This window comes from Pseudomonas medicaginis (assembly GCF_965119365.1).
In the GTDB taxonomy this organism is placed as follows: Bacteria; Pseudomonadota; Gammaproteobacteria; order Pseudomonadales; family Pseudomonadaceae; genus Aquipseudomonas.
The window spans coordinates 4,919,533-5,031,415 of record NZ_OZ221631.1 but is presented as its reverse complement, the minus strand read 5'-3'; the positions used below and the strand labels follow the sequence as shown (position 1 = coordinate 5,031,415).

The window sequence follows — 111,883 nt, the reverse complement described above, 5'->3', positions numbered from 1 at the left end:
GAATGCCGGCCAGGGTGATGAACTGGTGCTTGTAGCCCATGGCGGACAGTTCGCGCTGGAACTTGGCGATGGTCGCGTCGTCCAGGTTTTTCTTCCAGTTGAAGGAAGGCGAGCAGTTGTACGACAGCAGTTGGTCCGGGTATTCCTTCTTGATCGCTTCGGCGAAGCGGCGGGCCTCGTCCAGGTCCGGCTTGGCGGTTTCGCACCAGATCAGGTCGGCGTACGGCGCATAGGCCAGGCCGCGGGCGATGGCCTGGTCGAGACCGGCGCGCACCTTGTAGAAACCTTCCTGGGTACGGGTGCCAGTCACGAACGGCTGGTCGTACGGGTCGCAGTCGGAGGTCAGCAGGTCCGCGGCGTTGGCGTCGGTACGGGCCAGGATGATGGTCGGTACGCCGGCAACGTCGGCCGCGAGGCGCGCAGCGGTCAGCTTCTGCACGGCTTCCTGGGTCGGAACCAGGACCTTGCCGCCCATGTGGCCGCATTTCTTCACCGAAGCCAACTGATCTTCGAAGTGAACGCCGGCGGCGCCTGCTTCGATCATGCTCTTCATCAGCTCGTAGGCGTTCAGGACGCCGCCGAAACCGGCTTCGGCGTCAGCCACGATCGGCGCGAAGTAGTCGATGTAGCCTTCATCGCCCGGGTTCTTGCCGGCTTTCCACTGGATCTGGTCGGCGCGACGGAACGAGTTGTTGATGCGCTTGACCACGGTTGGAACCGAGTCCACCGGGTACAGCGACTGGTCAGGGTACATGGACTCGGCGGAGTTGTTGTCCGCGGCCACTTGCCAGCCCGACAGGTAGATCGCCTGGATACCGGCCTTGACTTGCTGCACAGCCTGGCCGCCGGTCAGGGCGCCCATGCAGTTGACGAAATCTTTCTCGGGACGGAAGGCTGGCTTGGCGCCCTGGGTGACCAGGTTCCAGAGCTTCTCGGCGCCCATTTTCGCAAAGGTGTGCTCAGGTTGAACCGAGCCACGCAGACGGACGACGTCAGCAGCGGAATAATTGCGCTTCACGCCTTTCCAGCGCGGGTTTTCAGCCCAGTCTTTTTCAAGGGCTGCAATTTGCTGTTCGCGTGTCAGTGCCATGGAGATAAACCTCGTCGCATAGGTCTTGGTGGAAAATTCCTGCTCCTGCCGACCAGGGGGCTGGGGTACAAGTCGGTTCAGGCGGGGTGGCGACGGGATGAACGATGGGCTCGAGGGGAAAGTGAGCAGGTAGGGGCGAACTGCGGGCGCATTCGGGCGTCGTGGGCCTTTAATACGAACTCAGAGTGATGCCGGGTTACCTAGTTACGCTTCCGTCCCTCGGGACAACTTCGTTCCAGTCGCAACCTCGTCAAACACACCTTGTGGGCGGTACAGACACGAATCGGCTCGCAGGGTAGTTGCAAGCGTCGACCCGAAGGCCCTTGCCAGGGCCCCTGATTAGCGGGAGCGAGGCCATCATGCCTTCGGTTTTTTGGCTCGTCAAACGTTTTGTAGTGCTTTTTTTCAAGCACTACATCTTTGGTCTAATACGACTCATCAGTCAGTTTTTGGTGCTTCAGTTCAGGGTGTCGACCTTGACCCGCAAAATCATGTCGTCGCGGCCCTGGGTCGAGTAGCTGCGGGTCAGGCCCTGTTTATCGGCCTGGGTCTGGCGATTCACGCCGGCCAGGGTGATCCATTCGCCCAGGCGTCCGCTGACGGTTGTGTCGGTACTCTGAACGTTCACTACATCGGGACGCTCCTGGCTCATGCGGTCACGGTTGGTACTGATGCTCAGATGAACGGTTTCGCCGGTGACGCTGGCGGTGACGTAGAAGCCTTGGGTGACGTTGCGGTATTCGGTCTGGCTTTGCACGCGGCCGTAGTTATCACTCTGGCTGCTGGTGAACGGCACGCTCTGGCCCACCTGGATCAGCGCTGGCTGGCCTTCGCTGGCCTGCACCTGCTGCACGCCACCGTCACGGCTGGCGGTGCTGCGGTTGATGATGCGGGTCTGGCTCGGCGCGGCACCGTTGATCGAGTAGCCCTGGTCGCCCTGCAGGTTGTTTTCGTTGGTGTCGACCGTGATCAGCAGGCGCTTGGGGGCGGTGTCCAGTTGCGCCAGGAACTGGCGCAGTTCCTCGATCTTGCCGGGTTCGGCATTGACGATCAGTTGATTGCCATAAGCGCTGACCTGGCCGTCCTTGCCCATGAAATTCTGCGCCACCGGCAACAGGTCGGCGCTGGTGCGGTAGTTCAGCGGCACGATTTGCGTGTCGGCCATGGCTGACAGGCTGCTACCAAGCAGCAGCAGCGTCAGCAGGGTGCGTAGCAGCATGTCCATTTCTCCGTGAGACAAAGGCTTGATATTGCCAGTTTGTCGGCCTCGGGTGGTGCAAGTTGAATGTTAGACGGCAAAACGCCCCGGCATCGGGGATGGCGGGGCGTTTTGGTTGTGAGCTCAATGATTACTTTGTGGCGAGGGGATTTATCCCCGTTGGGCTGCGAAGCAGCCCCAATGGAGCTGAATTACATTGAGCGGGCACACTGCGGCGATTGATTTGGGGGGCTGCTTCGCAGCCCGACGGGGATAAATCCCCTCGCCACAGAGAGCCCGCCCGTCACAGGGGTATCAAGCCGAGTGCCGGACCATGTCTACATGGGGAATTCCTGCTTCCAGGAATTCCTCGCTGACCACGGCGAAGCCCAGTCGCTCATAGAACGGTGTGGCATGCACCTGGGCGCTGAGCATCTGTTGCTTGAGGCCGCGTTTTTCAGCTTCCGCGATCACCGCGTGCATCAAAGCGTCGCCCACCTTCAGCCCGCGCCAGTCCTTGAGTACCGAGACGCGGCCGACGTGGCCGTCGGTCAGCAGGCGAGCGGTGCCGATGGGGAAGTCACCTTCGAATGCGAGGAAATGCACCGCGCCCTGATCGTCGGCGTCCCATTCCAGCTCGGGCGGGACGGACTGCTCGGCAATGAACACGGTCTCACGAATGCGCCGGATCTCGGCGTTATCCTTTTGCCAGTCTGCGACACGAACGTGAATTTTATTCATCGGCGAACCCCAGGCTGCCTTGCTTGACCAACTCGCAGACCAGGCCGCGACCGTCTTCGTCGGCCAGCCATGGGCCGAGATTTTCGATGTGCAGGGCGTCGGCGGCGCAGATCATTTTCAGCAGCTCGCGCAGCTTGCCCGGCAGGTAACGGCTCTGGCCGCTGGCGAACAGCAGCAGGTCATCGTCGACTTCCGACCAGGCCAGGCGCGCGCTCGGGTTGCGGATGATCACGGCGCCTTGCTCCAGGCTGGCCAGCAGGTCGTCTTCTTCCAGTTCCGGGCCCACCACCAGTTCCGGGTAGCGCGGCTCGGTCATGAACTGACCGAACCAGGTCAGCAGCAGACGCTCGTCGCTCATGTGCTCGGCCAGCAGGCTCTTGAGGCGGTCGAGGGCGTCGTTCTGGATCTGGTGCGGGTCGGCCACCGGGCGCGCATCGGCGTCGGTGTAGCGTTCTTCGTCCGGCAGGAACTGGCTGAGGAAGTCGGTGAAGTGGGTCAGCACTTCGGCGGCGCTCGGCGCACGGAAACCTACCGAGTAGGTCATGCAGTCGTCCACGGCCACCCCGCAATGGGCCAGGCGCGGCGGTAGGTAGAGCATGTCCCCCGGTTCCAGGATCCATTCGTCGGTGGCTTCGAAGTCGGCGAGGATGCGCAGGTCGGCGTGTTGCAGCAGCGGGCTTTCGGAGTCGCACATCTGGCCGATTTTCCAGTTGCGCTGGCCATGGCCCTGCAGCAGGAACACGTCATAGTTATCGAAATGCGGACCCACGCTGCCACCCGGGGTGGCGAAGCTGATCATCACGTCGTCGATGCGCCAGCTTGGCAGGAAGCGGAAGTGCTCCAGCAGTTCGCTGACTTCCGGTACGAACTGATCGACCGCCTGTACCAGCAGGGTCCACTCACGCTCCGGCAGCTTGCTGAATTCGTCTTCGGCGAACGGGCCGCGACGCAGTTCCCAGGGGCGCTCGCCGTGCTCGATTACCAGGCGCGATTCGACTTCTTCCTCCAAGGCCAGGCCAGCCAGTTCGTCGGCATCGATCGGGTTTTGGAAGTCAGGAATCGCCTGACGGATCAGCAGGGGTTTCTTCTGCCAGTAGTCGCGCAGGAACTCCCGTGCCGTGATGCCGCCCAGGAGTTGCAGAGGAATATCAGGATTCATGTGTAACCTATTGAAAAAATATACTTTTCAGACGCGAATAAAAACGCCCGGCGCGGCCGGGCGTCTCAAAGGTAAAGCCGTGGATCAGATGCGCTTGGCTTGTGCCGCCGCGTTGCCGATGTAGCTGGCCGGCGTGAGCTTCTTCAGTTCGGCCTTGGCGTCGGCAGGCATGTCCAGGCCATCGATGAAAGTCTGCAGCGCTTCAGGGCTGATGCCCTTGCCACGGGTCAGTTCTTTCAGCTTTTCATACGGGTTTTCAATGTTGTAGCGACGCATTACGGTCTGGATCGGCTCGGCCAGGACTTCCCAGCAGGCGTCCAGGTCGGCAGCGATCTTCTGCTCGTTCAGTTCCAGCTTGCTGATGCCCTTGAGGCTGGCTTCGTAGGCGATGACGCTGTGGGCAAAGCCCACGCCCAGGTTGCGCAGTACGGTGGAGTCGGTCAGGTCGCGCTGCCAGCGGGAGATCGGCAGTTTGCTCGCCAGGTGCTGGAACAGTGCGTTGGCGATGCCCAGGTTGCCTTCGGAGTTTTCGAAGTCGATCGGGTTGACCTTGTGCGGCATGGTCGAGGAGCCGATTTCGCCGGCGATGGTGCGCTGCTTGAAGTAGCCCAGGGAGATATAGCCCCAGATGTCACGGTCGAAGTCGATCAGGATGGTGTTGAAGCGCGCGATCGCATCGAACAGTTCGGCGATGTAGTCGTGCGGTTCGATTTGAGTGGTGTACGGGTTGAAGCTCAGGCCCAGTTCGTCTTCGATGAAGGCGCGGGCGTTGGCTTCCCAGTCGATGTCCGGGTAGGCCGACAGGTGGGCGTTGTAGTTGCCCACGGCGCCGTTGATCTTGCCCAGCAGTGGCACGGCGGCCACCTGGGCGATCTGGCGCTCCAGGCGGTAGACCACGTTCGCCAGTTCCTTGCCCAGGGTGGTCGGCGAAGCCGGTTGACCGTGGGTGCGCGACAGCATCGGTACGTCGGCGAAGCGGATCGCCAGTTCGCGGATGGCCTGGGCGGTCTGGCGCATCAGGGGCAGCATCACCTCATCACGGCCTTCGCGCAGCATCAGGGCGTGGGACAGGTTGTTGATGTCCTCGCTGGTGCAGGCGAAGTGGATGAACTCGCTGACGTTGGCCAGTTCCGGCAGCTTGGCCGCCTGCTCCTTGAGCAGGTATTCGATGGCCTTGACGTCGTGGTTGGTGGTGCGCTCGATCTCTTTGACGCGCTCGGCGTGCTCCAGCGCAAAATTATCCGTCAAGGCGTTGAGGACGGCGTTGGCTTCGGCGGAAAACGCCGGCACTTCGCCGATGGCCGGGTGTGCGGCCAGGCGCTGGAGCCAGCGCACTTCAACCAGGACGCGGGCACGGATCAGGCCGTACTCGCTGAAAATCGGGCGCAGGGCCTGGGTTTTGCCGGCGTAGCGGCCGTCAACAGGGGAAACCGCAGTGAGCGAAGAGAGCTGCATGGGGTGTTCTCGGGCAGTCGGGCAACGAAATGGGGCGCGTATCATACATGAAAACAAGCGCCGGTCCGTTGCCAACTGACCGGCGTGTTACGCATAGCGAAATAAAACTGTTTATTACCTGTGGCGAGAGGATTTATCCCCGCTGGGCTGCGCAGCAGCCCTAAAAGCAGCGAACTCAATCTTCTTGGCGCACCGAGTTGCCTGGTTTGGGGCCGCTTCGCAGCCCAACGGGGATGAATCCCCTCGCCACAAAAAAACCGGTTGAAGCGACTTATTCGTTACGCATCAATGGATAAAGCTCTTTCAGCAATTTGCGCCGGCTGATCACCAGTTGCCAGCGATGGCCGCCCAGTTGCCGCCACAGCCGCGCCGAGCGGATCCCGGCCAGCAACAGGGCGCGGATCTTCGAGGCATTGCTCGGTTGTTGCAGGTTGCGCATGTCGCCGTGTACCTGGATGCGTTGGCGCAGGGTGCTCAGGGTGTCCTGGTACAGCGAGCCGCAGGCCGCGACGACGTTTTCGTGGGCCGGGCCGAAGTGCTCGACCTGGGACTGGATCTGCGGCAAGCGTTTGCCGATGGTCTCCAGCAGGTCGTCACGCTTGGCCAACTGGCGCTCAAGACCCAGCATCGACAGGGCATAGCGCAGCGGTTCGCGTTGCAGGGCGCTGGGGTCGCGCTCCAGGGCGCCGATCAGCGCACGATAGCCTTCGCGCAGGTTCAGGTCGTCGCCGCCGTAGACTTCCAGGGTGTCCTTGGGATCGCGGACCAGCAGGCTGCCGAGCATGCAGGCCACGCCCGCTTCGGTGGCCTGGCCGGTCTTGGCGATCCTGTCCACCAGTACGGCGGCGAGAAACACGCCGCCCAATGCCGTCAGTTGTTCCTGGATGGGGTTCATGCCTGGCTGCTCCAGGGTTCTGCGACTTCGATCACGCCACCGCCCAGGCAGATGTCGCCGTCGTAGAACACCACGGATTGGCCGGGCGTGACCGCCCGCTGCGGGTCATCGAAGGTGGCTCGATAGCCCGTGGCGGTTTTTTCCAGGGTGCAGGGCTGGTCGCTCTGGCGATAGCGAACCTTGGCCGTCAGGCGGCGAGGTTCGCTGAGGTCGATCGGGTTGACCCAATAGATGTCGGAGGCGAGCAGGGCGCGGGAAAACAGCCAGGGATGATCGTTGCCCTGGCCGACGATCAGCTCGTTGTGCTCCAGGTCCTTGACCAGCACGTACCACGGCTCTTCGCCGGCGTCTTTCAGTCCGCCGATGCCCAGGCCCTGGCGCTGGCCGATGGTGTGGTACATCAGGCCATGGTGACGGCCGATGACGTCGCCTTCAGTCGTCTTGATCTCGCCCGGCTGGGCGGGCAGGTATTGCTTGAGGAAATCGCTGAAACGGCGCTCGCCGATGAAGCAGATCCCGGTGGAATCCTTCTTCTTGGCGGTGGCGAGCTGGTGTTTTTCTGCAATGGCGCGCACTTCGGGCTTTTCCAGTTCACCTACCGGGAACAGGGTCTTGGCGATCTGCTCGCCGCCGACGGCATGCAGGAAGTAGCTCTGGTCCTTGTTCGGGTCCAGGCCCTTGAGCAGTTCGGTGCGGCCGTCGATGTCCCGGCGGCGCACGTAGTGACCGGTGGCGATCAGGTCGGCGCCGAGCATCATGGCGTAGTCGAGGAAGGCCTTGAACTTGATTTCGCGGTTGCAGAGGATGTCCGGGTTCGGCGTACGGCCGGCCTTGTATTCGGCCAGGAAGTGCTCGAACACGTTGTCCCAGTACTCGGCGGCGAAGTTGGCGGTGTGCAGCTTGATGCCGATCTTGTCACACACGGCCTGGGCATCCGCCAGGTCGTCCATGGCGGTGCAGTACTCGGTTCCGTCGTCTTCTTCCCAGTTCTTCATGAACAGGCCTTCCACCTCATAACCCTGCTCGATCAGCAGAAGGGCGGAAACGGAAGAGTCCACGCCGCCGGACATGCCGACAATGACGCGCTTCTTGGGTGTGTCAGAAGGGGCTGGATCACGCATAGGAGTTCAATGAGTGTCTTGAAAAAGGACGCGATTCTATCAGGCCCGGGCGCGCAAGGCTAAAGAGAAGGACGGATCAACGCCAGACTGTGGCAATGACCGGCCAGATAATCGTCGATGCAGCGGATGATCAGCTCGCTGCGCCAGTGCTCGCGCTGTTCGAGCAGTTCGTCGCGGGTCAGCCATTTGGCGCCGAGGATGCCATCGTCCAGTTGATACTCGGGATGGTGTTTCAAGGCCTTGGCGGCGAAACAGACCCGTTGGTAGGTCACGCCGTTGCTGGGGGCGGTGTACAGATATATGCCCACCACGGCCGTGGGTTCGACGTCCCAGCCGGTTTCTTCCAGGGTTTCGCGCACGGCGGCTTCGGTCAGGGTTTCATCCGGGTCCAGGTGCCCGGCGGGCTGGTTGAGCACGGCGCGCCCGCCCTTGGATTCCTCCACCATCAGGAAACGGCCGTTGTCCTCGACGATGGTGGCGACGGTTATGTGGGGGTTCCAATCCATGTGGCGTCCTCGATCTCAATTTCTGAATAGGATCAATGTGGGAGCGAGCTTGCTCGCGATAGCGGTGTGTCAGTCAATATCCGTGTTGAATGCTACGCCGCTATCGCGAGCAAGCTCGCTCCCACAGGGGGAACAAGTTTGTCAGGGGGAATGGGGTGGCGCCAGGAACACAAACCCCGGCACAAGGCCGGGGTTCGTGGTGCTTCCTTACAACCTTACACCAGCGCAGCGATTGCCGCGTTGAAGGTGTTGCTCGGGCGCATGGCCTTGCTGGTCAGCTCCGGGTTGGCGAAGTAGTAACCGCCGATGTCCACGGGCTTGCCTTGCACGGCATTGAGCTCGGCAACGATTTTTTCTTCGTTGTCGGTCAATGTCTTGGCCAGGGAAGCGAACTGAGCCTTGAGGGCTGCGTCTTCATCCTGGGCGGCCAGTGCCTGGGCCCAGAACAGGGTCAGGTAGAAGTGGCTGCCGCGGTTGTCGATGCCGCCGACCTTGCGCGAAGGCGACTTGTTGCGGTCCAGGAACTCGCCAGTCGCCTGGTCGAGAGTCTTGGCCAGCACCAGGGCTTTCGGGTTGTTGTAGGTCACGCCCAGGTGTTCGAGGGACGCGGCCAGGGCCAGGAACTCGCCCAGGGAATCCCAGCGCAGGAAGTTTTCTTCCAGCAATTGCTGCACGTGCTTGGGGGCCGAGCCGCCAGCGCCGGTTTCGAACAGGCCGCCGCCGTTCATCAGCGGCACGATCGACAGCATCTTGGCGCTGGTGCCCAGTTCCATGATCGGGAACAGGTCGGTCAGGTAGTCGCGCAGTACGTTGCCAGTCACCGAGATGGTGTCCTTGCCTTCGCGGGTGCGGGCCAGGGTGAACTTCATGGCGTCGACCGGCGACATGATGCGGATGTCCAGGCCGGCAGTGTCATAGTCCTTCAGGTAGGTCTGGACTTTCTCGATCACGACGCCGTCATGGGCGCGCATCGGGTCCAGCCAGAAGATCGCCGGGGTGCTGCTGGCGCGGGCACGGTTGACGGCCAGTTTGACCCAGTCCTGGATCGGTGCGTCCTTGGTCTGGCACATGCGGAAGATGTCGCCAGCCTCGACGCTCTGCTCCAGCAGGGTGCGGCCGTTGCTGTCCGAAACACGGACCACGCCGTCGGCCTTGATCTGGAAGGTCTTGTCGTGGGAGCCGTACTCTTCGGCTTTCTTGGCCATCAGGCCGACGTTTGGCACGCTACCCATGGTGGTTGGGTCGAAGGCGCCGTGTTGCTTGCAGTCTTCGATCACCGCCTGGTAGATGGTGGCGTAGCAGCGATCCGGGATCACGGCCTTGGTGTCGTGCAGTTGGCCATCGGTGCCCCACATCTTGCCGGAGTCACGGATCATGGCTGGCATCGAGGCGTCGACGATCACGTCGCTTGGCACGTGCAGGTTGGTGATGCCTTTGTCGGAGTTGACCATCGCCAGGGATGGGCGCGCTGCGTAGACCGCCTGGATGTCGGCTTCGATCTGCGCCTGCTGCTCGGCCGGCAGGGCCTTGATGCGGGCGTACAGGTCGCCGATGCCGTTGTTCAGGTTGAAGCCGATCTGCTCCAGCACTTGTGCGTGCTTGGCCAGGGCATCTTTATAGAACTCGGCAACGATCTGGCCGAACATGATCGGGTCGGAGACCTTCATCATGGTGGCCTTGAGGTGAACCGACAGCAGGACGCCTTTTTGCTCGGCGTCTTCGATTTCGGCGGCGATGAAGTCGCGCAGGGCGTTTTTGCTCATCACGGCGCAGTCGAGGATCTCACCGGCTTGTACGGTGGTTTTTTCCTTCAGGACGGTGGCAGTGCCGTCCTGGGCGATCAGCTCGATTTTCACGCTGCCGGCGGCGTCGATCAGGGCGGCTTTTTCGCTGCCGTAGAAGTCGCCGGTGCTCATGTGGGCGACGTGGGACTTGGAGTCGGCTGCCCAGGCACCCATTTTGTGCGGGTGCTTGCGAGCGTAGTTCTTGACCGACAGCGGCGCGCGACGGTCGGAGTTGCCTTCGCGCAGGACCGGGTTCACGGCACTGCCCTTGACCTTGTCGTAACGGGCACGAGCGTCTTTTTCGGCATCGCTGGTCACGGTTTCCGGGTAGTCCGGCAGTGCGTAGCCCTGGGCCTGCAATTCCTTGATCGCGGCCTGCAGTTGCGGCACCGAGGCGCTGATGTTCGGCAGCTTGATGATGTTGGCTTCAGGCGTAACGGCCAGGTCGCCCAGTTCGGCGAGGTGGTCGGCTACGGCTTTGTCACCCAGTTGCTCGGGGAAGCTGGCCAGGATGCGCCCTGCGAGGGAGATATCACGGGTTTCCACGGCGATATCGGCCGAAGCGGTAAAGGCTTCGACGATCGGCAGCAGCGAATAGGTGGCGAGGGCAGGCGCTTCGTCGGTGAAGGTATAGATGATCTTCGAGCGGGTGGGCATATTCGGATTAACTCTCTTCTTTGCTAAAGCATGCGCAGAAACTCGAGGGGCGCCGGGTAAGCGCGTTCGTTCAAAGTCATCCGTGAGCCGAATGTCGAGGTTTCTTCGCGGTGATGTTGGGTGCATCAGTCGAGCGTCAAGCGGTCGGGCCGCGGTAACGGTCCGGCTTTCAAATGGCGGAAAGTCTCGTAATAGAGCCGTCAGCCGTCGTGACCCTGTGGTCAGCGGCGGCATTATACATAGGTAGCTGGCAATCTGCCGATGGTTCATAGACTTCCGTACACGTCCATTGGTCTAAACGTCGCAGTACCCAAGGAGCGGGCTATGCTCATGTTTGGCGCTTTTCCCTTGGTTTTCAGGGTTGTACGCCGCGAACTGCAACGCTTTACCCCGGATGAGCCTAACGTAGGGTTTGCGCGCCGATTCAAGTGGGGTACGCTCGAACGCAGCCAGATGTTCAATCCAAGCAATGGAGTTCAGCATGGGGTATCAAAAGATTCAGGTTCCAGCCGTCGGTGACAAAATCACCGTCAATGCAGACCATTCTCTTAATGTTCCCGACAACCCGATCATCCCCTTCATCGAAGGCGACGGCATTGGCGTCGATATCAGTCCGGTCATGATCAAGGTTGTGGACGCTGCGGTTCAGAAGGCCTATGGCGGCAAGCGCAAGATTTCCTGGATGGAAGTCTATGCCGGTGAGAAAGCGACCCAGGTCTATGACCAGGACACCTGGCTGCCCCAGGAAACCCTGGATGCGGTCAAGGACTACGTGGTTTCCATCAAGGGCCCGTTGACTACGCCGGTCGGTGGCGGTATCCGTTCGTTGAACGTAGCGCTGCGCCAGCAGCTCGATCTGTATGTCTGCCTGCGTCCGGTGCGCTGGTTCGAAGGCGTGCCAAGCCCGGTCAAGAAGCCTGGCGACGTGGACATGACGATTTTCCGCGAGAACTCCGAGGACATCTACGCAGGCATCGAGTGGAAAGCCGGTTCGGCCGAGGCCACCAAGGTCATCAAGTTCCTGAAAGAAGAAATGGGCGTGACCAAGATCCGCTTTGACGAGGATTGCGGCATCGGCGTCAAGCCGGTTTCCAAGCAGGGCACCCAGCGCCTGGCTCGCAAGGCCCTGCAATATGTTGTCGACAACGATCGCGATTCGCTGACCATCGTGCACAAAGGCAACATCATGAAGTTCACCGAAGGTGCCTTCAAGGAATGGGCCTACGAAGTGGCGGCCGAGGAATTCGGCGCGACCCTGCTCGACGGCGGGCCTTGGATGCAGTTCAAGAATCCGAAGACCGGCAAGAATGTCGTCGTCAAGGACGCCATCGCCGATGCGATGTTGCAGCAGATCCTGCTGCGCCCGGCCGAATATGACGTGATCGCCACCCTGAACCTGAACGGTGACTACCTGTCCGACGCCCTGGCGGCGGAAGTGGGGGGTATCGGGATCGCGCCGGGTGCCAACCTGTCCGACACCGTGGCGATGTTCGAAGCCACCCACGGTACCGCGCCCAAGTATGCCGGCAAGGACCAGGTCAACCCGGGGTCGCTGATCCTGTCGGCGGAAATGATGCTGCGCCACATGGGGTGGACCGAAGCGGCCGACCTGATCATCAAGGGCACCAACGGCGCGATTTCGGCCAAGACCGTGACCTATGACTTCGAACGTCTGATGGAGGGCGCCAAGCTGGTGTCGTCCTCGGGCTTCGGTGATGCCCTGATCTCGCACATGTAAGCGAGTCGGCGCTCAGCGCAAATGCCCGGTTCGATCATCGAACCGGGCATTTTCATTTGGGGGGAGGCGACTGTCGGTCAATGGGGCTCGGTGACCCTGACGTTGACGGGGGCAGGAGCAGGGGCGTCTTCGGCTAGGACAACCTTGATGTTCACCGCGTGCAAGCCCTTGGGGCCCTGGATGACGTTGAACGTGACGGGTTGGCCGGCCTTCAAGGTCTTATAGCCTTCCATATCGATCACCGAATAATGTGCGAACAGGTCTTCGTTATCCCTGCCATCCGCAATAATGAATCCGTAGCCCTTGGCATTGTTGAACCATTTCACCTTGCCATTCATCTTGGTGACCGACATAACCCATTTCCCTCTGCAACGCACTCCATCACTGGAGTATCATCCAGTCCATCCGCAGGCTAATCTTGTTGACAGGATAGATTCCGCGGACCTTTTTAACCCACGATGGGCTCTATTGGTTGTAACACCGTTTTTCCGATAGTCAAGGTGGCTCCGGTGGTCGTGGTTGAAATCGCCCACAAGCGCCCCCATCACTGTATTCGCCAACTAAACGAACCTTTCTTTCCATGCATGCAGTCAGCCAGATTCGACTAACATTCAATCAGGATCGCCCGGATCTACACGACGACGATTCCGCAGGCATTGCTGTTCAGGAAGCAAAGCCCGCGTTACAGGCGCCACCGATGTACAAGGTGGTTTTGTTCAACGATGACTACACACCGATGGATTTCGTCGTCGAAGTGCTCGAGGTGTTTTTTAACCTGAATCGGGAGCTGGCGACCAAGGTCATGCTGGCCGTCCATACAGAGGGACGGGCAGTATGTGGAGTGTTTACCCGCGACATCGCCGAGACGAAGGCCATGCAGGTCAACCAGTACGCCCGGGAAAGCCAGCATCCGCTACTCTGTGAAATCGAGAAGGACGGTTAACGCCGACCACTTGGGTATGAGGTGAAGCTATGTTAAACCGCGAGCTCGAAGTCACCCTCAATCTTGCCTTCAAGGAGGCTCGTTCGAAGCGTCATGAATTCATGACCGTCGAGCACCTGCTGCTGGCCCTATTGGATAACGAGGCTGCCGCCACCGTATTGCGTGCCTGCGGCGCGAACCTCGATAAACTCAAGCATGATCTGCAGGAGTTCATCGACTCCACCACGCCGTTGATCCCTGTTCATGACGAGGATCGCGAGACCCAGCCAACCCTGGGCTTCCAGCGTGTCTTGCAGCGTGCTGTCTTCCATGTACAGAGCTCGGGCAAGCGTGAAGTCACCGGTGCCAACGTGCTGGTTGCCATCTTCAGCGAGCAGGAAAGCCAGGCGGTGTTCCTGCTCAAGCAGCAGAGTGTTGCGCGTATCGATGTCGTCAACTACATCGCCCATGGCATCTCCAAGGTGCCGGGGCATGGCGATCATTCCGAGGGTGAGCAGGATATGCAGGACGACGAGGGCGGTGAGTCTTCTTCTTCAGGCAACCCATTGGATGCCTATGCCAGCAACCTGAACGAACTGGCGCGCCAGGGCCGTATCGATCCGCTGGTCGGGCGCGAGGCGGAAGTCGAGCGCGTTGCCCAGATCCTGGCCCGGCGCCGCAAGAACAACCCATTGCTGGTGGGCGAGGCGGGCGTGGGCAAGACCGCGATCGCCGAAGGCCTGGCCAAGCGTATCGTCGACAACCAGGTGCCGGACCTGCTGGCCAACAGCGTGGTGTATTCCCTCGACCTGGGTGCCTTGCTGGCCGGTACCAAGTACCGCGGCGATTTCGAGAAGCGCTTCAAGGCATTGCTCGGCGAACTGAAAAAACGTCCGCAGGCGATCCTGTTCATCGATGAAATCCACACCATCATCGGTGCCGGGGCGGCGTCGGGTGGGGTCATGGATGCGTCGAACCTGCTCAAGCCATTGCTGTCGTCGGGTGATATCCGTTGCATCGGCTCGACCACGTTCCAGGAATTCCGCGGGATCTTCGAGAAAGACCGTGCCCTGGCCCGGCGTTTCCAGAAGGTCGATGTGTCGGAGCCTTCGGTGGAAGACACCATTGGTATCCTGCGCGGCCTGAAGGGGCGTTTCGAGCTGCACCACAACATCGAATACAGCGATGAAGCCCTGCGCGCGGCGGCTGAGCTGGCCTCGCGCTACATCAACGACCGGCACATGCCGGACAAGGCCATCGACGTTATCGACGAAGCGGGCGCGTACCAGCGCCTGCAACCGATCGAGAAGCGCGTCAAACGCATCGAAGTGCCGCAGGTCGAGGACATCGTCGCGAAAATCGCGCGGATTCCGCCCAAGCATGTCACCAGTTCCGACAAGGAGCTGCTGCGCAACCTGGAGCGTGACCTGAAGCTGACGGTGTTCGGCCAGGATGCGGCCATCGACTCGCTGTCGACCGCCATCAAGCTGTCCCGTGCCGGTCTCAAGTCGCCGGACAAGCCCGTGGGGTCGTTCCTGTTCGCCGGTCCTACCGGTGTCGGCAAGACCGAGGCGGCACGGCAGTTGGCCAAGGCGATGGGCATCGAGCTGGTGCGTTTCGACATGTCCGAGTACATGGAGCGCCATACCGTTTCGCGTCTGATCGGTGCGCCGCCGGGCTATGTCGGTTTCGACCAGGGTGGCCTGCTGACCGAAGCCATCACCAAGCAACCGCACTGCGTATTGCTGCTCGACGAGATCGAGAAGGCGCATCCGGAAGTCTTCAACCTGCTCCTGCAGGTCATGGACCACGGTACGCTGACCGATAACAACGGGCGCAAGGCGGATTTCCGCAACGTGATCGTCATCATGACCACGAACGCCGGCGCCGAAACCGCGGCTCGCGCTTCGATCGGTTTCACCCATCAGGACCACTCGTCCGATGCGATGGAAGTGATCAAGAAGAGCTTTACGCCTGAGTTCCGCAACCGCCTGGACACCATTATCCAGTTCGGGCGCCTCAGCCATGAAGTCATCAAGAGCGTGGTGGACAAGTTCCTTACCGAACTTCAGGCGCAGCTCGAAGACAAGCGTGTGTTGCTGGAGGTTACCGATGCGGCCCGCAGTTGGCTGGCCGAAGGTGGCTACGATGTGACGATGGGGGCGCGGCCGATGGCTCGCTTGATCCAGGACAAGATCAAGCGTCCGCTGGCCGAGGAAATCCTCTTTGGCGAACTGGCCGAGCATGGCGGTGTGGTGCACATCGACATCAAGGACGGCGAACTGACCTTCGACTTCGAAACCACGGCTGAAATGGCCTGATCGTTAGTCGCAACAAAGCAAAAGGCGCCGAAAGGCGCCTTTTTGCTTTACTGCACTGCCCCACAAACAAAAACGCCCGGCATCAGCCGGGCGTCTTGTATTGACTTGTTAGCGAGCGCGGTAAGTGATGCGCCCTTTGCTCAAGTCATAGGGCGTCAGTTCGACGCGCACTTTGTCACCGGTAAGAATACGAATGTAGTTCTTGCGCATCTTGCCGGAGATATGCGCGGTTACGACGTGCCCATTTTCCAACTCCACACGAAACATGGTGTTGGGCAGGGTGTCGACGACAGTGCCTTCCATTTCGAAGCTGTCTTCTTTCGACATGCAGTAAAGCCCTCGGTATCCAGTGAATGGCCCGGTGCAACTGCGCCAGGCAAAAGCGGCGTGCATTGTGCCCGAAAAAGGGGGGGCAAGCCAAGGGGTTCTAGCTTTTAAGCCGAAGGGTGCTAACTCAGGACAACCCACCGCTGGTTAATCAGCAATTCGATAGGCCGATATTGGGTCTTGTAGTTCATTTTCTTGCAGTTCTTGATCCAGTACCCCAAGTACACCGCTTCCAGTCCCAGGCGTCGGGCTTCGTTGATCTGCCAGAGGATGGCAAAGCGCCCCAGGCTGCGCCGTTCTTCTTCCGGCTCATAAAAGGTGTACACCGCTGAAAGGCCGTTGGGCAGCAGGTCCGTGACGGCGATGGCGACCAGCCGCCCCTCCAGGCGGAATTCATAGAAGCGGGAAAACGGCAGGTCGCGCACCAGAAAGGTCGAGAACTGATCCCGGCTGGGTGGGTACATGTCGCCGTCGGCATGGCGTTGTTCGATGTAGCGTTGGTACAGATCGAAATATTCTTCGGTGAATTGCGGCTTGGCCGGGCGGACCTGCAGGTCGGCGTTGCGCTTGAAAATGCGTTTCTGCTGGCGATTGGGCAAAAATTGCGCCACGGGAATGCGCGCCGGGACACAGGCGTTGCAATGCTGGCAATGGGGCCGGTAGAGGTGATCGCCGCTACGACGAAAGCCCATTTCCGACAGGTCTGCGTAGACATGCACATCCATGGGCTGGCTAGGATCGAGGAACAGCGTCGTGGCCTGCTCCTCTGGCAGGTAACTGCAAGAGTGGGGCTGAGTGGCATAGAACTTCAAACGCGCCAACTCGGTCATGATCAACCCTCGGATGAGCTTTAAATCTAATTGTAAGCCAGGAGCGCGGATGTCGCTCAGCAAACCCAGGTCGCGTGGTTGGGCAGGTCCAGATGCGCCTTGAGATACTCGGCGAACTGCGTGCGCGGGATCGAGCGGGCGCCCAGGCTGTGCAGGTGCTCGGTGGGCATCTGACAGTCGATCAGCACGAAACCGGCGGCCTTGAGGTGTTGGACCAGGATGGCGAAACCGAATTTCGACGCATTGTCGGCCCGGCTGAACATGGACTCGCCAAAAAACAGCTGTCCCATGGCCAGGCCATACAGGCCGCCCACCAGCATCCCCTGGTCCCAGACCTCCACCGAATGGGCGAAACCGCGCCGGTGCAGGTCCAGGTAAGCGGTTTGCATGGCGTCGGTGATCCAGGTGCCCTCGGCATACTCCCGCGGCGCCGCGCAGGCCTGGATGACCGCGGCAAAGTCCCGGTCGAACGTCACTTCATAGCGCTGCTTGCGCAACAGCTTGCCCAGGCTGCGGGACACGTGCAGTTCGTCGGGAAACAACACCGTGCGTGGGTCCGGCGACCACCACAGGATGGGTTGCCCCTCGGAAAACCATGGGAAGCAGCCGTGGCGATAGGCCTGGATCAGCCGGTCGGCGGATAGATCGCCGCCGGCGGCCAATAGACCGTTGGGGTCGCGCATGGCTTTTGCCAATGGCGGAAATTCGAAGCTGTTGCGTTGTAACCAGGTCAGCATTGTCATTCGCTTGCGGAAGGGGAGGGCGGGTTCGAGCGAAGATGTACTGTGGCGAGGGGATTTATCCCCGTTGGGCTGCACAGCAGCCCCAGCAGTCGACTCAATTTGTCTGACCCACCGGGTTGTCTGGTTTTAGGGCTGCTTCGCAGCCCAGCGGGGATAAATCCCCTCGCCACCGATGTGCGCTCGCCACAAGATTAACTGTCAAACGGCAGGGATGTCATCGAGATACTTCTCCGCGTCGAGTGCGGCCATGCAGCCGGCGCCGGCGGAGGTAATCGCTTGGCGATAGACGTGGTCGGCCACGTCGCCAGCGGCGAATACGCCTTCGATATCGGTCGCGGTGGCGTTGCCTTCGCTGCCGCCGCGCACGAGCAGGTAGCCGTCGCGCATTGCCAACTGGCCTTGGAACAGATCGGTATTGGGTTTGTGGCCGATGGCAATGAATACCCCGGCCAGGGACAAGGTGCTGGTCGCGCCTGTCTCGCTGTGCCGCAGGCGTGCGCCAGTCACCCCGCTGGCGTCGCCCAGGACTTCATCCAGGTGCTGGTTCCAGTGCAGCCTGATATTGCCGCTGGCGGCTTTTTCGAAGAGTTTGTCCTGGAGGATTTTCTCGGCGCGCAACTTGTCGCGGCGGTGGACCAGATGTACTTCCCTGGCGATGTTCGACAGGTACAGGGCTTCCTCGACCGCGGTATTGCCGCCACCCACCACCGCCACCACCTGGTTGCGATAGAAAAAGCCATCGCAGGTCGCGCACGCGGAAACCCCTTTGCCAGCGAAGCTCTCTTCCGAAGGCAGTCCCAGGTACTGGGCCGAGGCGCCGGTGGCAATGATCAGTGCATCACAAGTGTAGGTGCCGCTGTCGCCGATCAATTCGAATGGACGTTGCTGCAACTTGGCGGTGTGGACATGGTCGTAGACGATCTGCGTGTCGAAGCGCTCGGCGTGCCGTTGCATGCGCTCCATCAATACCGGGCCCGTCAGGCCTTCGACATCGCCGGGCCAGTTATCGACTTCCACGGTGGTAGTGAGCTGGCCACCGGCCTGCAGGCCGGTAATGACAACGGGTTTGAGGTTGGCGCGGGCGGCATACACCGCCGCGCTGTACCCCGCAGGGCCGGAGCCGAGAATGATCAGGCGTGAATGCTTCACTTCGCTCATAAAAAACACCTCATAAGCCTTTGTCACAAAAGAGAATGCATGGTCCAATTGACGCGTGTACACCCTGTCTCCGGCCATGCGGGTACCCAGCGAGCGGACAATGCCTTGGTGTCGACAAACCCGTACAATGCTTGGGTTTTGAACGCAGCATGGGCCAAAGATCAAAAAATTCGGCCACGCTTGCAGTTTTCTGGATGCACCTCACAGTGGTAAAAGTAGTACCGGTTGTGCACATTCACTTTTTTACCTGCTCGTCATGGGCAGTTTTTTATAGTCATTCAACAGATGGACGCGCCGTTGGCGCAGGAAAAGAAGCGTTTTGAAGAAATCCACCGCAGCACCCAAACCAGTCGTTCCGCTTTGGCGCCAGCAATTGCACTACCGGCTCAAGGAAGGTGCATTGATCGCCATCGGTGCCTTGTGCCTGTTCCTGATGATGGCCTTGCTGACCTACGGCAAGGACGATCCGGGCTGGAGCCATAACAGCAAGATCGACGACGTCCAGAATTTCGGCGGTCCGGCCGGCTCCTACAGCGCCGACATCCTGTTCATGGTGTTGGGCTATTTCGCTTACATTTTCCCACTGCTGCTGGCGATCAAGGCCTACCAGATCTTCCGTCAGCGCCACGAGCCATGGCAGTGGAGCGGTTGGCTGTTCTCCTGGCGCCTGATCGGCCTGGTGTTCCTGGTTCTGTCCGGGGCCGCCCTGGCCCATATCCATTTCCATGCCCCCACCGGCTTGCCGGCCGGGGCGGGCGGTGCGCTGGGGGAAAGCCTCGGCGACCTGGCCAGGAACGCCCTGAACATCCAGGGCAGCACCCTGTTGTTCATCGCCCTGTTCCTGTTCGGCCTGACGGTGTTCACCGACCTGTCCTGGTTCAAAGTCATGGACGTCACCGGCAAGATCACCCTCGACCTGATCGAATTGATCCAGGGCGCCGTCAACCGCTGGTGGGCGGCGCGCACCGAGCGCAAGCAACTGGTGGCGCAACTGCGTGAAGTCGACGACCGCGTCCATGACGTGGTGGCCCCGACAACGCCGGACAAGCGCGAGCAGGCCAAGGTCAAGGAGCGCCTGATCGAGCGTGAGCAGGCGTTGAGCAAGCACATGTCCGAGCGCGAGAAGCAGGTGCCGCCGGTCATCACCATGGCCCCGGCCAAGCCGCCGGAGCCCAGCAAGCGCGTGCAGAAAGAGAAGCAGGCGCCGCTGTTCGTCGACAGCGCGGTGGAAGGCACCTTGCCGCCGATCTCGATCCTGGACCCGGCGGAAAAGAAACAACTCAACTATTCCCCCGAATCCCTGGCGGCCGTCGGCCATTTGCTGGAGATCAAGCTCAAGGAGTTCGGCGTCGAGGTCTCGGTGGACTCGATCCACCCGGGCCCGGTCATTACCCGCTACGAAATCCAGCCGGCCGCCGGCGTGAAGGTCAGCCGCATCGCCAACCTCGCCAAGGACCTGGCGCGCTCCCTGGCCGTGACCAGCGTGCGGGTGGTGGAAGTGATTCCCGGCAAGACCACCGTGGGTATCGAGATTCCCAACGAAGACCGGCAGATCGTGCGTTTCTCCGAAGTGCTGTCGACGCCTGAGTATGACAACCACAAGTCGCCGGTCACCCTGGCCCTGGGCCACGACATCGGCGGCAAACCGGTCATCACCGACCTGGCGAAGATGCCCCACCTGCTGGTGGCCGGTACCACCGGCTCCGGTAAGTCGGTGGGGGTGAACGCGATGATCCTGTCGATTCTGTTCAAGTCCGGCCCGGAAGACGCCAAGCTGATCATGATCGACCCGAAAATGCTCGAATTGTCGATCTACGAGGGCATTCCGCACTTGCTGTGCCCGGTGGTCACCGACATGAAGGACGCCGCCAACGCCTTGCGCTGGAGCGTGGCCGAGATGGAGCGCCGCTACAAACTGATGGCGAAGATGGGGGTGCGTAACCTCTCGGGCTTCAACGCCAAGGTCAAGGAAGCCGAAGAGGCCGGTACGCCATTGAGCGACCCGTTGTATCACCGCGAGAGCATCCACGACGAAGCGCCACTGCTGCACAAGCTGCCGACCATCGTGGTGGTGGTGGACGAATTCGCCGACATGATGATGATCGTCGGCAAGAAGGTCGAAGAACTGATCGCCCGTATCGCCCAGAAGGCCCGTGCGGCGGGTATCCACCTGATCCTTGCCACGCAGCGGCCATCGGTGGACGTGATCACCGGCCTGATCAAGGCCAACATTCCGACCCGCATGGCGTTCCAGGTGTCGAGCAAGATCGACTCGCGGACCATCATCGACCAGGGTGGCGCCGAACAACTGCTGGGCCATGGCGACATGCTCTACATGCCGCCGGGCACCAGCCTGCCGATCCGTGTTCATGGTGCGTTCGTCTCCGACGACGAAGTGCACCGCGTGGTGGAAGCCTGGAAGTTGCGTGGCGCCCCTGAATACAACGATGACATCCTCAACGGTGTCGAAGAAGCCGGCAGCGGCTTCGAAGGCAGCAGTGGCGGCGGCGGTGAGGACGACGCGGAAACCGATGCGCTCTATGACGAAGCGGTGCAGTTCGTCCTGGAAAGCCGTCGGGCCTCGATTTCCGCCGTACAGCGCAAGCTGAAGATTGGCTACAACCGCGCCGCCCGCATGATCGAAGCCATGGAAATGGCCGGGGTGGTGACGGCCATGAACACCAACGGTTCGCGCGAAGTACTGGCGCCGGGCCCGATGCGCGACTAACGACCCGGGCGGCCTGCTGAAGCGCCGCCCGCCCCCCACGACTTCATGAGGACTCCCATGCGCCTGATTCGCATGTTGCTGTTGCCCGTACTGGCTTTGTCTACCTTGTCGGCCCATGCCGGCGAGAAGGACGTGGCCCGCCTGACCCAATTGCTGGGGGGCTCCCAGACCCTGACGGCACGATTCTCGCAACTGACCCTTGATGGCAGCGGCACCCAGTTGCAGGAAACCGCTGGCGAGATGGCCCTGCAGCGTCCGGGCCTGTTCTATTGGCACACCGATGCGCCAGCCGAACAACTGATGGTGTCCGACGGCAAGAAAGTCTCCCTGTGGGACCCGGACCTGGAACAGGTCACCATCAAGACCCTCGACCAGCGCCTGACCCAGACGCCGGCGCTGTTGCTCTCCGGCGACATCTCCGAGATCAGCCAGAGCTTCGAGATCACCTCCAAGGAGGCCGGGGGCGTGATTGACTTCACCCTCAAGCCCAAGACCAAGGACAGCCTGTTCGATAGCCTGCGCCTGTCGTTCCGCAATGGCCTGGTCAACGATATGCAACTGATCGACAGCGTCGGCCAACGCACCAATATCCTGTTCACCGGGGTCAAGGCCAACGAGCCGATCGCCGCATCCAAGTTCAAGTTCGACATCCCCAAGGGTGCGGATGTGATCCAGGAATAACCCCGCTCCCACAATGGAGTGTGGTGTTCAATTGTTTAACTGATCGGCAACAGGACCCAGCGGAGGTTTTGTAGTAATCATGGACCTGTTTCGAAGCGCCCCGATTGCCCAGCCATTGGCCGCCCGCCTGCGCGCGACCAACCTGGATGAGTACGTCGGCCAGGAGCATGTGCTCGCCCGCGGCAAGCCTCTGCGCGAGGCCCTGGAGCAGGGCGCGTTGCACTCGATGATCTTCTGGGGCCCGCCGGGCGTGGGCAAGACCACCCTGGCGCGATTGCTGGCGGAGGTCTCGGACGCTCATTTCGAAACGGTGTCGGCGGTGCTGGCCGGGGTCAAGGAAATCCGCCAGGCGGTGGAAGTGGCCAAGCAGCAGGCTGGGCAGTACGGCAAGCGCACGATCCTGTTCGTCGACGAAGTGCACCGGTTCAACAAGTCCCAGCAAGATGCATTCCTGCCCTACGTCGAAGACGGCACGCTGATTTTCATCGGTGCGACCACCGAAAACCCTTCGTTCGAACTCAACAACGCCTTGCTGTCGCGGGCGCGGGTCTATGTGCTCAAGAGCCTCGACGAAACGGCGATGCGCAAGCTGGTGCATCGGGCCCTGACGGAAGAGCGCGGCCTGGGCAAACGGCATTTGAGCCTCGGCGATGAAGGTTTCCAGATCCTGTTGGCAGCCGCCGATGGCGACGGCCGGCGCTTGCTCAACCTGCTGGAAAACGCCTCGGACCTGGCCGAAGACGACAGCGAGATCGGCGTCGAACTGCTGCAAAGCCTGCTGGGCGATACCCGGCGCCGCTTCGACAAGGGCGGCGAGGCGTTCTACGACCAGATTTCGGCGTTGCACAAATCCATACGCGGCTCCAATCCTGACGCAGCCTTGTACTGGTTTGCGCGCATGATCGACGGCGGTTGCGATCCGCTGTACCTGGCGCGGCGCGTCGTGCGCATGGCCAGCGAAGACATCGGCAATGCCGACCCGCGGGCCCTGAGCCTGTGCCTGGCGGCCTGGGACGTGCAGGAGCGCCTCGGCAGCCCGGAAGGCGAACTCGCCGTGGCGCAGGCCATCACCTACCTGGCCTGTGCACCGAAGAGCAACGCCGTGTACATGGGCTTCAAGGCGGCGATGCGCAGCGCTACCGAGCACGGTTCCCTCGAAGTGCCGCTGCACCTGCGCAACGCACCGACCAAGCTCATGAAACAACTGGGCTATGGCGAAGAATACCGTTATGCCCACGATGAGCCGGACGCCTATGCCGCCGGCGAAGATTATTTTCCCGATGAACTCGAACCCCAGCGCTTCTACCAGCCGGTGCCCCGGGGCCTTGAGCTGAAGATCGGCGAGAAGCTCAATCACCTGGCGCAACTGGATCGCCTGAGCCCACGGCAGCGGAGAAAACCTTGATCCCCTTGATACTGGCTGTTTCTGCTGGCGGCGCCGCCGGCACGTTGTTGCGTTTTGCCACGGGCAACTGGATCAACGCAAATTGGCCCCGGCACTTCTATACCGCGACGCTGGCCGTTAATATCGTGGGCTGTCTGCTGATCGGCGTTCTATACGGTCTGTTCTTGATTCGCCCGGAAGTGCCCATCGAGGTACGGGCCGGGTTGATGGTTGGCTTTCTCGGCGGCCTGACGACTTTTTCATCCTTTTCACTGGATACGGTGCGCCTGCTGGAAAGCGGGCAGGTGCCGCTGGCCCTGGGCTATGCGGCCATCAGCGTATTCGGCGGGCTGCTCGCCACATGGGCCGGCCTGTCCCTGACCAAACTTTGATAACGAGAGACCGACATGCTCGATTCCAAACTGTTACGTAGCAACCTCCAGGACGTAGCGGACCGCCTGGCTTCCCGTGGCTTTGCCCTGGATGTCGCGCGCATCGAAGCGCTGGAAGAACAGCGCAAGACCGTCCAGACGACCACCGAGAAGCTCCAGGCCGAGCGCAATGCCATTTCCAAGAGCATCGGCCAGGCCAAGCAGCGCGGTGAGGATATTGCTCCGTTGATGGCCAGTGTCGAGAACATGGGCAGTGAACTCAACAACGGCAAGATCGCTCTGGACGCGATCCAGACCGAGCTGGATTCGATCCTGCTGGGCATCCCGAACCTGCCCCATGAGTCGGTGCCGGTCGGTGAGGACGAAGACGGCAACGTCGAAGTGCGCCGTTGGGGCACGCCGAAAGCCTTTGATTTCCCGGTACAGGACCACGTGGCCCTGGGCGAGAAGTTCGGCTGGCTGGACTTCGAAACCGCCGCCAAGCTGTCGGGCGCCCGTTTTGCCCTGCTGCGCGGGCCGATTGCCCGTCTGCACCGGGCCCTGGCGCAGTTCATGATCAACCTGCACGTGACCGAGCATGGCTACGAAGAAGCCTACACGCCGTACCTGGTCCAGGCCCCGGCCCTGCAAGGCACTGGCCAGTTGCCGAAATTCGAGGAAGACCTGTTCAAGATCAGCCGCGACGGCGAGGCCGACCTCTACCTGATCCCGACCGCGGAAGTGTCCCTGACCAACATCGTGGCCGGCGAGATCGTCGACGCCAAGCAACTGCCGATCAAGTTCGTTGCCCACACGCCGTGTTTCCGCAGTGAAGCCGGGGCGTCGGGTCGCGATACCCGAGGCATGATCCGCCAACACCAGTTCGACAAGGTCGAGATGGTGCAGGTCGTCGAGCCTTCGAAGTCCATGGACGCGCTGGAAAGCCTGACCGCCAACGCCGAGAAGGTCCTGCAACTGCTGGAACTGCCGTATCGCACCCTGGCGCTGTGCACCGGCGACATGGGCTTCAGCGCGGTCAAGACCTATGACCTGGAAGTCTGGATCCCGAGCCAGGACAAGTACCGCGAGATTTCGTCGTGCTCCAACTGTGGCGATTTCCAGGCCCGCCGCATGCAGGCGCGCTTCCGCAACCCGGAAACCGGCAAGCCGGAACTGGTCCACACCCTCAACGGCTCCGGCCTGGCGGTGGGTCGTACCTTGGTGGCGGTGCTGGAAAACTACCAGCAGGCCGACGGTTCGATCCGTGTGCCTGAAGTGTTGAAACCCTATATGGGCGGCATCGAGGTCATCGGCTAAATGAATTACTTGCCACTGTTCCACAACCTGCGCGGCAGCCGCGTGCTGGTGGTCGGCGGCGGGGAGATTGCCTTGCGCAAGTCTCGCCTGCTGGCCGATGCCGGCGCGTTGCTGCGGGTGGTCGCACCCGACATCGAACCGCAGTTGCGGGAACTGGTCAGTGGCAGCGGCGGCGAGTGTGTCCAGCGTGGATACCTTGAGACGGATCTGGACGGTTGTGGGCTCATCATTGCCGCCACCGACGACGAACCGCTCAATGCCCAGGTCTCGGCCGACGCCCATAAGCGTTGCGTGCCGGTCAACGTGGTGGACGCGCCAGCGCTGTGCAGCGTGATCTTCCCTGCGATTGTCGACCGTTCACCCTTGGTGATCGCGGTCTCCAGCGGGGGGGATGCGCCCGTGCTGGCGAGGTTGATCCGGGCCAAGCTGGAAACCTGGATTCCGTCGACCTATGGACAACTGGCGGGGCTGGCGGCGCGCTTCCGCCATCAGGTCAAGCAACTGTTTCCCGATGTCCAGCAGCGCCGGGCGTTCTGGGAAGAGGTGTTCCAAGGCCCCATCGCCGACCGCCAACTGGCCGGGCAGGGCGGGGAAGCCGAGCGTTTGTTGCGGGAAAAGATCGACGGCCAGGCGCCGAACGCGCCGGGCGAAGTCTATCTGGTAGGTGCCGGGCCGGGCGATCCGGACCTGTTGACCTTCCGCGCCTTGCGCCTGATGCAGCAGGCGGACGTGGTGTTGTACGACCGCCTGGTGGCCCCTGCGATTCTCGAACTGTGCCGACGCGACGCCGAGCGGGTCTACGTCGGCAAGCGCCGCTCCGAGCACGCGGTCCCTCAGGACCAGATCAACCAGCAATTGGTGGACCTGGCCCGCCAGGGCAAGCGTGTGGTGCGGTTGAAGGGCGGCGATCCGTTCATCTTCGGCCGTGGCGGCGAGGAGATCGAAGAACTGGCGGCCCATGGCATCCCGTTCCAGGTCGTTCCGGGCATCACCGCGGCCAGCGGTTGCGCAGCCTACGCCGGGATCCCGCTGACCCATCGCGACTACGCCCAGTCGGTGCGCTTCATCACCGGCCATCTCAAGGATGGCACCAGCGACTTGCCTTGGGCGGACCTGGTATCGCCGGCTCAGACCCTGGTGTTCTACATGGGATTGGTGGGGCTGCCAGTGATCTGCGACGAGCTGATCAAGCACGGTCGTGCGGCGGATACGCCGGCGGCGTTGATCCAGCAGGGCACCACGTCGAACCAGCGGGTTTTTACCGGTACTTTGGCGGATTTGCCGCGGCTGGTGGCCGAGCATGAGGTGCATGCGCCGACGCTGGTGATCGTGGGGGAAGTGGTGCAGTTGCGCGAGAAACTGGCTTGGTTCGAAGGGGCTCAAGGGCAGGTCTAGGAAGACCGAGTCGCCCCGATCGCGAGCAAGCTCGCTCCCACATTGGACTGTATTCAAACATGGCCCACTGTGGGAGCGAGCTTGCTCGCGATGAGGCCCTCAAATACAGCGAGATCCAGAATCCAGGATCAAGCACCAGCCCCACGCCAAATCCCTTTCCCACTCAACCTGTCCCGATCATGGGCGACCGTAAAGTCCTGCTTCGGCCCCTTGGGCACGATCCCGTTGGGGTTGATGGTCTTGTGGCTGCCGTAGTAATGGCCCTGGATGTGGGTGAAATCCACGGTCTCGGCAATGCCTGGCCACTGGTACAACTCCCGCAGCCAGTTCGACAGGTTCGGATAATCGGCGATGCGCCGCAGGTTGCATTTGAAATGGCCGAAGTACACCGCGTCGAAGCGGATGATCGTGGTGAACAGGCGGATATCGGCCTCGGTCAGGTATTCGCCCGCCAGGTAACGGCGGGTTGCCAGTAACGCTTCCAGCCAATCCAGTTCGGCGAATAGCCGGTCGAAGGCTTCTTCGTACGCCGCTTGGGTCGTGGCGAATCCGGCACGGTAGACGCCATTGTTCACCGCCGGGTAAATGCGCTCGTTCAACGCGTCGATGTCGCGGCGCAGGTGTTCTGGATACAGGTCCAGGTCGTTGCCGGTCAAGTCGTCGAAGGCGCTGTTGAACATGCGGATGATTTCCGCCGATTCGTTGTTGACGATGCGCTGTTGCTGCTTGTCCCACAGGACTGGCACGGTGACGCGGCCGGTGTAGTCCGGCGTGTCGGCGGTGTAGCGCTGATGAAGGAATTGCAGATGATCGAGTTTGTCACCTGTCGAGCCGTGGGCCTTGTCGAAGGTCCAGCCGTTTTCCAGCATCAGGTAGCTGACGACCGAGACATCGATCAAGTCTTCCAGGCCCTTGAGCTTGCGAAAGATCAGCGTGCGGTGAGCCCAGGGGCAGGCCAGGGATACATACAAATGATAGCGCCCGGCCTCGGCGGCAAAGCCGCTCTGACCCGAAGGGCCTGCGTTGCCGTCGGCGGTGACCCAGTGACGGCGCTGCGCCTGCTCGCGCTGGAAGGTGCCGTCCTTGCTTTCATACCACTGGTCCTGCCAGCGGCCCTCGACCAACAAACCCATCTGGATCTCCTCGCTCAATAATCATTGGAGACGAGTCTATTCCCATAGGTTCGAACTAAAAGCGCAAAGGTTGGGCCTTAATGATCGGTTAAATCGAACGGTCCCGAGCATCCCAATACTGCCGGGCCTTGTCGAACGCTTCTTCGCGGGTATGGCCCAGGCCACGCAGGGCCAATGCCATGGTGGCGATCAGCGCCAGTTGCGGGTAGCTGTCCTCGACGTCACCGCGCCAGATCGCCTTCAAGTGCTCGGGGTCGAGGCTCTCGGGTTTGACGTGGCGCTGCTCGGCCAGCCGTGGCCATTCTTCGTCCCAACTGGCGCCACCGGTGGTGCCGTACAGGTGACTGTCGGCGTCCGGGTTGATCTCGATCTCGCCGCCGTCGCCCTTGATCACGATGGCGGTGTCACCGAGCAAGCCGCTGGCATCGCGGTGCACGGCTTGGTAGCCCGGGTGGAAAATGCTTTGCAAGCCGCACCGGGCGGACAGCGGGTTGAGAATGCGTGCCAGGGAGTGGATCGGCGAGCGCAGGCCCAGGGTGTTGCGCAGGTCGATCATCCGCTGCATTTGCGGCGCCCAGTCCACCAGCGGCATGAAGGCCAGGCCGCCGTTGTCCAGCGCGCTGGCGACCTGCTGCCAGTCCCGGCACAGCGGGATCTGCAACAAACCCAGCAATTGTTCGGTGTAGAGCCGACCGGCCGTATGAGCGCCGCCGCCGTGCATGAAGATCCGCACGCCGTTCTGCCCAAGGCACTTGGCCGCCAGCAGGTACCACGGCAAATGGCGCTTCTTGCCGGCGTAGGTCGGCCAGTCGAGGTCCACCGCCAACGTCGGAACCACCAGGCGTTCACGCAGGGCTTCGGTGAAGCCGGCCATTTCCTCGGCGCTTTCTTCCTTGTGTCGCAGCAACATCAGGAAGGCGCCAAGCTGGGTGTCCTCGACCTTTTCGTCGAGCACCAGGCCCATGGCCTCGCGGGCTTCTTCGCGGGTCAGGTTGCGGGCGCCGCGCTTGCCTTTGCCAAGGATACGCACGAACTGGGCGAACGGGTGTTCGGCCGGGGTCTCAAGGGTCAAGGCTGGAAAGTCGGTCATAAGCAATTCGTCGGTTTGGGCAGGCCCGCCAGCTTGGCGGCGAGTTTGGCGGGAGTGCCTTTGAACAATCGGTTCAGGTGCAGGCTGTTGCCTTTGTCCGCCCCCAGTTTCAGCGCCGTGTACTTGATCAGCGGCCGGGTCGCGGGGGAGAGCTGGAATTCGTTATAGAAGCCGCGCAGCAGTTCGAGGATCTCCCAGTGTTCGGGACCCAGCTCGATGTCTTCGGCGGTTGCCAGGGCCGTCGCGACCTCGGCCGACCAGTCGTCCAGGTCGGCCAGGTAGCCGTCCTTGTCCAGCGCGATGGCGCGGTCGCCCACGTTCAGCGTCTTCATAGCCAGGTGTTGACCTTGTCGTGCTCGATCGACAGCTCGACGAAACCCGGGTAGTTGATGGCTTCGGCCCAGTCTGGCGTGTCCAGGGCGCGGGCCTGGAGGTCTTCGGCGAGCACGAACAGGTTCACGCCGGCGGCCTGCAGCACTTCAAACGGTGGGCTGCCCGGTTGCAACGCGTACGTCGCGTCGCCGCACAGCAGCAGCGCATCCTGATTGCCCAGGACCCGCAGGCAACTGGCGAGGCGGTTATCGCCGAAGGGCGAATGAGACAACACATGCAAAGTCGACATCAGAGGGTGATCACCTGGTCGTAACGGTCAATGAGCGCGGCGATTTGCGGCGCGGTCAGTGCTTTCACGTCGCCCAGCGCCAGGGTATCGGTGGCGATACCTCGTTCGGCGGCGCTGTCGGCACAGAGGAACAGGTCCTCGACGCCGAACATCGGCAACGCCTGCAGGTTGGCGCTCAGGTCCTTTTGCTGGACCGCCTTGGCGTTTTGGCCGGCGGTGAGCTGGAACACGCCGTCATCGAGAAACAGCAGGCCGATGGGCAGGTCGAACGCCCCGCCGGCGAGGACGATGTCCAGCGCTTCACGGGCGCCGGGGCCGGACCAGGGGGCCTGGCGGCTGATGAGCAATAAAGACTTGGCCATCACGCGCCTCCAAAACAGATCAAGCGGTCGGCGTCCTGGATTGCATCGTGCAACTGGCCCAGCCCGGACAAGGCCCAAGGCGCCTCGACACTGGCCGCCGAACGCTGGTAGCGCTGGGCCTCTTCCTCGTTCAACACCCCACGGCGCAACGCCGCCGCGATGCAGACCACGCCGTCGAGCCGGTTGTCGCTGACAAAGGTTCGCCACTGCTGGGGCAGGTCCTGTTCGTCCTGGGGCGTGACGACACTGGCGCAGGCGTTATAGACGCCGTCCTGATAGAAAAACAGCCGCACGATCTCATGCCCGCCCGCCAGCGCCGCCTGGGCAAACAGCAAGGCACGGCGCGAGGAGGGCGCATGGGCGGCGGAAAACAGCGCAATGGCGAACTTCATGACAGACCCGATCAGCAAAACTGCGGCCATGATAAAGCTTTATGGGCGGTGGGGCGATTGCCAGGGGATTCAACTCAAAGGGGCAGGCTTTGAATGCTTTGTGGTGAAGGGATTCATCTTGTGGCGAGGGGATTTATCCCCGATTGGGCTGCGAAGCAGCCCCTCGATCCGCCAACGCGGTGTATCAGACAGGCCACGGTGGCTGAAAGAGGGGCCGCTTCGCAGCCCAGCGGGGATAAATCCCCTCGCCACAGGTGGTATTCAATCCGTTCGAGTTACTGCTTGAGGCCATGCAACTCGCAATACTCCGCCCACGCCATTCCCGCCATCTCCGCCACTTCCTTGTGCACTTCCAGGCGCTGGGCCTGGTAGTCCTGGGGTGAGGCGGCGGTCAGTTGCAGGGTCAGTTCCCAGGCAAACAGGCCCAGGCGCTCGGCCTCGGCTTCGAAGGCTTCATGCAACCGCTCGGCGCGGTACTGTGCGGCGGTCTCGCCCTTGGCCTGGGCCAGCAGCGGGTTGAGGTGGTCCAACTCGACGCGCAACTCGGGGCGCTCATCGAGGAATTTTTCCAGGGCTCGTTCGTGTTGCTGTTCGGTGGCCGCCATGGTCACTCCTTGGGGGATGCAGACTGCTTCTTGCTGGCCTTGGCCGCAGCCGCCAGGCATTCGAGAGCGAATTGTTCGGTATAGGTCATCTGGATCGGCGTGGTTTCGCCCTTGACGGTACGTTCGCCGTCGAGGATGTAGCGAATCCGTTTGTCGGTGACACCGATTCGCTTGGCGATCCAGGACGGTGTCTGGCCGATCTGGCTGATCAGTTTGTCGGCGTATTCGGTGGTGGGTTTGTAGAATTCGGCGTTGGGGGTCATGGGGTGTTCCGCGTGGCTGATGGCAGTGGCGCGACAGGTTGCGCGAATCGTCGGCCGATGTCGCGGGTAAATTTCAGTAAAGCAGCACGATGGCTGGGGTCGCAGTGCTACAGTCCGTTTTTTTCTCGATGAGTGAACGCAATGCGAATGTTGACCGTGGCCCTGGCCGCCACCTTGCTGGCCGGCTGCGCGGGTTCTGCGATGAACGAGGCCCGGACCCAGGCCCCTTACAAGACCCTGACCTCGGACAAACCCGAACAAGTCGTGGCCCAGTGCGTACAGTTTTCCTGGCAGGACGAAGCGGTGTTCGGCGTCGATGCCGGCGCCTACCTGCAACCGGGCAAGAAGGGTGGCTCGACGGTCTACACCCGCTCCGCTGAATCGTTTGTCGATTTGCAAACCGGTGCGACGGGCACCGAATTGAGTTATTACGCCAGGCATGACGACTTCGTGGCCAAGCGCCGGTTGGCGGCGTTGGCGACGTGTCTTTAAGCAGATAGACCGATCGTGAGCAGGCTCGCTCCCAAAGAGGATTGGCGGTGAATCCGGCGCCCTTGTGGGAGCGAGCTTGCTCGCGATGGCGGTGGGCCAGGCGATAGAAATGTTGGCTGTTGGATGGCTATCGCGAGCAAGCTCGCTCCCACAGAGGCTGGTTTTTAGTCAGAGGGCGTCAGGCGTTTCTGGAAGAAGAAGTGCTGGTGGCCCGGTGGGTAGTCGTCGATCTGGCCGATTTCCGTGAAGCCGTGCCTGCGGTAGAACTCCGGCGCCTGGAAGTCGAAGGTGTCCAGCCAGATGCCCACGCAGTTTTTCTCCCGGGCCAGTGCTTCGGCCATCTGCATCAGGGTCGAGCCGGTGCCCTGGCCTCGGGCCTGTTCCGGCACCACCAGCAGCTCGATATACAGCCAGCGGAAAAACACTCGGCCATAGAGCCCCCCGACAATTTCGTCGTGTTCATCCCGCACCAGCCAGGCCACCAGTTCAGGCACCGTCCCGCCGGTCTTGGCCGTGTTATAGGCGCGCAGCGGGGCGAGGATGGCTTGGCGTTCTTCGTCGGTGGGAGCGTCCGTGCGTTCGATTCGTAGCGTCATCGGCAATGTCCTTATTCAGTCAGGATTAACCGCAGGAGCCTATCCCAAAGGCTACCGTGGCGTCACCCGGTCGACTTGGAAACAGGCGCATTACGCAAACCGGGCCATACTAGCTAGTTGCTTGATGCGATCCCCGACTTTTTAAAACAAGAAGAGGCCGACTCATGACGTTCGAATCCCTAGCCCGAACCCTCATTGCCACATCCCTGACCCTCAGCTGTTTGTATGCCCAGGCCGCCTCTCAGGCACCGGTGGCCGCCGAGAACGGCATGGTGGTCACCGCCCAGCACCTGGCGACCCACGTGGGTGTCGACGTGCTCAAGAGCGGCGGCAATGCCGTGGATGCGGCGGTGGCGGTGGGGTATGCCCTGGCGGTGGTGTATCCGGCGGCGGGCAACCTGGGCGGGGGTGGGTTCATGACCCTGCAAATGGCCGATGGCCGCAAGACGTTCCTGGACTTCCGCGAAAAAGCGCCCTTGGCCGCCACGGCGGACATGTACCTGGACAAGGACGGCAACGTCGTGCCCGAGCTCAGCACCCGTGGGCACCTGGCGGTAGGCGTACCCGGCACCGTGTCCGGCATGGAGTTGGCGTTGAGCAAGTACGGCAGCAAACCCCGGGCGGAACTGATCGCCCCGGCCATCAAGTTCGCCGAGGAAGGCTTCACCCTGGAGCAGGGCGATGTCGATCTGCTGGAAACTGCCACCGATGTGTTCAAGAAGGACATGCGCGACTCCGGGGCGATTTTCCTGCACGACGGCGAGCCCATGCAGGTCGGCCAGAAGCTGGTGCAAAAAGACCTCGCCAAGACCCTGCGGGAAATCTCCGCCAAGGGCGCCGACGGCTTCTACAAGGGCTGGGTCGCCGATGCGCTGGTCACCTCCAGCCAGGCCAACAAAGGCATCATCACCCAGACCGACCTGGACAAGTACAAGACCCGCGAACTGGCCCCGGTGGAGTGCGACTACCGCGGCTACCACATCATCTCGGCGCCGCCGCCCAGTTCCGGCGGGGTGGTGCTGTGCCAGATCATGAACATCCTCGACGGTTATCCGATGAAGGACCTGGGGTTCCATTCGGCCCAGGGCATGCACTACCAGATCGAAGCCATGCGCCACGCCTACGTGGACCGCAACAGTTACCTGGGTGACCCGGACTTCGTGAACAACCCCATCGACCATCTGCTGGATAAAAACTACGCCGCCAAGCTGCGGGCCGCGATCGAACCGCAAAAGGCCGGCGACTCGCAGAAGATCAAGCCCGGCGTGGCGCCCCACGAGGGCAGCAACACCACCCATTACTCCATTGTCGACAAGTGGGGCAACGCCGTCTCGGTCACCTACACCCTGAACGACTGGTTTGGTGCCGGTGTCATGGCGAGCAATACCGGGGTGATCCTCAACGATGAAATGGACGACTTCACCGCTAAGGTGGGCGTGCCCAACATGTATGGCCTGGTGCAGGGCGAGGCCAACGCCATCGCGCCGGGCAAGGCGCCGCTGTCCTCCATGAGCCCGACCATTGTCACCAAGGACGGCAAGACGGTCATGGTGGTGGGCACCCCGGGCGGCAGCCGGATCATCACCGCGACGTTGTTGACTATCCTCAATGTGATCGACTACGGCATGAACCTCCAGGAGGCTGTCGACGCACCGCGTTTCCACCAGCAGTGGATGCCGGAGGAAACCAACCTGGAGACGTTCGCGGCCAGCCCGGATACCCGCAAGCTGCTGGAGAGCTGGGGGCACAAGTTTGCCGGCCCGCAGGACCCCAACCACATTGCCGCGATCCTGGTCGGTGCGCCGTCATTGGGTGGCAAGCCGGTGGGCAAGAACCGCTTCTATGGCGCCAACGACCCCCGTCGCAACACTGGGTTGTCGCTGGGGTATTGAGTCATCGCGCGGCTCCGATATTGTTTGAAGAGGGAAGGTCATGAACACCGCATTGCTGATCATCGATGTCCAGAACGCGCTGTGCAGTGGCGAAGAGGAATGTTTCGACAGCCAGCGCATCCTCCGGACCATCAACGACTTGGCAGCCAAAACCCGGGCCCTCGGCTTGACGGTGATCCTGATCCAGCACGAAGAGCTGGAAGGTACGCTGACGTATGGTTCTGCCGCCTGGCAACTGGCCGACGACCTGTTGACCGCAGCCGATGACCTGCGGGTGCGCAAGACCACCCCCGATGCCTTCTACCAGACCGACCTGCAACCGTTGTTGCAGGCCCGAGGCATCGACCGCCTGGTGATCTGCGGGCTGCAAACCGACTATTGCATCAATGCCACCGTGCGCCAGGCCCATGCCCTGGGGTACGACGTGGTCCTGGCGGCTGACGCTCACTCCACCGTGGACAACGGCAGCATGGCGGCCGAGCAGATCATCGCCAACCATAACAATCGGCTGGGGCGGCTGAGCAGTGCGGTGTCGCGGATCGATGTAGTGCCGGCTGCTGACATCCGCCTGTAGTCGATATTCACGGCTTGGTCTGAGAGCTTGCTCCCGCTGGGCAACGACTGGGTGTCAGGCAGATCGCACACTAAGCCTTTTGGGCCTGCCGCACAGTCCAGCGGAATCAAGCTCCCTCGCCACGGCTGTGCAGTTGCGCACTATCCAACAGGATAAAACATGGGGTTGTGGCAAGCGCTTTTGTGGCGAGGGGATTCATCCCCGTTGGGCTGCGAAGCGGCCCCTGGAGTGGGCTCCCGGATGTCAGGCAGATCGCACACCGAGCCTTTGGGCCTGCTGCACAGTCCAGGGGGGATAAACCCCCTCGCCACAGAGGTCATTGTTCATGGATGACGAGATCACCACGGCAGCGCGAGCATTGGCAGCGGGGGACCCGCTGGCCGCGCTCAATCGCATTGCCCTGCGCAACGATGCCCAGGCCTTCGCGCTTCGCGGTATCGCCATGGCCCAGTTGGGCGATCTGGCTAAGGCCAAGGCCTTGATGCGCCGGGCGGCCGCGGCCTTCGGGCCGAAGGAGGCGGTGGCACGAGCGCGCTGTGTAATCGCCGAAGGCGAAATCGCCCTGGCGTCCCGTGATCTGGCTTGGCCGATGAAACGTCTCGACGCGGCGCGGACGGTGCTCGAAACCCACGGCGACCGGGCGAACGTCGCGCATGCCCACACGATCGAAATCCGCCGCTTGCTGTTGATCGGCCGACTCGATGAGGCCGAGCTCAAACTCGTCGATCTGGATCTTGCCTGCCTGCCCTTGGCATCACGGGCGGCTTGCGAGTTAGTGGCCGCGGGGATCGCCATGCGACGCCTGCAAACGCAGACCGCCTGCGCCGCCCTCGAACGGGCCGGGCACGCCGCGCGGCAAGCGGGAATCGGCGCGCTGACCGCCGAAATCGAAAGCGCCTGGCACCTCTTGCGCACGCCCGCCGCCCGCCTGATTGCCCGAGGCGAAGAGCGCTTGCTTGTGCTGGAAGAGGTGCAAGCCCTGTTGGCCGGCACGGCGCTGGTGGTGGACGCGTGCCGCTATGGGGTCAGTGGCGCCGGTATTCAGGTCAACCTGGCCCGACGCCCGGTATTGTTCGCCCTAGCGCGAGGGCTGGCGCACGCCTGGCCCGGCGATGTGTCGAGGGAAGCGCTCATGGCCCAGGCCTTTGGCTTGAAGCTGACGGATGAGTCCCATCGTGCCCGGCTGCGGGTCGAGATGGGCCGCTTGCGCGCGATGCTGCGCCCGTTGGCGGAGGTGAAGGCTACCGCGCGCGGTTTCACCCTGGTGCCGCGGCAGGCCGATGAGGTCGTGCTGCTCGCGCGCCCCGTCGAAGAACCCTACGGGGCGGTGCTGGCGTTGCTGGCCGACGGCGAAGCCTGGTCCAGCTCGGCCCTGGCGCTGGCCCTGGACATCAGCCAGCGCAGCGTGCAGCGGGCTTTGGAAACATTGGCCGCCGCCGGTCAGGCGCAGTCGTTCGGGCGCGCCAGGGCCCGGCGCTGGATGGCGCCACCGATGCCTGGATTCGCGACGGTATTGTTACTCACCGCGCTGCCGCCCGAGGATTAGGATGCCGTCACACCCCACCGATGAGGCGAGTGAGATGAAACGTTCAGAAGCACAGATCCTGCGAGAATACGGCCCATTCCCGGGTGTCGACTGCGTGCACGGTGTGAGCCATGACGGCGAGCGCGTCTGGTTCGCTTCAGGCGATAAACTGCATGCACTCGATCCCGCCAGCGGCCAGACTGTGCATTCGCTCGATGTCCCGGCGAATGCGGGCACGGCATTCGACGGTGAGCATCTGTACCAGATTGCCGACGATAGCATCCGCAAGATCGACCCGCGTACCGGCCAGGTCTTGGCGACGATCCCAGCCCCCAACAGTGGGGACGATTCAGGCCTGGCGTGGGCCGAAGGATCGCTCTGGGTCGGTCAGTACAAAGCGCGCAAGATCCTGCAGATCGATCCCGCCGATGGAAGGATCCTGCGCACCATCGAATCCAACCGCTTCGTCACCGGCGTGACCTGGGTCGATGGCGAGCTGTGGCATGGCACCTGGGAAAACGACGAGAGTGACCTGCGGCGTATCGATCCGCAGACGGCGCAAGTGCTGGAAAGCGTGACGATGCCGCCAGGGATCGGTGTGTCGGGGTTGGAGTCCGACGGGGCCGATCGGTTTTTCTGTGGCGGCGGGGGCAGTGGCAAGGTAAGGGCGGTGCGTCGGCCGGCGTGAGCATGGGCAGATTTGCCACACCCGCCGATGGCTCGGCACCGGGGATGGTTTTTCAGGGCGCGCCAAGCACCATCGTCCAGTACACCCCTGCATCGCTGTGTGAATCGCTGGCGGACGCTGCGCCCATCTGGGTGAACATCGGGTTCATCAGGTTGGCGCAGTGTCCGGGGCTGGCGAGCCAATCGTGCAGGGCCTGGCTCGGCGAGCGTTGGCCGGCGGCAATGTTCTCGCCCAATTTGCGTCCGCGAAAACCGGCGCTCTTGGCCCGATCGGAGGTGGAACGGCCGTCCGGGTCACGATGGGCAAAATAATTGTCACGAGCCATGGACCGGCTGTGGCCTTGGGCGGCCGTTCCCAGCGCGGTGTTCCAGCTCAGCGGGCGCGCCGCCGCGAAGCGCTGGCGCCCGCACATCCGTGGCTTGGCCCTGGCGGCGTTGACCTGGGCCAGCAGCGTTTTATCCGCCGAGCCCACGTCGCTGACCCGCGTGCCGCCCAGGGGTTGGGCCAGCACCACGCGCCATTCATCACCGACCCGATTGACGCCGATGTCGGCGTACTGGTTGTCCAGCAGCGCTGCGCAATGCTCGTCGGCCAGCATGTCGAAGGCCTCTTCGGCATCCCGTGCATCGGTCAGGCGGATGCTGCGTACGGCCCGGGCTTGATAGCCGGCGTCTTTCAAGGTGTCCCGCAGGCCGCCGCGAAAGCCGATCGGCAAGCCCAGGCTCGGACGCAGCACCAGTGGCTGCGTGGCGCGCACCGTGCGCCATTCGCAGCGGCGGGACTGGCTACGGAAGTCGTTGATGGCGTCCACCAGTTGTCTTTCGCCGCGGGCATGGGCCGGGCAGGTGAAGAAGGGAAGCAAGGTAAGCAGGCACAGCGAAACGAAACGGCAAGAGCGAACAGGGTGGCGCATGGGGCGAGCGGCTCAAGAGAGGGGATTGCTTTAGCGCCAGGCCTGGCGCCGATCAGCTGGAAAACCCGCCGCAGCAGGTCGGCGAGGTTTTCACGGCTGGGGTAGGACTGTGGGTTTGAAAACAAGTTTCCGGACGCGAACTTAATCCTCAGGCCTGCGCGGGCCTGCCTGGACCGACCACGAGGGTGGCCAGTTCGTCAATTCGACGCTTGAGCCACAGGCACCTTGACCCGTTCAACCTTGCGATAGGTCAGCAACACGATGCCCGTCACCACGATCGCACCGCCCATTACTTGGCCCGGGTTGAGCATCTGGTCCAGCACCAGCCAGCCGATCAGCAGTGTCGCCAGCGGTTCGATGTTCATCACCGGGGCATTGCGCGGCATGTCCAGGCGGGGCACGGAAATGAACAGCACGATGAACCCGGTGCCGTAGAGCACCACCAGGGTCGCCAGGGCGATCCAGCCGGTGCCGCTGGCCGGCAGGTCGAAACCGCCGGGCAGGGCACCGGTGAGGCCGGCGAGGTTGACGCTGCTGAACACGATGAAAATCGTCAACAGGCTGCGGACCGAGCCGCGCACCTGGGACAACTTGTGGTCGGTGATCCACAGCGCACAGGCAAACACACAAGCGGCGCAGAAAGCCAGGCCCACCCCGAGCAGCCATTGCGGACCGACGTCCTGCCCAGACGATAACCGTGCCGGTACTTCCAGCACGAACACCAGCCCCACCAGGATCATGCCCATCAACGCGGCGGTGCGCGCCGTCGGGCGGGGCCCACCCAGGGCCCAGGTCAGCAAGGCCAGCAGGATTGGAAACACGTTGCCCACCAACAGCGCCAACGCCACCGGCACCCGCGCCACGGCGGAGTACAGGCACAGGCTTTGGGCACCGATCAACAGCCCCAGGGTCAATTGCCAACGCCACGCACCGGGCGGCAGGCGAAGCCGTTGTCGTTGCCAGAGCACCATCGCCGCCAGCACTAACAAAGTCCCGCCCGAGCGCAGCAAGATTGCCAGGAGCACACCGGCACCGTCGTCGAACGCGGCCCGGGCGGCGACATGATTGCCAGCGAAGGCACAGCCCATGCACAGCAGAATCAGCACGGCGAGGTGGCGGGGTAATGGCGCGGGGGTAGCAGGTGTGGCGGTGGAACGGGTCATGGCAGGTGTCTCGAAGGCGGCCGCCCAGGCAAAAGGCTCTGGATCAGTTATTTTTAGTTATAAGTTGTCGTACAACATTGAGATTTGTACCCCATAGGGTGCCAAGAGACAAGTCCGTCCCAGTCCCGGCCGATCACAGCGGCGTGGCGAAGGTGCACTTGGAGACTTGACTGGCAAGACGTTTAGCGTTCGTACAGCGCTGCCCCGGGGTTTTGGATTGCTCGGATATGCAGTGTCGCATGCTTGTACGATGTCTTATCAGAGAGTAAAACTATCGTCCCGTCCAATAATAATTAACGGAGACGTACGATGGATGCTTCGCAATCTGAAACCGCTGCCGATCAGGGCCGTCGGGTGTTCCTGAAAAAATCCCTGGTGGTCTCGGCTGCTGCTGCCGCCCTTGGCAACCTGCCCGGGCTTGCCCAGGCCGAGCCCTTGAGCCAGCGCTACCCGGACCCGCTGATCAATATCCTTGACCCCAGTTTCATGGACTTGCGCATCTTCAACGCCAGCGTGGAGAAGCTCGCCACGGGCCTGCGTTGGGCGGAAGGGCCGGTGTGGATCGGTGACGGTCGTTACCTGCTGGTCAGCGACATTCCCAACAACCGCATCGTGCGCTGGGATGAAATCACCGGTGACCTGTCGGTCTACCGCGAGCATTCCAACTTCTCCAACGGCATGTGCCGTGATCGCCAGGGGCGGTTGCTGGTGTGCGAAGGCTCCACCACCGCCAGCGAAGGCCGGCGCATCACCCGCACCGAGCACAACGGCACCCTCACCGTGTTGGCGGACAGTTTCGAGGGCAAGCCTTTCAACTCGCCCAACGACATCGTCTGCAAGCGCGATGGCTCGGTCTGGTTCACCGACCCACCGTTCCAGACCGGCAACAATTACGAGGGGCACAAAGTCACCCCCGCCCAGCCTCACGCGGTGTATCGCATCGATGGCGAAACCGGCAAGGTCACGCGGGTCATCGACGATCTGGCGGGGCCGAACGGGCTATGTTTTTCCCCGGATGAGAAAATCCTCTACGTGGTCGAAGGCCGGGCCAAGCCCAACCGCTTGATCTGGGCCATTGCCGTCAAGGCCGACGGCACCCTGGGCGAGCGGCGCAAGCACATCGAAGGCCTGGATTACGCGGCGATCGATGGGATCAAGTGCGATGAAAGCGGCAACCTCTGGTGCGGTTGGGGCGGCAATGGCGACCCCAAGGCCGACCTGGAAAAACTCGACGGCGTGCGGGTGTTCAACCCCGAAGGCAAAGCCATCGGACACATCTCCCTGCCGGAGCGTTGCCCCAACGTCTGCTTTGGCGGTCGGGAAGGCAATCGGTTGTTCATGGCCGGCAGCCACTCGTTGTATTCGCTGTTCGTGAATACCCGAGGGGCGACGTTTGCCTGAGTGACGCCGCAGCCTCGCTGAGATAGACCGGGCGTGTGGTGAGGGCGTTGGTTCCCTCGCCACACCTGTGCCGGGTTCAGGATTGTCCGCAGCTCCACAGTTCCACGGCTGGCTGACCCGTCGTGGGTGGCCCCAGCCAATGACTCATCGGCCGGCAACCCCCGTCGAAACACAATTGATAGTCGCCGGCCTGGGGCGTGCGGCCCAGTTTCAGCGGTTGCAAGGGCGGCACCTGGCGTTGATAGTGCCAGCTGCCGTTTTCAAGCCTTGCATCGTCGGGAATCTCCATGCCCGCGCCATTGCCTTTGACCCTGGCCTCGCCCAGGATCAGGCCCTGTTCGCTGACGCGATAGTCTTCCTCCCAGCGAATCTTCTCGATGGTGTGGTTCCACGCCAACGTGAAATCGGCAACGGCAAGCTGGGCCCAGACCACGCCGGACAAGCCCAGGCACAGACCGATCACGCCAAGGCCCGCCCACTGCGTCGTGCGCGCCAGACGTGCTGGAGAATCAGCAGCCCACCCAGCACGAAGCCGATCTCATCGGTCACGGGCAGGGCAACCACCAGCAACGCGCCGGCGGCAAAGCACAGCAGGCGTTCCCAAGCCGGCATTTTCTGTTGCAGGTAACCGGTGGATGCCATTCCCCAGAGTCCGACGGCCAGCATCGTCTTGATCAGCATGTACGCCGTCATCCAGAGGTTGTCGCCCTGGAGCATCAGTGACGGGTTATAGACCGTCATGAACGGAATGACGAAACCGGCGAGGGCGATGCGCACCGCCCAGAAGCTGATCTTCAAGCCACTTTCCCGGGCAATGGGCGCGGCGGCGAAACACGCCAGTGCCACCGGTGGCGTCAGGTCGGCCAAGATACCGAAATAGAACACGAACATATGCGACACGATCAGTGGCACGCCCAGTTCCAGCAGGGCCGGTGCGGCGATCGAGCTGGTGATGATGTAGTTGGGGATGGTCGGGATACCCATGCCCAGCACCAGGCAGGTGAGCATGGTGAGGATCAGCGACAGCAACAGGTTGTCCCGGCCGATGGCGAGGATGTAGCCGGCAAAGGTGGAGGCTACGCCCGTCAGCGAGACCACTGCGATGATGCTGCCCACCAAGGCGCAGGCGATCCCCACCGGAACCGCGTGGCGTGCGCCATCCACCAATGCATGCAGGCAGATGACGAGGGTTTCCCGTGTGCCTTGCATGAACCAGCAGGCCACCACCAACACGCCGATCACCGCGAACACGACACCGATGCCCAGCCGGAAGAACCCGACGCACAGCAGACCCAGCGCGACCCAGAAGGCACAGCGCAACGCGTAGTTCGAGACCTTGAAAATGATCGCCGAGCCGAGAATCACGATGGCCGTCAGTGCCAGGCCCACCATGCCGGAAAATAGGGGGGTGCGTCCGGAAAACAGCAGATAGACCAGCACCCCGAGGGGGATCAACAGGTACCAGCTTTGCTTGACCGCGCTCCAGGCGCTGGGGCATTGGTCCTTGGGCAAGCCCTTGAGGTCGGAGCGCTTGGCCTCCAGGTGAACCATCCAGAACACCGAGCCGAAGTACAGGCAGGCGGGTATCAACGCGGCCTTGGCGATTTCAACGAACGGCACATTGATGGTTTCGGCCATGATGAAGGCCACGGCCCCCATCACTGGCGGCATGATCTGGCTGCCCATGCTGGACGTGGCTTCCACACCGCCCGCAAACGCGGCCTTGTAGCCGAAGCGCTTCATCAACGGGATGGTGAATTGCCCCGTGGTGACCACGTTGGCGATACCCGAGCCGGTGATGGTGCCCATCAACGCCGATGACACCACGGACACCTTGGCCGGGCCACCGAGCTTGTGACCGAACAGGCCCATGGCGAAATCGGTGAAGAGCTTGATCATGCCGGCCTTTTCCAGGAAGGCGCCGAACAGGATGAACAGGAAGATATACGTGGCCGACACGTAGGTTGGCGTGCCGTACAGCCCTTCGGTGCCGAACGACAGCTGGTTGATGATTTGATCGACGCCATAGCCGCGATGGGCCAAGTCGCCCGGCAAGTATTCGCCGAACAGGCCATAGGCCAGGAACAGGCCGCAAATGATCGGTAGCGCGATGCCCATCACCCGCCGTGCGGCTTCGAACACCAGCACGACCAGGACGATGCCCATGATCATGTCCGTGGTGGTCAAGTCGCCGGAGCGTTGGATCAGGTCCGACTCAAACACCCATTGATAGAGCGCCGTCGCCACGCCCGCCAGGCTCAGGACCCAGGCCAAGGGTTGCCAAGGGCGCTGCCTGCCATACGCCGGGTAGCTGAGGAACACCACCCACAACAGGAAGCCGACATGCACCGCCCTCAGCACGATGCTGGAGACCGGGGAAAACGCGGCGGTGACGATCTGAAATATTGAAAACAGCAAGGCCACGTAGAACAGGGTCTTGGGCCAGTCTCGCGGGTCCGTGGCGATGCCGTGCTGGTCTTCACTCATGAGGTGCCTGCCTTATGTTCACATCCAAGGGGTGAAACCATGAAGGTCAACGGCGTCGAGCGCCGTTGACCTTCATGGGGCTACAGCGCGCCCACTTCCTTGTAGTAGCGCTCGGCACCGGGATGGAGCGCGATTGGCAGGTTTTTCGCGGCGTTTTTCAGGTTGATGTCCTTGGCCGCCGAATGGGAGGTGCCCAGGCGAGTCAGGTTCTCGAACAGCAGCTTGGTCATCTGGTACGCCACTTCATCCGGGACATCTTCGCGGGTGACCAGGATGTTGGTGATGGCCACCGTCGGTACGGCCTCCGCCTGACCGTCGTAGGTATTGGCCGGAATCATTGCGCTCTGGTACGCCGGGTTGCCGATTTTCTCCACCACATCGGTGGGCACCGCTACGTAGCTCAGCGCCATGGTCGAGGCCAGGTCGCGAATGGCCGCCATTCCCAGGCCCGAGGATTGAAGCGTGGCGTCCAGTTGGCGGTTCTTGATCAAGTCCACCGATTCGGCGAACGGCAGGTACTGGACCTTCATGTCCTGGTAGGTCAGCCCCGCGGCCTTGAAGATCGCCCGGGCATTGAGTTCGGTGCCGGATTTCGCTGCGCCGACGGAAACGGTCTTGCCCTTGAGGTCCGCCAGGGTCTTGATGCCGGACTCCTGGCTGGCGACGATCTGAATGTAATTGGGGTACGCGCCGGCGATGGCGCGCAATTTGGTCAACGGCGCCTTGAAACCGGCGTCTTCCACGCCGTTCTTGGCATCCGCCACCGAGTCGCCCAAGGCCAGGGCCAGTTCCCCGCGCCCGGCTTGCAGCAGATTCAGGTTTTCCACCGAGGCCTTGGTGGCTTGCACCGAGGTCTTGGCGTCCGGGATGCCGCTGCTGTAGATCTGTGAAAGCCCGACCCCGATAGGGTAATAAACCCCGCTGGTGCCGCCCGTCAGGATGTTGATGTACACCGGGGCTGCCTGGGCTGCGGACGTAACCGCCAAGGCTGCCGCGGCGGCCAGGAGGGTGAAGCGCTTGTTGACTCGCATGGGAACTCTCCGTCTTGTTATGGCTTTATGCAGAGTCCTCCCACTGTAGTTGGGCGCAGCGAGTAAAGCCATGTTCAGGAGGTTGTTGTGGCGCGAGCGCGCTCCCTGGCCAGGGGGTCGACTCACGGTCTGGCGCTAGGGGCTGTGCTGTCACGCACCGTCAGCTCGAACGGCAGCACCACATGCCGCTCGGCAATCGGCCGCTTCTCGATCAAGGCGATCAGCATCTCCACCGCTTTTTCCCCAAAGATTTCGGCAGGCTGCGAAATGGTGGTCAGGGGCGGGTCGCAGTAGGCGGCGAACGGGATGTCATCAAACCCCACCAGGGAAATATCCTCGGGCACCCGCAGGCCCATTTGCTTGATGCGCCTGAGCGCGCCGATGGCCATCTCGTCGTTTTCACAGAACAGCGCACTGGGGCGGTCGGCCAGCGCCAACATTGCGCCGGCCCCGTCATCGCCGGCCTTCAAGGTGAAGTCGCCATGACAGATCAGGCTAGGATCGACGGCGATGCCGGCCTGGCGCAGGGCATCCTGGTAGCCGGCTACGCGATCCAGGGTCAGGGGGCTGCTGCGCGGCCCCTTGATGATGCCGATGCGGCGGTGGCCGAGGCCGATCAGGTGCTCGGTCATGGCTTGGGCGGCGGCGCGGTTGTCGAGGCTGATGGTCGGGTAGGGGGCATGCTTGACCACTTCGCAGGCGTTGACCAGCGGCAGGCGTTCGGCGCCTGTGGGCATCGATTCGAAAGGATCGCTGGCGCGCAACTGGATCACCCCATCGGCCTGGTGGGCGTAGACCAGGGCGGCGAATTCCTGCTCGATCTGCGCCCGGCCCTGGGTGTCGCACAGCAGCAATCGATAACCCGCCGCCTGCGCGGCCTGTTGTGCGCCACTGATGACCCGGGCGAAAAACGTGTTGGCGATGGCCGGTACCAGGATCACCAGGTTGCCGGTCCGGCGGGAGCGAAATTGCACCGCCATCAGGTTGGGCCGATAGCCGGCCTGTTCCACCGCCGCGTTGACCTTGTCCCGCGTTTCGGGAAGCACCCGCTCGGGCGATTTCAGGGTTCTGGACACCGTGGCCACCGAAACACCCGCCAGCCGGGCCACTTCACGAATGTTGGACAAAATCACCTCGGGGAACAGGGGGGACGGTGGGGGAGCTTACCGCAGGTTGAGCGCCTCACAAATATTCCACGGTGAACCTTGTGGGTTTGACACGCGAGGAAACTGAGCCTAGATTTCCGCCATGATGTAACCGGTTACATCATCATCCTGACAGGAAGAGAATCGCGATGAATCCTGTAGCACCGAAAATAAGAATGGGTTTTGTCGGCGGTGGAGAGGGCGCGTTCATCGGCCAGGCCCACCGTCAGGCCGCGGGCCTGGACGGCGGTTTCGAACTGGTGTGTGGCGCGTTCAGCCGCGACCCACACAACACCCGGCAGACCGGTACCGCCCTGGGCCTGGCCGCGTCCCGCTGTTATCACGATTGGCAGCAAATGCTCGATACCGAAGCGCTGCTGCCGCTTGATCAACGCATGGAACTGCTGGTGATCGTCACGCCCAATCACCTCCATGCACCCATTGCCAGCCAGGCTTTGAAAGCCGGTTTCCATGTGTTCAGCGAGAAACCCGCCGCGCTGGACCTCAAGGAGTTGCTGGCCCTGCGAGAGGTGCTGCGGGGCAGCCGTTGCCTCTACGGCCTGGCCCACACCTACCTGGGTTATCCCATGGTGTGGCAGGCCCGGGAGATGGTGCGCTCGGGCGCGATCGGCCAGGTGCGCAAAGTGCTGGTCGAGTACCCCCAAGGCTGGCTCAGCCAGGATGTCGCCGCCCAGGGCAATAAACAGGCTGAGTGGCGCGACGACCCCGGGCAGTCCGGCCTGGGCGGTTGCATCGGCGACATCGGCACCCACGCGTTTTCCCTCGCCGAGTTCGTCGCGGACCAGCCGATCCAGCAGCTATGCGCCACGTTGGGCACCCATGTTCCGGGCCGGCAATTGGATGACGACGTCGCGATGCTGTTCAAGATGGCGGGCGGCGCCAGCGGCGTGTTGATCGCAAGCCAGGTCTGCACCGGTGAAGAGAACCCGCTGAAGATTCGCGTCTACGGCGACAAGGGCGCCCTGGAGTGGCGCCAGGAAGCACCGGCGAGCCTGATCCATCGCGCCTTCGACCAACCTTTGCGCATCCTGCGTAGCGGTGTCGGCCAGCCGTGGCTGTGCGCGGCGGCCACTCGGCGCATGCGTCTGCCGGCCGGGCACCCCGAGGGCTACCTGGAGGCCATGGCCAACCTCTATGGCGATTTCGCCCAGGCCATTCGCAGCCATGTCGAAGGTCCTGACGCCCCAGGCGTACCGGGCATCGAGACTGGCTTGCGAGGCATGGCGTTCATCGAGGCCGCCATCCTCAATCACCGTGGCGACGCGAAATGGACCGCCGTGCAAGCTGGAGCATCCCTGCTGTGAATACCCCCGACACCACTCCGAGCGGCCTGCGTGGGCCAGGCATTTTCCTGGCGCAGTTCATGTCTGCCCAAGCCCCGTTCGACACCCTGGCCAACATCGCCCAGTGGGCCGCTTCGCAAGGCTACAAGGCCATTCAACTGCCGACATCGGGCACCCGATACATCGACCTGGCCCGGGCCGCCGAGAGCCAGGCTTATTGCGATGAACTCAAGGCCACCTGTGCCCAGGCCGGTGTCGAGATCAGCGAGTTATCGACGCACCTGCAAGGCCAGTTGGTGGCCGTGCACCCGGCGTTCGACGCGCTGTTCGACGACTTCGCCCCGGCCCATTTGCGCGGCCAGCCCCAGGCGCGGACCGAGTGGGCGATCGAGCAACTCAAGCTGGCCGCCCGCGCCAGCCAGCGCCTCGGGCTGAAGGCCCACGCGACGTTTTCCGGCGCGCTGCTGTGGCCGTATCTCTATCCCTGGCCGCAGCGCCCGGCGGGCCTGGTGGAACAGGGTTTCGCCGAACTGGCCCGGCGCTGGTTGCCGATTCTCGACTGCTTCGACGCGGCGGGGGTGGACCTGTGCTTTGAGATCCACCCCGGCGAAGACCTCCACGACGGGGCTTCGTTCGAGCGCTTCCTGGAGGCAGTCGACCATCACCCACGGGCGGCGATTCTCTACGACCCCAGCCATTTGCTGCTGCAACAGATGGACTACCTGGGCTTCATCGACCGTTACCACGCACGCATCCGCATGTTCCACGTCAAGGACGCCGAGTTCCGCCCCGATGCCCGCTCCGGGGTGTACGGCGGCTACCAGGGCTGGGTCGATCGGCCCGGGCGGTTCCGTTCGTTGGGCGATGGGCAGATCGATTTCAAATCGATTTTCAGCAAGCTGACTCAATACGACTTCAGCGGTTGGGCGGTCCTGGAATGGGAGTGTTGCCTGAAGGATTCGCAGCAGGGGGCCGCGGAAGGGGCGGCGTTCATCCAGCGGCACATGATCAACAAGACCCGCAAGGCGTTCGATGATTTTGCCAGCGTCACGGCGGATGAGGATTCCAACCGGCGGTTGTTGGGCTTGCCCCCAATGCCAATGACATAACCCTGTGGCGAGGGGATTTATCCCCGTTGGGCTGCGAAGCAGTCCTAAACCCTGGCATCCCGGTTCGCCCAGGTTGATTGAGTTGACTGTTTTTTGGGGCAGCTTTGCAGCCCAGCGGGGATAAATCCCCTCGCCACAAGGGGCCTTGCAACACTCCATTTCCACAAGAACAACAATAAAACGGTGACTGTCATGACCACGATGAATGCACGCCTCAGCGTGATGATGTTCCTGCAATTCTTTATCTGGGGTGGCTGGTTCGTCACCCTCGGCACCTTTCTGTCCAGCACCCTGGGCGCCAGCGGCGGGCAGATCGGCATGGCGTTCTCCACGCAATCGTGGGGGGCGATCATCGCGCCGTTTGTCATCGGCCTGATCGCCGACCGCTACTTCAATGCCGAACGCATCCTGGCGGTGCTGCACCTGCTCGGTGCGGTATTGCTGTACCAGCTGTATTCGGCGGCGGACTTCAGCGTGTTCTACCCATACGTGCTGGTGTACATGGTGGTCTACATGCCGACGCTGGCCCTGGTCAATTCCGTGGCGTTCCGGCAGATGCGCGACCCGGCGCTGGAGTTCTCCCGCATCCGGGTGTGGGGCACCCTTGGCTGGATTGTCGCGGGCGTGGTGATCAGCTTCGTGTTCGCCTGGGATTCGCGCGAAGCGATCGCGGCAGGCGGCTTGCGCAATACGTTCCTGATGGCCGCCATCGCTTCCCTGGTCCTAGGGCTCTACAGCTTCACGCTACCGGCCACGGCACCGCTCAAGGAACAGGCCAGCGCTGGCGGTGTCAGGCAACTGCTGGGGCTGGACGCGTTGGGGCTGTTGAAGGATCGCAGCTATCTGGTGTTCTTCATCGCCTCGATCCTGATCTGCATTCCCTTGGCGTTCTATTACCAGAATGCCAACCCGTTCCTGGCCGAAACCGGGATGACCAACCCAACGGCGAAGATGGCCATCGGACAGGTGTCGGAAGTGTTGTTCATGCTGCTCTTGCCACTGTTCATCCAACGCTTCGGCATCAAGCTGGCGCTGTTGGTGGGCATGTTGGCGTGGGCGTTGCGCTACGTGTTGTTCGCCTACGGCAATAACGGCGACCTGGCGTTCATGCTGTTCACCGGCATTGCCCTGCACGGCATCTGCTACGACTTCTTTTTTGTCTCGGGGCAGATCTACACCGACGCCAAGGCACCGGAGCGCTTTCGCAGTGCGGCCCAGGGCCTGATTACCCTGGCGACCTATGGCGTGGGGATGCTGATCGGTTTCTGGGTGGCGGGGCAGGTGACCGATCGCTTTGTCGTGGCTGGCGGTCATGACTGGCAGAGCATCTGGCTGTTCCCGGCCGGATTCGCGCTGCTGGTGTGGGTCTGTTTCCTGTTCACCTTCCGTGGCCAGCAGGCGCACGTTGCGCCGTCAAAGGCCTGAGGCAGGGCTGGGTGTCAGTCATTTGTGGCTGACATCCAGCCGGGTATAGGTCACTTTCCCGCCTTCGTTGGAATAACCCTTGTTGTCCAAGGTGTAGACGCCCGCCTTGAAATAGAAGTTGTAGCCGTACCAGGACGGGTCGAGCTTCACTTGCTTGCCACTGTTGCCGATCAGCACCGAGAGCTTGCCTTGCTTGTCCATTTGCAGCGAGTAGGAGAAGGCCTTGTTCAGTGGCACCTTGGGCACGGTATAGATCACCGGGCTCTTCTTATCCTTGGGTTTGACCCGGTATTCCACGTCGATATTGCCGGTGCCTTTGGCGTAGCGGTACACCAGTTTCAACAAGGGCGTGGGGGCATCCTTGGCGTGGATCTGCGCCACCACCACGCGGCCTTCGGAAGGCACTTGGTTCACCGCCAGGGTGCCTTTGAGGGTGTTGATGCCGCTGTTGTAACGCCAGTTGCGCAATTTGCCGTCTTTCGAGGTTTCCCGCAGCTCGGAGCGTGGGTACTCGCTCTTGCCGGTATGAGAACCGGTCACCGGCGCCCAGAACACGATTTTGTCACCGGTGTTGGTGAAGTACTGGTTGCGCAGCGTTGGAACGGCCTTGGTCGCAACGGTCAAGGCGGGTGTCTGTATAGGAAGCGTGATGTTCCAGACGGTCAGGTCGATCATGGTTACAAGCTCTGGCAGGCTGGCGCTCATACGCATTCAGCCGGGGTGTGCGCGAGCCGTCCATGGCGCTGTTTTCAACGTATCGACAGGGAATTGTTCCGCTGGAGGGACATCTGACGGATGGCTCTGGGGTGAGCCTGACAGGCGGTTTTTCGGATTACAGGGATAATGTCAATTTGACGCTGATCGGTTAGAGTACGCGCCGCCCGAGAGACGGATCCCGGGCGTTTTCTCATGGAGTATTCAATGAACCACATCAGCAAAGTTGTCGCCTGCGCAGTGTTTGGCCTGGCCCTGGCGGGTTGCACCGGCACCCCGATGAAAACCCAGCAATACGACAGCAGCCAATACACCGTTGTCGGCCACAGCGAAGCCAAGGCCACCGGCCTGCTGCTGTTCGGCGTGATCCCGATTCGCCAGAACAACCGTTTCGTGCGTGCCCAGGACGCGGCGATCAAGGCCAAGGGCGGCGACGCCATGATCAATACCCAAGTCCAGGAAAACTGGTTCTGGGCCTGGGTCCTGACCGGCTACACCACCTCGGTGTCCGGTGACGTGGTCAAGCTGAAAAGCGTTCAGTAAACCCGTTGTTGTTTTGATCGTTCCCACGCTCGGCGTGGGAATGATCAATATTCCTGTTAGCGTCCTCCCACCACCATATGACTGAACGGCGCCACATACGCCTGCAACGTCACCAGCCCGCCCACCAGAATCGCCAGCACCACCGAGTGGAAAAACACGTAGCGCAGGATTTCACCTTCGTGACCGTACCAACGGGTGGCGGTGGAGGCGACCACGATCGACTGGGCATCGACCATCTTGCCCATGACCCCGCCGGAACTGTTGGCCGCGGCCATCAACACCGGGCTGATGCCCAATTGCTCGGACGTGACCCGTTGCAAGCCGCCAAACAATACGTTGGACGCCGTGTCCGAACCGGTCAGTGCCACGCCGAGCCAGCCCAGCAGAGTGCCGAACATGGGGTAGAAAATGCCCGTGGCGGCGAAGGCCAGGCCCATGGTCGCGTCCAGGCCTGAATACCGTGTGAGGAACCCCAGGGCCAACATTGCCACGATGGTGATCAGCGAGTAGCGCACCACCCAGAGCGTTCGCAGGTAGTGGTGCACCAGTTGCGGGATGGAATAGCCCATCAGCAAGCCCCCGAGAATCGCCGCCAGGAAGATGCCGCTGCCCGTGGCGGTGAACCAGTTGAACTTGTAGACCGCCTCCTCGGTTTTTGGCTGGGGCACCACGGGCGGGACTTTTTCGATCTGCTGGTGAATGGTGCCGAAGGTCACCAGGGGCGAGAAGATCGGATTGACCTCGCGCATCGGCTTGCCTTGGGGGTCGAGCTTGGCCGATTGGGTCTGGGGGGCGATGGCCGGACGGGTGTCGAACAGGTTCTTGAAACCCTGGGTGCCCCAGGCGAACACGAACACCGTGAGGATGATCCATGGCATCCAGGCCCGCAGCACAGCCGGTCGCGCATCACTGGAAAAGGTGCCGCCGGCCTTCGGTTTTCCATCTTCGCTGGCGTCGATTTTCGAATCATCGACCCGTCCCGATAGCGCTGCGGACGTATGCACCGTGGCCGGTTTCCAAACCTTGAGAAAACCGGTGAGGCAGGCCATGGAGATCAGCGCGGCAATCACATCCACCAGCATCGGCCCGTGGTAATTGGACACCAGGAACTGCGGGATGGCGAAGCTGACACCGGCCACCAGAATCGCCGGCCAGATTTCCAGCATCTTGCGCCACCCGGCAAACGCCCAGATCAACCAGAACGGCACAATCACCGAAAAAAACGGCAACTGCCGACCGACCATCATCGACAACTCCATTTCATCCAGCCCGGTGACTTTGGCCAAGGTAATGATGGGCGTGCCCAAGGCGCCGAAGGCCACGGGCGCGGTGTTGGCGATCAGTGCCAGGCCCGAGGCGGCCAAGGGTGAAAAACCCAGCCCGATCAGGATCGCCCCCGTCACCGCCACCGGCGTCCCGAAACCCGCGGCACCCTCGAAGAACGCGCCGAAGCAAAAGGCGATCAGCAGCAATTGCAGGCGTCGGTCGTCGGTGATGCGCGCGAGGGAATCCTGCAGGACCTTGAACGAGCCGTTCTCGGTGGTCAGGCGGTGCAGGAAAATGATGTTGAGGACAATCCAGCCAATGGGCAGCAGGCCGTTGGCCGCGCCGTAAAGTGCTGCTGACCCGGCCATGCCGGCGGGCATGCCGAAGGCGAAGATTGCGATCAGCAAGGCTGAGGCCAAGGCCATCAATGCCGCCAGGTGCGCCTTGACATGAAAGAACGCCAGGGACGCCAGCATCACCACCACCGGAACTGCCGCCAGGAGCGTCGACAGCACCGCATTACCGAAGGGATCGTAGACTTGTTGCCAGACCATGTTCCACCTCTGCTTTTTATTGTTGGAAGTGCAGGCCCCGGGGGGATTGGCAGAGAAGTATAGGCGGGGATTAGCAGGGGATTGGTGCGAGGCAGTTACCCTCTTCGAGAGGGTAAGCCTCGCCATAAAATGCAGAGGTGCGCCACTAGCGCGCATCGGCGCTTGGGCCTTCCTCCTGGCGAAGCCCAAGGCTCAGGCCATCGCAGCTTTGTGACCAGGCGACCAGCCATTCGGGCATGGTTGGCGACTGTTCGGCCAGGCCCAGCTCGCGGATGAATTCAGCCGGCGCAATCGTGCCTTTGGCCGAGCGGAACAGGCCGCGCATGATCACCACCCCGACCACACGCCCCCGGCTGATGAAACGGTGCTCCATGAACGTCCATTTTTCGTCCCAGCCGAGCATGCGGGTGTGCACCTCGAACGTTTCGAACAGCTTCAACTCCCGCCTGAACTTGCCCCAGACATCCCCCACGATGGGCACTGCCCGGTTGCGCAACGCTACTTTGTAGGCGCCGCTGCGCAGCACGTAATCCATCCGTCCCACATCCGCCAGGGTGAAGTAGCGCCCGTTGGTGACATGACGGTTGAGGTCAAGGTCGAGCGGCCATACGCGCATGGTCACCACCGTGGTGCCCAAGGGGGGCGCCGGTTTGCGCCACGGACGACGAAACAGCATCAGTAACAGTCGGAACCAGAGATTCATAAGTACGCCGTGAAGAGGGAAAACGGCGCACTTTAGATCCCAGGCAGGGGGTGGGCTAGGTGCGTAAATGACGATTTACGTGGCAATCGTGCATTTGGGGCATGTTCGAGACACTTGGGGGCGCAAGCGCCCTCGCCACGAAGAGCCGTGCAGGGCTACAACGTGCAGTGCCCCCGTCAGCCCTTCGCCGCCATTGCCGTCACTTCCACCTTCATTCCTTCAACCGCCAGCGCCGCCACGCCTACGGCGGCACGCACCGGCCAAGGCTTGGCAAAGAAGCGTTTGTAGACCTCGTTGAACGCGGCGCGATCCGCCATGTCGGTCAGGTAGATGGTCAGGTGCAAGACCCGGTCCATGGAACTGCCGGCGCCCTCCAGGGCAGTCTTGAGGGCTTGCAGCGTGCATTCGCTCTGAAGCGTGATGTCGCCCAATTCCAGGCTGCCGTCGGCGCGGGTGGGGATTTGCGTGGAAACCAGCAGGCCGCCGAAACCGGCGACGTCGGAGGAAATGGAGTCCGCATCCGGATCCGGAATAAACGTGATGTCTGGGTTGCTCATGCGAAGCCTCATGCTGGAAAGAAAAAAGGACCGCCGCAGTTTACCGTCCCTTGCAGCGTCGTTCCTGCATTCCTTTACCCAGGCGCACCGAGCCCACATGGACTTGTGGCGGGTCAGGGTTTTCAGCCACGCCGCCGGGCCTTCGTGGGAGCGAGCTTGCTCGCGATAGCGGTGTGTCAGTTTACAGAGAGGTTGGCTGTGCTGGCGCCATCGCGAGCAAGCTCGCTCCCACATGGATTTGTGGCGTGTCAGGAATTTCAGCTACGCAGCCGGGCCTTCGTGGGAGCGAGCTTGCTCGCGATAGCGGTGTGTCAGTTTACAGAGAGGTTGGCTGTGCCGACGCCATCGCGAGCAAGCTCGCTCCCACATGGATTTGTGGCGGGTCAGGGTTTTCAGCTACGCCGCCGAGCCTTCGTGGGAGCGAGCTTGCTCGCGATAGCGGTGTGTCAGTTTACAGAGAGGTTGGCTGTGCCGACGTCTTCGCGAGCAGGCTCGCTCCCACACTGTTGTGCGTTGATGAAGTCCACGAAAGCCCTCAACGGCGAGGGCAGGTAGCGGCGGCCGGGGTAGTAGAGGAACGGCCCGGTAAAGCGCTGCCACCAGGGTTCGAGTACCGGCTCGAGGACGCCGCTGTCCAGGTAGGGGCGTAGCCAGTCCTCGAACAGGTGGACAACCCCCAGGCCGTCCACCGCAGCCTGTACCGCCAGGTCCATCGCGCCGCCGATGCGCACGATCAATGGGCCGCTCGGGTCAACGCTTACGGTTTCGCCGTCACGTTCATATTCCCACAATGGCAGGGCGCCGCTGGGAAACTTGCCCGTCAGGCAGGCATGCCCAAGCAGGTCCCGAGGATGTTCGGGACGGCCCCGGGCGTCGAGGTACGCCGGTGCCGCAGCCGTGGCGAAGCGCTGGAACCGTGGGCCGATAGGGAGGGCGATCATGTCCTGCTCCAGGCGCTCGTCGTAGCGAATGCCCGCGTCACAGCCGGCGGCGAGCATGTCGACGAAGCTTTCTTCGGTGACCACTTCCAGGCGGATGTCGGGATAACTTTTCAGGAACGGCGTGATGATCGCCGGCAACACCAGCCGGGCCGCGCTGACCGGCACGTTCAGTCTGAGAGTGCCCGAAGGACGGTCGCGAAAGTCGTTGACCACATCCATGGCCGCTTCGACTTCGCCCAAGGCCGGGACGATGCGTTCCATCAACCGGGCACCGGCCTCGGTCGGTACCACGCTGCGGGTGGTGCGGTTGAGCAGGCGTACGCCGAGCCGGCTTTCCATCCGGCGTACGGCATCGCTGAGGCTCGACGCGGACTTGCCGCTCAGCCGCGCGCCTTCACGAAAGCCCTTCCCATTGACCACGGCCACGAAGGCCAGCAAGTCTTGAATATCCGTCGCCATTGTTCTCTCCGCCGTACAACCCGTGCTGATTGCACCCGATTATCAAGAGAATGGTCAACGCCTATAGTCGGCCCACTCACATTGATTCGAGGGCTACGAGATGAACATTGCAGGCAAGGCAGGCAGCTTTTTACTGGCCGATCGTCCCGTCAATCGCATGGGCTATGGCGCGATGCAGTTGGCGGGGCCCCAGGTTTTCGGGCCGCCCAAGGACCCTGCGGTCGCCGTCGCGGTGTTGCGCGAAGCATTGGCGAGCGGGGTCAACCACATCGACACCGCCGACTTCTACGGGCCCCATGTCACCAACCGGCTGATCCGTGAGGCGCTGCACCCTTACGCCCAGGACTTGGTCATCGTGACCAAGGTCGGCGCCGTGCGTGGTGCCGACGCCTCCTGGAACCCGGCCCACAGCCCCGCCGAGTTGACCCGTGCGGTCCACGACAATCTGCGCAACCTGGGCGTGGAGGTCCTGGACGTGGTCAACCTGCGGGTGTGGGGCGACCTGCATTCGCCCACGGAAGATTCCATTGAGGAATCGTTCACGACACTGGCCGAGCTGCAGCGCCAGGGCCTCATCCGTCACCTGGGGCTAAGCAACGTCACGGCCGCGCAGGTCCAGCAGGCCCAAGGCATTGCCCAGGTGGTTTGTGTGCAAAACCACTACAACCTGACCCATCGCGACGACGAACACCTTATCGCTGACCTGGGCCGGCAGGGCATCGCCTACGTGCCGTTCTTTCCCTTGGGCGGCTTCACGCCGCTGCAATCGGAAACCCTTTCCAGCGTGGCGGCGCGTTTGCAGGCGTCACCGCTGTGCGTGGCCCTGGCGTGGTTGCTGCAACGTGCGCCGAATCTCTTGCTGATCCCCGGTACATCGTCCCTGGCGCACCTGCGGGAAAACCTCTCGGCGAGTGAGCTGAAGATCCCTGCGCCGCTGCTCGCCGAGTTGGACGCATTGGTTTAGGCCGCCTGGAAAACCAACGTCTCGCCATCTTCCGGTATCAACAACCGGCCTCCGACACCGGCCTGCGCTGCGGCTGCGGCGAGGGCTTTGCGGGTCGTCGGGCAGTGGCTGATCGCTTCCAGGTGATTGGCCACCACGGTCCCGTGGGACAAACGGGTGAATGCCAGCGTCTCGTCGATGCCCATGATGATGTCGCCGCCAATGTCGAACCGTGCCCCGCCTGCCGGAACCACGCTGACCTGGGGCTGGTGTCGCAAGACGAATTCGCACACGGTGGGGGTGAGCACGGTGTCGCCGGTGAGGTAGACACTCGGTTCGCCGGGCAGCTCGATCAGGTAGCCCACGCCATGCTCCATCAACTTGCCCACCAGGCCCCGCCCATGGGTGCATCGGACGGCGCGGAGGGTGCCGCCCAAAAAGGCGTTGGGTTGGTCATGCGCCTGGACCTGTGTCTGGACATTCAAGCCACGCTTGGCGAGGTACGGGGCGTCATGGGCGGTGCAGATGACCGGAATCTGTTTTTCCCTCAGCCACCGCTTGGCTGCTCGGTCCAGATGATCGAAATGGCCTTTCTGGCAGTGGGTGATCAGGCAGTGGGTGACGGTCTCGAGGGCCAGCGCGGTTGAGGCCGGAAGCTCCACCAGCGGATTGCGCTGCGTGGCCCCAAACAGGCGAAGCGGTGGCAGCGTACCCTTGCCGGCCAGCATCGGGTCGACGAGCACGCGATACGGGCCGAATTCAAGAATGATCGTGGCATTGCGGATCTGTTGGATGTTCATGAGGCGTTCCTGTTGAGCGAGCGCTTCATGGTGCCGATCCGCTCTCGTAGGCATAATGGCCGGATCTGACATATTTGATTCGTTTCAAGCCATGACCAAACAACTTCGAATCGGTCTGCTCCTGTTTCCCGGCTGCATGCCTGCGGGCCTGTTCGCTTTCGCCGATCTGCTGCATGCCGCCAACCGCAGGAGAGGGCGGGCGCTGTTCGAGGCGCGCTACGTCGCGTTGCAGGCCGGCCCGGTGGTGTGCGCCCATGGTGTGACCCTGCATGGGGAAGCGGCCTTGGACAGCACCGGGCTGGATGCCGTGCTGGTTCCTGGTTTCTGGGCCGAATCGGCCGAGCAGGTGAATGCCGTCCTGCGCGAGCAGACAGCCCTCGTGAGCGCGTTATCGAAGCCTGCCCGATCATGGCAGCTCTGGTCCTATTGCACCGGTGTCTGCTTGTTGGCCGCCGCCGGCCGCTTGGACGGGCAGGGCGCGACGGTGACCTGGTGGCTGGCGCAAGCGATGCAGCAGCAGTATCGAAACGTCCTTTGGCAAAGCGAGCGGAACTGCGTTTTCAACCCGCGCACGGCGACCGCGTCTGGGGTGAACGGTTACCTGCCCATCGCCGAAAAACTCATTGAACGCAGCGTCAGCAGCGAGGTGCTGCGCGATATAACCCGGCTCATGGTGCTGCCGCGCCCGGCCATTCCCCATGCGGCGTTCCAGGGCAGCGCGCTGATGGAGCAACCCAGCGGGTGGTTGCGGCAGTTGCATGGGTTGATCGAACAGATGCCGGCCGAGCGGATCACCGTCCAGGCCCTGGCAAGCCGGCTGGCGGTGTCCGAGCGCACCTTGGCCCGCAAGGTCAGCCGTGAGACGGGGCAGGCCGTCGCGGCCTACGCCCGGCGCATCAAGTTGAACCAGGTCAGCGAGCGTCTGACGTTGACCACGCTGCCCCTCGCCAGCATTGGCGCCGAGCTGGGTTTCAGCAGCAGCTCCAACTTGCAGCGCATGTTCAAGGCGCTGACCGGGCTGACGCCGATGGAATACCGGCGCAAGTTCGGGCGGGTATGACGCCGGTCAACCCGGCGTCTTGTCGGTTTCGTTGCGATGGTGTTCCGGCCAGCTGTCGACGGGGTGGGCACGGTCTTCGTTGAACATCTCCGTGAGCAGCGCGTTGGCGCGTCGGTAGGCGTCGTGGCGGAACTTGAGGTCGTCTTCCGGCTGGGCGACGATTTCCTCCAGCATCTTGAGGTTCAGCCGGCGGAACTGATCCGCCCGCTCACGCGCTTCGTAAGCCCCGACACCCATGTGCTCCAGCGCACTGCGACCCAATGACAGCGCGCTCTCGAAGGTTTCCCGCTCGGCGGCTTCCACGCCCATCTGTCGCAGGGTGATGAGGTGCCCCATGTCCCGCGCCCGCACGATCAGTTGCAACGCGGGGAAATGCTCCTGGGCCAGCCGCGTCAGTGCCAGGTTGTCGTCCTGATTGTCGATGGCGTTGATCAACACCACCGCTTGGGCCGCGCCGGCCGCATGCAGCAGGTCGAGGCGGGTGGCATCGCCATAAAAGACTTTCACGCCGAATTTACGCAGCGTCTCGATGTTGTCAGGGTCGTGATCCAATACCACCACCTCGACGCCGCAAGACATCAACAGGCGTCCGGCGATCTGCCCGAAACGCCCGAACCCGGCGATGATCACCCGTGGATTCTGCTGGTCGACGAGGTCGGATTCGCGTTTGTTTTTCTTGGCGACGGACTCGAACCGATCCAGCAACACGATCAGCAAGGGCGTCAGGCACATGGACAGGGCTACCGCCAGGGTCAGGCTCTTGCCCCATTGATCGGTCAAGATGCCGGCCACGGTCGCCGCGCCAAACACCACGAAGGCGAATTCGCTGCCCTGGCCCAGCAACACCGCCTGCCAGGAGCGCTGACCGGCGGGGACGTTGAGGAACCGGCCCGCCATCTTGATCACCAGCAACTTGATCAGGATGAAACCCAGGGTCAGGGTGATGACTTTCAGCGGTGCGTCGATCAGCGTGCCGAAATCGATCGACATGCCGACGCCGATGAAAAACAGACCCAGCAGCAGGCCCTTGAACGGCTCGATGTCGCTCTCCAGGGCATGGCGGTATTCCGAGCTTGCCAGCAACACCCCGGCGAGGAACGCGCCCATGGCCATCGACAACCCGGCTTCTTCCAGCAGAAAGCCGAAGCCGAACACCAGGAAAAGCGCGACGGCACTGAAGATCTCCCGCAAGCCTGAGCGTGCCGCGAAGCGCAGCAGTGGTCGCGTCACGTAGCGTCCCAACAGCACGACGATGGCGATGGCGGCGACGATTTTGCCAATCGATATCAACAGTGCGCTGCCCGAAGGCGTGTCGCCGTGGGCCGACAACAACGGGATCATCGCCACCAGCGGAATCGCCGCGATGTCCTGGAACAGCAGCACGGCAAAGCTGCTGCGGCCAACGGCGGTGGCGGTCAGGTTGCGTTCGCTCATGGCCTGCATGGCAATGGCCGTGGAGGACAGGCTCAACGTCAGGCCGACCAGCAGCGCGGCCGTCCAGTTCAGGCCCAGGGCCGTGCAGAACAAACCAATGGCAGCGCCACAGGCGAGCATCTGCAGGGCACCGCCCCCAAACACCATCCGGCGCAGGGCCCAGAGCCGTTTGGGGTCGAGTTCCAGGCCAATGATGAACAGCATCAAGACCACGCCGATTTCAGCGAACTCCAGGATGGCCTTCACATCGGTGATCAGCTTCAGCCCCCACGGGCCGATGGCGCACCCGGCCAGCAGGTAACCCAATACCGGGCCCAGGCCAAACCGAACCGCAATCGGTACGATCAACGCCGCCGAGCCCAGGTAGATGAGCATTTCAATCAGGCTGTGGGTCTCCATGTCAGTCTTCCTTCCAGGTGGCCAGGCGAGTGGCATAGTGTTCGATTTGCGCGTGTCGGGCATCAGCGGCGGCGGCATAGGCGCCATGCACGACGACCGGTTCCAGCCAGCGCATGCCGCAGTAGATGGCCGTGGCATGGAGGGGTTGGGCCAGCGTCGCGAAACCTGGGTAGTCACCGATCTGGAAATGCGCCTGATCGCCACCGGTGGTAACCGCCCACAGCAGTTTCTTGTCCTTGAGGACCGTGGCGTCTTTGCCATAGGCCCAGCCGTGGGTGAAGACTTTATCGATCCACAGTTTCAGCAGGGGTGGAGTGCTGTACCAGTACATCGGGTGCTGGAGGACGACAAGTTCTGCTTGCTCCACCGCTCGCTGTTCCGCCTCGACGTCGATATCGAAGTTGGGGTAAAGCGCATAGAGCGAGCGTATGACCACGTCCGGGTTGGTCGACACTCGCTCGAGCATCTGCTGGTTGACCCGAGACTTGTCGGGGTAGGGGTGCGCATAAATGATAAGAATCATCGGTGAATTCCTTGGTTTGGCTCCGTCGATTCTTGTCTGTCGTGGGCGCGAACGAGGGCACTGGGTCTAACGATACAAACAAGAGCGCCTTCCCAGAACAGGGTCCAGGCCGGAAAAACCGGACATCCTACCGAGGAAGGCGCTGATTGTTTAGCGCGGATCTGTACATCGGAGCTTTCAGCCCAGCGGCAACGAGATCCTGGCCTCCAATCCGCCGTTCTTTCGATTCCTCAGCGTCAGCGTGCCGCCATGCTCCAGCACCGTCGCCCGGGCCGCCGACAGGCCCAACCCGACGCCGCCGGTGTGCTTGTTGCGAGAACCTTCGAGGCGAAAGAATGGCGTGAAGACCTGCTCAAGGTGTTGGGCGGCAATGCCCGGCCCTCGGTCCAGGACGTGAATGTCCACCCGGTGGGCGTCGGCTTGGAGTCGAACCGTCGGCGTGCCGCCATATTTGATCGCGTTGTCGATCAGGTTGACCAAGGCGCGCTTGATGCCGATGGGACGACCGACGTACACGACGCGCTGGGTGCCTTGGAACCCGACCTCGGTGCCGGCGTCCTTGAGGTCATCGACGATGGTGTGCAGCAGCTCGGCCAGGTCGAACGCGGTGGCATGTTCAAGCCGGGCATCGTCGCGGAAGAATTCCAGGGCGCAATTGACCATCGCCTGCATTTCGTCCACGTCCCTGAACAAGCGCGATTGCTGCTCGGTATCCTCGATGAACTCCCCCCGCAGGCGCATGCGGGTCAACGGCGCGCGCAAGTCATGGGAGATAGCGGCGAGCATCTGCGTGCGGTCCTGTAGAAAGTGCTTGAGCTGGGCCTGCATGGCATTGAACGCGAGGATCGCCTGGCGAATTTCGTGGGGACCGATGACCGGAAGCGGTGGCGCCTGGTGGTCGACGCCGAAGCGCCGGGCGCCTTCGGCGAAACGTTCCAGCGGGGCGGCCAGGTGCCGTGTGGCGATCAGCGCGACGATCAACGTCGAGAGCAGGATCAGGGCGATGATGATCCCGTTGCGCGCCCATTCCTCTAGCCCCCAACTGCGCGAGGGCACGGAGAAGATCACCCACGAATGGTCGGCCAATTCGATGATCACCGCGTAGCGTGCGTCGGGTTGATTGGCTGGCCAGTCGCCCGGTTCGTAGGCTTCGATCCTGGCGTCCGGCCGCCCCAACTGCTGACGCAGTAACGCCGAGCCTTCACTGAACGCCGGGTCGTCGATCTCCGGCAACCGCGCGTCTTCATGCCGTTGCAGCCATTGTGCGTTGAACGCCTGGTCGCTGGCGGCCCTGGCAATCGCGGGGCGTTGTGCCGGGGCGACGGAGTCGATGATGCGGGTGATGGCGGCGGCCTTCTCCATCAGGCCGGTTTCCATCAGGGGAGGGCGCGCCCAGGCACCGGCCAGCAGGCTGAACAGCTCATGAAGGGCCAGCAAGGTCAGCATGGCAATCATGGTGGTCAGGGCGATCCAGCGCGCCACCGTGTCCCGTGGTCGATGAGTGCCCGAGCGCGAGGGCTTCATCGCTTCACCACGTGGGGGCTGAACAGATAGCCGCTGTTGCGCACCGTGCGGATCATCGACGCACCGGTGATGTCGGTCTCCAACTTGCGCCGCAGGCGACTGACCTGGACGTCGATGCTGCGATCGAACGCCTCGAACGCTTCGCCGCGGGCCAGGTCCAGCAACTGCTGGCGGGTCAGCACCCGGCGCGGATGTTCGGCAAACACCAGCAGCAGTTCGAACTCTCCGCTGGACAACGGGATCATGACTTTGTCCGGTGAGCGCAGTTCGCGCCGGGTGACGTCCAGCTGCCAGTTTTCGAACTCCAGGATGGGCCGGGAGGCGTCGCTGGACGCGCCCCTGGCTTCACCGGTACGCCGCAGCACCGAACGCACCCGGGCCAACAGTTCCCGAGCGTCGAACGGCTTGGTCAGGTAATCGTCCGCCCCCAACTCCAGCCCGACGACGCGGTCGCTCAACTCGCCCATTGCGGTGAGCATGATGATCCCGACCGTGTGCTCGGCCCGCAGCCGTTGGCACAGCACCAGGCCGTTGTCCCCCGGCAGCATGACGTCGAGGATGATCAGGTCCGGCACCCGCCGTTCCACCGCCTGCCACAGGGCATTGCCGTCGGCGGCCACATCCACGCTGTAGCCATGTTGTTCGAGGAATTTGCGCAAGAGGGCGAGGACTTCGAGGTCATCGTCCACCAGTAGTAAATGGCTCACGGTGGGCACGCAGGGTAATGAATACAGGGGGAATACTAGGGTCAATCCAGCGCCTGCGTCATATATTTCAACCCGGTAATAAAGTTGCCGGCGGGCAAGATTCTGGAAATCCGCAGGCAAAAAAACGACGGCAGGATGGCCTCGATGTCGGTCAGTTGAACAACCAGCCAACACCGAACCCTGTGGCGAGGGGATTTATCCCCGCCGGGTTGCGAAGGGACCCTCAAACCAGACATCCCAGCGTGTCCGGTTCGTTGAGTCGACAGTTTTGGGGCTGCTTCGCAACCCAGCGGGGATAAATCCCCTCGCCACAAGCGCTGTGTCTGGCACCGTTTCTTAGCTGATTGGCAGCATCCCATTCCTCGCCGAGATGACCCTGTATGCCGATCACCAAGTCCGCTCCGCTGTTCGTTCGATCCACCGTCGTGGTTGTATGGGCGGCACTCGCCAGTGGTTGCTCCAGCACGCCCGCTGCAAAACCGGGCGTGTGCGAGCGCGCGACCTATACCGTTTACGATCCAGCAGAACCGGTCAATCGTGGCATCTTCGCGTTCAACCGAACCGTGGATGACTATGCGCTGGCGCCTGTCGCCCGTGGTTATCTCAAGCTTCCGGAGATGTTCCAGGCCGGCGTCCACAACTTCGTGGCGAACTTCGGCGAGCCCAAGGTGTTCATCAACGATCTGCTGCAAGGCAATGCCCAACGTTCGGTCAACACACTGGGCCGTTTCGTCATCAACACCACGGCGGGCATCGTCGGGCTGATCGACGTGTCGGGCAAGCTGGGCATCGAGCGCCACAACGCCGATTTCGGCCAGACCTTTGGCGTCTGGAACGTCGCCCCCGGGCCGATCGTGGAACTGCCGTTGCTGGGCAGCGCCAACCTGAGGGACGCGACGGGCAAGGTACTGAGTTTTGCGATCGACCCGTTCGGCGACAACAGCAGTACTGTCGACACCCTGGGCACGATCAACACCGTCGGCGGCGTTGTCGATGGCCGTGCCGAGGCATTGCCTCTGACAGACGCGTTGCGGGCCGAGCCTGATGACTACGCGGCGCTTCGCGATGCCACGGCGCAGCGGCGTGCCGATCTCGTCGCGCAGGGCAAATTGGGGGCGGTGTTGGGCGAGGACCCGCAGTGCCAGGATGGAGGCGCTGCCGATGAGTAACCAGGCGCTGGTCTTGCATCGACGGATAAAGCATCTCGGCCGGGAGACGTTGCAGTGCCGTGAAGTTGAGCTGCGGCTGACCGAGGATGGCCAGCATGTGCTGCTTAGTCGCTACGTCGAGTTGTACCGCCACGAGAAGGCTGGCGAGTGTACGGTTCGTCATTACCGGGTGCCGCTGGCGGGCATGATTCGCTGGATGGTTGATCACGCAGAGGAGGCGAGTGCCTAGTCGCGTTCAATACCGCAGGTCGTAGAGCACCGGGTAATGATCGCTGCGCAATGCCTGTCCCCGAAAAATGCGCAGCACTTCATCGTGCCCCCGCACCTTGAGTTCATCGGCATTGCGAATCACCTGGCGATCATGAAGCCAGGACTTCTTGATCTGCACCGCAGCATCGCAATAACCACGTGCTTCCACGCCCTCATGGACGTAGGCATAGTCCAGCTGTGAGGGGATGGCGAAATTGCCGTAGCCCAGGTCACCGCCCAGGAGGCTGGAGACGTACTGGTCGACAGGTGTATAGAAGCGACTCACTTCGTCCAGCTTCTTGTATTCTTTTCTTGCCTGGGTTTCGGTGGAGCGGATGGTGACGTGCGTGAACCCGCTGCCTTCGGGGAACACCGCGTTCATCCGGGTTGCGCCACGGTAGGCGGAGATGGTCTTGGGGGCCGAACTGTAGGGGGTGTTGAGGTCGCCACCGAAAAAAACCAGGCGTTGAAAGTCGCCCTCGTGGATGGAACCGAGTTCCTGCATGTCACCCAGTATCTGCGGCCAGGCGTTCCTGGACGCGTTGGCATGGCAGAAGGCGAATGTATTGCCTTGATCGTCGGTCAGTAACAAGGTGGCGCGCCTGGCCTCGGGGCCCAGCGGCCAAATGTAGCGTTCCCGGAATTCATTGGCCCTGTCCGTGCGCACAAACACCATCGAACCCAGCGTGGTGCTTTTGCGTACGCCACCGTCCTGGTCGAGGGATGACTTGAGGCTATATTGCTGGCTCAGGTCATTGACCAGTCGATCATTGGGGTTGCCGGTGCTGCCCACTTCAAACAGGGCGACAATGTCCGGGTCGTCCTGCTGCAGGACGCATTTGAGCGTGGCCAGTTTTTCCTGGTAGGCATCGCTCATCTTGCCGCCGGCCTGATTGTTCAGGTGCTGGGTATTCCAGATCAGGATTTTGCATTTGGCCACGGCGTCCGCTCCATGAATGCTGCGCCGCAGCAGTATAGATCAAGGTGCCGCGGTAGCGAGCAAGGCCCTGAAAAGCGCTTCGTTCGACCGGTTGGCGGGTTTTTTCCTGCTTGCGGGCCAACTGCTAGACTTTATCGTCCAGTCCTTTGCGGAGAAGCGCAATGAACAATAAAAACAGGATTTGCCTCTGGTACGACGGCACCGCCCAGGAGGCTGCGCAGTTCTACGCCAAAACGTTTCCCGACAGCGCCGTGAACGCCGTCTACCTTGCCCCGAGCGATTATCCGTCGGGCAAGGAGGGCGATGTGATCACCGTGGATTTCACGGTCATCGGCATCCCATGCATCGGCCTCAACGGCGGGCCGGTGTTCAAGCACAACGAGGCCTTTTCATTCCAGATTGCAACTCAAGACCAGGCCGAAACGGACCGCTTGTGGAACGCGATCATCGAAAACGGCGGTGAGGCAAGCGCTTGTGGCTGGTGCAAGGACAAGTGGGGGGTGTCGTGGCAGATCAGCCCTCGCGTGCTGCTTGAAGCGGTCGCCAGTCCCGATAAAGCCGCCGCCAAGCGCGCTTTCGAGGCCATGATGACCATGACCAAGATCGACATTGCGGCGATTGAGGCGGCGGTGAAAGGCTAGCCGGAGCACCCGTGGAAGCTTGCTTGCGACAGCGCCGGGTCAAGCTGACCTACAGGGCTGCTTCAGGCAACCGGGCAATCACCTTGATCTCGAATTGGAAACCATACAGCCATGTCACGCCCACCGCCGTCAGTGTCGGATGCGGCGCGTTGCCCCAGAACTCGGGCACGACGCTCCAGACCCGTTCGAAGATCGACTCGGGATCGACCATGAACACCGTGACGTCCACCACATCGTCAAAGCTGCAATCGGCTGCGGCGAGGATTGCCTTCAGGTTGTTGAACGCCAGCCGCACTTGAGCTTCCAGGTCGGGTTCCGGGGAACCGTCGGCGGTGCTGCCGACTTGCCCCGATACGAACAGCAAACCATTGGAGCGAATCGCCGGTGAATAGCGATTGCGCTCATAGAGTGCCTGGCGTCCAGGCGGGAAAACCACATCGCGCTGTGTCATGAATAGCTCCATCAAAAAGTGGGTTCCAAACGATGAACTCACTCTAGGGGCTTGTGTCCAGCCGATAAACGGGCAACCTTGGCGATCACTGTTTGTAGAATCCAAACAATCGGATCGTCACCCGAGGCAGAAATGGACCGTTTTGATGCGATGCAAGCGTTCGTCCGAGTCGTGGAGGCAGGCAGCTTCACCAAGGCGGCCGAGACCCTGCACATGAGTAAGACCACCGTGACCCAGCTGGTGCAGCAGCTTGAGGCACGGTTGCGGGTCAAGTTGCTCAATCGCACCACGCGCAAAGTCAATGTCACCGCCGACGGCGCCATCTATTACGAACGGGTGATCCGTCTGCTCGCCGACATGGATGACGCCGAGAGCAGTGTCTCCAGCGCCCGGGCGTTGCCTCGCGGTCGTCTGCGGGTGGACGTGCCGAGCCCGCTGGCGGCCCTGATCCTGGTGCCGGCCTTGCCGGGGTTCTATGAGCGGTATCCGGACATCCAGATCGACATGGGCGTCAGCGACCGCATGGTCGACATCATCGATGAAAACGTCGATTGCGTGGTGCGTGGCGGTGAGCTGACGGATCAGTCGCTGGTCGCCCGGCGTGTCGGCGACCTTGCCCTTGGGGTCTTCGCCGCCCCGAGTTACCTGGCACGGTTCGGCTTGCCCGCACATCCGCGGGAGCTGGAAGACTCACACCATCGCACCGTGGGTTTCCTGTGGGCTCGCACCGGTAGAGCCTTGCCCTATGCCATGCGCCGAGACCATGAGCTGCTCCACGTCAAAGGACGCTATGCCCTGGCCATCGACGATGGCAACGCCTACCTCGCGGCCGGTCTGGCGGGGCTGGGGGTGCTCTGGTTGCCCGAGTACATGTCCCGGCGTCACCAGGCGCAAGGCGAGTTGGTGCCGTTGTTCGAAGACTGGCACCTCGACCCGATGCCGCTCTACGTGGCCTACCCTCCGAACCGCCACGTCAATGCCAAGCTGCGGGTGTTCATCGACTGGGTCGTGGCGCTGATGGCGCAGCATGCGCCGGTCGTTGGCAAGGGAAGGGCGCAATGATCGCCGAAGGACTCGCTGTGCTGCTGGGCTACACGATGTATCTGCTGCCAGGCCTCGTGCTCTTTGGCCTCTGGTTGGCGTTGACGCCCAAGACCCAGACCGTGTTGCGTATCGTGATTCTGTTATTGGCATTCGTGTTGATGCGCGATGCGATGACGCCCCTGGGCATGTGGGCCCTGAACGACGATCTGCGGATCGGCTTCCTGGGCAATCCGTTCGTCCTGGCCATGCTGGGGGTTTCGTCTCTGGGATTGGTCGCGGTACTCGCTCGGCTGTTGCCGGATTTATGGTCATTGGTCGTGCTATTCAAAGGTCACCGTCTGACTGGCCTGGCCGTGGGCATCGCCGTGGGTTGCCTCATCGGTTTGCCCCTGCGGTTTTATCAGGACGCTGGGACGGCGATGTCCGGTGGCTGGACCTGGATGCTCGGCATGGCGGTGCTGGCCTATGGCGCCAACGCGCTGGAGGAGGTGCTGTTTCGTGGGTTCTTGCAGGGATACCTTGAGCGACATGTCGGCGCGCTGCGAGCCGCCTTGAGCAGTGCCATGGCGTTTGCGGCGTTGCATGCCTTTCTCGCCTTGAGTGTGACCCAGCTCGGCTGGCCCGTGCTGCTCTTCACGTTGATGGAGGGCTTGGCCTGCGGGCTGGTTCGCATGCGTTATGGGGTGCTGGCATCGACGGCGACGCATGGGACGGCGATCTGGCTGATTGCGGTGCCGATGGTGGGTTAAATGAGTTAAACCAGGCATGGATTGGAGCGGTCGAAGGTTTTACCTCGACTACTCGGCGACAGGGGAGATTTAGCATGGACCGAATCATCGGCGGATGCCTGTGCGGTAACGTTCGTATCGAGGCCGCGGGGCGCCCGTATCGCGTCGGCCTTTGTCACTGCCTCGACTGCCGCAAGCATCATGGGGCACTGTTCTACGCGGCTGCCGTGTTCCCCCAGGACGCGGTGACGATCGAGGGTAAAACCCGGGACTACGCCGGGCGATTTTTCTGCCCTCGCTGTGGCTCGTCACTGTTTGCCCGCTCTGGCGACGAAATCGAAGTGCACCTGGGGGCCCTGGACGCTCCCGATCAACTGATGCCGACCTATGAATGCTGGACCGTACGCCGCGAGTCCTGGTTGCCGGCGTTCCCGTTCGCCCGATGCTATGCCCATGATCGTGAGGGTACGGGGCGGTCTGAGGAATAGATGCAAGGTGTTCCACCGTCATCGCGAGCAAGCTCGCTCCCACAGTTGATCCGGGATGACGCCATGTCTGGAGTCACAACCGACCCCCTGTGGGAGCGAGCTTGCTCGCGATGACGACAGCCCATTCAACACCCATGCAAGCAGGCCCGCCGCTTTCGCGAGCAGGCCCCTCACAACCGATCCAGGTTTTACTCCTTGAGGAATGTCAGCAGATCCTGGTTCAGCCGGTCCTTGTGCGTCTCGGTCAGGCCGTGCGGTGCGCCAGGGTAGACGATCAGGCGAGCGCCCTTGATCAGCGCCGCCGAAGCCCGGCCTGCGGCGTCGATCGGTACGATCTGATCGTCATCGCCATGGATGACCAGGGTCGGCACGTCGAACTTCTTCAGGTCGCCACGGAAGTCTGTCGCCGAGAACGCCGCGATCGAGTCATAGGTATTCTTGCTGCCGCCCTGCATGCCCTGTACCCAGAATGCTTGGATCAGCCCCTGGGATGGCTTGGCACCCTTGCGGTTGTAGCCGTAGAACGGGCCCGAGGCGATGTCCAGGTACAACTGCGAACGGTTCTCCAGGGACGCCTTGCGCAGGCCGTCGAACACTTCGATAGGCAAGCCACCGGGGTTGGTGTCTGTCTTGAGCATCAGCGGCGGAACCGAGGAAACCAGCACGGCTTTCTTCACCCGGCCGGTACCGTGGCGACCAATGTAGCGCGCCACTTCACCGCCTCCCGTCGAGAAGCCCACCAGCGTGACGTCCTTGAGGTCCAGCGCTTCAATCACCGCGGCCAGGTCGTCGGCGTAATGATCCATGTCGTTGCCTTCCCACGGCTGGCTGGAGCGACCATGGCCGCGACGGTCGTGAGCAATCACGCGATAGCCCTTCGACGCGAGGAACATCATCTGGCCTTCCCAGCTGTCGGAGTCCAGCGGCCAGCCGTGGCTGAAGGTCACGACCTGGCCATCACGCGGGCCCCAGTCCTTGTAATACAGCTGCACGCCATCTCGGGTGGTGATGTAGCTGGCGGATTGGATCACGCTGCCGACAGCAGAAACGCTTGCAGCGGCCTGGACCGGCGATGCGGCCTCGGCGCTGAGGGTGGCCAATGCCAGGGTTGCGACTGCCAGGGTGCGGTTCAAGGTGTTCATCGTGTCTCTCTCCATAAAGGTCGGTTTGATCTGCGGCGATCGTCATCGATCGCGTTGGTGGGCAGATTAGAGAGAGAGGCCGACGACGAGAACGGCGCGGGCATCGATAGCAACTATGGGAAAATCCGATAGCTGCGTTTCGTTTCGGTTGTGATGTGTACCTACGCCCCTGTGATGATGCGTTGAACCTCAGGGGATCGATTGGATTCATGTGGACTGCGTCACCTGTCAGGCAAGTGTTTGGGTCTATGCTTACCTTGTCCTCTTGAACCAGGCCCACCCATGCATGAACACCGAACAGTCCGCAGGGAGTACGCGTGAGACATTCGATACCGGCTGCAGCGCTGCTTTGCCTATTGTTCGGCACGGTTGTCAGGGCCGAGCCGTATCAGATCGTCACCGAAGAATGGGCACCGTACAACTACCAGGAAAACAACCAGCTCACCGGCATGACCACCGAGATCGTCCGGGCCATCATGGCGCTGACCGGGGATGATTTCGAGGTGTTGCTGCAACCCAGCATGCGTGCCACCCAAATACTCAAGCACCGCCCCAAGACCATCATGTATTCCCTGTTTCGCACGCCGGAACGCGAGTCGTTGTACAAATGGGTCGGGCCGATCGTGGAAGAATCCATCCACCCTTATCAACTGGCCAATACGCCCCCGCTGAACACCCTGGAACAACTCCTGAACGCACCGCAGATCACCACGCGCCACGCCGGGCTGGTGCCCCAGAGGCTGCAGTCGCTGGGCTTCGATAACCTGGACAAAAGCGCCACCGAGAGCAAGCTGCTCTACCGCATGCTGCTGGCCGGACGCACCGGCATCATTGTCGGCGACACCGATGCGGGGGTGGCCTACTACAGCCGCCAATTGAACATCGCCCCCGGTACCTTGCGACGGATTCCTATCGAGCTGTACCGCTCATCGCTGTACATCGCCTTCAGCCCCGACAGTGAAGATGAAGTGGTGGCGGCGTGGGCTCGTGCGCTGGAGCAGTTGCGGCGTTCCGGGGAGTTGGCGCGGATTCAGCGGCGGTATGAGCGGTAGCGGGCGGAGCGGGGCAAGCTCGACTTGCGCGCGTAGCAGGCTGTTGGAGGGTGTAGCTATGCGAGTCAGCACGGAATGCCGTCCTACGGCAACTGATCGTTTTGCAGTAAACCAAAGAAATCTCTGACAACTTTTTAGGGGGGACCATCGCAAACACACCCCTTACGATCTGACCTTGACTCACTGCTTCGCGTAGCACCGACCGCTCCGCTCACCAACGCGGCGTTGAGTTCGTCGGGAGATGAAGTCTTTCAATTGATCGGAGTGGCTGACCTCTGGGTGTAGCGAACCTGGTCATGCCTTGCCTTGGGCCGCTTCCTGGGCGGTACAGGGCTCCATCATGTCGAGGGCGAAATGGCGCAGGCGCCCCATCAATTGAAAGTCATTATCATTTGATATATTCTCGCGACTCCTCCTCGCTTGAGTCGCTTGCGTGTCCAGGCCATCCGATCCTCATTCCACCGACGGCCAGTTCGAGAGCCATTCGAGTGAGCTGCTGCGCTTCCTCACGCGGCAGGTGAAGTGTGCAGAACTGGCGGCCGACCTGCGCCAGGAGACCTGGCTACGCTTTCGTCGGCGCGAATCCGGGAAAGAGATCGGCAATCTTCGTGCTTTCCTCTATCGCATCGCGCGCAACCTGATCATTGACTACCGCCGTCAGCAAAAATCGCGGCCCGTCGAGGAGGAGATATCCATCGAGTTGGTCAGCGCCCAGCCTGGTCCGGAGCGAGCGGCAAGCGACGCCCAGCGCCTGGAGCGACTGCAGCGCGTGGTCCAGGGTTTGCCACCGCATCTGCGCCAGGCGTTGTTGTGGAATCGCCTGGACGGGCTGACCCAGCGTGAGATCGGCGAGCGCCTGGGTGTCTCGGAAAGCATGGCCGGACGTTATATCCTGAAGGCCCTCGAACACTGCCAGCAGCAGATGGACCCGCAGCCGTGAGTCATCCTTCACTTCTCGAACAGGCCCGGCAATGGCAGGTGCTGCTGCATTCTGGCCGCGCCACCGCTGCCGATCGCACTGCCGCGCAGGCTTGGCGCCAGGCGGCGCCCGAGCACGAGCAGGCGTTGCGTGAGGTGGAAGGGCTGTGGTCGTTGCTCGGCCAGATAGAACGTCCGGCCGAGCAACCTCAGGTGCGCGTGATACGTCGCCATCGACTGTGGGCGACTCCGCTGGCCTGCGCCGCGATGTTGTTGCTCGCCCTGTGGCTACCGCGGGGCACCTGGATTGGCCTGTATGCCGACATCAGCACCCAGCCGGGCGAGGTGCGCGAGGTGCGTCTGGCCGATGGTTCGCTGTTGACCCTCAACGGCGATTCGGCGCTGGACTGGCAGTTTGTCGACGGTCACCGCGAGGTCAGGTTGTACCGCGGCGAGGCGGACTTCCAGGTCGCCCATGACCCGGCCCGGCCGTTCATTGTCAGGGCCGGCGAGGCGCGCATTCGCGTCACCGGCACGCGCTTTGATGTGCGTCTGGAGGAGGGCGGTGTCGACCTCGCGGTAAGCGAGGGTCGCGTGTTGGCTTCCAGCGAGGGGCGCGAGCCGCTGCCGGTGGTCGGCGGGCAGCAGGTGCAGTGGCGCGGCGGGTCGCTGCAGGCGCCGCAGGCATTGGATGCGCGCCAGCGCTTGGGCTGGCAGCGCGGCAAGCTGGTATTCCGCGACCAGCCGCTGGAGCAAGTGTTCGCCGAGCTTGAGCGCAGCCAGTCTGCGCGGGTGCTGTTTATCGACGAAGCCGCTCGCGGGCTACAAGTGACCGGCGTGTTCGCCCTTGACGATCCACAGGCGGTGTTGAGTGCTGTGGAAACCACCTTGCCTGTGCGTCTGGTGCGCCTGCCGGGGTTGATTCTGGTCACGTCCCGCCGTTGAGACCACGCCCGTCCCTTCAAAAGAAGAAAATATTCAGGCGGCGATGGTTCAGAAATCATCGCCGCTTTCGTCTTCCGTTCCTGCAAATGCGACTTCTTCGTATTGACAGTCAAGGACATCAGCATGCGGTCGACTTCCTTCCTCGCGGCGCTAGCCGTTCTCCCCCTGGCCATTGCTGCCGCACAGGCGCGGGCTGTCCAGCTCGACGTGCCTGCCCAGCGGCTCGACGCGGCGCTCACCGATTTCGCCGAGCAGGCCGACGTGCGGCTGCTCTATGACGCCGGCCTGACCCGTGGCAGCGCCGTGGTGCCGGCACTCAAGGGCGACTATTCGGTGGTCGACGGCCTGCAGCGGTTGTTGGAGGGCAGCGGCCTGACCTTCCAGGCCGGCAACGACGGCACCATCACCCTGGTGCCACTGCCTGAGCAGGGCGTGCTGGAACTGGGCCCGACCACCATCAGCGGGCTCGCCGAAGGCCGTGTCGACCTGCCGGCCGAGTACGCCGGCGGGGAGGCGGCGCGGGGTGCCCGCATCGGCGTGCTGGGCAACCAGGACATGCAAGATGTGCCCTTCGCCTTCTCCAGCTACACCTCCGAGCTGATTGAAAAGCGCCAGGCGCAGACCCTGGCCGATGTGCTGGCCAGCGATCCGGGCGTGCGTCAGTCGTTCGGCTTCGGCAACTTCTCCCAGGTGTTCGTCGTACGCGGGTTCCAGCTGCTCAGCGACGATATTGCCTTCAACGGGCTGTACGGCATTCTGCCGCGCCAGATCATTTCCACCGAGTCGGTCGAGCGGGTCGAGGTGTTCAAGGGGGCCAACGCCTTCGTTAATGGCGTATCGCCGTCGGGCAGCGGTGTCGGTGGGGCGATCAATGTGGTCTCCAAGCGTGCCGAAGATACCCCCACGCGCAGCGCCACCCTGGACTATGCCAGCGACAGCCGGGTGGGTGGGCACCTCGACCTGGGCCAGCGCTTCGGCGAGGACAACCGCTTCGGCGTGCGGGTGAACCTGGCCCAGCGCGAGGGCGAGACCGCGGTGGACGATGAGCACTCGCGCTTCAGCCTGGCCACCCTCGGTCTGGATTACCGCGGTGACCGTCTGCGGCTGTCTGCGGATATCGGTTACCAGAAGCAACGGGTCAATGAGGGGCGCTCGGTGGTCTACCTCACCACGACGGGACCTACCAGCACCCTCAACGGCAAGACGCCGTCGGCACCCGACGCCGACCACAACTACGCGCAACCCTGGAGTTGGTCGCAGCTCGAAGACACCTATGGCATGTTCAGCGCCGAGTACGACCTGTCGCCCACATGGACTGCCTACCTGAGCGCAGGCGGCAAATACACGCGGGAGAACGGTGTCTACGCCTCCAACTACGTTTACGGCGCGAATGGCGACGCCCGTATCGGCCGCCTCTATTCGCCGCTGGACCAGGAAACCCTGAGCGCCGTCACCGGGCTGCGCGGCGAACTCGCCACCGGGCCGGTCAGCCACAGCATCAACCTGGCCGCCAACGGCATCTGGCAGGAAAAGCGCAACGCGTTCGAGTCCACCGCGGCGGGCAGTCGCGGCTTCGGCAATCTGTATGAGGGCCAGCCCGTCGCCGAGCCGCCGGCCACCAGCGTCTCCGGCGATATCCACGACCCGGACACCACCGCCAAGGTGCAGAACCGTAGCCTGGCGGTGTCCGACACCCTGGGCTTGCTCGGCGACCGCGTGCTGCTGACCCTGGGCGTGCGCCGCCAGTCCATCGGCGCCGACGCCTGGAGCGCGGCCAGCGGTGCCCGTACCTCCAGCTACCAGGAAAGTATCACCACGCCGGCCTATGGCCTGGTGGTCAAGCCCACCGAGTACCTGTCGCTCTATGCCAACCGCGTCGAGTCTCTGCAACAGGGGCCGACCGCGCCGGTCGCCGCGCTCAACAACGGCGAGATGTTCGCGCCCTATCGCTCCAAGCAGACCGAGGTGGGCGCCAAGCTCGACTGGGGCACCTTCGGCGGCAGCCTTAGCCTGTTCCGCATCGAGCAGCCCCAGGGCGTGCTCGGTGGCGACGGCTACTACCGGGTGGATGCCGAGCAGCGCAATCGCGGCGTGGAACTGAGCCTGTTCGGCGAGCCGCTGGACGGCCTGCGCCTGCTGAGCGGCGCCACCTGGACCAAAGCCGAACTGCGCGGCACCGCTGGCGGTCGCGACGACGGCAACCAGGCGGTGGGTGTGCCGAAATTCCAGTTCAACCTGGGCGCCGACTGGGATGTGCCCGGCATGCCCGGGGTGAGCCTGAACGGCCTGCTACTGCGCACCGGCGGCCAGTTCGTTGACAGCGCCAACGAATACAGCATCCCCGCCTGGACCCGCGTCGACCTGGGCGCGCGCTATCGGACGAAAATGGATGGCCGCGGGGTGACCTTCAACGCGATGCTGGAAAACGTCGCCGATGAGAACTACTGGGCCTCGGCCAATGGTGGTTATCTGACCCAGGGGGCACCGCGTACGCTGAAGGTGTCGGCTACTGTTGATTTCTGAGGTTGTTGGCGATTAAAGAGGTGCCGTCGCAAGCTCTGTGAAAACACGCAAAGGCGCTTTCGCCAGACGCTCCGAGAGGCTGCATTGCAGCCTCTCTATTGTTATTGCGCAAGCGTTCAGCCAAGTCACCGGTCAACGAGCGTGATTCCGCCAGATATCAACTGATATGCAAGTAGTTTGCTCGATATCGTTTGCCCCATCGGCTTCCGCTTGTCACCGCCAGGTTGGAGCCACATGAATGGCTAAGTCACAAAAATGGGGCAGACCACGATCATGTGACGGGTCGATCGCAGGTGAATTCAAGATCGTGGTCTGTCCCAGCTTTCTGCTTCGCTGCCTCCAGCATTGGCTTGGATCGGGCAGCGGCCGTGAAGCGCCAACTCGGTTCAAGCTTGGCCATCGCAATAGTCTCCTGCGCCGTACCGCCAACGCCAACGAGCAGGATTTTTGACGAACTTGCCAAGCGGCGCAAATCTGCTCCTCAAAAGAAGTCAGCCCTGCACGCCAGATGCCTGCAGGGCTTTTTTGTTTTACGTGCTTGAACGCTCGCGCACACCGAGTCGCTCACGTTGCCTCGAGCACCAAGGCCGGCTTGAGCGGCGTCGCTTGATAGACCAGCAGTTGCCATTGTTCATCGGTTTTCTGCCACGCCGTGAGCGTTCGGTTATGCAGCTGTTTTCGCAGGCCCCCGGAGGTGACGGTGGCGACCATTTCCCCAAACGCGATCGCCAGTTCACCCACTCGGGTCACTTTGTCGATTTGATGGTTCAGGGTGTGATAGATGAACTCCCGGGAGCGACATTTCTCAAGGTAGCTCTTGAGATCGTCGACCACACCGCTGGCGTGGACGTAGGTCAGGTCCGGGTGGAACAGATAGCTGAAGATATCCAAATGACCGCCGAGCATGGCGGCACTGCGTTGTGCTTCGCAGGTGCGGATCACCAGGTCGATCTGATCGTTATGCGTCATAAGCCGTTCCTCGAGCCGCCGTGACGATAATTTCGATCAGCAGCTTGCCGCCCAGGTCGACGCCGTAACAGGCGCGCTGGGGCCAGTGCTGCGGGTTGTCGCCGATCCAGCGGGCCCAGATTTCATCGACCACGGGTTTGCTGGCCATGTCCGCCAGCAGCACCTGGGCCGACAGCATGCGCGAGGTGTGGGAGCCAAGGCCTTCGAGGCTGGTGCTCAACGCGGCCAGGGCTTGGTGAGTCTGGCCGACGATGTCCAGTGAGATGTCCGCAGAGGTTGCCACGGTGTAGACGACGTTGGCGTAGGCGCAGGAACGGCTACGTCCTGCGTGGCCGCTCGGGACGCGTTCAATTGTCTGCATAGGGGTTTTCATCCAGGTTGAAGTGAGACAGAAGCCAGCATCGATGGGCTTCTGTCATCCGTGATTAAACCGGCTGCGTTGCCTCTTCCGCGGCAATGGCGGCCTGCACGCTTGGGCGTGCTTCGATGCTCGCCATGAACGACGCCAGTTGCGGCCAGTCCTTGACATCAATATTAAAGAACGGGAGCCACTTGAGTACGGTGAACAGGTAGGCATCGGCTAGGCCGAAGGCACCCAGCAGGTAGTCTTTGTCCGCCAGACCCTTGTTCAGGTAGTCCAGGCGCTTGAACAGTTTCTGCCGGAAAATTTCTTTGGCTGACTCAGGAATATCAGCATTGAACAGTGGCGCGCTGCCGCCATGGATTTCCGAGGTGATGAAGTTCAGCAGTTCCTGCAGGCGGGTGCGCTCCCAGGTGCCGTTGGCGGGAGCCAGGGAATTGCCCGGCACCAGGTCGGCCAGGTATTGCACAATGGCCGGGCCTTCGGTCAGCACCTGGCCGTTGTCCAGCACCAGCGCGGCGACGTAACCCTTGGGGTTGAGGTCGCGGAAGTCGTGGCCGTCGGCGGTGGCTTTGGTCTTGTTGTTGACCCGGATCAGCTCGAAGGGCAGGCCCAGTTCACGCAGCACGATATGCGGCGAGAGGGAGCAGGTCATGGGGGCAAAGTACAGTTTCATGGGTATCTCCTTATAAGCGGGCAACGCGTACCCGAACGTGTTGCCGTTCCAGGCCGGAAACGGCTGTGAACCTCGTTCCAGACATATTGGTGTCATGTCATCGATCGGTAAAATTACGATCTTATGCGCCCATCATTAGGTGCTCTTATGTCCATTCAGGCGACTTTCGCTTCGGTACTGCGAACGGTCATCGGGATGTCGTTGCCGAGGGTCGACTTGCGGATTTCATTGAGAAACGCTTGGGCTGAAGGCGTGCGTTCACCGGCGGATGAGCAGACCAGACCGAACTCACGATAGATGGGTTTGCTCAACTCGAACACCCGCATGCCCCGGCGGTCCACCGGCAGGGTAGAGGCCGGCACGATGGAAATGCCCATGCCTTCGCTGATCAAGGCAAACGCCGTGGTCCAGTCGCGCACGGTGATCTTGATGTCCTTGAGCTTGAGGCCTTCGCGTTCGACCAGTGACTGGCCATTGAGGTGGCAACCGCCGGTGGCGAGGATGAACGGTTCTTCCACCAAATCCTTGAGGTCCACGGTGCTGGACGAGGAGCGGCGCGCCAGTTCGTGGTTGGCGGGAACGGCCGCCACCCACGAGTCGCGGCCCAGCAACAGCGCGCCACGGGACGGGCAGGGGTTCATCACCACCCCCAGGTCGATGCTGCTGTTGGCCAGCCATTGTTCGACTTCCTCGTCAGTGCCTTCCAGGGAGACGATCTCTATGCCGGGGTGCAGGCGACTGAAGCTTTGCAGCAGCGGCGGCAGCAGGTTGGCGAACACCGAAGGAAAACTGGCGAGTTTGATCCGACCCAGGTGGCAACCGCGCGAGGCATCCACCAGATTCTGGATCGATTCGAACTCGCCGAGCATGCGCCGCGCGCGGTCGATGATCTGTTGCCCGATGGCGGTCGCGGTGGTCTGGCGGCGGTCGCGCACGAAGACTTTCACCCCCAACGCTTCTTCCATTTGCGTCAGGGCCTGACTGGCGCCCGACTGGGTAATGCCATAGCGCTCGGCGGCGCGGGAAACATTTTCGGCGTCAGCCACGGCGACCAGCAGGCGCCAATGCATCAGGTTCATCATTTCAGTAGTTCCTCTTATGTTCGGCTAATCGAGATTTAATTTTACGAAGCACCCGCACCGCCTCAGGATCGCCCCTGAATACACAGCGAGGTGTTGGAAAGTGGGCAAAACCCTGTCAATGGATCTGGCGGTCAGACCCGCCTCGGCGGCTCCTGTTCTGGTGAGCGTGGCGTTGAGTTCGTTCATGGTCGCGCTGGATGTCACGGCGCTGAACGTGGCGCTGCCGAGCATCGGGCGTGACCTGGCAACGGGGATGGATCGGCTGCAATGGATTGCCGGCGCATACACCCTGGTGTTTGCCAGCCTGCTGTTGTCCTCCGGGGCGCTGAGCGACCGGCTGGGGGCGCGGAAAGTGTTTCTGTTCGCCCTGTTGGTGTTTACCGGCGCGTCGGTGGCCTGCGGCCTGGCGCAAGGCGTGGTCGAGCTGATTGCCGCGCGGGCGATTCAGGGCATCGGTGCTGCGTTGATGCTGCCCAGCTCCATGGCGCTGCTGGTCGAGGCGTATCCCGATACCAAGGCGCGGGCCAAAGCGGTGGCGCTGTGGGGCGGGATCTCGGCGCTGGCGCTGGTGAGCGGGCCAATGCTCGGCGGGCTGCTGGTGGAACTGGTCGACTGGCGGTCGATTTTCTATCTGAACGTGCCGTTCTGCCTGATTGCCCTGGTTTGCTGCGCACTGCGCAGTAGTCGCCTCGCCATTCAGCCGCGTTCGATCGATTGGCCGGGGCAGGTGCTGTCGGCACTGGCGCTGGTGTCGCTGATCTTCGCTCTGATCGAAGGGCCGGTGTGGGGCTGGGGCAACACTTGGGTGATCGCGATGTTGCTGGCGGCGCTGGTTTCGGGCGCAGCGTTCATCTATTCGCAGCGTGCCCAGCGTGAGCCGATGCTGCCGCTGAGTCTGTTCGAATCGAGAACTTTTTCCGCCGCGATTGGCGCCGGGTTTCTGCAAACCCTGGCGTATTACGGCAGCCTGTTCGTCCTGCCATTTGCGTTGCAGGGTCAGGGCCGCACACCGGTGGAGATTGGTCTGGCGATGATCCCGATGACCATTGCCACCGGGGTGATGGCGAGTCTTTCAGGGCGCTTGTCCAACGCCTTCGGTGCCCGTTCGGTCGGCGCCGCCGGCATGCTCAACGGGGCGCTCGGGGCGGCGTTGCTGGCGTTGTATGGAATGGATCGCGTCAGCCTGGTGATCGGCGGGCTGCTGATCGGCCTGGGCGGTGCGACGTTGCCGGTGATCGTCGGCGCTTGTCTGGCGAGTGTGCCGAGCGGCAAGGTCGGCGTTGGCTCCGGGGTACTCAATGCCGCGCGCCAATGTGGCGGGGTCACCGGCATCGCCTTGCTCGGCGCCACCCTCGAAGGGCCGGGGCGCGCCACTGGCGCCTTGTCGATCATAGCCCTGGCGTTCGTTGCCGCCGGCCTGTTGACCGTGTTGCGGCTGTACACCGACGAGGTCGATGTCGTGAGTGAATGCTGACCGGCACGCCGAAGCGCGGCCGGTGAGTGTTGCAATGAAGCGACGTTGCGTTGTCTGCCCCCGTATCGAGCGGGCAGGCAAATGCAACGTTGTCGTTTGGGTCAGGTTGTGAAAGAGCGAATCGGCAAGGCGCCGAAGCACGCTTGCCGAAGGTACAGCCAACTGCGATGTTTCAACCCCAGCGACGTACCGTCCCGGTGTCCAGTCCCAGCAGATCGAGCATGCGGCCAACCGTGTGGTCGACCATGTCTTCGATCGATTGCGGCCGGGCATAAAATGCCGGCACCGGCGGCATTACGATGCCGCCCATTTCACAGACCTGGGTCATGCTGCGCAGGTGCCCCAGGTGCAACGGGGTTTCCCGCACCATCAGAATCAAGGGCCGGCGCTCCTTGAGCGTCACGTCGGCCGCGCGACTGAGCAGGCTCCCGGTGATACCGCTGGAGATTTCCGAAAGGCTTTTGATCGAGCAGGGCGTCACCACCATGCCCAGGGTCTTGAATGAACCGCTGGAGATCGAAGCACCGATGTCTGCCGGATCGTGGACGACGCTGGCAAGGGTTTTGACATCCGCCACTTTCATGTCGAGTTCATGGGCCAGGGTGACTTGCGCCGATTTGGTCATCACCAGATGCGTGGCGATGCCCAGCTCTCGCAGCAGCACCAAAGTGCGCACGCCATAAATCACTCCGCTGGCACCGCTGATGCCGACCACGATGCGTCGTTCAGGGCTGCTCATGGGAGTCCACCGCCGTGTCGAAGGCGCTGACCACCGGCGCTTCGCCCGGCAGACCCAGCTCGCTCCAGCGCTCGCGCACCCGTTCGTAGACCGAAGGACGCAGCAGGGTGCGGGTCGGGAAGTTGCGGATGTTGCGGTAATCCTTGCAGGCGTTGATCAGGGCTTTGGAGCCGAAGAAACGTTTTTCCGGCGGGTTCTGTGCCGGGTCCAGCGGCGAGCCACGGGTGTTGCGCAGAATGTCGATGTCATCGCTCGGCGTGGCGCGGGTGGCCATGGCCCACAGCACCTGATTCATGTCGGTCGGGTCGACGTCCTCGTCCACCGCGACGATCCATTTGGTGATGTACGCACCGCCCGGCACCTGGCCGGCGAGGGCAAGCGCCTGTGCGGCATGTCCGGCGTATTTCTGTTCGAGACTGATGACGATCATTCCGAAGGCGCCGGCAGCGGCGGGCGGGCAGTACACGCCATTGATGCCCTGGATGCCGAGCTTGTCGAGATCGTTCCAGATCTTCGCCGAGCGAATGGTGGAGAAAAACGCGCTCTGCTCGTTCGACGGGAAGTCAGCCATCAGCGCGTTGGTCAGAATCGGTCGGGTACGGTAGTGCAGGGCGGTGACGTCGATCAGCGGGCAGTCGATGTCCTTGTAGCCGTAGTAGCCGGTGAACTCACCGAAAGGCCCTTCTTCGCGGGTCGAACCCGGACGGATGACACCTTCGATGACAATTTCCGCCGCGGCCGGGATCAGCAGGTCGGAGTTTTTCGCGCGCACCACTTCAACCGGTTTGCCTTTGATACCACCGGCAAAATCGTACTCGCTGACGCCCGGCGGCAACGATTGCGAACCCACCACCATCATCAATGGATCGACACCCCAGGCGGCCGCAACGGGCAGCGCTTCACCTCTGGCCCAGGCCTGATGGATATGCCGCAGGGCGTCCTTGCCCGGTGCCAGCGACAGGCCGACCTCGCGCGGCCCCTGGATCATCATTCGATACGTGCCGACGTTGAGGTAGCCGGATTCCAGATCCCGGGTGAACACCGCGTCTGCCGTGCCGGCGTAGGCACCGCCGTCGCGCGGCCAGTGTCTGGGAATCGGCAGGCGGGTCAGGTCGATGTCATTGCCTGTGAGGGTGTTTTGGTAGATCGGCGCGGCTTCGGCGGCGATTTCAAGCGGGGCGATGCTGTGTTTGAGCTTGTCCTTGGTACGCCGGATCAATTCCATGGTCGGCGTGTCCGGGGCCTCTTCGAGGGTGATCGCGGTGCGCGCCACGCTCGGGCCGAAGATGTTCCACAAATGGCGCAGGCCCAGCGGTGAATCCGCTTGGTCGAACAGCACCGCCGGTGAGGCGGGCTGGCGGGCCACCAGGTAAGTGATGGCGCTCATTTCTTCAATCGGGTCGACGGCTTGCGAGACGGTTTGCAGTTCGCCGATTTTCTCGGCCCGTGCCAGCCAGTCGCGCAGGTCGGCAACCGGTTCAATCAATTCGTTCATCTTGAATATCCGCAGGGACTGAATAGAAAAACGGCGGGCGCATGGCTGCGCCCGCCGTCAGAAGATCAACGCTTGTCGATCGAGTACTTTCCAGGCCCCAACAGGCAGAGGAAAAGGAAACCGCCGGCAATGCTCACGTTCTTGAAAAAATGCACGAACAATGTGTGATGAGCAGTCGGGTCGGTGGTGTTCCAGAACGCGTGGCCGATGATCCCGGTGCCGATGGTGTACAGCACGAAGAGCGCTGCGATCGGCCGGGTCCAGAAGCCGAACAGCAGAGCCAGTCCACCAAAGAATTCGACGATGGTGGCGACGATCGCGGTGAACTCCGGAATTGGTGCGTCCACCGATTTGAGGTAGGTCACGAAACTGCCGTGGTCGGTGACGTAGGTGAAACCGAAGTAGCCGTAGAGGATCAGGATCATGATCCGGGCGATAAGAATCATCGCGTCACGTTGGTCATCGAACAGCTGATAGCGTAAGTACATTCCATTGCTCACAAGTCAGATTGGGTAAGGGATGGCTTCGGCGGAGTCCGCTTGCGCCAGATGAACCGCCCGGTCGAACACCTGCGGGTTTACCGCGTTGTCGTGGTTCGGTTCGGCGTCGAAAACGTTGAGCACGTTGCCGGCGGCCAGTTTCGCCATGCGGCTGACCGCCTCGCGCGAAACGCCGGCCAGGTGCGGCGAGCAGATCACGTTGTCGAGGCTCGGCAGGCCGGTGCCGTGTGGCGGTGGCTCCGGCAGGAACACGTCGAGTGCCGCACCGGCGATGCGTTTTTCCACCAGTGCCTGATACAGCGCCTGCTCGTCGACGATGCCGCCACGGGCGGTGTTGATCACGTAGGCATGCGGCTTCATCAGGGCCAGACGTTCGGCGGACAGCAAGCCGAACGTTTCGGCGGTTTTCGGGCAGTGCAGACTGACGTAATCGGCGCTCGCCAATGCGTGTTCCAGAACGGCGACCGGTTCCACTCCCGGTGGCAACTGGCGTGGCGATAGGTACGGGTCGTACACCTTGACCCGCATCCCCAGCGCCACCAGCAACGTGGCGACACGGGCGCCGATCCGTCCGCAACCGACCAGCAGCACTTCGCGACCTTCCAGTTCCGTAGGCAGATAGTCGTAGCGCTGATGCCAGTTGCCGTCGCGCACCAGATGGGTTAGCGCTTCGGTGCGTTTGGCCAGCGATAGCATGAAGCCCAGGGTGTGTTCCGCCACAGCCCGGTGGTTGGCGTTGGCGCAGACCATCACCGGAATTGCCGCCTCGGTCATCGCCGGAATATCCACCGCATCGAAGCCGACGCCGATCCGCGACACCACTTGCAAACCCGGTGTGCGTTGCAGTTCAGCGGTTCCGAAGCGGGTCAGGCCGAGGATCACGCCGTGGACTTCATCGAAGCTTTCGAGCAAGGCCTGGAACTGGCCCTGCTCGATGGTGTTGGCAAACTCCACCACTTCGATGTCGTCACGCTCGCGCAGCATTTGCTTGCCTTCGGCGCCCAGAATATGGGCGATCAGTACGCGCTTCTTGCTCATGCGACATGCTCCTGCAGCACGCTCGGGGCAAAGAACTCACCGTCGTTGACGCCGATGCGGAACATCACCCGCTGGGCTTCGCGCGGCAACTCGGTTGCGCAATGCAGCACCGAACGGTTATCCCAGATCAGCAGGTCATTGGGCTCCCACTGGTAGTTGAAGATCCGCTCCGGCGTCAGGGCGAACGCGAACAGCTCATCGAGCAAGGCCCGACTTTGCTCCTGCGAATAACCGCTGATGCGCGTGGTGTAACCCGGATTGACGTACAGGCTTTCGCGCAGGGTGCGCGGGTGTACGGCAACGGTCGGGTGGGTACTGGCCGGGAAGGTCTGCTCCAGGCGCGCGAAGATTTCCTGGATCGATTCCCCGACATCGTCTTCCTTGACTTTGTAGGTCCAGCGCACGTCGTGTACCGCCTGACGGTTTTTCACACGTTCGTACAGATCCTTCGGCAAATCGTCATACACCGACTGCATGTCCACGAACAACGTGTCGCCGCCTGCTTGCGGCAGCTGTTGTGCGTGGAGCATGGTCAGCGGCAGGGGCTCGGCCAGGTAACTGGAGTCGCTGTGCCACATGTTGCCAAGCTTGCGCGCACCGACAGCGCCGGAGCCGTTGCGGTTGTTGATCACCAGAATGTTCGGGTACGCCGGGTCGTGGTAACTCTTGAGCTTGAACTGTTCGAGGTCGCCGAAGCACGCCGCGAACTGCTGATAGCCTTCACGGGTCAACGTCTGGTTTTTCAGCGCCACCACTTTGCGTTCGTAGACCAGCTCCTGAATGCCACGAATCTCATCCAGCGAAGCCGTGTTGATATCGAAATCCGTCACTGCCGTGACGAAGGTTTCCGCCAGATCCGTTCGCTTCACGTTAAAAGCCTCCTGTACCACGTCAGTCAAACGGCCAGCGCAGGCTGCAGCTGGGCGGCGGTCGGGGCGCAGTCCAGGTGCGCATCGCTGCTCTTGAGCATCAGGCTCAGGTCGAGGATGTCGGCCGGATTGTGGGCGGCGGTGACCGACATGCGCAGGGCTGCCTGACCGCGCGGAACGGTCGGGAAGAACACCACGGAGGTGTAGTGACCCTGTTGCAGCAGGTATTCACCCTTGGCGATCGCGGCTTCTTCGTTACCGATGCGCACGATGCGAATCGGCAGTTCGCTGCCGCTGGTTTCGGTCGGGATCAGGTTGTCGAACAGCTTCATGTTGTTGCGCAACGAGCGTTGCAGTTTGTGCAGTTCCGGCGTGGCATGGATTTCCGCCGACGCCAGTGCTGCGCCCACGGCCGCCATGTTCGGAGCGCAGGAGAAACCGTAGGTGGGTGCATAGCGGCGAATCGAATTTTCGATGTGTTCGGTGCCAAGCATCAACAGACCGCCCGCCGCGCCGTAGCCTTTCCCCAGGGATGCAGCCACGATGGTGTTCTCATCCAGGCCGTCCAGTTGCGAGCGTACGAAACCTTCACCGTGCTGGCCAACCACCGAAATGCCGTGGGCGTCGTCCAGATACACGAACAGACCGTACTTGTCCTGCAGGGCACGCAGCTCGCGAACTGGCGCCGCGCCGCCCATCGAGTAGGCACCGTCACCCACGTAGGCGACTTTGCGACCGCCCTGGCAGAGACGCTCCAGGTGTTCGAGGTCGTTGTGCTCGATCACAATCACGTCGGTTTCTTCGCGCAGAACCGGGATGTGGTACTGCAGAGTCACGTGGGCGAAACGGTCGAAAGCGATCAGCGGTTTTTCGCCGCCGGTGAACAGACCGGCAGCCAGCAGCGGCAGGGCGCCCATGTTGGCGGCGGCCACGGTCGGGAACACCACTACACCGTTCACATCGAACAGCTTGGCGAGGGTGTGTTCCAGGCGTACCAGCGGTTCGGCGGAAAGGCGTGTGCGGGCTACCGAAAAGTGCGTCGACGGGATTTCATCCATCGAGGCCTTGGCGGCGGCGAGCACCTTTGGGTGAGCATCAAGGTTGAGGTAACCGCAGCGGGTGTAGTCGATCACTTCCTTGCCGCTGGTGGCAATTTCGACGCGGCGGTTGTCGAGCACACGACAGGAAACGCCCATCAAACCTTTTTCATACGCTGCGTCGAAATGCGGACGGCTGATTTCAGCCATTCTCGATGCATTGCGAGCTTTGAGTTGAGGCGCTTTTTCGTCCGGGGTGTTGTTGATTTCAAGTGTTTTGTTCACGGCGGTCTCTTCCTTTGAGTGGTCGTTTTCAAGCCTTCGTGGCTCGAAAACGACGCTAGGATCCACGACCGCTGAAACATTTTGCAAAGGACTTCTTGGGTGCTACCTTATGACAAAATCTCATGAGCATTACGAACTCTTATGGTTGCTAAAATTCCCTCTCTCAATGGATTGAAAGCGTTTGAGTCGGCTGCTCGCCATATGAGCTTTACCAAGGCCGCCGAGGAGCTCAATGTCACGCAGACGGCCATCAGCCATCAGATCCGTCGACTCGAAGATGAACTAGGCATTCGCCTGTTTCTGCGGCTCAAGGATGGACTGGCACTGACCACCGAAGGCCATGCATATTTGCCCGGCATTCGCTCGGCGTTTCATGAGTTGCGCTATTCCACAGAAATGTTGCTCGAGTCGACCAATAACACCGCATTGACCATCAGCACCTTGGTTTCCCTTGCGTCCAAATGGCTGTTGCCGCGCCTGGCATCCTTTCAGGATGCATTTCCTAATATTGATGTGCGGGTCACCGCATCGACCGAACTGGTCGACTTCCGCAAGGGCGGCATCGACGCCGCGATCCGCTACGGTTTCGGCGACTGGAAGGGCTTACGGGCGGACTGGCTCATGTCCGACGAGATCTTTCCTGTGTGCAGCCCCAAGCTGCTGACCGGCCCCAACGCTTTGAAAAACCCGGTCGATCTGGCCAAACACACGCTGTTGCAGGTCAGCGGCATGACCAGCAACGACTGGAACATGTGGTTGAGCGCGGCAGGGCAACCGAAGAAACTCGCCGAAGGCACGCGGCTGACCTTCGATCTGGCAATGATGGCGGTGCAGGCTGCCATCGACGGATTGGGGGTGTGCATCGGTCGCTCTACCTACGTCGATGACGATTTGATGGCCGGGAAACTAGTGGCGCCGTTCAACCTCAAGTTGAAGTCTGATCTGGGTTTCTATCTGGTAACGCCGCTGGAAATCGCCAACTCGAAAAAAGTCGTGGCATTCCGCACCTGGCTGATCGATCTGGTGCAGAACGCCGAATCTGCCTCAGCTTCCGAAATCCTTAAATAAGCTTTGCGTTTGGATTGGAAGGTACCAATCCCAAGGTCCGTGTCAATTTCGAGCAGGGCGTGGTATCGCCAAAGCATGCGTACCCACTTCAGTTCAGCACTCTGATCGTCCTCCTGAACGCGCTGCTCCTGGGGCCTGCGAGATTGCACTCCACTCGACCATCCGCCTGCATTCGATCCGATTCGTTCTGACCACCGATTGCATCGGATTTGACCAGCACGCTTTGTAACCATGATCGGCCGAAAGCAGCCTTTGCCGAATGCCCTGCACAATTACTATCCATCAGCCACAACCTGTAAATGCCAAGCTTTCTGTAGGCGCAATTACTCACACCGGAGAAACCCCCACTCCAACCCCGAGGCCGCGACATCCGGTATCCTGCGCCTCTGGAACACCATCCCGGCCCTAGGCGTTCCAATCGTTATCCCGGCCCCTCGAACAGTCTGCAAAGCAACGCAACAGGAGTCATGCATGTTGATAGGACATCGGTTCGAGCGCACCGCGCAGGGTGACCTGCACATCCATTCGCGCAACGTGGTGCAGAGCTTGGTCGTGTTGGTGATAGGGGCGTTGGCCTTTCTCTTGCCGATGGCGTTCGCCGTGTTCGTGATGGTTGACGGGGCCTCGTTGATGGCTGAGGTGGACCCACTGTCCGCTCTATTGATGGTTCTGCTGTGGCTGCTGATTCCTGCCCTTGGCCTGCTGCTGGTGGTGTACACCGGCGTCCACGAGACGTTGGTGTTGTCGCGGGTCGACGGCGAAGGCAAGCGCCTGACCCGAAACTTTTTCGGGCGCCGCGAGCGTGTGCAATCGGCCTTCCGGATCGATGCTGCCAAATCCCTCGAACTGCACCGCCTCCCGCAGGCTGAGCGAGCCCGCACCCAGTTGTGGTTGATACTGCGCGATGGCACCGCGCACCGCCTGACCACCGACAACGTTCCGGTGGTGCCGGGCAGTCAACGCACGGACTTGTGGCTGCGGGAGCTGGCCGACTACCTGGGCGTGGCGCTGCCCACCGAGGTCGTCGAGGGGGCGGCGCCGATTGTGAAGGTGCCCTATAGGCCAACTCCGGCCCCCACCAGCGGCAAGGTGGTAAGGGCAACCCGTCAGCGCCGGGAAAAGGGCGACGCGCCTGCGCCTGAGCCGACCGAAAAGCTGGGCGTTCCCGCGCGTGCCTTGCTCACGCTATTGGGCGCCTTCTTTGCGGTGTTGGAGCTGACTAACGTCATGACCTTGGTGCCGGCCATTTTTACCGGGCGGCTGCGCGTCAGTGGCTTTCGAGCGGGCTCGACGACGTTCTACTGGGCCGAGCAGCCGCTGAGCTTTTCCTTCAACTTGCTGGTGGGTATCGCCGAGGGCCTGATCATCGGCTTTATTGCCTGGGGTTGCCTGCGAGTGGCGATCCAGGGGCGCATGAGCTTCAAGACCTGAAAGCGGTCGATTCGGTCGTCGTTGGGTCGGAAGGTTGAGAGGGCGCGGCTTAACTGAATGTGATTTTTAAACATCTACAGAGGAAATGAGCATGGAACGCCACAATGACAGCAGCGCCTACATCACGACCCCCCAAGCGCTGGAAAGCCTCTACGGCCCCGTCGCGGCACCCTCGATCCTAAAGGAAGTCGACCATATCCATCCGGTTTACCAGCCCTTCATCGAGGCGGCATCCTTTGTGATCCTCGCTTCCTCAGGCCCCGGAGGGCTGGATGCGTCTCCGAGGGGCGACGCGCCGGGGTTCGTTCATGTCCATGACAGCAAGACGCTGTATCTGCCCGACCGCCGCGGCAACAACCGTATCGATTCGCTGCGAAACATCGTCGAGGATCCCCGGGTCGCGTTGCTTTTCCTCGTACCGGGCGTGGGGGAAACCTTGCGCGTGAATGGCACGGCCAGGATATCCATCGAGCCAGCCCTGTTGTCCCGCTTCGCAGTAAAAGGGCAACTCCCTCGAACCGTTCTGGAAGTCACCGTAAGCAGTGTTTATTTCCAGTGCAGCAGGGCAGTGGTCAGGGCGGGGCTATGGGATGTGAAGCGGCACATCGAGCGCCGTGCATTGCCCACGACAGGTGAGGTGTTCAAGCGCATCTGCCCGTCGCAGGTCGATGGCGACGCTTACGACAAGGCACTGCCGGAGCGTGTTGCCAATACGCTTTACTGACGGTTTTTTAACGCGCTTCAATACCCAGGCCCGAGAAACCAAGGAGGCGGACTGAACGCCCATAGGTGATCTCGCGACCCAGGGTTGCGCTCAAGACAAATCATGCAAATCCCTACCCAGCGCAGGCCCAAGCCTGCAGTCCGAAAACAGCACTTTCAATCCCCCTCGCTTTGGACTACAAGCCATCGGACCGACCCTGTAGCTCGGCGCGACAGGGAAGGGACATAACCGCACCAGCGGCCAACGGTTGCCGTCGGACGAGACCTGGAGCCGAAGCACGCCATCCGCCACCGTGGCGCGCATCCAGAAGTCGGTGGGGTCTGCGGTATAAGGGCTGGTCGCCCAGTCAGACTTTTCATCCGTGAGCACGCTGCTGAGCATGGCGTGTCCGTCGCTCAGCTCGATACCGGCCTTGACCCATTGCCGTTCGTTGATCCGGACCATGATGCCGGCTTGGTCGTACAGCGTCTCGAAGGTGCCGCGGATACGGAATTGGCAGGTGAAGCGGGAGGGGGCTTCCAGGCCCAGGAAATGACCACTGTCGTGGATGAAGCCGTAGTGGGTTTCGCGCCAGAAGTCTGTTTCTTTGTCTGTTAGCAGTTCCAGCGTGGTTTCTGTGGGCGTGTAGATCTTCGGTTCATTCAGCCATGAGCCGTTGAGCAGTGCTAATTCCAAAGCAGACCCCTGTCGTAGTGCGGTTAGGACCAAATTGGCGGCTTTTAGGGCCGCTTCGCGTCCCAACGGGGATAAATCCCCTCGCCACAAGAATGGTCAGTGAGATACCGCCAATCCAATGGCTTTTGGGGCGAGATTGCAACTACCCATCGAACTCCGTCTTCAACATCGTCAAAAACGCTTCCCTGGCAGGATGCCGGCCAGCGTTTTCGTGCCAGTAGAAAAGGTTATCGATGCCCGTCAGCTCAGGGAACTCATACCCTATCCAGCCAGCCCCCTGGCGATACTGCTCATAGATCCCACGAGGCACCAGCGAGATGCCGGCGCCGGCACTGACGCAGCCGACGATGGCGCCATAACTGGCGATGCTGATGATCGGTTGCACTTGGTCATGGCGCAGCAACCACTGCTCCAGGGCAAAGCGGTACGGACAGCCCGGGGGCCACATGAAGATGGCCTTGCCTTGCAGGTCTGCGGCGTTGCGCAAAGGGCCGTGGGATTCGGAGGCGATGAGCATCAGGTCTTCGCGGTACATCACCGCGCGCTGGAGCCCCGGCCGTTCCACATCGACCGCCACGATCACACCGTCGAGCCGGTGGTGCTGGGTATCGTCCAGCAACTGCGGCCAAGTCCCCGTGCTCAGTTCCAGCGACACCTGAGGATACTGCGCGTGGTATTTGGCCAACAACTGCGGCAGGCGCCCCGTGGCGCTGGATTCGATGGCGCCAATGCGCAGTGGTCCGCTTGGCGTGTGGCTGGGGTTGACCGCGCGGCGGGCTTCTTCCGTCAGGCCGAGGATTTTTGTCGCGTATCCCAGGAACACCTCGCCCGCCGGGCTGACCCGCAAGCCGCGACCTTCACGAAAAAATAACGGCGTGCCCAACTCCCGCTCCAGAGATTTGAGCCGTGCCGTGATGTTGGACGGTACGCAGTGCAGCACTTCGGCGGCGCGGGCGATGCTGCCGGTGTCGCAGACGGTCTTGAGCATACGCAGTTGGGACAATTCCATAGCTCACCAAAAGTGAATGATTGACTGAGTTTAAGTCACTTGTATTGATGGCGGGTGGTTTTGATACTGCGGTGTAAATCGACCAGACGCTCAGTGCGCAGGAACGCTGTATGGAAACCCGATATGTGCCGTTTGAAGGCTTGAAGAACCCCAGCAGACCCCGCGTAAAAGTGATCCTGGCGACGATGTTCGTGATTCTTTGCTGGGCCTATTCGCCGATTGGTATTCGCATTGGCTTGCAGGCCTATGAACCGGGTCAGTTGGCGTTGGTGCGGTTTCTCATCGCTTCGGTGTGCATGGCCGTCGTCGCGATGGCGAAGGGTATTGCCTGGCCGCGTCTTGGGGATTTGCCATTGCTGGCGGTGTTGGGTTTCTTTGCCGTGAGTCTGCACCACATCGCTCTCAATTACGGTCAGCGGGGTGTCAGTGCCGGGGCGGCCAGTGTCCTGGCCCAGTCCACGCCTTTGTTCAGCACCTTGCTGGCGCATGTTGTCTTCAAGGACAGAGTCGGCGGTTGGCAATGGGGCTGTGTCCTGTGCGGCTTGCTTGGCGCTGCCGTGGTCGTCACGGGGGATCGAGGCTGGGGTGACATGGACGCCCGTGGGCTATTGATCCTGCTGGCGGCACTTTCCTGGAGTGTGTATTTCGCTTTGCAGAAGCACCATACCCATCGCTACGACGGCTTGACCCTGGTTTGTTACACCGTCTGGTCGGGCACAATTCTGTTGTTCATTTTCGCACCGGGCATGTTGGGCGCGGCGCGACAGGCTTCGGCTTCGGTGAACCTGGCGGTGTTGGTTCTGGGTATTTTTCCCAGCGCGCTGGCGTACCTTGCTTGGGCTTACGTGCTGGCCCACAGCGACGTGAGTCGAGCCTCCATGGCACTTTACCTGATACCGCCCACGGCGATGTTGATGGCTTGTCTAGTCCTGGCCGAACGTCCAGCGGCGATGGTGAGTGTTGGGGCGGTTATCGTGTTGGCGAGTGTGCTTGCGTTGAATTTCGAGCCGGCGAGTGTGGCAAAAGCCGGCTGATTCTGTAGTGGATGTGGGCAATGATGTTGGATGGTGTAGCCACACAGACTGTTATTGAACACCGTCCGACGGGCAAATGATCACTTTGGGAAAAATCGAGGAAGTCTCTGACAACTTTTTAAGGTTGGCCTTCGGAAGTGCTGCACTTACGATCTGGCGTTGTCTCAGTGCTCCGTGTGGTATCCGGCACGCTCAGCTTCGTTTTATATCGTGAGGACAGATCGATGCCTGAAACCTTATACGGCAAGGCCGACGAACCGATTTGCCGCTATCGCGACATTTGGCGTTATGATTACGTCAAATGTCGCAATGAGGTCAACGTTATGTCCGCAGCGAAGCAAGCAGGCAAGCCAGCCGTCAAGTCCAAGGAGAAAACAGGGGGAGCGAGAGACGTCACCAGAAAGCCTACAGAGGTGCTGTTGCATGGTCGAAAAAGTGATGAGCGCCTGCTGATTATCCGGTACGCACAGGAAGGCTTTTACCTAAGCGACGTCAGGGACATGCTTTCTACATCCACTCTGTACATGGAGCGCGACCTGGTTCAGCGCATTACAGGAAGATCCGTCAGAACCGTCCAGCGTCTTGCGAAGGAGACCAAGCCAATACGACTGAACCAGCACCAGAGTACGGTTGCTTTCCAGTATGCTCAAACCCTGGAGCACGCCATCAACGTCTTTGGCACCCAGCAGTTGGCTGAGGACTGGCTGAAGAAGCCCTGCAAGTACCTCGACGGTTACGTGCCATTGGAGCTAATCGACAACTCGCTGGGCTTTCAGGCGGTGGAGGATTACCTGACCCGCATTGAACACGGAGTTTATCAATGAGTCCTTTGCCCTGGGACGGCCGATGGCACGCTTGGCGCCTTGACCGCGAGGTCTATAAGGATACGTGGGACAGCGGTATTGGGGCGCAACGAACTGGTGGCCGTTGGAATCCGCCTGGGCGGCGGGTCATCTACGCTTCGGCTGACCCGTCTACGGCCATTTTGGAAGTCGCGGCCCACCTGGGATTCGACGCGTTAGACAGGGTGCCTCATCTACTGACATGTTTTGAAGTGCTGGATTCAGCGCTCATCAAAGTGGTTCAGGCCGAAGACGTACCGAACCCAAACTGGCTTGTTCCGGCTCGACCATCGCCCAATCAGCAGCAGTTTGCTGACGACCTGCTGGCGCAGTATCCCTTTGTACTGATTCCTTCTGCGGTGACTCAGCACTCCTGGAATCTGCTGGTGAGCTGCGATTTGGCGGAGGATCAGTTCAGGCTTGTCTCGCAGGAGCGATTTGGCCTGGATACTCGATTGGTTAAGTGAGCATCAGCCTTATTTTGTAACCTGATAATCCTGGCCCCACACGCGCACGGTGTTGATTTTCTCGTTCAACCCTTCAAACACAAACTTCTGCCGCACGGCCGTCTTCGGCGGAATGGTGACTTCATCCGGGTTTTCAAACCCTGCGAGCTTGTTGGCGTAACCGGCCTGGTCGATGGCGAGCAGGGCGCCCGTCTGGCCGAGGTTGATCAGGCGCAGTTGCGTGTCGGTGCTGTTCTTGAAGCCGAGGGTGACGCTGAAGGTGTCGTCAACGGGCTCCAGCTTCAGGACTTCGATGGTGACGCGGTCTTTCAGTTGCTCATTGGAAGAAATGATCGCGGCGCCATCGGCACCCTGGGCCGATTCGCGGCCATCGAGCACACCTTCGCTGACGCCGCCCAACAGGTTCTTGCCAGCGGTAATGAAGCTTGAGACGGCTGCCTTGGTCGAGTCCTTGATGAGGCTGCCGTCGGTTGGCTCGCCTTCGGCGAAGCACAGCGAGCTGAGCAAAAGGCTGGAAACGAAGAGGGTGGAGCGTGACGGCAGAAGGTTCATACCTGAGTCCTTGAGGGGGTAGCGACATCGCCCGTCAACAGGGCGAACGGCAATGATAGCCGTGATCATGGGCCGCTAGCGATCTGCTTCCTTGAGTTTTTCCGACATCTTCACCAGCGTTGCCAACGAGTCCGCATTCATCTTGCGCATCAACGACCCGCGCCGCACTTTCACGGTTACCTCGCTCAAGCCCAGTCGGGCGGCTACCTGTTTGTTCAACAGCCCTGATACGACCAGGTCCATCACCTCGCGCTCGCCGTCAGTCAACGCGCCATGCCGACGTTTCAACGCGTCGACACTCGCCGCGGCCTTGCGCCGTTCCTGGTCGCGGTTCAGGCCCAGGGTGATTGCATCGAGCAGGTCCTGTTCGCGAAACGGCTTGGTCAGGAACTCCAGCGCCCCGGCCTTCATGGCTTTGACGGACATGGGAATGTCGCCATGGGCGGTGATGAACACCACCGGGACCTGAATATTCAAACGCGCCATTTCCTGCTGGAAATCCAGCCCACTCAGGCCCGGCATGCGGACGTCGAGGATCAGGCACGCCGGGACGTCCGGCCGTTCGGTGTCCATGAATTCACGGGCCGAGCCGAAGGCTGTGCTCGCCAGGCCCACGGAGGCCAGCAGGTCTTGCAGTGAGGCCCGCACCGAAGGGTCGTCGTCGATGATGAAGACTATCGAGTCGGCCTGGTCATGCATGTCAGTTTGGCCCATCGGATTCCCTTGTGACGGCTGGCAGGGTGAAGTGAAACGTCGAACCTGACGGCGCATGGCTGGTGGCCCAGAGACGTCCGTCATGGGCCTCGATGATTGAACGGCTGATGGCCAACCCCATCCCCATGCCGTCCTGCTTGGTGCTGTAGAAGGCGTCGAACACCCGTTCGCGGTCGCTGGCCGGCAAGCCATTGCCTTGGTCGGATACTGAAAAGAGCAGTTGCCCAGGCGATTCGAGCGTCACCTGAAACTGCAGAATCCGCTGGTCCACGTCAACCTGACGCATGGCGTCGAGCGCGTTCATCGCCAGGTTCAGGATCACTTGCTGGATCTGCACTTCGTCCGCCAGCATCGGCGGCAGTCCGTCCTGGACCTGCACGTGCAAAGTGATGTTCTGTTCGTTCAGCTCGCTCGTCATCAAGCGCAACGCGGCATGGACCGTGTCGGCCACGTTCAGCCACTGCTTCGTCGGTGCTTGATGCCGGGCCATGCCGCGCAACCGAGCGATGATGTCGCTGGCCCGGTGGGTGTCGGCGATGATCCGCTCCACCGCCTGCCGGGCCTTGGGCAGGTTGGGCGGCTCGGTCGCCATCCAGCGCAGGCAGGCACCGCCGCTGGTGGCCACGGCAGCCAGCGGCTGGTTGACCTCGTGGGCAATCGAGGCGGCGAGTTCGCCGAGCATGTTGATGCGGGCGATGTGCGCCAGGTGGGCACGGGTCTGATGCACCGTGCGCACGGCGGCCGAGAGACGCAGCGCCAGGTACGTCGTGCCAGCGATGGCCGCGAGGCTGATCAGCACGTTGATCAGCCCGGCCTCCGTGTCGCCAAAGCGCGTCAGCCGGTAGCTCAGGATCGTCAGGACCATGCAGATGAGCGCTACCCCGGCCACGGCGCGTGCCGGCAGGATTCTCACCGCGATCAGCACCACCACGATCTGGAAGACCCCGACCGCGATTTCCAGGTCGGTGACCGTATCGATCGCCGCGATGCCGAGGGCCAACCCCAGCAGGAGCAGCAGGCGCAGGGTCAACTGGGTTCTTCTCATCGAATGTCCATCGCGCATTGCTCCAACGACCGATCCACGCAGTTTATACCGCAGCACCTCAGGATGGATTATCCAGGCTGAACTGATCGGCCACTTCGTCATAGGCGAACAATTCGGCATAGCGTCCCCATTGCGTGACACAGTCGAGCGTAATAGCGGCATCGTGCTCGGACATGAAGTCTTCCAGTTGGTCACGGAAACGCCTGGCCGGTGCGGTGCGGGTGGGGCGGTCGTCCAGCACCCGGCGCACATGCCCCACCAACGGCACATATTTAAGCAGGTGGCGGGCAAACAGGTGCTTGCGCTCATCCACCGCTGACTCGGCGTAGCGCTGCCCGGCCGGCAGGAGGGTGATGTGGCCGTCCTGCAAGTCGGCCAGGCGCAGGAGCTGCAACACCTCGGCGACCGGCAAAAGATCACTGGCGGTGTAGCGCAATGCGCCGGCGAGCTCGCGCAGATCCGCTTGGCCGGCAAACGGCTGATCCTGCACCGCTTCGATCAGCCCGGCCAGGGCATTGCTGGAAATCGACGGCAGGACCATGCCCACGCCGCTGCCCGCAAAGGTCTCCTGGCGTGCGGAGCCGACATTCGCGCCGCCGGCCATCTGCACGTAAATGTGTTCGACCAAGGCTTGGAATGCCGGGTCGGCGCGATTGCGCGGCTGGCTGAGGTCCACGGTGATCTCGCTCATGACCCGCCCCGGGTTGGAGGAGAAAATCAGAATTCGATCACACATCAGCACGGCTTCTTCGATGTTGTGGGTGACCATCAGGATCGACCTGATCGGCATGCGCCCCTCACGCCACAACTCCAGCAGATCGGTGCGCAGCGTTTCGGCGGTCAATACGTCCAGGGCGAAAATGGCTCGTCCATCAACAGCACATCCGGATTGACCACCAGTGCGCGGGCCAGGCCGACGCGCTGGCGCATGCCGCCTGACAGTTCTTTGGGGAAGGCGCTTTCGAAGCCATCGAGACCGATCATGTCGATGGCGGCCAGCGCCCGCCGACGCCGCTCAGGGGCCGTCACGCTGAGGGCCTCGAGGCCGACCTCGACGTTTTGCAGCACCGTCAGCCAGGGGAACAGGGCGAAGCTCTGGAACACCATGCGCACCGAACTCGTCAGCCCTTGGGCATTGGGCGGAAAATCCACCACCCCCGTGGTGGGCGAAATCAGCCCTGCGATGGAGCGCAGCAAGGTCGATTTGCCGGATCCCGAACGCCCCAGCAGGCCGACGATTTCGCCCTCGTCCAGGCGCATGCAGACATTGTCCAGGACCGGGCGCTCGGCACCGCTGGCCGTGCCGTAGACATGGCCGACTTGCTGCACATCCACCAGGCAGCGTTTGTCTATCACTTGCATGGGATTGCCCTCAATCAATTCGAAGCCGACGTTCGGCGAAACCGTACAGCGGCCGCCACAGCAACCTGTTGAAACCCACCACGAAAATCGACATGACCACCACGCCCAGTGCCACCCGATGCAGATCCCCGGCCGTGGTGGCCTGGGCGATAAAGGCACCCAAGCCGGACGCATACAGATGGTGATCGCCCCAGGACACCGCCTCGGCGACGATGCTGGCGTTCCATGAGCCACCCGCTGCCGTGAGGGCACCGGTGATGTAATAAGGGAAGACGCCCGGCAGCGCGACCTGGCGCCACCACTGCCAGCCGCGCATGTGGAAGCTGCGCGCCGCCTCGCGCAAATCCGTCGGCAGGGCGCTGGCACCGGCAATCACGTTGAACAGGATGTACCACTGGGTGCCCAGGATCATCAGCGGCGAGAGCCAGATATCGGGGTTGAGTTTCAGGGCGACGATGGCGATCACCGCAAACGGAAACAGCACGTTGGCCGGGAAGGCCGCCATCAATTGCGCGACGGGTTGCAGGCGTTCGGCCCAGCGCGGGTTCAAGCCGATCCAGACGCCGATGGGCACCCACAATACGCTGGCCAGTACAATGAGCACGCTGACTCGCACCAGGGTGATCAGGCCCAGGCCAAACGTACTGGCCACGTCCTCCCAACCTAACGTGCTGCCGATGAACCGCGACAACTGCAGGATGCCGGCGATGCAGGCAGCGGCGACCAGGGCGAGCCAGACCCGGTCGGCTGCGCGGCTGACGCGGGCACTGGTCTTGACGCGGATGGACGGCAGGCGGGGGATCTTTTCCAGGAACAACGACGCCTTGATGCTGCCCAGCGCCAGCAGCACCAAGGGCACCAGGCGAGTCGAGCGCAGCAGGTCGTAGACCCTGGACCGTGGGCGCTTCTGGGAGGCGGTCTGCTCGAAGCGGAATTTGTCCGCCCAGGCGACGATTGGCCGGAAAAACAGCAGGTCATAGGCAATGATCACCCCAACCATGGCTAGCACGGCCCAAGCAATCGCGGCGATGTTTTGCTGCTCGATCGCCAGCGCCAGCCATGAGCCGATACCCGGCAGACTGACGATGGTGTCGCCGACGGTGATGGCCTCGGAAGCGACCACAAAAAACCAGCCGCCGGACATCGACATCATCATGTTCCACACCAGGCCCGGTGTGGCGAAGGGCAGTTCCAGCCTGATGAAGCGTTGCCATGGCGAAAACGCGAACTGTCGGCTGACCTCGTAAAGATCGTTGGGCACGGTTCTCAGCGATTGATAGAAACTGAAGGTCATGTTCCAGACTTGACTGGTAAAGATGGCGAAGATGGCCGCGCACTCCACACCGGTTTCCTTGCCCGGGAAAAGTCCCATGAAGAACACAACGGTAAAAGTAAGAAAGCCAAGGACTGGCACCGATTGGAGAATATCCAAAGCGGGCAGGATAACGATTGCAGCCTTGCGGCTTTTGGCGGCCAATGTGGCGACGACCAAGGAAAAAACAAACGAAGCGAACAAGGCGATGAACATGCGCAAAGTCGTGCGCAAGGTATATTCCGGCAGGCGCACCAGATCAAGGGACAGCGGTGAAGAGTCAAGCACGCCGAGGGGTTGGTTCATTTGATCCAGGCCTTGGAATACAAAGGCAGCCAAGAGCACCAGGAGGCCCAACAGCGCTATATCGGCCCACCAGGAATTAGCAGGAAGTTGTTCCCGGTTTTTGAAGGGCGTCAATACAGGTGCAAGGAAAGAAGGGCGCATGGATCACCTTTATTTACTGTTCAAAGCCAGAGCTGCGACCACACTTGCGATCATCGGATGTCATGAAGTTGAAGCGCACTTGAACGGGAGCGTTAAATGCCCGGCAAGATTAAGTGTTGCCTGGGCTGAAGACCACGCTGACTTGGGACATGGAAATATACTTTGGTATATCCGTTTCCCTTGGGAGAGAGAACTTCGCGGTATGGCTTTATCTTTTTTCGCCAATTGAAAGTTGTGCGACGAGGGCGGGAGGCGTTCGCCTGATCCGTACTTTTCTGCCTCAGGTGCCTCTGTAATGAACCCGGGCCCCACCCCAGAATAACCACGCGGGTAGCCTATCGGACGGCCCGTGTACGGCAATTTCTTGATCCAGGGGTGCTCATGACGAAAATGGCGATTTTTTTAGGTGGGTTTTTGGCGCTGACCCTGTTGATCGGCGTACTGGCGACGATTTCGCCGGTATAGGCAAAGGTCGTTGGCGCTTCCTCCTGGCGACGACGTGACGATTTCATTGAACACTGCGGTGCTCATAACGACTAACCCCCAACAGGCCACTTGATTTGCTCAATGGATCAAGCGGTGTTTTACCTTGCGTGGCGCCATGACACATGCGCAGCCGCAGGACTTCAAGGGGTAAGCGATGATTGAGGGTTTTGAGGGATTTTTCACAGGGTACACGGTGCTAGGTATTTCGTTGGCTAGCTGGATCTTTGCATTTAGCGCGGCTGTGCTCAGCTACGTGCTTGCAAGGACTGCGATCCGGTTTGTGTTCAGGAGAATCCAGACGAGGGCGAGGGCGGGCAACGGTCATCTGAGTTACATTGCCAGCCAAGTGCTGTCAGCCACCAGCAACACGCTGCTGTTGTTGGCGTCGATTCTGGTGGGGATAGGCATACTTGATTTGCCTGAGCGCTGGCTCAATCGTGTCAGCAGCCTTTGGTTTGTGGTGGCCGCGTTGCAGGTCGGCTTATGGACGAACCGAGCATTGGCGCTTTTGCTGCATCGCTATTTTTCTGTCCATGGGGCGAACGGGACATTTCAGGCAAGTGCCTTGGCGACCCTGAGTCTCTGGGGCGCAAGGGTGCTCCTGTGGGCGGTGATTCTACTTGCGATGCTGTCGAACGTCGGCGTTAACATCACGGCCTTCGTGGCGAGCCTCGGTGTCGGTGGTATCGCTGTGGCCCTCGCGGTCCAGAATATTCTGGGCGATGTGTTTGCCTCGCTGTCGATTGCCGTCGACAAGCCATTCGAGGTGGGCGATTTCATCGTGGTGGGTTCGCTTGCCGGTACGGTGGAGCACGTTGGCCTGAAGACGACCCGCATAAGAAGTCTGGGGGGCGAGCAAATCGTCATGGCGAATGCCGATATGATCGGCAGCACGATCCAGAATTACAAGCGGCTGCAGGAGCGCCGCATCGTTTTCGAGTTTCGCCTGACCTATGAGTGCTCGACCGAACAGATCAGGCAGGTCACGCAACGGGTCGAAGCCATCATCAGGGGCGAAGAGCAAGCCCGGTTCGATCGCTGCCATTTCAGAAGTTTCGGCCAGAGCGCCCTGGAATTCGAGACGGTCTATATCGTCCTGGACGCCAGTTATAACGTCTACATGGACGTCCAGCAGAGGATCAATCTGAAGATCATGGAAGCGGTTGCCGAGCTGGACACGAAATTCGCTTTCCCGTCACAGACCGTTCATATCGCTTCCTTGCCCGACTCCGTGGCACTTCGCTCGATCACGCAGCATTCATCGCGCGCCGGGCATGCTTGATATCATGCCCTTGTTACCGATGCAAAATCACCTGCGCGATCTCCTGCAACCCCATCACCCGTTGTGCGGCGTTGAGTTTGATCGCTTCCTTGGGCATGCCGAAGACCACGCAGCTGGCTTCGTCCTGGGCCACGGTGCTGCTGCCGGCATCGAGCATTTCCTTCAGGCCGCGGGCACCGTCGTCACCCATGCCGGTCATGATGATGCCGGTGGCGTTGCGGCCGGCGAATTTGGCGACTGAGCGAAACAACACATCCACCGAAGGGCGGTGGCGGTTGACTAGCGGGCCGTCCACCACCTGCACGTGATAGAACGCACCGCTGCGGGTCACCATCATGTGTTTACCGCCCGGTGCGATGAGCGCCAGGCCCGGGTGGATGCGGTCGTTATTGCGGGCCTCGCGCACTTCGATCTGGCACAGGCTGTTGAGTCGGGCGGCGAACGAAGCGGTGAATTTTTCCGGCATGTGCTGGACGATGACGATGCCCGGGCACACCCGCGGCAGGGCGGTGAGCACCGCTTCCAGGGCCTGGGTGCCGCCGGTGGAGGTGCCCAGGGCGACGATGCGTTCGGTGGTCTGCGCCATGGCATGGCCGTTGGCGGCGGGCAGCATGGCGTCGGCGGTGAGTTTGGTGGCCGGCGTCAGCGCGGCCGGGGCGGGGCGTTTTCCGAGGTTGCGCACGTTGACTTGGGCGGCGGCGCGGATCGCCGAGACCAGTTCCGGCGCCGATTCCAGCAGAAAATTCTTCAACCCCGTGGTGGGCTTGGTGATGATTTCCACCGCGCCGGCGGCCATGGCCTGCAGGGTGGTTTCTGCGCCCCGGGGCGTCAGGGACGAGCAAATCACCACCGGCGTGGGGCGCTCGCTCATGATTTTCTTCAGGAAAGTGATGCCGTCCATGCGCGGCATTTCCACGTCCAGCACGATCACGTCGGGCCATTCGCGGGCCAGTTTGTCCATGGCGAAAATCGGATCGGACGCCGCGCCCATGACGTGGATGTCCGGTGTTTCGCTGAGGATCGCCAACAACACCTGGCGAACCACGGCAGAGTCATCCACCAGCAGTACATTGATCTTTTTTGACATGGTCAGTGCCGGGTCCTTATGGGTTGGTGCCTGACCCACACATCGCCGCTGCACAGGTCGAAGATGATGCTGCGGTGACCGGTGCTGCCCATGTCCTGGGCAATCAGGTCGAGGCGATAGAGGGCGGCCATTTCCAGCGCGGCGTTGACGTTCAGCCGCGCCACATCGCCGTAGGGCACATGGCGTTGCAGCTCGGGGAACATCTCGCCGCCGCCGAACAGCTTGAGTTGATAGTCCTCGGGTTCGGTATGGTGGGCCCGGGCCTGGCGCATGAACAGTTCGATGGCTTCGTCAGCGTAGATGCCGTTCAGTGCGGTGGAACAGCGCACCCGACTGGGTAACATGAAGTGGCACATGGCGCCGATCCTGCGCTCCGGGTGCCACAGTGTGATCGCCACGCAAGAGCCAAGGATCGTACGCAGACGGGTCGGGCTGGTGGCGAAGCGAAACTCCCCCGGCGCCAGGTACACCTCGGCCACATCCTGGATGGCGGCGTTCATGGTTTGCGGTAAATCGAGGGTGCCACCAGTTTCAACGCATCGGACACACCGTTGAGGCTTTCCGAGTGGCTGACGATGAAATACCCGCCGGACTTGAGCCGGGGGATCAAGCGGGCTACCACTTTGCTTTTGGTGGGTTGATCGAAATAGATCATGACGTTGCGCAGGAAGATCACATCGAACTCCCCCAGCTCCGGCAAGGTGTCGTTGAGGTTGACCTGGATGAAGTTGACCCGGTTGCGCAAGGCCCGGTCGATCAGGAACGTGCCTTGCTGGCTGCCGGTGCCCTTGAGGCAATATTTCACCAGTAGCGGTTGGGGCAGGGTGCGTGCACGTTCCATCGGGTAGTGCCCGGAGCGCGCCTTGGCCAGCACCTGGCTGCTGATGTCCGAACCGATGACTTCCCAGGGCGTGGTGCCGAGCCCTTCGGCCAGGGTCATGGCCAGGCTGTAGGGTTCTTCCCCCGATGAGCTGGCCGCACTCCACAGGCGGAAGGTCTTGCCCGGTGTCGCGTGAGGCAGCACGTGTTGGCGCAGGAAATCGAAATGCTTGGGCTCGCGGAAAAAATAGGTCTCGTTGGTGGTCAACAGGTCCAGCGCCACCTGCAACTCATCGGTGCGCTGGCCGTTCATGATCAGCTTGAAATACTCGCCGTAGCTGTCGAGCCCATAGTGCTTGAGGCGCTTGAACAAACGCCCGGCCACCAGGGCTTTCTTGGCTTCGGACAAGCTGATGCCGGCGGCCTGGTACAGCCAGGATTGGAACTGGCCGAACTCTCGGTCGCTGAGTGCCAGGGAGTTCGCCGTGCGTTCCTTGCAGGTATCGGCGTTCACGGGGCTTCCACTTCCAGCGCGTTCGGGCTGGCTTCGGCGAGTTGGGACATTTCGTCGATCGACAGCACGCGGTCCACCTCCAGCACGATGACGAACTTGCCATCGACCTTGGCCATGCCACTGATGAAATCGGCCCGGATCTTCGCGCCGAAGCTCGGTGGCGGTTCGATCTGCGAGGCCGGAATTTCCAGCACCGCCGACACCGTGTCCACCAGCAGGCCAATGTCCTGGGCCTGGCCGTCGGCGCTGGAGGCTTCGATGATCACCACGCAGGAGCGCCGGCTGATCGCCGAATTCGGTCGGCCGAAACGGGCGGACAAATCCACCACCGGCACGACTGCGCCGCGCAGGTTGATCACCCCGCGCACGAAGGCCGGCATCATGGGCACCACGGTCAAGTTGCCGTATTCGATGATTTCCTTGATGCACAGGATGCCGATGGCAAACATCTCCGTGCCAAGCATGAACGTCAGGTATTGCGCTTCTTCCTCGACCGCGATGGCGGTCTGACGTGTGGTCGCGATGGCGCCCATTGCCTTTTCTCCTTTAAGCAAGCCTGTGGAACCGGGCCGTCAGAACCGGGTGAATTCCGATTCGTCTGGCGCGTTGGCCATGTTGTAGGCAAACGCCTTGGGCATGACCGGCGTCGCTGCCCGGGCCGGCTTGCGGCTGGACTGACCCGGGGGGTTGTCGATCCGGGCGACCTGAATGGCGGACTTGGGCGGTGTGTCCAAGGTAAAGAAGCTCATGGCCTGCTGCAGTTGCTCCGCCTGGCTGCTCATTTCCTCGGCGGTGGCGGCCAGTTCTTCGCTGCTGGAAGCGTTCTGCTGGGTCACCTGGTTGAGCTGGGTCATGGCGGTGTTGATCTGCGCCACGCCAGCGGCCTGTTCTTCGGAGGCGGCGCTGATTTCCTGCACCAGGTCCGAGGTCTTGTTGATCGAGGGGACCATCTCGTTGAGCAGGTTCCCGGCTTTTTCCGCCATGTCGACGCTGCTGGACGACAGCTCGCCGATCTCTTGGGCGGCGACCTGGCTGCGTTCGGCCAGTTTGCGCACTTCGGCAGCGACCACTGCGAAGCCTTTGCCGTGTTCACCGGCGCGGGCGGCTTCGATGGCAGCGTTGAGCGCCAGCAGGTTGGTCTGGTAGGCGATGTCGTCGATGATGCTGATGCGCTGGGCGATTTTTTTCATCGCCACCACGGTCTGCTGCACCGATTCGCCGCCGTCGGTGGCTTCCTTGGCGGCCTTGCTGGCCATGCCATCGGTAACCTTGGCGTTCTCGGTGTTCTGGTTGATGCTGGCGCTCATCTGTTCGATGGAAGCGCTGGTTTCCTCGACGCTGGCCGCCTGCTCGCTGGTGGCCTGGCTCATCGATTGGGCGGTGGCGCTGACTTCTTCGGAGGCGCTGGCCAGGTTGTCCGCGGCGTTGCGCACTTCGCCGATGATGTGGGAGAGCTTGCCGATCATGTTCTGCATGGCGTTGAGCACCATGCCGGTTTCGTCCTTGGAGCCGCCTTCGATTTTCGCGTTCAGGTTACCTTCGGCCAATTGTTCGGCAACGATCGCGGCCTGTTTCAATGGGCGGGAGATGATGCGCGAGACGAACAGCGCCAGGCCCAGGCCCACCAGCAGGGCGGCAACCAGCACGGCGATGATCGACAGGCGGGCATTCTCATACAGCTGCCTGCCATGGGTGCTGGCCACGTCGGCCCCGGCGGCATTGATTTCGACCAGTTTCTGCAGGTCGGCGGTTACCAGGTCGAAATGGCGCTTGGACTCGCCCCTGAGCAACGTCCGGGCTTCGCTGGTCAGATTCTGTCGGGACAGTGCGAGCAGGTCCTTGCTCACCGCCAGGTACGCGGCCCAGTCAGTGCGAGTAGTGTCGAACAGTTGGCGATCTTCGGCACTCGATAGCAGTTTTTCATAGGTCGTCAGGCGTGTTTCGAAACCCTGCCTGGCTTCGTCCGCTTCTTGCTCAACGGCGGTACGCTCCTGCTCGGATTCAGCGGTAATGTGGCGGTTTTCCTTGAGGCGGTAATTGGCTGCGTAGAAGCGCATGCCCGACGCCGCACGCATCGAAGGCATCCAGTTTTCCCGGATATCGAGGGTGGTGCCGTTCACCTGGCCCAGCTGGATGATCGAGAACACTCCCATGACGGCTGTCAGCGCCAGCACCACAAGAAATGAAGTGATCAGTTTGGTGGCGATTCTAAGGTCGTAGAACCATTTCATTGGGAAGTACCTCTCCATGGAATTGCTAAAGCGTCAGCGAGCGTTGGCTTGTTGTAATTGAGTCGGGGTGTAGCGGTTTTCTGTCTGGGCGATCTGGGTGAGCAGCGCCGGTACGTCGAGAATCAACGCCACCGCGCCACTGCCCAGGATGGTCGAGCCACTGATGCCGCGAAGGGCGCCGAACAGCTTGCCCAGGGGCTTGATCACCGTCTGGAACTCACCCAGCAAGTCATCCACCACCAGCCCGGCCTTGAGTTCGGCGTAGCGCACCACCACCACGTTCTGCCGGCGAGCGGGCGGGCCTTCGTGGCTGAAGTGATCGCGCAGGTAGACCAGGGGCAGCACCTCGCCGCGCAGGTCGAGATAGCCTTGTTCGCGGCTGGCGAACCCATCGTCTTCGCTCAGCTCGATGCATTCCTGGACCATGTCCAGCGGAATGACATAGGTCGACTGGCCGATGCCCACCAGAAAACCATTGATGATCGCCAGGGTCAGCGGCAGGCGAATGCGCACCACGGTGCCCTTGCCGGGCTGGCTGTCGAGGTCGACGGTGCCGCGCAGCAGGGTGATGTTGCGCTTGACCACGTCCATGCCCACGCCACGCCCAGACAGGTTGGTCACGGCCTGGGCGGTGGAAAAACCGGGCTCGAAGATCAGGTTGTAGATCTCCTGGTCGGTCGGGCTCGCGCCGGGGGCGACCAGGCCGCGCTCCTGGGCTTTTTCCAGGATCCGGTCACGGTTCAGGCCGGCACCGTCGTCGGCGATTTCCAGCACGATGCTGCCGGAATCGTGATACGCGTTGAGGTGCAGGTGCCCCTTGGCCGGTTTGCCCGCCGCCAGCCGGGCCTCGGCGGTTTCAATGCCGTGGTCCATGGCGTTGCGCAGCAGGTGCATGAGCGGGTCGCCGATTTTTTCAACCACGGTCTTGTCCAGTTCGGTCTCCGCGCCGCTGATGATCAGGTCGATGTCCTTGCCCAGTTCCTGGCTGACATCGCGTACCACCCGACGGAAGCGGTTGAAGGTTTCGCCGATGGGAATCATGCGCAGGCGCAGGGCGCCATCGAGGATTTCTTCCACCAGCCCGGAGACTGACGAGGTGGCCTCCTGCAATGGATCGTTCTGGCAGGTGCGGGCCAACAGGCTGGCACCGGCGCTGGCGATGACCAGTTCGCCCACCAGGTTGATCAGTTCGTCGAGCTTGTCGGCATTGACCCGCACATAGGTACCGTCCTTGGCCTTGCTGTCGTTGCTCACCGTTTGTTTGTCGGTGGCGATCTGGGCGGGCATGCGCGGCGTCTTGCGCTGGTCGGACAGCAACTCGCCGGTGGCGACCAATGCGGTGGTTTCCTCGGCCGGTTCCGGCGACGTCGTGACCAGGCCGGTGTTGGCCTGGGGCGCGATGTCGTCGTCCTGGGCAACGATCTCGATCTCGCAGTCTTCCCGGACGAAATCGAACACTTCATTGATCGCGCCGTGGCTGGCGGCCGAGCGAAACGCGATATCGAAACCCAGGTAGCAGGATTCGGCGTCCCAGGCTTCGGCCGCCGGCAGGGCGTCGGTCAAGGTGGTGATGTCGACGATTTCACCCAGGGTTTGCAGGTAGCGCAGGAACGACAGCGGGTCCATGCCGTTGCGGAACACGTCCTGGCCGAAGCGCAGGGAGATGTGCCAGAGGCGCGTTTCGCCGGGTTCACTGGTTTTGGTTTCCGGGGCTGGCGTCGGGGCCGCGGCGGGCGAGGGCGCCTGGTACTCCTGCAGGATCTGGCACAGCTCCACTTCTCGTTGCAGGGCCGGTGGCGGCAGTGTTGCGCCCTCGTTGGCCGCCACATTGATCAGTTCCAGCATGTGGTCGCTGGACTTGAGCAGCACCGCGATCAGGCCGGCATCCACCTCGACGCTGCCGTTGCGCAGGCGGTCGAGCACGTCTTCGACGACGTGGGTGAAGCTGACGATCGGTTCCAGGCCGAACAGCCCGGCCGACCCCTTGATCGTGTGGGCAGCCCGGAAGATGGCACCGATCGCGTCATCGTCGCCGGGATCGGTTTCCAGTTGCAGCAGCGACTCTTCCATCGCTTGCAACTGTTCCCGTGCCTCGACGATGAAGGTCTGTTGTGCCTGATCGAGATTGATGCTCACGCTCATATCCTTTGTCGTGTTCGACGTCTTGCAGCCCTAGGCAACCAGGTTGCACAGGGCAAGTGTTTCCGTGACGGCCTTGCTTTGGCCGGTCAGCGTCAGTTGAGTCCCGGCCCTGGAGGCTTCGCGCTGCACCATCAGCAGCAGTTGCAGGCCGGCGCCGTCCATCTCGGTGATCTGCGACAGATCAAGGGCCATTCGCGGCGTGGCTCCCAGGTGCGGCAGCCACTGCGCGGCCAACTCGGCCGCGGTGTAGATCGTCAGCTCGCCGTCGATGTGCACCTGGGCGGTGTCATCTTGTGTTTCGTAGTGCAACGACATGGGAGCCTCCGCTCATCAAGGAAGAATCAGCTTGGATACCGCCGCCAGCATCTGTGCCGGCTGGAACGGCTTGACCACCCAGGCCTTCGCCCCGGCGGCCTGGCCTTCCTGTTTCTTCGATTCCTGGGATTCGGTGGTGAGCATGATGATCGGCGTGAACTTGTAGCTGGCCAGCTTCTTGACCTCCTTGACGAAGGTGATGCCGTCCATGTTGGGCATGTTCACGTCACTGATGATCAGGTGCACTTTCTGGCCATTGAGTTTGCCCAGCGCATCCTTGCCATCGCTGGCTTCGATCACGTCATAGCCGGCACTTTTCAACGCGATGCTGACCACCTGCCGAACGCTCGCGGAGTCGTCGACAACCAATACACTTTTAGCCATGAACGGCGCTCCTAAAAGAAGGTGATTTCCTGTGAAGTCTGTTGCGCGGCCGAGTCGCCGTGGTGATTGCGGCGTTGCTCGTCGGTGGCATAAGTGGTTTCCATGCGCGCCAGCCATTGGCGGGCGTCGATGGAAACGGCCTGTTCGGGCGACTGACTGGCCTGCTGCATGTGCACATGCAGGTCCTCGATGTTGTCGCGCACATGGCTGAGGATCTGGCTGACCCGATCCTGGAATTGCAGGCTGACCAGCACCTCGGTGAGTTCATCGCGAATGCCGAAGCTTTCCCGTTGCAGCATGTCGGCCGAGTCGGCCAGCCGGCCCGTGACATTCTTGAAGCGCTCCAGCACCTGCTGGATGCTCTGCTCGGAGGCGCTGACCGAATGGCTGTCCTGGTCCGCACCGCTGGACGCGGCCTGCACCAGTTGGGTGATGGCGGTGTTGATGATGTCGACCTTGGCCGACATCTGCTGGCCGGTCTCGCTGGACTTGCTCGAGAGGCTGCGCACGGCGTCGGCCACCACGGCAAAGCCACGCCCGGCCTCGCCGGCACGGGCGGCTTCGATGGCGGCGTTGAGGGCCAGCAGGTTGGTCTGCGCGGCAATTGCCGCGACGTCGGCGGCCATGGTGCGCAGCTCCCCGGTATAGGCCGTGAGGTTGCGCACCTGGGCCAGGGTTTCGTCGCGGCTGGCTTGGGTGGTCTTCAGGGAGTCGATGACCTTGACCAGTTCGCCTTCGCTCTGGGCCAGCACCTGCACGGCACCGCCACTGCTGCTGCCGGCCAGTTCACCGGCGGCCAGTTGCGAGGCTTGCACGGTGTCTTCCAGGCGTGAAGAAATGCCGGTGAAGCGGCTGGTCAGGGAGACGATCGCGGTTTCGGTCTGTTGCCGGGAGCTTTCGACCTGCTTGGCCCAGATCGGCATGGCACCGAGGATGACTTCGTTGAGTTGTGCGCTGTTCTTATGGCCTGGATGTTCGGCGGCGTGCAGCTCATTGCGGGCGATGGTCTCGGTGATGGATGCATCAAGCTGACGACGTTGCGCGCGGGCGTTCCATACACCGGCACCGATGCTCAAGGCCAGGATTGCGATACTGAAACCGATGTTTTGCGTACTCGGACCGTTGAGTGCCAGCACGCCAACGCCTGCGGCAATGGCCACAAGCACGGGACTCCAGAGCAGGCGTGGTTGAACTTGGGTAAAGGAATGACCGCGTGAATACGACGTCATGGTTCGGTCCTTGAACAGTGTTGCTAACAGGTTGTTTGCCAATAACTGGTTATCTGCAAAACCGGCACTGCCTTGAGGACCAGTCGTCCGATTTCGACAAAAATAATGGCACATTGCTATCTAAGCATAGACGACATTGGGAAATTGTCGAAACGGCCTGACCTGTGGTAACCCTGGGGCGAGGGCTCTGGCTCCGGCTGGACGGGGCAGCAGCCGCAAAATAATGGGCCAGATCCAGTGTCGTCACAGCGCTGCCAGTTCAGGGCCGCTTCGTAGTCCAGCGCGAGCAAGCGCCCTCGCCTCAGAGAGCGCCCTGACTGATTCTTCTGAAACCAGATGGATGGATTGAGCTAAATTACCCCACATAGGATTTCGAACCTGCCCTCACGAGTGCCCATGCCCACCCAGCCCCTCTGGAAAACCTACCTCCTGTTCCTGATCCCCATGGTCCTGTCCAATTTCCTGCAGTCCATGTCCGGCACGCTCAACAGCATCTACATTGGCCAGATGCTCGGCACCCAGGCCTTGGCGGCGGTGTCGGGCATGTTTCCCATCGTTTTTTTCTTCATCGCTCTGGTCATCGGCCTGGGCGCGGGGGCAGGTGTGTTGATCGGGCAGGCCTACGGCGCCGGAGAAACCGGCACGGTGAAAGCGATTGCCGGTTCGACCTTGTTGCTGGGGGCGATCATCGGTCTGGTGGCGGCGGTGCTCGGCAGTGTCTTTGCGCGTCAGGCGTTGCAGGGGCTTGGCACGCCGGCCGATGTGCTTGAGGACGCCGTTTCCTATGCCCGGGTCATGCTGTGGATCTTGCCGGTGTTGCTGGTATTTGTGCTGTTCACCCAACTGCTGCGCGGGGTGAGCGATACGGTGTCACCGATGTTGGCGCTGCTGGTGTCCACCAGTGCCGGGCTGGTACTCACGCCCGCGTTGATCCGCGGCTGGCTGGGGTTGCCGCAGATGGGCATCCAGAGCGCGGCATGGGCGGGGCTGGTGGGGACGACATTGGCGATGCTGATGCTGGCGTGGCGGCTGAGTCGCCGCGAGCATGCCCTGGCACCGGACCGCGCGCTGTTCGCGGCGATGCGCCTGGACAAGGACATCCTCGGCAAAGTATTGCGCATCGGCTTGCCTACGGGGTTGCAGATGGTGGTGATCTCGCTGTCGGAGCTGGTGATCCTGGCGCTGGTCAATCGCCACGGCTCCCAGGCCACGGCGGCCTACGGCGCAGTGACGCAGATCGTCAACTACGTGCAGTTCCCGGCGCTGTCGATCGCCATCACCGCCTCGATCCTCGGTGCCCAGGCCATCGGTGCCGGACGCCAGGAGCGCCTGGGGCCGATCCTGCGCACGGGGATGGCGATCAACCTCTGGCTCACCGGTGGGCTGGTGCTCCTGGGCTATCTGTTGTCCCACTGGCTGCTGGGGCTGTTCATCACCGATCCTGTCGCGCGGGTACAGGCCGAGCACCTGCTGCACATCATGCTCTGGAGCCTGCTGGTGTTCGGCTTCCAAGCCATCGTCGGCGGCATCATGCGCGCCAGCGGCACGGTACTGGTGCCGGTAGCGATCTCGATTTTCTGCATCGTCGGTGTGCAAGTGCCTGCGGCGTATCTGCTGGACGCGCACTTCGGGTTGCAAGGGGTATGGATGGCGTTTCCGGTGGCTTACTTGAGCATGCTGTTGTTGCAGACGCTGTACTACAAACGGGTCTGGCAGCATCAGCCGATCGAACGCCTCGTATAGGTATAGACCGTTGCGCACTGAACCTCCCATAGATTCAGGGCCTGGCGATGTTACAGTGAGGCCGTCATTCCCCTACACCGTCACCGAGGAGCCGATGTCAGCCAGCCCTTTACCCGCCATTGCCTACCGCGCTTTCCTGTTCGACATGGACGGCACCCTGCTCAATTCCATCGCCGCCGCCGAGCGGATCTGGACGCGCTGGGCCCTGCGCCATGGCGTGGACGTGGCGGCGTTCCTGCCGACCATCCATGGCGTGCGTGCCATCGATACCATCGCCCGTCAGCACCGGCCGGGAGTGGATGCCCAGGCGGAAGCCGAGCAGATTACCCGGGAAGAAATCGAAGATGTCGAAGGGGTGGTGCAGGTGCCCGGTGCGGTGGCCTTCCTGGAAAGCCTGCCGCCGGAGTGCTGGGCGATCGTCACGTCCGCGCCCATGGCATTGGCCTTGCGCCGTATGGAAGCCGCGGGAATCCCGCGCCCGGCAGTGATGGTGACCGCCGAGGATGTGAGCGACGGCAAGCCCAACCCCGCCTGTTATCGCCTGGCCGCCGAGCGCCTGCACGTGGCGCCCCAGGAGTGCCTGGTCTTTGAAGACGCCGAGGCGGGAATCCGGGCGGGCGAGGCGGCCGGGGCCGACGTGATGGTCGTGACGGCAACCCATATGCACCCGGTGAACGCCCTTCATCCGCAGATCAAGGATTATCTTGGGCTAGGCATTGAAGTGGGTGAGGTCGGCCTGATGCGGCTGACCTCGGCGTTGTGACCACAGCAGAGCCCCTGTGGGAGCGAGCTTGCTCGCGACAGCGGTGGTTCAGCTTGCATCTGTGCTGAATGTGCCGCTGTCATCGCGAGCAAGCTCGCTCCCACATTGGATTTGTGGTCCTCAGATAGGTCAGGTCACCACGCGATAGCACGGCACATACGCCGCGCCGCCCGGCAGTTTCATCCGGTGTTGGGCGACGAAGGCCTGGAGCAGGCGGTCGAGGGGTTCCATGATGGCGGCGTCGCCGTGGATCTCGTACGGACCGTGTTCCTCGATCAAACGAATGCCCTTGTCCTTGACGTTACCCGCCACGATCCCCGAGAACGCCCGGCGCAGGTTGGCGGCCAGTTCGTGGGCGGGCAGGTCGCGGCTCAGGCCCAGGCTGGCCATATTGGCGTGGGTCGGGTCGAAGGGGCGCTGGAAGCCCTCGTCGATTTTCAGCAACCAGTTGAAGTGGAAGGCGTCGTTGCGCTCGCGGCGGAACTGTTTGACCTCCTTGAGCCCCTGGGTCATCTGCCGTGCCACTTCGGCCGGGTCGTCGATGATGATCTGATAGTGCTTCTGCGCCGCCTCGCCCAGGGTCGCACCGACAAACGCATGCAGTTGGTCGAGGTACGGCGCGGCGCTTTTCGGCCCGGTGAGGACCACCGGGAAGGGCAGGTCCTGGTTGGCCGGGTGCATCAGGATGCCCAGCAGGTACAGGAACTCTTCCGCCGTACCGGCGCCGCCCGGGAAGATGATGATGCCGTGACCGACCCGCACGAAGGCTTCCAGGCGTTTCTCGATGTCCGGCAGGATCACCAGCTCATTGACGATCGGGTTCGGCGCTTCGGCGGCGATGATGCCCGGCTCTGTCAGGCCCAGGTAGCGACCGCCATGGATGCGTTGCTTGGCGTGGGCAATGGTGGCGCCTTTCATCGGGCCTTTCATCACGCCCGGGCCGCAGCCGGTGCAGATGTCCAGGCTGCGCAGGCCCAGTTCGTGACCGACTTTCTTGGTGTATTTGTATTCTTCGGTGTTGATCGAGTGCCCGCCCCAGCACACGACGATTTTCGGCTCCACGCCCGGGCGCAGGGTGCGGGCGTTGCGCAGCAGGTGGAACACGTAGTCGCTGATGCCCTGGGACGAGCTGAGGTCGATGCGCTGGCTGTCCAGTTCGTTCTCGGTGTAGACAATATCCCGCAGAGCGCTGAAGAGCATTTCCCGGGTGCTGGCGATCATTTCACCGTCGACGAAGGCATCGGCCGGCGCGTTCAGCAGCTCCAGGCGTACGCCCCGGTCCTGCTGGTGAATGCGGATCTCGAAGTCCTTGTAGGCTTCCAGGATGGTCTTGGCGTTATCGACATGGGCGCCGGTATTGAGGATGGCCAGGGCGCACTGGCGGAAAAGGTCGTAGATGCTGCCGGAGCCGGCTTCGCTCAGTTGCTGGACTTCGCGCTGGGACAAGGTCTCCAGGCTGCCCTTGGGGCTTACCGAGGCGTTGATTACATGTCTTTGAGTCATTCAGCTTTCCTTGAAAACGATGCCATGC

Annotated in this window: 109 protein-coding genes and 2 pseudogenes (1 of these 111 cut by a window edge); 42 read left to right on the top strand and 69 right to left on the bottom strand. The window is 61.9% G+C overall.

Going from position 1 to position 111,883, the window contains the following annotated elements; all coding sequences use genetic code 11:
* The 9 genes from aceA to ACMTA2_RS21800 form a co-directional block, all read right to left on the bottom strand.
* Positions 1–1,090, bottom strand: partial view of an isocitrate lyase gene (aceA, locus tag ACMTA2_RS21840; protein WP_014337679.1) — the 5' portion only. The gene continues 236 nt to the left of window position 1, outside the view; 1,090 of the gene's 1,326 nt are visible here — the first part of the coding sequence; it begins with the start codon at positions 1,088–1,090; the stop codon falls past the left edge of the window.
* A 457-nt stretch (positions 1,091–1,547) separates the two neighbouring features.
* Complete coding sequence (locus ACMTA2_RS21835; protein ID WP_413791737.1) at positions 1,548–2,309, bottom strand: secretin N-terminal domain-containing protein; 762 nt, start codon at positions 2,307–2,309, stop codon at positions 1,548–1,550.
* 294 nt (positions 2,310–2,603) lie between these two features.
* A complete protein-coding gene (locus tag ACMTA2_RS21830) occupies positions 2,604–3,029 on the bottom strand; it encodes a GNAT family N-acetyltransferase (RefSeq protein ID WP_025212991.1) in 426 nt (141 codons plus the stop codon).
* Positions 3,022–4,188 (bottom strand): ribosomal protein uL16 3-hydroxylase, encoded by a 1,167-nt coding sequence (locus tag ACMTA2_RS21825; protein ID WP_413791736.1) that lies wholly within the window; start codon positions 4,186–4,188, stop codon positions 3,022–3,024. Before ACMTA2_RS21825 ends, ACMTA2_RS21830 begins: the two co-directional genes overlap by 8 nt.
* 84 nt (positions 4,189–4,272) lie before the next feature.
* Positions 4,273–5,643 carry an adenylosuccinate lyase gene (gene purB, locus ACMTA2_RS21820; protein ID WP_413791735.1) on the bottom strand — a complete coding sequence of 457 codons (1,371 nt, stop codon included), beginning with the start codon at positions 5,641–5,643 and terminating at the stop codon, positions 4,273–4,275.
* A gap of 271 nt (positions 5,644–5,914) precedes the next feature.
* Positions 5,915–6,538 (bottom strand): high frequency lysogenization protein HflD, encoded by a 624-nt coding sequence (gene hflD, locus ACMTA2_RS21815; RefSeq protein WP_060741554.1) that lies wholly within the window; start codon positions 6,536–6,538, stop codon positions 5,915–5,917.
* A complete protein-coding gene (gene mnmA, locus ACMTA2_RS21810) occupies positions 6,535–7,659 on the bottom strand; it encodes a tRNA 2-thiouridine(34) synthase MnmA (RefSeq protein ID WP_413791734.1) in 1,125 nt (374 codons plus the stop codon). Before mnmA ends, hflD begins: the two co-directional genes overlap by 4 nt.
* A gap of 59 nt (positions 7,660–7,718) precedes the next feature.
* Positions 7,719–8,165 carry an NUDIX hydrolase gene (locus tag ACMTA2_RS21805; RefSeq protein WP_413791733.1) on the bottom strand — a complete coding sequence of 149 codons (447 nt, stop codon included), beginning with the start codon at positions 8,163–8,165 and terminating at the stop codon, positions 7,719–7,721.
* A 215-nt stretch (positions 8,166–8,380) separates the two neighbouring features.
* On the bottom strand, positions 8,381–10,606 hold the full coding sequence (locus ACMTA2_RS21800; protein WP_413791732.1) for an NADP-dependent isocitrate dehydrogenase: 2,226 nt from the start codon (positions 10,604–10,606) through the stop codon (positions 8,381–8,383).
* A gap of 481 nt (positions 10,607–11,087) precedes the next feature.
* Here ACMTA2_RS21800 and icd point away from each other — a divergent pair, with 481 nt between their 5' ends.
* Positions 11,088–12,344: an NADP-dependent isocitrate dehydrogenase gene (gene icd / locus ACMTA2_RS21795; protein ID WP_018609234.1), complete on the top strand. Its 1,257-nt coding sequence runs from the start codon at positions 11,088–11,090 to the stop codon at positions 12,342–12,344.
* A 77-nt stretch (positions 12,345–12,421) separates the two neighbouring features.
* Here the strand turns inward: icd and ACMTA2_RS21790 are convergent, their stop codons facing one another.
* Positions 12,422–12,697: a cold shock domain-containing protein gene (locus ACMTA2_RS21790; protein ID WP_413791731.1), complete on the bottom strand. Its 276-nt coding sequence runs from the start codon at positions 12,695–12,697 to the stop codon at positions 12,422–12,424.
* Between the two features lie 227 nt (positions 12,698–12,924).
* Between ACMTA2_RS21790 and clpS the strand changes: the two genes are divergently transcribed.
* Together clpS and clpA are read left to right on the top strand one after the other, a co-directional pair.
* Positions 12,925–13,287, top strand: coding sequence for an ATP-dependent Clp protease adapter ClpS (gene clpS / locus ACMTA2_RS21785; RefSeq protein WP_003180089.1), 363 nt, complete (start codon positions 12,925–12,927; stop codon positions 13,285–13,287).
* A 29-nt stretch (positions 13,288–13,316) separates the two neighbouring features.
* Positions 13,317–15,587 (top strand): ATP-dependent Clp protease ATP-binding subunit ClpA, encoded by a 2,271-nt coding sequence (gene clpA, locus ACMTA2_RS21780; RefSeq protein ID WP_413791730.1) that lies wholly within the window; start codon positions 13,317–13,319, stop codon positions 15,585–15,587.
* Positions 15,588–15,695: 108 nt separating this feature from the next.
* Here clpA and infA read toward each other — a convergent pair whose 3' ends face one another.
* The 4 genes from infA to trxB form a co-directional block, all read right to left on the bottom strand.
* Complete coding sequence (gene infA / locus ACMTA2_RS21775) at positions 15,696–15,914, bottom strand: translation initiation factor IF-1 (RefSeq protein ID WP_002553999.1); 219 nt, start codon at positions 15,912–15,914, stop codon at positions 15,696–15,698.
* Positions 15,915–16,036: 122 nt separating this feature from the next.
* A complete protein-coding gene (locus ACMTA2_RS21770; protein ID WP_053123176.1) occupies positions 16,037–16,744 on the bottom strand; it encodes an arginyltransferase in 708 nt (235 codons plus the stop codon).
* Positions 16,745–16,800: 56 nt separating this feature from the next.
* On the bottom strand, positions 16,801–17,481 hold the full coding sequence (gene aat, locus ACMTA2_RS21765) for a leucyl/phenylalanyl-tRNA--protein transferase (protein ID WP_413791729.1): 681 nt from the start codon (positions 17,479–17,481) through the stop codon (positions 16,801–16,803).
* A gap of 204 nt (positions 17,482–17,685) precedes the next feature.
* Positions 17,686–18,645, bottom strand: a complete 960-nt coding sequence (gene trxB / locus ACMTA2_RS21760; RefSeq protein ID WP_413791728.1) for a thioredoxin-disulfide reductase — start codon at positions 18,643–18,645, stop codon at positions 17,686–17,688.
* A gap of 319 nt (positions 18,646–18,964) precedes the next feature.
* On the opposite strand from trxB, the gene ACMTA2_RS21755 reads away from it, so the two are divergent.
* From ACMTA2_RS21755 to cysG, 6 genes are all read left to right on the top strand, one after another.
* A complete protein-coding gene (locus tag ACMTA2_RS21755) occupies positions 18,965–21,373 on the top strand; it encodes a DNA translocase FtsK (protein ID WP_413791727.1) in 2,409 nt (802 codons plus the stop codon).
* 57 nt (positions 21,374–21,430) lie between these two features.
* Positions 21,431–22,054, top strand: coding sequence for an outer membrane lipoprotein periplasmic chaperone LolA (gene lolA, locus ACMTA2_RS21750; protein ID WP_413791726.1), 624 nt, complete (start codon positions 21,431–21,433; stop codon positions 22,052–22,054).
* Between the two features lie 79 nt (positions 22,055–22,133).
* Positions 22,134–23,459 carry a replication-associated recombination protein A gene (locus ACMTA2_RS21745; RefSeq protein ID WP_413791725.1) on the top strand — a complete coding sequence of 442 codons (1,326 nt, stop codon included), beginning with the start codon at positions 22,134–22,136 and terminating at the stop codon, positions 23,457–23,459.
* Positions 23,456–23,830 carry a fluoride efflux transporter CrcB gene (gene crcB / locus ACMTA2_RS21740; RefSeq protein WP_413791724.1) on the top strand — a complete coding sequence of 125 codons (375 nt, stop codon included), beginning with the start codon at positions 23,456–23,458 and terminating at the stop codon, positions 23,828–23,830. Before ACMTA2_RS21745 ends, crcB begins: the two co-directional genes overlap by 4 nt.
* A 15-nt stretch (positions 23,831–23,845) precedes the next feature.
* Positions 23,846–25,126 (top strand): serine--tRNA ligase, encoded by a 1,281-nt coding sequence (serS, locus tag ACMTA2_RS21735; protein WP_413791723.1) that lies wholly within the window; start codon positions 23,846–23,848, stop codon positions 25,124–25,126.
* Positions 25,127–26,521: a siroheme synthase CysG gene (gene cysG / locus ACMTA2_RS21730; protein ID WP_413791722.1), complete on the top strand. Its 1,395-nt coding sequence runs from the start codon at positions 25,127–25,129 to the stop codon at positions 26,519–26,521. It abuts the gene before it with no gap.
* 128 nt (positions 26,522–26,649) lie between these two features.
* Here the strand turns inward: cysG and ACMTA2_RS21725 are convergent, their stop codons facing one another.
* From ACMTA2_RS21725 to ACMTA2_RS21690, 8 genes are all read right to left on the bottom strand, one after another.
* Positions 26,650–27,654, bottom strand: a complete 1,005-nt coding sequence (locus tag ACMTA2_RS21725; RefSeq protein WP_413791721.1) for a glutathione S-transferase family protein — start codon at positions 27,652–27,654, stop codon at positions 26,650–26,652.
* Positions 27,655–27,742: 88 nt separating this feature from the next.
* On the bottom strand, positions 27,743–28,744 hold the full coding sequence (locus tag ACMTA2_RS21720) for a glycosyl transferase family protein (protein ID WP_413791720.1): 1,002 nt from the start codon (positions 28,742–28,744) through the stop codon (positions 27,743–27,745).
* Entirely contained in the window at positions 28,741–29,076 is a 336-nt protein-coding gene (locus ACMTA2_RS21715; RefSeq protein ID WP_003203314.1) for a TusE/DsrC/DsvC family sulfur relay protein, read from the bottom strand. The genes ACMTA2_RS21720 and ACMTA2_RS21715 overlap by 4 nt, the downstream gene beginning before the upstream one ends.
* Positions 29,073–29,366 (bottom strand): sulfurtransferase complex subunit TusB, encoded by a 294-nt coding sequence (tusB, locus tag ACMTA2_RS21710; protein ID WP_413791719.1) that lies wholly within the window; start codon positions 29,364–29,366, stop codon positions 29,073–29,075. The genes ACMTA2_RS21715 and tusB overlap by 4 nt, the downstream gene beginning before the upstream one ends.
* Positions 29,366–29,728, bottom strand: a complete 363-nt coding sequence (gene tusC / locus ACMTA2_RS21705; protein WP_014337699.1) for a sulfurtransferase complex subunit TusC — start codon at positions 29,726–29,728, stop codon at positions 29,366–29,368. The genes tusB and tusC overlap by 1 nt, the downstream gene beginning before the upstream one ends.
* Positions 29,728–30,120 (bottom strand): sulfurtransferase complex subunit TusD, encoded by a 393-nt coding sequence (tusD, locus tag ACMTA2_RS21700; protein ID WP_413795701.1) that lies wholly within the window; start codon positions 30,118–30,120, stop codon positions 29,728–29,730. Before tusD ends, tusC begins: the two co-directional genes overlap by 1 nt.
* Before the next feature lie 275 nt (positions 30,121–30,395).
* On the bottom strand, positions 30,396–30,725 hold the full coding sequence (locus tag ACMTA2_RS21695) for a DUF6388 family protein (protein WP_413791718.1): 330 nt from the start codon (positions 30,723–30,725) through the stop codon (positions 30,396–30,398).
* Positions 30,726–30,727: 2 nt separating this feature from the next.
* A complete protein-coding gene (locus ACMTA2_RS21690) occupies positions 30,728–30,988 on the bottom strand; it encodes a hypothetical protein (protein ID WP_413791717.1) in 261 nt (86 codons plus the stop codon).
* Positions 30,989–31,129: 141 nt separating this feature from the next.
* Here ACMTA2_RS21690 and ACMTA2_RS21685 point away from each other — a divergent pair, with 141 nt between their 5' ends.
* Entirely contained in the window at positions 31,130–31,480 is a 351-nt protein-coding gene (locus tag ACMTA2_RS21685; protein ID WP_413791716.1) for a hypothetical protein, read from the top strand.
* A 164-nt stretch (positions 31,481–31,644) separates the two neighbouring features.
* Here the strand turns inward: ACMTA2_RS21685 and ACMTA2_RS21680 are convergent, their stop codons facing one another.
* Positions 31,645–32,076: a GNAT family N-acetyltransferase gene (locus tag ACMTA2_RS21680; protein ID WP_063320504.1), complete on the bottom strand. Its 432-nt coding sequence runs from the start codon at positions 32,074–32,076 to the stop codon at positions 31,645–31,647.
* 164 nt (positions 32,077–32,240) lie between these two features.
* Between ACMTA2_RS21680 and ggt the strand changes: the two genes are divergently transcribed.
* The 4 genes from ggt to ACMTA2_RS21660 all read left to right on the top strand — a co-directional run bounded on the left by ggt (position 32,241) and on the right by ACMTA2_RS21660 (position 36,755).
* Positions 32,241–33,968, top strand: coding sequence for a gamma-glutamyltransferase (ggt, locus tag ACMTA2_RS21675; RefSeq protein ID WP_413791715.1), 1,728 nt, complete (start codon positions 32,241–32,243; stop codon positions 33,966–33,968).
* A gap of 40 nt (positions 33,969–34,008) precedes the next feature.
* Positions 34,009–34,542, top strand: a complete 534-nt coding sequence (locus ACMTA2_RS21670) for a cysteine hydrolase family protein (protein WP_413791714.1) — start codon at positions 34,009–34,011, stop codon at positions 34,540–34,542.
* 325 nt (positions 34,543–34,867) lie between these two features.
* A complete protein-coding gene (locus ACMTA2_RS21665; protein ID WP_413795700.1) occupies positions 34,868–36,088 on the top strand; it encodes a helix-turn-helix domain-containing protein in 1,221 nt (406 codons plus the stop codon).
* A 34-nt stretch (positions 36,089–36,122) separates the two neighbouring features.
* Positions 36,123–36,755 (top strand): Vgb family protein, encoded by a 633-nt coding sequence (locus tag ACMTA2_RS21660; protein ID WP_413791713.1) that lies wholly within the window; start codon positions 36,123–36,125, stop codon positions 36,753–36,755.
* Positions 36,756–36,807: 52 nt separating this feature from the next.
* Here the strand turns inward: ACMTA2_RS21660 and ACMTA2_RS21655 are convergent, their stop codons facing one another.
* Positions 36,808–37,668, bottom strand: coding sequence for a CAP domain-containing protein (locus ACMTA2_RS21655; protein WP_413791712.1), 861 nt, complete (start codon positions 37,666–37,668; stop codon positions 36,808–36,810).
* 197 nt (positions 37,669–37,865) lie between these two features.
* On the bottom strand, positions 37,866–38,831 hold the full coding sequence (locus ACMTA2_RS21650) for an EamA family transporter (RefSeq protein ID WP_413791711.1): 966 nt from the start codon (positions 38,829–38,831) through the stop codon (positions 37,866–37,868).
* A gap of 309 nt (positions 38,832–39,140) precedes the next feature.
* On the opposite strand from ACMTA2_RS21650, the gene ACMTA2_RS21645 reads away from it, so the two are divergent.
* Positions 39,141–40,232, top strand: a complete 1,092-nt coding sequence (locus tag ACMTA2_RS21645) for an SMP-30/gluconolactonase/LRE family protein (RefSeq protein ID WP_413791710.1) — start codon at positions 39,141–39,143, stop codon at positions 40,230–40,232.
* A 76-nt stretch (positions 40,233–40,308) separates the two neighbouring features.
* Here the strand turns inward: ACMTA2_RS21645 and ACMTA2_RS21640 are convergent, their stop codons facing one another.
* The 4 genes from ACMTA2_RS21640 to ACMTA2_RS21625 form a co-directional block, all read right to left on the bottom strand.
* Positions 40,309–40,695: a DUF1850 domain-containing protein gene (locus ACMTA2_RS21640; protein WP_413791709.1), complete on the bottom strand. Its 387-nt coding sequence runs from the start codon at positions 40,693–40,695 to the stop codon at positions 40,309–40,311.
* Positions 40,692–42,719, bottom strand: a complete 2,028-nt coding sequence (locus ACMTA2_RS21635) for a TRAP transporter permease (protein ID WP_413791708.1) — start codon at positions 42,717–42,719, stop codon at positions 40,692–40,694. Before ACMTA2_RS21635 ends, ACMTA2_RS21640 begins: the two co-directional genes overlap by 4 nt.
* 80 nt (positions 42,720–42,799) lie before the next feature.
* Positions 42,800–43,750: a TAXI family TRAP transporter solute-binding subunit gene (locus ACMTA2_RS21630; protein WP_413791707.1), complete on the bottom strand. Its 951-nt coding sequence runs from the start codon at positions 43,748–43,750 to the stop codon at positions 42,800–42,802.
* 122 nt (positions 43,751–43,872) lie between these two features.
* The gene (locus tag ACMTA2_RS21625) at positions 43,873–44,877 is read right to left on the bottom strand and encodes a LacI family DNA-binding transcriptional regulator (RefSeq protein WP_413791706.1); all 1,005 of its coding nucleotides are present in this window, start codon (positions 44,875–44,877) and stop codon (positions 43,873–43,875) included.
* A gap of 167 nt (positions 44,878–45,044) precedes the next feature.
* Here ACMTA2_RS21625 and ACMTA2_RS21620 point away from each other — a divergent pair, with 167 nt between their 5' ends.
* The 3 genes from ACMTA2_RS21620 to ACMTA2_RS21610 all read left to right on the top strand — a co-directional run bounded on the left by ACMTA2_RS21620 (position 45,045) and on the right by ACMTA2_RS21610 (position 48,733).
* The gene (locus ACMTA2_RS21620) at positions 45,045–46,220 is read left to right on the top strand and encodes a Gfo/Idh/MocA family protein (protein WP_413791705.1); all 1,176 of its coding nucleotides are present in this window, start codon (positions 45,045–45,047) and stop codon (positions 46,218–46,220) included.
* A complete protein-coding gene (locus tag ACMTA2_RS21615; RefSeq protein ID WP_413791704.1) occupies positions 46,217–47,308 on the top strand; it encodes a sugar phosphate isomerase/epimerase family protein in 1,092 nt (363 codons plus the stop codon). Before ACMTA2_RS21620 ends, ACMTA2_RS21615 begins: the two co-directional genes overlap by 4 nt.
* 192 nt (positions 47,309–47,500) lie before the next feature.
* Complete coding sequence (locus ACMTA2_RS21610; RefSeq protein ID WP_413791703.1) at positions 47,501–48,733, top strand: nucleoside permease; 1,233 nt, start codon at positions 47,501–47,503, stop codon at positions 48,731–48,733.
* Positions 48,734–48,751: 18 nt separating this feature from the next.
* On the opposite strand, the gene ACMTA2_RS21605 is transcribed toward ACMTA2_RS21610, so the two are convergent.
* Positions 48,752–49,408: a polysaccharide lyase family 7 protein gene (locus tag ACMTA2_RS21605; RefSeq protein WP_413791702.1), complete on the bottom strand. Its 657-nt coding sequence runs from the start codon at positions 49,406–49,408 to the stop codon at positions 48,752–48,754.
* Positions 49,409–49,654: 246 nt separating this feature from the next.
* On the opposite strand from ACMTA2_RS21605, the gene ACMTA2_RS21600 reads away from it, so the two are divergent.
* Positions 49,655–49,990 (top strand): hypothetical protein, encoded by a 336-nt coding sequence (locus ACMTA2_RS21600; RefSeq protein ID WP_413791701.1) that lies wholly within the window; start codon positions 49,655–49,657, stop codon positions 49,988–49,990.
* A gap of 56 nt (positions 49,991–50,046) precedes the next feature.
* Here ACMTA2_RS21600 and ACMTA2_RS21595 read toward each other — a convergent pair whose 3' ends face one another.
* The 4 genes from ACMTA2_RS21595 to ACMTA2_RS21580 all read right to left on the bottom strand — a co-directional run bounded on the left by ACMTA2_RS21595 (position 50,047) and on the right by ACMTA2_RS21580 (position 54,470).
* On the bottom strand, positions 50,047–51,810 hold the full coding sequence (locus ACMTA2_RS21595; protein WP_413791700.1) for an L-lactate permease: 1,764 nt from the start codon (positions 51,808–51,810) through the stop codon (positions 50,047–50,049).
* Positions 51,811–51,955: 145 nt separating this feature from the next.
* Positions 51,956–52,513: a thioesterase family protein gene (locus ACMTA2_RS21590; protein ID WP_413791699.1), complete on the bottom strand. Its 558-nt coding sequence runs from the start codon at positions 52,511–52,513 to the stop codon at positions 51,956–51,958.
* Between the two features lie 176 nt (positions 52,514–52,689).
* A complete protein-coding gene (locus tag ACMTA2_RS21585; protein ID WP_053189311.1) occupies positions 52,690–53,070 on the bottom strand; it encodes a RidA family protein in 381 nt (126 codons plus the stop codon).
* A 446-nt stretch (positions 53,071–53,516) separates the two neighbouring features.
* A complete protein-coding gene (locus ACMTA2_RS21580; protein WP_413791698.1) occupies positions 53,517–54,470 on the bottom strand; it encodes a LysR family transcriptional regulator in 954 nt (317 codons plus the stop codon).
* A gap of 100 nt (positions 54,471–54,570) precedes the next feature.
* On the opposite strand from ACMTA2_RS21580, the gene ACMTA2_RS21575 reads away from it, so the two are divergent.
* Positions 54,571–55,434, top strand: coding sequence for an aldo/keto reductase family oxidoreductase (locus tag ACMTA2_RS21575; RefSeq protein ID WP_413791697.1), 864 nt, complete (start codon positions 54,571–54,573; stop codon positions 55,432–55,434).
* On the opposite strand, the gene ACMTA2_RS21570 is transcribed toward ACMTA2_RS21575, so the two are convergent.
* A complete protein-coding gene (locus ACMTA2_RS21570; protein WP_413791696.1) occupies positions 55,431–56,213 on the bottom strand; it encodes an MBL fold metallo-hydrolase in 783 nt (260 codons plus the stop codon). The two genes, ACMTA2_RS21575 and ACMTA2_RS21570, sit on opposite strands and share 4 nt — an antisense overlap.
* 91 nt (positions 56,214–56,304) lie before the next feature.
* Here ACMTA2_RS21570 and ACMTA2_RS21565 point away from each other — a divergent pair, with 91 nt between their 5' ends.
* Positions 56,305–57,273 (top strand): GlxA family transcriptional regulator, encoded by a 969-nt coding sequence (locus ACMTA2_RS21565; RefSeq protein WP_413791695.1) that lies wholly within the window; start codon positions 56,305–56,307, stop codon positions 57,271–57,273.
* 6 nt (positions 57,274–57,279) lie between these two features.
* Here ACMTA2_RS21565 and kefC read toward each other — a convergent pair whose 3' ends face one another.
* From kefC to ACMTA2_RS21545, 4 genes are all read right to left on the bottom strand, one after another.
* Complete coding sequence (gene kefC / locus ACMTA2_RS21560) at positions 57,280–59,106, bottom strand: glutathione-regulated potassium-efflux system protein KefC (RefSeq protein ID WP_413791694.1); 1,827 nt, start codon at positions 59,104–59,106, stop codon at positions 57,280–57,282.
* 1 nt (position 59,107) lies between these two features.
* A complete protein-coding gene (gene kefF, locus ACMTA2_RS21555; protein ID WP_413791693.1) occupies positions 59,108–59,629 on the bottom strand; it encodes a glutathione-regulated potassium-efflux system oxidoreductase KefF in 522 nt (173 codons plus the stop codon).
* A gap of 177 nt (positions 59,630–59,806) precedes the next feature.
* A complete protein-coding gene (locus tag ACMTA2_RS21550) occupies positions 59,807–61,153 on the bottom strand; it encodes an ATP-binding protein (protein WP_413791692.1) in 1,347 nt (448 codons plus the stop codon).
* Complete coding sequence (locus ACMTA2_RS21545) at positions 61,150–61,860, bottom strand: response regulator (protein WP_413791691.1); 711 nt, start codon at positions 61,858–61,860, stop codon at positions 61,150–61,152. Before ACMTA2_RS21545 ends, ACMTA2_RS21550 begins: the two co-directional genes overlap by 4 nt.
* Before the next feature lie 380 nt (positions 61,861–62,240).
* Between ACMTA2_RS21545 and ACMTA2_RS21540 the strand changes: the two genes are divergently transcribed.
* Together ACMTA2_RS21540 and ACMTA2_RS21535 are read left to right on the top strand one after the other, a co-directional pair.
* Positions 62,241–63,029: an MlaA family lipoprotein gene (locus ACMTA2_RS21540; RefSeq protein WP_413791690.1), complete on the top strand. Its 789-nt coding sequence runs from the start codon at positions 62,241–62,243 to the stop codon at positions 63,027–63,029.
* A complete protein-coding gene (locus tag ACMTA2_RS21535) occupies positions 63,022–63,258 on the top strand; it encodes a hypothetical protein (protein WP_413791689.1) in 237 nt (78 codons plus the stop codon). The genes ACMTA2_RS21540 and ACMTA2_RS21535 overlap by 8 nt, the downstream gene beginning before the upstream one ends.
* Before the next feature lie 6 nt (positions 63,259–63,264).
* Here the strand turns inward: ACMTA2_RS21535 and ACMTA2_RS21530 are convergent, their stop codons facing one another.
* Positions 63,265–64,218, bottom strand: coding sequence for an endonuclease/exonuclease/phosphatase family protein (locus ACMTA2_RS21530; RefSeq protein ID WP_413791688.1), 954 nt, complete (start codon positions 64,216–64,218; stop codon positions 63,265–63,267).
* A gap of 161 nt (positions 64,219–64,379) precedes the next feature.
* Here ACMTA2_RS21530 and ACMTA2_RS21525 point away from each other — a divergent pair, with 161 nt between their 5' ends.
* Entirely contained in the window at positions 64,380–64,859 is a 480-nt protein-coding gene (locus ACMTA2_RS21525; protein WP_413791687.1) for a VOC family protein, read from the top strand.
* Between the two features lie 49 nt (positions 64,860–64,908).
* Here ACMTA2_RS21525 and ACMTA2_RS21520 read toward each other — a convergent pair whose 3' ends face one another.
* Positions 64,909–65,310, bottom strand: a complete 402-nt coding sequence (locus ACMTA2_RS21520) for a RidA family protein (RefSeq protein WP_413791686.1) — start codon at positions 65,308–65,310, stop codon at positions 64,909–64,911.
* Between the two features lie 132 nt (positions 65,311–65,442).
* On the opposite strand from ACMTA2_RS21520, the gene ACMTA2_RS21515 reads away from it, so the two are divergent.
* The 3 genes from ACMTA2_RS21515 to ACMTA2_RS21505 all read left to right on the top strand — a co-directional run bounded on the left by ACMTA2_RS21515 (position 65,443) and on the right by ACMTA2_RS21505 (position 67,570).
* Positions 65,443–66,372 carry a LysR family transcriptional regulator gene (locus ACMTA2_RS21515; RefSeq protein ID WP_413791685.1) on the top strand — a complete coding sequence of 310 codons (930 nt, stop codon included), beginning with the start codon at positions 65,443–65,445 and terminating at the stop codon, positions 66,370–66,372.
* Positions 66,369–67,103 carry a CPBP family glutamic-type intramembrane protease gene (locus tag ACMTA2_RS21510; protein WP_413791684.1) on the top strand — a complete coding sequence of 245 codons (735 nt, stop codon included), beginning with the start codon at positions 66,369–66,371 and terminating at the stop codon, positions 67,101–67,103. Before ACMTA2_RS21515 ends, ACMTA2_RS21510 begins: the two co-directional genes overlap by 4 nt.
* A gap of 74 nt (positions 67,104–67,177) precedes the next feature.
* The gene (locus tag ACMTA2_RS21505) at positions 67,178–67,570 is read left to right on the top strand and encodes a GFA family protein (RefSeq protein WP_413791683.1); all 393 of its coding nucleotides are present in this window, start codon (positions 67,178–67,180) and stop codon (positions 67,568–67,570) included.
* Between the two features lie 188 nt (positions 67,571–67,758).
* Here the strand turns inward: ACMTA2_RS21505 and ACMTA2_RS21500 are convergent, their stop codons facing one another.
* The gene (locus ACMTA2_RS21500; protein WP_413791682.1) at positions 67,759–68,712 is read right to left on the bottom strand and encodes an alpha/beta fold hydrolase; all 954 of its coding nucleotides are present in this window, start codon (positions 68,710–68,712) and stop codon (positions 67,759–67,761) included.
* Between the two features lie 317 nt (positions 68,713–69,029).
* Here ACMTA2_RS21500 and ACMTA2_RS21495 point away from each other — a divergent pair, with 317 nt between their 5' ends.
* The 4 genes from ACMTA2_RS21495 to ACMTA2_RS21480 all read left to right on the top strand — a co-directional run bounded on the left by ACMTA2_RS21495 (position 69,030) and on the right by ACMTA2_RS21480 (position 74,150).
* Positions 69,030–69,764 carry a substrate-binding periplasmic protein gene (locus tag ACMTA2_RS21495; RefSeq protein WP_413791681.1) on the top strand — a complete coding sequence of 245 codons (735 nt, stop codon included), beginning with the start codon at positions 69,030–69,032 and terminating at the stop codon, positions 69,762–69,764.
* A 433-nt stretch (positions 69,765–70,197) separates the two neighbouring features.
* A complete protein-coding gene (locus ACMTA2_RS21490; protein WP_413791680.1) occupies positions 70,198–70,704 on the top strand; it encodes an RNA polymerase sigma factor in 507 nt (168 codons plus the stop codon).
* Positions 70,701–71,627, top strand: coding sequence for a FecR family protein (locus tag ACMTA2_RS21485; protein ID WP_413791679.1), 927 nt, complete (start codon positions 70,701–70,703; stop codon positions 71,625–71,627). Before ACMTA2_RS21490 ends, ACMTA2_RS21485 begins: the two co-directional genes overlap by 4 nt.
* A 123-nt stretch (positions 71,628–71,750) precedes the next feature.
* Complete coding sequence (locus tag ACMTA2_RS21480; RefSeq protein WP_413791678.1) at positions 71,751–74,150, top strand: TonB-dependent siderophore receptor; 2,400 nt, start codon at positions 71,751–71,753, stop codon at positions 74,148–74,150.
* Between the two features lie 564 nt (positions 74,151–74,714).
* Here ACMTA2_RS21480 and ACMTA2_RS21475 read toward each other — a convergent pair.
* From ACMTA2_RS21475 to ACMTA2_RS21460, 4 genes are all read right to left on the bottom strand, one after another.
* Positions 74,715–75,119, bottom strand: a complete 405-nt coding sequence (locus ACMTA2_RS21475; protein ID WP_413791677.1) for a nuclear transport factor 2 family protein — start codon at positions 75,117–75,119, stop codon at positions 74,715–74,717.
* Positions 75,109–75,480 (bottom strand): Rid family hydrolase, encoded by a 372-nt coding sequence (locus ACMTA2_RS21470; RefSeq protein WP_413791676.1) that lies wholly within the window; start codon positions 75,478–75,480, stop codon positions 75,109–75,111. Before ACMTA2_RS21470 ends, ACMTA2_RS21475 begins: the two co-directional genes overlap by 11 nt.
* 64 nt (positions 75,481–75,544) lie before the next feature.
* A complete protein-coding gene (gstA, locus tag ACMTA2_RS21465; RefSeq protein WP_413791675.1) occupies positions 75,545–76,156 on the bottom strand; it encodes a glutathione transferase GstA in 612 nt (203 codons plus the stop codon).
* Positions 76,157–76,311: 155 nt separating this feature from the next.
* Complete coding sequence (locus ACMTA2_RS21460; protein WP_413791674.1) at positions 76,312–77,238, bottom strand: LysR family transcriptional regulator; 927 nt, start codon at positions 77,236–77,238, stop codon at positions 76,312–76,314.
* A 100-nt stretch (positions 77,239–77,338) separates the two neighbouring features.
* Here ACMTA2_RS21460 and ACMTA2_RS21455 point away from each other — a divergent pair, with 100 nt between their 5' ends.
* Positions 77,339–78,712, top strand: coding sequence for a DHA2 family efflux MFS transporter permease subunit (locus ACMTA2_RS21455; protein ID WP_413791673.1), 1,374 nt, complete (start codon positions 77,339–77,341; stop codon positions 78,710–78,712).
* Between the two features lie 172 nt (positions 78,713–78,884).
* On the opposite strand, the gene ACMTA2_RS21450 is transcribed toward ACMTA2_RS21455, so the two are convergent.
* From ACMTA2_RS21450 to ACMTA2_RS21425, 6 genes are all read right to left on the bottom strand, one after another.
* A complete protein-coding gene (locus tag ACMTA2_RS21450) occupies positions 78,885–79,451 on the bottom strand; it encodes a UbiX family flavin prenyltransferase (protein ID WP_413791672.1) in 567 nt (188 codons plus the stop codon).
* Positions 79,438–80,946 carry a UbiD family decarboxylase gene (locus ACMTA2_RS21445; protein ID WP_413791671.1) on the bottom strand — a complete coding sequence of 503 codons (1,509 nt, stop codon included), beginning with the start codon at positions 80,944–80,946 and terminating at the stop codon, positions 79,438–79,440. Before ACMTA2_RS21445 ends, ACMTA2_RS21450 begins: the two co-directional genes overlap by 14 nt.
* A 65-nt stretch (positions 80,947–81,011) precedes the next feature.
* Positions 81,012–81,434, bottom strand: coding sequence for a DoxX family protein (locus tag ACMTA2_RS21440; RefSeq protein WP_217834235.1), 423 nt, complete (start codon positions 81,432–81,434; stop codon positions 81,012–81,014).
* 15 nt (positions 81,435–81,449) lie between these two features.
* Positions 81,450–82,484, bottom strand: a complete 1,035-nt coding sequence (locus ACMTA2_RS21435; protein WP_413791670.1) for a hydroxyacid dehydrogenase — start codon at positions 82,482–82,484, stop codon at positions 81,450–81,452.
* A complete protein-coding gene (locus tag ACMTA2_RS21430; RefSeq protein ID WP_413791669.1) occupies positions 82,481–83,353 on the bottom strand; it encodes a TauD/TfdA dioxygenase family protein in 873 nt (290 codons plus the stop codon). Before ACMTA2_RS21430 ends, ACMTA2_RS21435 begins: the two co-directional genes overlap by 4 nt.
* Positions 83,354–83,379: 26 nt before the next feature.
* A complete protein-coding gene (locus tag ACMTA2_RS21425) occupies positions 83,380–84,675 on the bottom strand; it encodes an aminotransferase class I/II-fold pyridoxal phosphate-dependent enzyme (protein WP_413791668.1) in 1,296 nt (431 codons plus the stop codon).
* 141 nt (positions 84,676–84,816) lie between these two features.
* Between ACMTA2_RS21425 and ACMTA2_RS21420 the strand changes: the two genes are divergently transcribed.
* From ACMTA2_RS21420 to ACMTA2_RS21410, 3 genes are all read left to right on the top strand, one after another.
* Positions 84,817–85,743: a transcriptional regulator GcvA gene (locus ACMTA2_RS21420; RefSeq protein WP_413791667.1), complete on the top strand. Its 927-nt coding sequence runs from the start codon at positions 84,817–84,819 to the stop codon at positions 85,741–85,743.
* A 471-nt stretch (positions 85,744–86,214) separates the two neighbouring features.
* Positions 86,215–87,174 (top strand): hypothetical protein, encoded by a 960-nt coding sequence (locus ACMTA2_RS21415; RefSeq protein ID WP_413791666.1) that lies wholly within the window; start codon positions 86,215–86,217, stop codon positions 87,172–87,174.
* Positions 87,175–87,265: 91 nt separating this feature from the next.
* On the top strand, positions 87,266–87,898 hold the full coding sequence (locus ACMTA2_RS21410) for a pyridoxamine 5'-phosphate oxidase family protein (RefSeq protein ID WP_413791665.1): 633 nt from the start codon (positions 87,266–87,268) through the stop codon (positions 87,896–87,898).
* Positions 87,899–87,988: 90 nt separating this feature from the next.
* Here the strand turns inward: ACMTA2_RS21410 and ACMTA2_RS21405 are convergent, their stop codons facing one another.
* Positions 87,989–88,573 carry a DUF1349 domain-containing protein gene (locus ACMTA2_RS21405; RefSeq protein WP_413791664.1) on the bottom strand — a complete coding sequence of 195 codons (585 nt, stop codon included), beginning with the start codon at positions 88,571–88,573 and terminating at the stop codon, positions 87,989–87,991.
* Positions 88,574–88,715: 142 nt separating this feature from the next.
* Positions 88,716–89,582, bottom strand: a complete 867-nt coding sequence (locus tag ACMTA2_RS21400) for a LysR family transcriptional regulator (protein WP_413791663.1) — start codon at positions 89,580–89,582, stop codon at positions 88,716–88,718.
* Between the two features lie 110 nt (positions 89,583–89,692).
* Between ACMTA2_RS21400 and ACMTA2_RS21395 the strand changes: the two genes are divergently transcribed.
* From ACMTA2_RS21395 to ACMTA2_RS21385, 3 genes are all read left to right on the top strand, one after another.
* The gene (locus tag ACMTA2_RS21395; RefSeq protein WP_413791662.1) at positions 89,693–90,616 is read left to right on the top strand and encodes a DMT family transporter; all 924 of its coding nucleotides are present in this window, start codon (positions 89,693–89,695) and stop codon (positions 90,614–90,616) included.
* Positions 90,617–90,939: 323 nt separating this feature from the next.
* On the top strand, positions 90,940–91,440 hold the full coding sequence (locus ACMTA2_RS21390) for an Xre family toxin-antitoxin system antitoxin (protein ID WP_413795699.1): 501 nt from the start codon (positions 90,940–90,942) through the stop codon (positions 91,438–91,440).
* Complete coding sequence (locus ACMTA2_RS21385) at positions 91,437–91,925, top strand: RES family NAD+ phosphorylase (protein ID WP_413791661.1); 489 nt, start codon at positions 91,437–91,439, stop codon at positions 91,923–91,925. Before ACMTA2_RS21390 ends, ACMTA2_RS21385 begins: the two co-directional genes overlap by 4 nt.
* Positions 91,926–91,934: 9 nt before the next feature.
* Here the strand turns inward: ACMTA2_RS21385 and ACMTA2_RS21380 are convergent, their stop codons facing one another.
* The 5 genes and pseudogenes from ACMTA2_RS21380 to ACMTA2_RS21360 all read right to left on the bottom strand — a co-directional run bounded on the left by ACMTA2_RS21380 (position 91,935) and on the right by ACMTA2_RS21360 (position 97,357).
* Positions 91,935–92,477, bottom strand: coding sequence for a hypothetical protein (locus tag ACMTA2_RS21380; protein ID WP_413791660.1), 543 nt, complete (start codon positions 92,475–92,477; stop codon positions 91,935–91,937).
* A gap of 75 nt (positions 92,478–92,552) precedes the next feature.
* Entirely contained in the window at positions 92,553–93,191 is a 639-nt protein-coding gene (locus ACMTA2_RS21375) for a response regulator transcription factor (RefSeq protein WP_413791659.1), read from the bottom strand.
* Positions 93,178–94,254, bottom strand: coding sequence for a sensor histidine kinase (locus ACMTA2_RS21370; RefSeq protein WP_413791658.1), 1,077 nt, complete (start codon positions 94,252–94,254; stop codon positions 93,178–93,180). The genes ACMTA2_RS21375 and ACMTA2_RS21370 overlap by 14 nt, the downstream gene beginning before the upstream one ends.
* 40 nt (positions 94,255–94,294) lie before the next feature.
* A pseudogene (locus tag ACMTA2_RS21365) lies at positions 94,295–95,598 on the bottom strand (ABC transporter ATP-binding protein).
* Between the two features lie 10 nt (positions 95,599–95,608).
* Complete coding sequence (locus ACMTA2_RS21360) at positions 95,609–97,357, bottom strand: ABC transporter permease (protein ID WP_413791657.1); 1,749 nt, start codon at positions 97,355–97,357, stop codon at positions 95,609–95,611.
* Here ACMTA2_RS21360 and ACMTA2_RS21355 point away from each other — a divergent pair.
* Together ACMTA2_RS21355 and ACMTA2_RS21350 are read left to right on the top strand one after the other, a co-directional pair.
* A complete protein-coding gene (locus ACMTA2_RS21355; RefSeq protein WP_413791656.1) occupies positions 97,356–97,586 on the top strand; it encodes a hypothetical protein in 231 nt (76 codons plus the stop codon). The genes ACMTA2_RS21360 and ACMTA2_RS21355 overlap by 2 nt on opposite strands.
* A gap of 411 nt (positions 97,587–97,997) precedes the next feature.
* Positions 97,998–99,125, top strand: coding sequence for a mechanosensitive ion channel family protein (locus ACMTA2_RS21350; RefSeq protein WP_413791655.1), 1,128 nt, complete (start codon positions 97,998–98,000; stop codon positions 99,123–99,125).
* Between the two features lie 13 nt (positions 99,126–99,138).
* Here ACMTA2_RS21350 and ACMTA2_RS21345 read toward each other — a convergent pair whose 3' ends face one another.
* From ACMTA2_RS21345 to ACMTA2_RS21305, 9 genes and pseudogenes are all read right to left on the bottom strand, one after another.
* The gene (locus ACMTA2_RS21345) at positions 99,139–100,212 is read right to left on the bottom strand and encodes a protein-glutamate methylesterase/protein-glutamine glutaminase (RefSeq protein ID WP_413791654.1); all 1,074 of its coding nucleotides are present in this window, start codon (positions 100,210–100,212) and stop codon (positions 99,139–99,141) included.
* Between the two features lie 2 nt (positions 100,213–100,214).
* Positions 100,215–100,712, bottom strand: coding sequence for a chemoreceptor glutamine deamidase CheD (cheD, locus tag ACMTA2_RS21340; protein ID WP_413791653.1), 498 nt, complete (start codon positions 100,710–100,712; stop codon positions 100,215–100,217).
* Positions 100,709–101,545 carry a CheR family methyltransferase gene (locus ACMTA2_RS21335; RefSeq protein ID WP_413791652.1) on the bottom strand — a complete coding sequence of 279 codons (837 nt, stop codon included), beginning with the start codon at positions 101,543–101,545 and terminating at the stop codon, positions 100,709–100,711. Before ACMTA2_RS21335 ends, cheD begins: the two co-directional genes overlap by 4 nt.
* Positions 101,542–102,078, bottom strand: coding sequence for a chemotaxis protein CheW (locus ACMTA2_RS21330; RefSeq protein ID WP_413791651.1), 537 nt, complete (start codon positions 102,076–102,078; stop codon positions 101,542–101,544). Before ACMTA2_RS21330 ends, ACMTA2_RS21335 begins: the two co-directional genes overlap by 4 nt.
* A 39-nt stretch (positions 102,079–102,117) precedes the next feature.
* Entirely contained in the window at positions 102,118–103,776 is a 1,659-nt protein-coding gene (locus tag ACMTA2_RS21325; protein ID WP_413791650.1) for a methyl-accepting chemotaxis protein, read from the bottom strand.
* A 33-nt stretch (positions 103,777–103,809) separates the two neighbouring features.
* On the bottom strand, positions 103,810–105,912 hold the full coding sequence (locus ACMTA2_RS21320; protein ID WP_413791649.1) for a chemotaxis protein CheA: 2,103 nt from the start codon (positions 105,910–105,912) through the stop codon (positions 103,810–103,812).
* A 36-nt stretch (positions 105,913–105,948) separates the two neighbouring features.
* Entirely contained in the window at positions 105,949–106,233 is a 285-nt protein-coding gene (locus ACMTA2_RS21315) for an STAS domain-containing protein (RefSeq protein ID WP_413791648.1), read from the bottom strand.
* Positions 106,234–106,248: 15 nt separating this feature from the next.
* Positions 106,249–106,617: a response regulator gene (locus tag ACMTA2_RS21310; RefSeq protein WP_413791647.1), complete on the bottom strand. Its 369-nt coding sequence runs from the start codon at positions 106,615–106,617 to the stop codon at positions 106,249–106,251.
* A gap of 11 nt (positions 106,618–106,628) precedes the next feature.
* Positions 106,629–107,573, bottom strand: a pseudogene (locus ACMTA2_RS21305) (methyl-accepting chemotaxis protein); the annotation flags it as partial.
* Positions 107,574–108,242: 669 nt separating this feature from the next.
* On the opposite strand from ACMTA2_RS21305, the gene ACMTA2_RS21300 reads away from it, so the two are divergent.
* Entirely contained in the window at positions 108,243–109,589 is a 1,347-nt protein-coding gene (locus ACMTA2_RS21300) for an MATE family efflux transporter (protein WP_413791646.1), read from the top strand.
* A 94-nt stretch (positions 109,590–109,683) separates the two neighbouring features.
* Entirely contained in the window at positions 109,684–110,352 is a 669-nt protein-coding gene (locus ACMTA2_RS21295) for an HAD-IA family hydrolase (protein WP_413791645.1), read from the top strand.
* A 129-nt stretch (positions 110,353–110,481) separates the two neighbouring features.
* Here ACMTA2_RS21295 and ppnN read toward each other — a convergent pair whose 3' ends face one another.
* A complete protein-coding gene (gene ppnN, locus ACMTA2_RS21290; protein WP_122566255.1) occupies positions 110,482–111,855 on the bottom strand; it encodes a nucleotide 5'-monophosphate nucleosidase PpnN in 1,374 nt (457 codons plus the stop codon).
* Positions 111,856–111,883: the final 28 nt, after the last annotated feature.

Bases quoted from the DNA above. Each gene is read 5' to 3' on its own strand.
- ACMTA2_RS21670 (WP_413791714.1), top strand. From the start codon at position 34,009: ATGAACACCGCATTGCTGATCATCGATGTCCAGAACGCGCTGTGCAGT.
- ACMTA2_RS21800 (WP_413791732.1), bottom strand. From the start codon at position 10,606: ATGCCCACCCGCTCGAAGATCATCTATACCTTCACCGACGAAGCGCCT.
- infA (WP_002553999.1), bottom strand. From the start codon at position 15,914: ATGTCGAAAGAAGACAGCTTCGAAATGGAAGGCACTGTCGTCGACACC.
- tusC (WP_014337699.1), bottom strand. From the start codon at position 29,728: ATGGCCAAGTCTTTATTGCTCATCAGCCGCCAGGCCCCCTGGTCCGGC.
- clpS (WP_003180089.1), top strand. From the start codon at position 12,925: ATGCATGCAGTCAGCCAGATTCGACTAACATTCAATCAGGATCGCCCG.
- ACMTA2_RS21315 (WP_413791648.1), bottom strand. From the start codon at position 106,233: ATGTCGTTGCACTACGAAACACAAGATGACACCGCCCAGGTGCACATC.
- ACMTA2_RS21605 (WP_413791702.1), bottom strand. From the start codon at position 49,408: ATGATCGACCTGACCGTCTGGAACATCACGCTTCCTATACAGACACCC.
- ACMTA2_RS21480 (WP_413791678.1), top strand. From the start codon at position 71,751: ATGCGGTCGACTTCCTTCCTCGCGGCGCTAGCCGTTCTCCCCCTGGCC.
- ACMTA2_RS21635 (WP_413791708.1), bottom strand. From the start codon at position 42,719: ATGAGTGAAGACCAGCACGGCATCGCCACGGACCCGCGAGACTGGCCC.
- ACMTA2_RS21665 (WP_413795700.1), top strand. From the start codon at position 34,868: ATGGATGACGAGATCACCACGGCAGCGCGAGCATTGGCAGCGGGGGAC.
- serS (WP_413791723.1), top strand. From the start codon at position 23,846: ATGCTCGATTCCAAACTGTTACGTAGCAACCTCCAGGACGTAGCGGAC.
- ACMTA2_RS21355 (WP_413791656.1), top strand. From the start codon at position 97,356: ATGGATCACCTTTATTTACTGTTCAAAGCCAGAGCTGCGACCACACTT.
- ACMTA2_RS21620 (WP_413791705.1), top strand. From the start codon at position 45,045: ATGAATCCTGTAGCACCGAAAATAAGAATGGGTTTTGTCGGCGGTGGA.
- ACMTA2_RS21655 (WP_413791712.1), bottom strand. From the start codon at position 37,668: ATGCGCCACCCTGTTCGCTCTTGCCGTTTCGTTTCGCTGTGCCTGCTT.
- ACMTA2_RS21835 (WP_413791737.1), bottom strand. From the start codon at position 2,309: ATGCTGCTACGCACCCTGCTGACGCTGCTGCTGCTTGGTAGCAGCCTG.
- ACMTA2_RS21515 (WP_413791685.1), top strand. From the start codon at position 65,443: ATGGACCGTTTTGATGCGATGCAAGCGTTCGTCCGAGTCGTGGAGGCA.
- ACMTA2_RS21395 (WP_413791662.1), top strand. From the start codon at position 89,693: ATGGAAACCCGATATGTGCCGTTTGAAGGCTTGAAGAACCCCAGCAGA.
- ACMTA2_RS21435 (WP_413791670.1), bottom strand. From the start codon at position 82,484: ATGAGCAAGAAGCGCGTACTGATCGCCCATATTCTGGGCGCCGAAGGC.
- tusD (WP_413795701.1), bottom strand. From the start codon at position 30,120: ATGAAGTTCGCCATTGCGCTGTTTTCCGCCGCCCATGCGCCCTCCTCG.
- ACMTA2_RS21535 (WP_413791689.1), top strand. From the start codon at position 63,022: ATGAGTAACCAGGCGCTGGTCTTGCATCGACGGATAAAGCATCTCGGC.
- ACMTA2_RS21500 (WP_413791682.1), bottom strand. From the start codon at position 68,712: ATGAACACCTTGAACCGCACCCTGGCAGTCGCAACCCTGGCATTGGCC.
- ACMTA2_RS21505 (WP_413791683.1), top strand. From the start codon at position 67,178: ATGGACCGAATCATCGGCGGATGCCTGTGCGGTAACGTTCGTATCGAG.
- ACMTA2_RS21410 (WP_413791665.1), top strand. From the start codon at position 87,266: ATGGAACGCCACAATGACAGCAGCGCCTACATCACGACCCCCCAAGCG.
- ACMTA2_RS21420 (WP_413791667.1), top strand. From the start codon at position 84,817: ATGGTTGCTAAAATTCCCTCTCTCAATGGATTGAAAGCGTTTGAGTCG.
- mnmA (WP_413791734.1), bottom strand. From the start codon at position 7,659: ATGCGTGATCCAGCCCCTTCTGACACACCCAAGAAGCGCGTCATTGTC.
- ppnN (WP_122566255.1), bottom strand. From the start codon at position 111,855: ATGACTCAAAGACATGTAATCAACGCCTCGGTAAGCCCCAAGGGCAGC.
- ACMTA2_RS21725 (WP_413791721.1), bottom strand. From the start codon at position 27,654: ATGGGTTTGTTGGTCGAGGGCCGCTGGCAGGACCAGTGGTATGAAAGC.
- ACMTA2_RS21525 (WP_413791687.1), top strand. From the start codon at position 64,380: ATGAACAATAAAAACAGGATTTGCCTCTGGTACGACGGCACCGCCCAG.
- ACMTA2_RS21400 (WP_413791663.1), bottom strand. From the start codon at position 89,582: ATGGAATTGTCCCAACTGCGTATGCTCAAGACCGTCTGCGACACCGGC.
- ACMTA2_RS21350 (WP_413791655.1), top strand. From the start codon at position 97,998: ATGATTGAGGGTTTTGAGGGATTTTTCACAGGGTACACGGTGCTAGGT.
- trxB (WP_413791728.1), bottom strand. From the start codon at position 18,645: ATGAGCGAAGTGAAGCATTCACGCCTGATCATTCTCGGCTCCGGCCCT.
- ACMTA2_RS21370 (WP_413791658.1), bottom strand. From the start codon at position 94,254: ATGCGCGATGGACATTCGATGAGAAGAACCCAGTTGACCCTGCGCCTG.
- purB (WP_413791735.1), bottom strand. From the start codon at position 5,643: ATGCAGCTCTCTTCGCTCACTGCGGTTTCCCCTGTTGACGGCCGCTAC.
- ACMTA2_RS21580 (WP_413791698.1), bottom strand. From the start codon at position 54,470: ATGGCGACGGATATTCAAGACTTGCTGGCCTTCGTGGCCGTGGTCAAT.
- ACMTA2_RS21825 (WP_413791736.1), bottom strand. From the start codon at position 4,188: ATGAATCCTGATATTCCTCTGCAACTCCTGGGCGGCATCACGGCACGG.
- aat (WP_413791729.1), bottom strand. From the start codon at position 17,481: ATGCTGACCTGGTTACAACGCAACAGCTTCGAATTTCCGCCATTGGCA.
- ACMTA2_RS21645 (WP_413791710.1), top strand. From the start codon at position 39,141: ATGGATGCTTCGCAATCTGAAACCGCTGCCGATCAGGGCCGTCGGGTG.
- ACMTA2_RS21415 (WP_413791666.1), top strand. From the start codon at position 86,215: ATGTTGATAGGACATCGGTTCGAGCGCACCGCGCAGGGTGACCTGCAC.
- ACMTA2_RS21390 (WP_413795699.1), top strand. From the start codon at position 90,940: ATGTCCGCAGCGAAGCAAGCAGGCAAGCCAGCCGTCAAGTCCAAGGAG.
- ACMTA2_RS21690 (WP_413791717.1), bottom strand. From the start codon at position 30,988: ATGACCCCCAACGCCGAATTCTACAAACCCACCACCGAATACGCCGAC.
- ggt (WP_413791715.1), top strand. From the start codon at position 32,241: ATGACGTTCGAATCCCTAGCCCGAACCCTCATTGCCACATCCCTGACC.
- kefF (WP_413791693.1), bottom strand. From the start codon at position 59,629: ATGATTCTTATCATTTATGCGCACCCCTACCCCGACAAGTCTCGGGTC.
- ACMTA2_RS21450 (WP_413791672.1), bottom strand. From the start codon at position 79,451: ATGAGCAGCCCTGAACGACGCATCGTGGTCGGCATCAGCGGTGCCAGC.
- ACMTA2_RS21385 (WP_413791661.1), top strand. From the start codon at position 91,437: ATGAGTCCTTTGCCCTGGGACGGCCGATGGCACGCTTGGCGCCTTGAC.
- kefC (WP_413791694.1), bottom strand. From the start codon at position 59,106: ATGGAGACCCACAGCCTGATTGAAATGCTCATCTACCTGGGCTCGGCG.
- ACMTA2_RS21770 (WP_053123176.1), bottom strand. From the start codon at position 16,744: ATGACCGAGTTGGCGCGTTTGAAGTTCTATGCCACTCAGCCCCACTCT.
- ACMTA2_RS21590 (WP_413791699.1), bottom strand. From the start codon at position 52,513: ATGAATCTCTGGTTCCGACTGTTACTGATGCTGTTTCGTCGTCCGTGG.
- ACMTA2_RS21475 (WP_413791677.1), bottom strand. From the start codon at position 75,119: ATGACGCATAACGATCAGATCGACCTGGTGATCCGCACCTGCGAAGCA.
- ACMTA2_RS21325 (WP_413791650.1), bottom strand. From the start codon at position 103,776: ATGAAATGGTTCTACGACCTTAGAATCGCCACCAAACTGATCACTTCA.
- ACMTA2_RS21805 (WP_413791733.1), bottom strand. From the start codon at position 8,165: ATGGATTGGAACCCCCACATAACCGTCGCCACCATCGTCGAGGACAAC.
- cheD (WP_413791653.1), bottom strand. From the start codon at position 100,712: ATGAACGCCGCCATCCAGGATGTGGCCGAGGTGTACCTGGCGCCGGGG.
- ACMTA2_RS21720 (WP_413791720.1), bottom strand. From the start codon at position 28,744: ATGACCGACTTTCCAGCCTTGACCCTTGAGACCCCGGCCGAACACCCG.
- ACMTA2_RS21540 (WP_413791690.1), top strand. From the start codon at position 62,241: ATGCCGATCACCAAGTCCGCTCCGCTGTTCGTTCGATCCACCGTCGTG.
- clpA (WP_413791730.1), top strand. From the start codon at position 13,317: ATGTTAAACCGCGAGCTCGAAGTCACCCTCAATCTTGCCTTCAAGGAG.
- ACMTA2_RS21460 (WP_413791674.1), bottom strand. From the start codon at position 77,238: ATGATGAACCTGATGCATTGGCGCCTGCTGGTCGCCGTGGCTGACGCC.
- ACMTA2_RS21610 (WP_413791703.1), top strand. From the start codon at position 47,501: ATGACCACGATGAATGCACGCCTCAGCGTGATGATGTTCCTGCAATTC.
- gstA (WP_413791675.1), bottom strand. From the start codon at position 76,156: ATGAAACTGTACTTTGCCCCCATGACCTGCTCCCTCTCGCCGCATATC.
- ACMTA2_RS21790 (WP_413791731.1), bottom strand. From the start codon at position 12,697: ATGTCGGTCACCAAGATGAATGGCAAGGTGAAATGGTTCAACAATGCC.
- ACMTA2_RS21660 (WP_413791713.1), top strand. From the start codon at position 36,123: ATGAAACGTTCAGAAGCACAGATCCTGCGAGAATACGGCCCATTCCCG.
- ACMTA2_RS21550 (WP_413791692.1), bottom strand. From the start codon at position 61,153: ATGAAGCCCTCGCGCTCGGGCACTCATCGACCACGGGACACGGTGGCG.
- ACMTA2_RS21680 (WP_063320504.1), bottom strand. From the start codon at position 32,076: ATGACGCTACGAATCGAACGCACGGACGCTCCCACCGACGAAGAACGC.
- hflD (WP_060741554.1), bottom strand. From the start codon at position 6,538: ATGAACCCCATCCAGGAACAACTGACGGCATTGGGCGGCGTGTTTCTC.
- ACMTA2_RS21360 (WP_413791657.1), bottom strand. From the start codon at position 97,357: ATGCGCCCTTCTTTCCTTGCACCTGTATTGACGCCCTTCAAAAACCGG.
- ACMTA2_RS21295 (WP_413791645.1), top strand. From the start codon at position 109,684: ATGTCAGCCAGCCCTTTACCCGCCATTGCCTACCGCGCTTTCCTGTTC.
- ACMTA2_RS21595 (WP_413791700.1), bottom strand. From the start codon at position 51,810: ATGGTCTGGCAACAAGTCTACGATCCCTTCGGTAATGCGGTGCTGTCG.
- ACMTA2_RS21345 (WP_413791654.1), bottom strand. From the start codon at position 100,212: ATGTCAAAAAAGATCAATGTACTGCTGGTGGATGACTCTGCCGTGGTT.
- tusB (WP_413791719.1), bottom strand. From the start codon at position 29,366: ATGTCGACTTTGCATGTGTTGTCTCATTCGCCCTTCGGCGATAACCGC.
- ACMTA2_RS21570 (WP_413791696.1), bottom strand. From the start codon at position 56,213: ATGAACATCCAACAGATCCGCAATGCCACGATCATTCTTGAATTCGGC.
- ACMTA2_RS21470 (WP_413791676.1), bottom strand. From the start codon at position 75,480: ATGCAGACAATTGAACGCGTCCCGAGCGGCCACGCAGGACGTAGCCGT.
- ACMTA2_RS21600 (WP_413791701.1), top strand. From the start codon at position 49,655: ATGAACCACATCAGCAAAGTTGTCGCCTGCGCAGTGTTTGGCCTGGCC.
- ACMTA2_RS21575 (WP_413791697.1), top strand. From the start codon at position 54,571: ATGAACATTGCAGGCAAGGCAGGCAGCTTTTTACTGGCCGATCGTCCC.
- ACMTA2_RS21630 (WP_413791707.1), bottom strand. From the start codon at position 43,750: ATGCGAGTCAACAAGCGCTTCACCCTCCTGGCCGCCGCGGCAGCCTTG.
- ACMTA2_RS21375 (WP_413791659.1), bottom strand. From the start codon at position 93,191: ATGGGCCAAACTGACATGCATGACCAGGCCGACTCGATAGTCTTCATC.
- ACMTA2_RS21300 (WP_413791646.1), top strand. From the start codon at position 108,243: ATGCCCACCCAGCCCCTCTGGAAAACCTACCTCCTGTTCCTGATCCCC.
- ACMTA2_RS21510 (WP_413791684.1), top strand. From the start codon at position 66,369: ATGATCGCCGAAGGACTCGCTGTGCTGCTGGGCTACACGATGTATCTG.
- ACMTA2_RS21585 (WP_053189311.1), bottom strand. From the start codon at position 53,070: ATGAGCAACCCAGACATCACGTTTATTCCGGATCCGGATGCGGACTCC.
- icd (WP_018609234.1), top strand. From the start codon at position 11,088: ATGGGGTATCAAAAGATTCAGGTTCCAGCCGTCGGTGACAAAATCACC.
- ACMTA2_RS21695 (WP_413791718.1), bottom strand. From the start codon at position 30,725: ATGGCGGCCACCGAACAGCAACACGAACGAGCCCTGGAAAAATTCCTC.
- ACMTA2_RS21685 (WP_413791716.1), top strand. From the start codon at position 31,130: ATGCGAATGTTGACCGTGGCCCTGGCCGCCACCTTGCTGGCCGGCTGC.
- ACMTA2_RS21520 (WP_413791686.1), bottom strand. From the start codon at position 65,310: ATGACACAGCGCGATGTGGTTTTCCCGCCTGGACGCCAGGCACTCTAT.
- ACMTA2_RS21715 (WP_003203314.1), bottom strand. From the start codon at position 29,076: ATGAAGACGCTGAACGTGGGCGACCGCGCCATCGCGCTGGACAAGGAC.
- ACMTA2_RS21830 (WP_025212991.1), bottom strand. From the start codon at position 3,029: ATGAATAAAATTCACGTTCGTGTCGCAGACTGGCAAAAGGATAACGCC.
- ACMTA2_RS21380 (WP_413791660.1), bottom strand. From the start codon at position 92,477: ATGAACCTTCTGCCGTCACGCTCCACCCTCTTCGTTTCCAGCCTTTTG.
- ACMTA2_RS21440 (WP_217834235.1), bottom strand. From the start codon at position 81,434: ATGTACTTACGCTATCAGCTGTTCGATGACCAACGTGACGCGATGATT.
- ACMTA2_RS21565 (WP_413791695.1), top strand. From the start codon at position 56,305: ATGACCAAACAACTTCGAATCGGTCTGCTCCTGTTTCCCGGCTGCATG.
- ACMTA2_RS21310 (WP_413791647.1), bottom strand. From the start codon at position 106,617: ATGGCTAAAAGTGTATTGGTTGTCGACGACTCCGCGAGCGTTCGGCAG.
- ACMTA2_RS21650 (WP_413791711.1), bottom strand. From the start codon at position 38,831: ATGACCCGTTCCACCGCCACACCTGCTACCCCCGCGCCATTACCCCGC.
- ACMTA2_RS21330 (WP_413791651.1), bottom strand. From the start codon at position 102,078: ATGGGCGCCATCGCGACCACACGTCAGACCGCCATCGCGGTCGAGGAA.
- ACMTA2_RS21445 (WP_413791671.1), bottom strand. From the start codon at position 80,946: ATGAACGAATTGATTGAACCGGTTGCCGACCTGCGCGACTGGCTGGCA.
- ACMTA2_RS21745 (WP_413791725.1), top strand. From the start codon at position 22,134: ATGGACCTGTTTCGAAGCGCCCCGATTGCCCAGCCATTGGCCGCCCGC.
- cysG (WP_413791722.1), top strand. From the start codon at position 25,127: ATGAATTACTTGCCACTGTTCCACAACCTGCGCGGCAGCCGCGTGCTG.
- lolA (WP_413791726.1), top strand. From the start codon at position 21,431: ATGCGCCTGATTCGCATGTTGCTGTTGCCCGTACTGGCTTTGTCTACC.